Genomic DNA, 111,995 nt, shown 5'->3' on the forward strand with positions numbered 1-111,995 from the left:
GCTCGCCCTGGACCTTCGTGACGAGCGGCGAGGGGGCTGTCGTGCGCACCGATACGGCCGCTCGCGCCGGTAACGTCGTGCTGGCCGTGCCCGGCGCCGACGGCCGCGCCCGTGAGGTGACGGTGCTGGTCGGACCGGTCGTGTCGGGCTCGGCCCTGCGCGACAGCCTGCCGTTCGTGGCCTTCAACGACTTCTCCAACCAGATCGCCTATGCCGAGGTCGGCGGCGCTCTGACGCGCCGCGCCGTACGCGACGCACGTCCGGTGGCCGAGGGCCTGAAGCCCGGCGACCGCGTGGCCTTCACCGGCGTCTTCCAGACGGCCAAGGCCGGCGAGCCGGTCGTCGTCACGCCGATCCAACTGCGGCGCGTGACCTCGTGAGCCTTCTGCGCGCCGAGCAGGTCGGCAAGACCTATGGCGGCGTGGTCGCCTTGGACGGCGTCGACTTCGACGTACGGGCCGGCGCGGTCAATGTGCTGATCGGCGAGAACGGGGCGGGCAAGTCGACTCTGATGAAAATCCTGGCCGGGGTGGAGCAGCCGAGCTCCGGCCGCCTGCTGCTGGATGGCCAGCCGGTGCGTTTCGCCTCGATCCGCGAGGCGGCGGCGGCGGGCGTCGGCATCGTTTTCCAGGAACTGAACCTGTGCCCGAACCTGACGGTCACGGAGAACATCTTCCTGGGCCGCGACCTGACCTCGGCGCCCGGCGTCAGCGACAAGGCCGCCGAACGCAAGCGCGCCCGAGAGATCCTGGCGCGCCTGGCCCACGACATCGATCCGGACGCCCAGGTCGGAACCCTGCGCATCGGCGAGCAGCAGATCGTCGAGATCGCCAAGGCCCTGGTCGATGACGCCCGCGTGCTGATCCTGGACGAACCGACCTCGGCCCTCAGCACCGCTGAGGTCGAGGTGCTGTTCCGGGTCATCGGCGAACTGAAGCAGGCCGGGGTGGGGGTGATCTACATCTCGCACCGGCTGGAAGAGCTGATGCGCATCGGCGACTACGTCACCGTGCTGCGCGACGGCCGGCTGATCGATTCCAAGCCGGCGTCGGAAGTTTCGGTGGCCTGGATCATCGCCCAGATGCTGGGCGACAAGGCTCGTGACCGGCCCCGCACCGCCGCCCGCCAGGCTGGCGAGATCGTGCTGTCGGTCGAGGCCCTGTCCCTCCCACGCGCCGGTGGCGGCCTGCTGCTGGACAATGTCTCGGCCAGCTTCCGGGCCGGTGAGATCACCGCGCTTTACGGCCTGCTGGGTTCGGGCCGCACCGAATTCCTGGAAAGCATCTACGGCGCCCGGCCCGCGAAGGGCTCAGTGAAGCTGAACGGCGAGGAGATCTCGCACCTACCGTTGGCCGAGCGCTGCCGCCGGCGAATCCGCTTCGTGCCCGAGGACCGCCAGCGCGACGGCCTGTTCCACAACCTGTCGGTCGGCGGCAATCTGGGTCTGTCGCGCCTGATCGCCTTCGCCAAGGCCGGGGTCATCGACGGTGGGCGCGAGCGTTCGGCGATCGGCGAGATGATGGCCCGCCTGGGCGTCAAGGCCGCCTCGCCGCAGATCGCCATCGGCGCGCTGTCGGGCGGCAACCAGCAGAAGGTGGTGATCGGGCGCGGCCTGATGACCGGTCCGCTGGTCATGCTGCTGGACGAGCCCAGCCGCGGCGTCGACATCGGGGCGCGCGGCGAGGTGTTCGACACCATGCGGGCCCTGGCCGACCAGGGCATGGCCGTGGTCTTCGCCACCTCCGACCTTCTGGAAGCCCAGGCCGTGGCCGACCGCGTGCTGGTCATGGCCGCCGGCCGCCTGACTGCCGATCTGCCGCTGGAGGCCGCCACCGAAGCGGCCCTGGTCGCCGCCTGTAACCCGATAGAAGCCCCGCGTAACATGGAGCCCGCCCAGTGACGGCGACTACGTCCACCGCCGCCCCGATCGCCGCGAACGGCGGCTGGCTCGCGCTTGTCCTGAAGCTGCGCGCCTTGATCGCGCTGGGCGTCGTCCTGGCCTTCTTCTCGGTCATGGCCCCCAACTTCCTGTCGACGGCCAATTTCCTGATCATGTTCAAGCACGTGGCGATCACGGCGATCCTGGCGATCGGCATGAGCTTCGTGATCCTGACCGGTGGCATCGACCTGTCGGTCGGCTCGATCGCCGGTCTGGGCGGCATGGTCGCCGGCGCGCTGATCCTGAACGGCCTGACGATCGCGCCACTGGGCGTGGTGGTCTATCCCAGCATCCCGATGGTGATCGCCATCGTGCTGCTGCTGGGCGGCCTGGCCGGCTTCGCCAACGGCGTGCTGGTCTCGCGGTTCAAGGTCGCGCCGTTCATCGCCACCCTGGGCATGCTGTACGTCGCGCGCGGCGCCGCCATGCTGCTGTCGAACGGCGCGACCTTCCCGAACCTGACTGGCCGCGAGGACCTCGGTAATACGGGCTTCCCGTGGCTGGGCGCCGGGACGGTGCTGGGGCTGCCGGTGACCGTGCTGGTCATGGGCGTCATCGCCCTGGTCGCCGCCTTCGTCGCTCGCGACACCCCGTTCGGCCGCCGGGTCTATGCCGTCGGCGGCAACGAGCGCGCGGCCTTGCTGTCTGGCGTCCGCGTCGATCGGGTGAAGATCGCCGTCTACGTCATCTCCGGCGTCTGCGCGGCGCTGGTCGGTCTGGTCGTCTCCTCCGAGCTGGTGGCCGCGCACCCGGCCAGCGGCGAGACCTTCGAGCTGTCGGCCATCGCCGCCGTGGTGCTGGGCGGGGCCTCGCTGTCGGGCGGTCGCGGTACGGTCGGCGGCGCGCTGATCGGCGCCTGCGTGATCGGCGTGCTGGGCGATGGCCTAGTGATGATGGGCGTCAGCGAGTTCTGGCAGATGGTCGTCAAAGGGCTTGTGATCATCGCGGCGGTCGTGCTCGACCAGCTCCAGGGGCGCCTCGCCGCGGCGGGGAAGGCTTGACCATGGTCGAGGGCGCCCTGTCGCGAAGGAGCAAGACCATGGCCAAACCCTCAGCAGGGGCGGGCACCGCCCGCGCGCGGGCCATCGCCGCCGGCGCCGGCCTGCTGGCCGAGCCGCGCCGCATGCAGATCCTGGAATGGCTGCAGGAAGAGGGTAGCGCCCGGGTGCGCGAGCTCTCCGAAGCCTTCTCGGTGTCTGAAGCCACCATCCGCCAGGACCTGGAGCGACTGGAGACTGACGGCCACATCGTGCGCGAGCACGGCGGCGCCTATCTGCGCTCTGTGCCCCAGCAGGTGCGCGACATGGCCCTGCAGCACCAGGGCAACATGGACGCTAAGCGGCGCATCGGCCGCCTAGCCGCCTCGCTGGTCGGGGACGGCGAGTCGATCATCCTGGATAGCGGCTCGACCACCACCGAGGTGGCGCTGAACCTGCTGGAAAAGCAGAACCTCAACGTCGTCACCAACGCCCTGAACATCGCCCTGACGCTGGGCGCGCTGCCGTCCTGCGCGGTGCACATGCCGGGCGGCCAGTTCAAGGCGCCGACCCTGTCGCTGAGCGGCGAGCGCTCGGCCGCCTTCTTCGAGGGCCTGTACGCCGAGAAGTGCTTCCTGGCGACGGCGGCGATCTCGTTCGAGGCCGGCCTGACCTATCCGTCGCTGGCCGACCTCTATGTGAAGCGGGCGATGATCGCGGCCTCGTCGCGCGTCGTGCTCGTGGCCGACTCCACCAAGATCGGCCGCACCTCGTTCTCATCGCTGGGCGCGGTCGAGATCGTCCACACCCTGATCACCGACCAAGCCATCCGCGACGAAGACCGCCACGCCTTCGAGGCGCGGGGGATCGAAGTCCTGATCGCCTAGCTGAGTTCGTACCGACCCATGAAGCGCCGCGTCCTGATCATCGCTGTCCTCGTCGCCCTGGCGGCCGTGCTGGCGGTCGTCCTGCTGGCGCCGAAGGACAAGTCGAACCTGATCGTCATCATCACCCCGTCGATGGACAATCCGTTCTTCGGCCAGGAGGCGGCGGGGGCTGAAACGCGGGCCAAGGAACTGGGCTACCAGACCCTGAAGTTCTCGCACGACGACGACGCCTTCAAGCAGAGCCAGCTGATCGACACGGCCATCGCCCGCAACGCCGCGGCGATCATCCTCGACAACGCCGGGGCCGACGCCAGCGCCGCCGCGATCGGCAAGGCCAAGGCGGCGGGCGTGCCGGTGTTCCTGATCGACCGCGAGATCAATGTCCGCGGCCTGGCGACCGCCCAACTGGTCTCCAACAACTTCCAGGGCGCGTCCTTGGGCGCCGAGGCTTTCGTCCAGGCCATGGGCGAGAAGGGGGCTTACCTCGAACTCGTCGGCAAGGAGAGCGACACCAACGCCGTCATCCGCTCGCGCGGCTATCACGAGGTCATCGACCAGTATCCCGCGCTGAAGATGGTCGCCCGCCAGACCGCCAACTGGAGCCAGTCGGAAGCCTTCGCCAAGGTGCAGTCAGTGCTGCAGGCCCACCCTGAGATCAAGGGCGTCATCGCCGGCAACGACACCATGGCCATGGGCGCGGTGGCGGCCCTGGAGAGCGTGGGCCGTAGCGACGTGGTCGTGGTCGGCTTCGACGGCTCAAACGACGCCCGCGACGCGATCCGGGCCGGCAAACTGAAGGCCACCGTCCTGCAACCGGCATGGCGCCAGGCGCAGTACGCCGTCGAGCTGGCCGATCGCTACCTGAAGACCGGCGCGACCGGCCAGCCGGAGAAGCAGCTGATGGACTGCTTCTTGATCACGGCCGCCAACGCCGGCGACCTCGACAATTTCAACCTCGTTCGCCGCTAGCCCGGCCAGTCTGGAGTACCTTCCATGAGCAAACTGCGGTTCGGAGCCGGCATCTGGCACTTCGCCACCTATGTCGACCGCTACGCCACGGATGGCTACGGCCCGGCGGTCAGCCTGATCGAGGCGATCGACAAGGCCGGCCAGGTCGGCGACCTGTCGGTGGTCGACCTCAACTATCCGTTCGTCGATCCGAACCTCAGCCTCGACGAGGTCGAGGTCGCGCTGAAGCGCAACAATCTGGGCGTCATCGGCATCACGCCCGAGATCTATACCCGCCAGTTCTCGAAGGGCGCCTTCACCAATCCCGATCCGGGCATTCGCCGCCTGGCCAACGAGATGTGCAACGACGCGGCCAAGGTCGTGCGCCGCTTCGGCGCCGACTACGTCAAGCTGTGGCCAGGCCAAGACGGCTGGGACTATCCGTTCCAGGTCGACCACGGAAAGATCTGGCAGATGTCGATGGACGGCGTCGGCGAGCTGGCCAGCCAGAACCCCGATCTGAAGTTCGTCATCGAGTACAAGCCGCGCGAGCCGCGCAATCACATGAGCTTCGACTCGGTGGCTCGCACCCTGCTGGGCATCGAGAAGATCGGCCTGCCCAACATCGGCATCCTGCTGGACTTCGGCCACTCGCTGTACGGCGGCGAGTCGCCGGCCGACGCGGCCCAGCTGGCCATCGATCACGGCCGCCTGTTCGGCATGGACGTCAACGACAACCTGCGCAGCTGGGACGACGACATGGTCGCCGGCTCGGTCCACCCGATCGAGCTGTTCGAGTTCTTCTACGTCCTGCGCAAGAACAACTGGGACGGCGTCTGGCAGCTGGACCAGTTCCCGTTTCGCGAAAACAGCGTCGACGCCGCCAAGTTGGCGATCGACTTCCTGAAGGTCATCGACCGGGCATTGGACAAGCTGGACTTCGAGGCCATGCAGGCCGCGCAGGACCGGCAGGACGCCCTGGAGGCCCAGCGCCTGGCGCGCGCGGCCCTGTTCTCGTCGTACTGACCCATGGCGCGGCGGCCCCATCAGCCTGGCCTGGACCTGACCCGCCGCGCGGCGACGGGCCTGGGTCTGGCCATGATGGCGTCGCCGTCGCTGGCGGCTGGCGCGAGCGTCCCGCGCTGGGGCGTGCACGAGATCGTCCTGGACGGTCCGGCGATCGGCAATCCGTTCGTCGACGTGTCGCTGTCGGCGGCCTTCACCGACGGCCAGCAGACCCTGAACATCGCCGGCTTCTATGACGGGGCGGGCGTCTATCGTGTCCGCTTCAGTCCGCCGACCGAGGGGACCTGGCGCTGGCGCACGCGCAGCAACGCCCCGGCGCTGAACGGCAAGGCCGGAACGGTGATGGCGACCGCGCCGCGTCCCGGCGACCACGGTCCGGTCAAGGTCGCAGGCGGCTACCACTTCGCCCATGCCGATGGGACGCCGTTCCGGCAGATCGGCACGACCGCCTATGCCTGGGCCCAGCAGAGCGACGCCCTGTGCGACCAGACGCTGGAAACCCTGGCCGCCTCGCCGTTCAACAAGATGCGGATGTGCGTCTTCCCGAACGTGGCCGGCGAGCCCATCCACGCGTTTGCCCAGACGGCCGACGGCGCCTGGGATTTTGACCGCTTCAATCCCGCCTATTTCCGTAGGTTCGAGGATCGGGTGCGCCGGCTGGGCGCGCTGGGGATCCAGGCCGACCTGATCCTGTTCCACCCCTACGACGAGAAGACCGGCTTCCACGCCATGACCCCGGCGCGGGACGACCGCTATGTCCGCTACCTGGTGGCGCGGATGGCGGCGTTCTCGAACGTCTGGTGGTCGCTGGCCAACGAGTGGGACCTGGTCAAGGCCAAGACCGAGGCCGACTTCGATCGCATGGGACGGCTGATCCAGGTCCAGGACCCTTACGACCGCCTGCGCTCGATCCACAACTGGCGCGACAACTTCGACAACAGCCGCCCGTGGATCACCCATTCCAGCATCCAGAACGGCTCGGCCGCCCTGGATGACGCCCGCGCCGAGATCTACCGCAGCGTCTGGAAGAAGCCGGTGGTCTTCGACGAGGTCCGCTACGAGGGCGACCTGGAGAAGCGCTGGGGCGACCTGAGGCCCGAAGATCTCGTCCAGCGCTTCTGGCACTGCCTGGTCGCCGGGACCTATGTCGGCCACGGCGAGGTCTACGATACCCGCAAGACGAACGCGCCCGGCACCTGGACCGCCCGCGGCGGCAAGCTGTGGGGCCAAAGCGCCCCGCGCCTGGCCTTCCTGAAGACGGTGATGGAGCAGGGGCCGACGCCCGGCCTCGATCCCATCGACCGCACCTGGGACCAGCATCTGGGTGGCCAGCCCGGGACCTATTACCTGCGCTATTTCGGTGACTCCGCGCCCGGCGAGTGGGCCGTGGCCTTGCCCAAGGACGAACTCGAGGGCGGTGAGCGCTTCCGCCTCGACGTGCTGGACACCTGGGCCATGACGGTGACGTCGGCGCCGCGTCCGTATGTGATGGCCAAGCGCGACGCGTATTTCTTCCACGATCCGCAGCAGCCGGTGGTTTCCTTGCCGGGCCGTCCCTGGATGGCCGTGCGCCTGGTCCGCCTGAACACGGAGAGCGCGGCATGAGCGCACGACTGAACAAGGGATGGCGTCTGACCCGTGGCGTGCAGCGCCGCCAGACCGTCGCCAGGAACGCTCCAGCCACGCTTCGCTGGCGCAAACGCCTGGCCGGACGCGGCTGGGTTGAAATCCAGTATCTGGACTTCGAGCCCTGCTTGCTCCAGTTTCCGGACATGGCGCTTCGCAAAGCATCCGAAGGGCTGGCCGAAGCCCCGATCGTCCGTCGCAAGCTTTCGGACCATGTCCTCGACCGCCTCAAGGCGATGATCACCTCGGGCGAGTACGGCCCGGGGCAAACCCTGCCGTCTGAGCGCGAGCTGATGGCCAGCTATGGCGTCGGTCGTCCTGCGATCCGCGAGGCCATGCAGGCGCTTGCGAACGCCGGCCTGATCACCATCAAGCATGGCGAGCGCGCCAAGGTGCGTCCTCTCACGGCCAAGGCTGCCGTGGGCCAGATCGACCTGGTCGCCCAACTGATGCTGTCGGCCTCGCCGGGCATGCTGCAGAACCTGAAGGAAGCTCGCCGCTTCTTCGAGCGCGGCATGGTGCGCGAAGCCGCCGCCAAGGCCAGCGACGCCGAGATCACAGAACTGGACGCCCTGATCGTCGAGCAGCGCGCTGCCTTGAACGACGCCGAGAGCTTCGTGGCCGCCGACCTGCGCTTCCACAACAAGATCGCCTCGATCTCGCGCAACGCCATTCTGGATGCCGTGGCCGAGGCGATGTTGGGCTGGCTGCGCAACGACCAGATCGACTCGGAGGCCTTCGCCGCCCGCGGCGAGGCGGTGCTGGAGGCGCACGCACAGATCGTCGAAGGGCTGCGCATGCGCGACCCCGACGCGGCCGAAGCGGCGCTTTGCCGTTATCTCGACCAGGCCGACGCGGTCGAAAGGATCGCCGTCGCTTCGTAGTCCTTGAGTAGCGTTGAGACGGCGATGGCCAGTCGATCATCCACAGCGGCCGCCAGGCGTCCCGAGGACGCGGGCCCCGAGAGCACCAGCCAGACCCTGGCCCGGGCCATCGACATCCTCGACGCCCTGCGCGAGGGCCCTGCGGACCTGCAGGCGCTGCAGGCCCGGACGGGCCTGACCCGCAGCACGACCCACCGCCTGGCCAACCTGCTGATCCATCGTCGACTGGTGACGGGCGACGGCAAGATCTATCGCCTGGGCGCAGGCCTGATCTATCTGGGCTTCAAGAGCGGCGAGCGGCTGGAGCTGGTCGACGTGGCGCGGCCGGTCCTGGCCCAGCTGTCGGCCGAGACCGACGACGCGGTCAATCTGGGTGTCCGTGACGGCGACGAGATCATCTATCTCGCCCAGGCGCCCAGCCGCCGGCGCGTGGTGGTCCGCCACCAGGTCGGCGACCGCAACCAGGTGGCGGAGACGGCTTTGGGGCGGGCGCTTCTGCTGGACGACGGTGACATGTGGCGCGCTCTGTTTCCGCGCGAGGACTACGCCCTGAACAGCGATCGCGGCCATGTCGAACACTACGACGACGGCGGCGACCGCATCCGCTGCCTGGCCGCTCCGATCCGCGAGGTCAGCGGCGGCATCGTCGCCGCGCTCAGCCTGTCCAGCCTGCCCGAATATATGGACGACGCCCGCATGGCCGTTCTGGCCGAACGCGTACGTGAGGCGGCGGCCGAGATCAGCCTGGCGCTTGGTTACGAAGGCCCGCGCTAGAGCCGCTCGGCTTCGACGCGATCGACCAGACCCTTCAGCAGGCCGCGCCCCTTCACCCAGGCGCCGTGGCCAGACTCGACATTGATGTGGCCGGCGCGACCCAGGTCGACGAACTCAGAACCCCAGCCGCGGGCGAAGGCCTCGGCGCGCTCGATCTCGACATAAGGGTCGTTGCGGCTGGCCACGACCAGGGTCGGGAAGGGCAGGCGCTGGCGCGGGATCGGGGAGAAGCCGACCAGCAGGCGGCCGGCGGGACCCTCGCGATTGACATCGGCCGGCGCGACCAGCATCGCGCCGCCCACGCCGCGTCCGCCCGTCACCTGGGCGAAGTGCGCGACTAGCGCGCAGCCCAGGCTGTGAGCGACCAAGATCGCGCCGGGGTGCTGACGCACGGCTTCGGCCAGACTGATGGTCCAGTCGCCCAACAGGGGGCGTTCCCAGTCCTGCTGGTCAACCCGGATGGCCCCCGGAAGCGCGCGCTCCCAGTGGGTCTGCCAGTGGTCTGGGCCGGAATTGTACAGGCCCGGCACGATCAGGATCGGCGGGCTTTCACGGTCGTCGCGACGGCGACGAACCGGTTCGAAGGTCGAAGAAGCGGGGGTCATGCTGCGTACTCTGGGCTTGGAGCCGACACCCCCAGATGCCGCACTCGGACGTCTCGCTGCAATTCATATCAACTAGATAGAAATTGAGAAAACCTGAGGCGAGACGCCCGTTTTTATCTTGGCGTTTAGGTCAGCCGATCTTGTCGCCGCGGTGCAGTGGGTCGGGCAGGGGATCGCCGGCCTTCACGAACTGTAGCGACACCGAGTTGATGCAGTAGCGCAGTCGCGTCGGAGCCGGACCGTCCGGGAAGACGTGGCCCTGGTGGCTGTCGCAGCGGGCGCAGCGGGTCTCGATGCGGACCATGCCGTAGGCGGTGTCGCGTACGCCGACCACGTGGTCCTCGGCGAACGGCGCGTAGAAGCTGGGCCAGCCCGTGCCGCTCTCGAACTTGGTCTCGTGCTTGAACAGCGGCAGGCCGCACAGGCGGCAGGCGTAGACGCCCGGGTTCTTCTCACCCAGCAGGCCGCCGCAGAACGGGGCCTCGGTGCCGTGGTGCAGGAGGACGCGCGCCTCCTCGGCCGTCAGGTCGGCCTCCAGGCGTTCGCGTTCGGGATCCGTCGGCGGCGTGAGATCGAAGCCGGCGGTTGAAAGGATGGCTGCGTCTGTCATGACAGGCAATGTAGGCGCTCAGGCGTTGGATCGGTAGCACCCCAGGAGATTTCCCATGTCCGTCGCCGTCGCGCTGCTGCAACCGGGTTGGGCCGACTGGGAGGCCGGCGCTGTGCTGGCCCTGCTGCGCGAGCACCTGAAGGTGCAGATCGAGATCGCCACCCCGACCGGTGACCCGGAGACCTCGATCGGCGGGGTTCTGGCCGCCGCGGACTATCGCTTCGACGATCCTGTGCTGAGCGACGCCGACCTCTACATCCTGATCGGCAGCGACGCCTGGAGCGAAGGCGAGAACCCGGCCGTCAGCGCCTTGATCCGCCAGGCCTTCGCCGACGGCAAACCGGTGGCCGGCATCTGCGCCGGCACGACGGCCCTGGCGCGCGCAGGCCTGTTCGAAGGCCGCAAGCACACCTCGAATGGCCAGGAATGGCTGGAGGGCGTGGTCCCCGGCTATGCGGGGGCGGAACACTATGTCGACACGCCCAAGGCGGTGACCGACGGCAAGCTGGTCAGCGCCTCAGGCCTGGCCCCGGTGACCTTCGCCGCGGCGGTGGCGCGTCTGGTCGCGCCGGAGGCCGAGGAGATGATCGCCGGCTACGAGAAGATGTTCGCGGCGGAGTTCGCCTAACGCTCCCCAAAACCCGATCTTCCCGGCGAAAGCCGGGACCCAGATCGTAAGGCTGAGAGGCGCACGCAGAAACGCCCGCGATCCTGTCCGGGTCGCGGGCGTTCTTGCATCTGGGCCCCGGCCTTCGCCGGGGAAACGGAGTGAAAACTACTTCAGCGCCCCCGCCGCCAGGCGCGCCACAACGCCGTCCTGGGCCGGCGTGCCGCCGGAGACGCCGATCGCGCCGACGATCTTGCCGTCGACCAGCAGCAGTTCGCCGCCATCGATGGCCAGGGCGCCGGCAAAGATGGCGTTCAGGGTGCCGGCCTTGACCGCGTCCTGGAACGCGGCCGTGGGACGGCGGAAGCCCGACGCGGTCTCGGCCTTGCCGCGCGCGATGTCGGTCGAGGCGTACTGGGTGCCGTCCATCTTGTGGATCAGCACCACGGCGCCGTTCGGCTCGGTGATGACGATGGTCATGGTCCAGCCGTTCTTGGCCGCCTCGGCCTCGGCCGCGGCCGCCACCGTCTTGGCTTCGGCCAGGGTGATCAGCCGGCCATAGGACGGGCTGGGGGCCGGCGCGGCCGCCGGGGCCGGTTTGGCCGGAGCCGTCTGGGCGTCGGCGACGCCGCCGGCCAGGCCGAGGCTGGCGGCGATCAGGGCGAGGGTCTTCTTCATGGCAGCACAACCTCGTCGTTCAGGGCGGTGTTCTGGGGCTGGGTGGAGACGATACGCACGCGCAGACCGGACGCCTTCACGCCGCCCGGGATCTTCAGCTTCAGCTTGGCGGTCTTGGGCAGCAGGTCCGATGGAGCCTTCAGAGCCGGGATGGCGGCGCTGTCCAGCACCTTGCCCGATGCGTCGACCAGTTCCAGCTTGGCCGCCGCGGCGTCCTGGGCGCCCAGGCTGTGGACCGTGGCGGTGATCGCCGAACCCTTCACGACCACGTCGCCGCGGCCGATGCCGAGATCCGCACGCTTGGCCGGATCATCGCCCGGCGTCGCCAGCTTCATGTCGACGATCGTCGTCTGGCGCGGCGCCAGGGTGATCGTCGTGCCCAGGCTGCGCTCGAAGGCGACGGTGCGGGTTTGGGCCGCGCCGTCGATGACGTCGTCGCCATTGGCGTCGAGGCCTTCCGACAGGGTCCATTGGCCGGGGGCCACGTTCCAGCCGGTCATGGTCGCCGTCACCGGCTTGTCGGTGGTGTTGTAGGCGATGACCTTGAAGCTGGTCTTGGTGGCGTCCTTGACCAGCACGGCGATGTCCGTGCCATCGGCGCCGTCGAAGCGCCACGAGACGGTGTGTCCCGGGGTCATCTGGCTGCGCTTGTTGGCCAGGCCGCCCAGGCGCGTGCGCTGCAGGATGTCGGTCGGCAGCTCCACGCGGTCGGACCACCAGTGGCCTTCGGTGTGCATGTACATGTGCTGGGCGTTGAACTGGATCTCGTCGGCGTAGAGCGCCTCAAGGTGCTTCTTGTCGCCGGTCAGGTTCCAGGCCGAGTAGCGGTCGAATGCGCCACCCTTGGCTGCGGCCTTGACGATGGTGTCCTTATTGGCGGCCGCCAGACCCAGTTCGGTCAGGGCGTTTTCGTTGATGCTCTGCAGCGCCCGGACGCCGTTCTTGGCGATCCGCCAGTTGATCGGCGCCAGGTACTTCTTGTCGCCGGTCAGGCGGTAGGCCGACCAGAAGATCTGGAACGGACCGTCCGCGCCCGAGCCCTGCAGCACGGTGCCGCCGCGCTCGGCGTCGGTGCGCCAGTTGATCTCGTTGGGCAGCGAGCCGTCCGGCTTCGTGTGGGCCATGTAGCCGTCGGCCAGGCCGATGACGGTGTCCTTGGCCGTCTGGTCGCCGTTGTAGTCGCCGATCAGGATCGACGGGTGCACGACGCCGAACGAGTATGGCTTCTGCCACTCCCACGGGCCTTCGCGGTACGAGATCTTGCCGCTGTACCAGTTGGTGTTGAAGTGGACGTGGCCGGCCGGGTTCTTGTCGATGACCCGGGGCAGGGCCTTCACCGTCGTGAACAGGCGCTCGACCGCCAGCGGGTCGCCGTAGTTGACGTACAGAGCCGACGAGTTGGAGTTGATGCCTTCCTCGTAGGCGTGCAGCTCGTCGGTGACGATGGTCGACAGGCCGTCGGTGAACATGCCGTTGGCGTAGACCGCGTCGGTCAGGCGGTTCAGCGAGTGGGTGATCTTGTCCGGCTGGACGCCCATCAGGGCGACGCCCGGCCACTGTTGCAAGAGGTCGCTGTCATCCGACAGGCCGCCGCCGAAGTCGCCGAAGTCGGCCTGACGCTCGTCGATCCACCAGTTCATGTACTGGCTGACCTGCTTGAGATCCTGGGTCTGGCGGAAGGCCCACAGCGGCGTGCCGTCGGTCGGCTTGGGCTGCTCGAACGGCGGCCAGCCCTGGCTGCCGAAGGTGATATCGCCCCAGTACTCGCGGCCGATCTGGTTTTCCGGATCGACCTTCAGCAGGTCGGAGATGTCGGCGTAGAGGCGACGGTACAGGCCCTGGCGCTTGGAGGTGGTGTGCTCCTCGACCAGGAAGGCCCAGTTATCCTTCACCTGGTTCAGGCGGTCGGCGACATGCTCGGCCTTGGCCAGGTCGCGGTCCTTTAACACCAGGCGGATCTTGGCGCCGTCCAGCGCCTTGGGACCGAAGTCGGCGCTGTCGGCGGCGATGGTCAGGTACAGGCTCTCGGTGGCCAGGATGCGGTCGCGCAGGTCCAGCCACACGGTGCGGGCCTCGCCGGCCTTCACCGAGACGCTGACGTCGATCATGTTGCGGCCCGGCCAGATCGGATCCTTGATCTGGATGTTGAGCGGGATCGTCGCGCCAGCGGCGCCGGGCAGGGCGGGGATGTCGATGGCCACGCCGTCCAGGCCGTCGCGGGCGTTCTCCCAGCCATAGGCCCAGTTGCGGGCCAGGGGCTTGCCGGCCGGCGCGTCGCCGAAGCCCGACGGGATCAGCACGTGGACGATCGGCAGGCCCGGCGCGGCCAGGTCCGAAGCAGGGCGCGTGCGGGTCGGCGCAGCGTCGGGCACGGCCACCACTGTGGCGCGCTCGCCCGCCGGATGACGGCCGGCGATATAGGCGTTGAGGTCGGCCAGGTTTAGATAGTCCGGCGCCACGTCGGGACGGACCGTGTAGGTCATCTTGAACGCGTCCTTGGGCTCTTCGCCGGCGGTGACGTTATAGGCCCAGATCTCCTGGATCGGGGTTTCCTGCGCCACGTTGGTAAAGGTCAGCACGCCGCCGCTCAGGGGCTTGGCGAAGCTGTCGACCGTGCGCTGCTGGTCCTTAGCGCGCTTGGCGACGCTGGAGCCCTTCTCGCCGGTCTTCGGCGCCCAGGTCATGTCGCCGTAGGCGGGGCCCTGGATCTCGATGCGGTTGATCGGCTCGTCGGGCAGGGCCAGCGTCAGGGCCTTGCCGCCGTCGACATAGACGTTCCAGTCGGGCAGCTGGAAATAGTCGTCGCGGCCGGGTAGGCGCGAGCGGTTGTAGACGCCGGGCCAGGTGGTCTCGGAGATGCCGTCGTTGGCCCGCCACATCCACTGCTTGATGTCCTTGGCGTCGGCGAACTCGACCTTGCGGATCGTGGTCTTGGCGTCGGCCAGGTAGGGCGGTGCGCTCTTGTTCCAGCCGTAGCGCTGCTTCCAGGCTGTACGGATGGCCGGATCGGCCAGCGTCGGAACCGGCGCGGCGGCGGCCGGAGCCTCGTTGCGGGCCAGGGCGGCGATGGCGTCGGCGGCCAGCGGGCGGTCGTAGACGCGCAGCTCGTCCAGGTCGCCGCCACGGGTGAAGTTGTAGCGGCTCTGCACCTGGTGCGGGGCGATCACGCGGCCGGCGACGCCGAACTGGTCCAGGCCCGCGTCATAGGTGGCCTTGGTCTCGGTCTTGGCCGCCAGCTTGCCGTCGACGAACAGCTGGACGCCGGTGGTCTCGTCCCAGGTGAAGGCCAGGTGGGTCCAGGCGTCGGCGGCCGGGTTCTTGTCGACCTTGAACGACACGCGAGTGCGCGCCAGGCCGTTGTCGGTGACGAAGGCGTCGAAGCCGTGACCGTTCCAGTCGAGGCGTAGGAACGCCATGTCCCAGCTGGTGTGGTCGGCATAGCCGACGCGGAAGATCACGAACGGGGCGACCCCGACCGGATAGCCCGAGCGCCAGAAGAAGGAGAGCGTGCCACGCTGGGCCTGGATGTTGCCGGGGGCGTTCCACGAGACGATGCCGTCGTCCTCGGCATGGAAGCCCTGGCCGGACTTGCCGTCGATCGGCGTGACCTTGTCGGCGAAGTTGGGGACCGGGTCGCCCGCGGCGACATCGGCCACCAAGCCCTTGTCGCCCGAAACCTTGAATAGCAGGGCCGGTTCAGCGCCCAAGGACGGGCTTTGCGCCGCGGCGGCCGCATTGGCGAGGATCAGCGCGCAGGCCGAGCCCAGGAAAATCGCCTTCATGGAAACGTGTCCTCCCGAATGACTACATCACGGCTCCCAAAACGCTCGAATACTGGCGGGTAACCGGTGTCAGCTTGGGCGCTGGTGTACCTCCCCGGGGCTCGCTTGCAAACCCGTTTGGGGCGAGCGGCGCTCGGCGAACACCGACGGTGAAGCCACGTGGCCTGCTCTTTCGAGCACGACGCCAAAAGCCTAGATTGCTCGTCCGGCGACATTGCCGAGTCGGAGCCAAGGCCAAGATGAGCGATCGTAGCGAGTGGGCGGAGCTGTTCCTGTCGTCGAACGGCAGGCTGGCGCGCACCCCGTTCCTGGTCGCCTCGGGCGTGCTGATCGGCGTAGCCGTGCTGTACGAGGCCATCGCCGGCTACACCCTGCACTGGCTGACCGGCTGGCTGGTCTATCCAGCTCTGCTGTTCTCCGGCGCCTGCGTGCTGTCCAAGCGGCTGCACGATCGTGGCCGATCGGGCTGGTGGTCGATGCTGATCCTGATCGCCATCGTCGCGGTCTGGCCGCAGCCTGAGCACTTCCTGGACTTCGTGTTCTCGCTGGTGATCCTGTGGGCGATCGTCGAGCTGGGCGTCATGGGCGGCGAGCAGGGCGCTAACCGCTATGGACCGAACCCGCAGAAGACGGTGGCGGTTTAGACCGGCGCTTCCGCGTCCTCGACCGGCCCGAACACCTTCTCGAAGCTGGTCCGCAGCGCGGCGTCGGCCTCGTCCATGGTCACCGGCAAGCCTAAGTCCACCAAGCTTGTGACGCCATGCTCGACCTGACCACAGGGCACGATGCCGGAGAAATGGTCCAGCTCCGGCTCCACGTTCAGGCTGATACCGTGGAAGCTGACCCACTTGCGCAGCTTCACGCCGAGGGCGGCGATCTTGTCCTCGCGGCTCCAGCCGGCGCCCTTGCGCTCCACCCAGACGCCGACTCGCCCGTCGCGCAGTTCGCCGGTGACGTTGAAGGCGGCCAGGGCGTCGATGATCCAGGCCTCCAGCGCCGCGACGAAGGCGCGCACGTCGCGGCCGCGCTGGGTCAGGTCCAACATCACATAGGCCACTCGCTGGCCGGGGCCGTGATAGGTGAACTGCCCGCCGCGGCCGCTCTCGAACACGGGGAACCGGTCAGGCTGAATGAGGTCGCTGGCCTTGGCCGAGACGCCCGACGTGTAGAGCGGCGGATGCTCCAGCAACCAGATCAGCTCGCCCGCGGTCCCGTCGGCGATGGCGGCCGCGCGAGCCTCCATGGCGGCAACGGCTGCCGGGTAGGGCACCTGCCCGGTCGAAACCGCCCACCCCACCGGCGCCGCGTCCTCGCGCTGCATGGTCGGAAGTCCAGCGTTTTCAGCGTTTAACGGGAAGGCAAGCATACGGCCCTAATCTTGCAATCGAGACGGCGCGGCCACCACGGCCGTAGATGCGTCAGTTTCAGGGGCCTTACTTCGTGAGCCAGGTCAACGCCGTCAATGTCGAGATCTCCGTTCTGCTGGGGCGCTCGATCCTGCCTATGCAGCAACTTCTGCGCATGGGTCGCGGCGCGGTGATCCCGCTGGACGCCAAGACCAATGACGAAGTGTGGATCCTGGCCAACAACCACCCGATCGCGCGTGGCGAGATCCAGATCAGCGACGACCGCATCGCCATCCAGGTGACCCGCGCGGCCGACGTCTACGACTACATGGCGGGCGGCGCGTAATTCTCGAACTTCCGGCTTCCCCCAATGAAGTTTGCAGACTGCAAACTTCTACTTCCCAAAGCCGATTCAGTTTGCTACCAGCCGCGGCTCACCACGAGCGGTCGTGGCGGAATTGGTAGACGCGCAGCGTTGAGGTCGCTGTGGGGCAACCCGTGGAAGTTCGAGTCTTCTCGACCGCACCAGTGGTGAACACAGAATAGAGCGCTCCTGGCGAAATCGGTTTCCGACTCGCTGGGGGCGCTCTAATCGTTTCAGGCCCTGATTTCGCCTCAGGGTCGCTTCATCGGACCAATCAGCACGAACCCAGCGCTCTAAGAGCTCAGGAGGCCCCCATGACCCGGGACACCGCCGAACTGACTGATGACGTGCTGGACGATACCCTTCCGCTGGCCCAAATCCCGATCCCCAAGACCGAGACCCCCAAGGAGCTGGAAGACCTGGCCCTTGGCGAGGACTACGCCCTCAATCCCGAATATGTGGAGATGGTGGTCGACGCCGCCGACAGCGGCGACGCCAAGCGCCTGCGCGAGCTGATGGGCGCGCTGGAGCCGGCCGACGTCGCCGACCTGATGGGCTTCCTGACCGCCGACTATCGCGAGCAGATCATTCCGCTGCTGGATCCCGAGGCGCTGGGCGAGATCATCTCGGAACTGGAAGACAATATCCGCGAGGAGGTGCTGGAGGCGACCCCGTCGGTCACCCTGGCCCGCGCGCTGGAAGAGCTGGACACCGACGACGCCGCCGACGTCATCGACGACCTGGACGACACCAAGCGCTTCCAGGTTCTGGCCGCCATGGGCGAGTTGGACCGCGCCGCCATCGAGACGACCTTGTCCTATGAGGACGAGACGGCCGGCCGCTTGATGCAGCGCGAGTTCCTGGCCGCGCCGGAATTCTGGACCGTCGGCCAGACCATCGACCACGTTCGCGACGCCGGCGACCAGCTGCCCGAGCTGTTCTTCGACGTCTATGTGATCGATCCGACCTTCAAGCCGGTCGGGGCCATTCCGATCAGCATCCTGCTGCGCAGCCGTCGCGAGACGCCGCTGACGGAGCTGATGGAAGCGGTCACCGAAATTCCGGTCGAGATGGACCAGGAGGAGGTCGCCTACATCTTCGACAAGTACCACCTGATCAGCGCCCCGGTCATCGAACCGGGCGGGCGCCTGGTGGGCCAGATCACCGTCGACGACATCGTCGAGGTCATCCGCGACGAAGCGCAGGAAGACATCCTGGCCCTGGCCGGTGTGTCGGACGCGGGCCGCGACGCCTCGGTCATCGACATCGTCAAGTCGCGCCTGCCGTGGCTGATGCTCAATCTCGCCACCGCCACCCTGGCGGTCAGCGGCGTGGCTATTTTCCAGGACGAGATCGCCAAGCTGGTGGCCCTGGCCATCCTGATGCCGATCGTCTCGTCGCTGGGTGGCAACGCCGGCACCCAGACCCTGGCCGTGGCCGTGCGCGCCTTGGCCAGCAAGGAGCTGACCACGGCCAACGCCCGCCGCATCGTGCTGCGTGAGCTGCTGGTCGGCCTGGTCAACGGCTCGGCCCTGGCGCTGGTGATGGGCACGGCGACCTATCTGTTCTTCGGCGTCCAGGACCATCACGGGGCCCTGGCGATCATCGTCGCCGCCGCCCTGGTGGCCAATATCTTCACCGCGGCGGTGGGCGGCATCCTGATGCCGCTGGCCTTGGAGAAGATGGGCCGCGACCCGGCGGTGTCGTCGTCGATCTTCGTGACCTTCCTGACCGACTTCACCGGCTTCTTCGCGGTGCTGCTGATCGCGTCCCTGATCCTTTAAGTAGCGTATCAGGCGAAACTGGCGCCGACCTTGCGCCGAGACAGGCGAACGCATCCGCGTCTGTCTCAAACTGGGTCAAACTCAGCGATGAAACCGCGTCATCAGGTTACTCGGGCCTCCGTCGATCTCATCAAGAGATTCGAAGGCTACCGTCAGAAGGCCGCCAAGCTCCCCGACGGGCGCTGGACGGTCGGCTATGGTCACACCCTGACCGCCCGTGAAGGGGCCTCCGTCTCGGAAAAGGACGCCGAGGCGCTGCTGTTGTACGATCTGATCTCGGTCGCCCATTCGGTGAACGAGAACACGTATGCGCCGCTGAACCAGAACCAGTTCGATGCGCTGGTCTGCTTCGCCTTCAACATCGGTCTCGACAACTTCCTCCGCTCGGGCGTGTTGCGCCGGATCAACGAGGGCTCGCTGCTGCAAGCCGCGTGCGCGATGGAGATGTGGCGCAAGGCCGACTTCGAGGGCGAGCGGATCGTCATCGACGCTCTGGTCCGTCGCCGCGCCGCCGAGAAGACCCTGTTCCTGACGCCGGCCAATGGCGAGTGGGTCCCCGCGCCCAGCCCGGTGCTGCGTCCGAAGGTCGACTACGACGCCAGCTGCGCCATTCCCAAGCAGACGCCGATCGCCGTCAACGCTCGTACGGAAGGCGACCGTGTCGTCACCGAGCGTGAGGAAGGCCTGCCGCTGAACATCGTTGTCCCCGAAGAGGACGGCCCTACGGCCACCGAGCAATCGGCCGCCGCAGTCAGCGCTCGCCTGGAAGCCATTCTGGCCGACGCCCCGCCGATCGTGACCACGACCAAGCCGGCCCCGGTCCAGGACGATCTGGTTCTGCCCGAACCGCCGCCCCCGGCTCAGCCGGCCGTCACCGAGCCTGCGCCGGTGCTGTTCCAGGATGAGCCGACCACCACCCCGGTCGTCGAAACCGCCACGCCGCTGGAGTTCACGCCGTTCCGCCTGACGCCGCAGCCGGTGGAAGAGGTCGAAAAGCCGACTCCGGTCGAAAGCTTCGCTCCGGCCGCGCCCGTGGCCGAGCCCAGCCTGTTCACCGCCCCGGCCGCGGGCCCCTCGGTGTTCAATCTGGGCGGTTTCTCGACCAGCGACGAAGCCGTTTCGCTGAACCCGATGGACGTGCCGCTGGTGGAAGCCGAGCAGCCGCGCTTCGGCAACACCAGCCTGCTGATCAGCCTGGGCATCCTGGGGCTGGCCCTGTTCGGCGGTGGCGTGCTGTGGATCCTGACCGTGGCCGCCGGCTCCGACACCGGCGTGAAGATGTTTGGCTACGGCGCCAGCATGATCGGCGCGATCTGCTTCGTGGTCTCGGCCTATCTGCTGCTGCGCCGCCTGGCGGGGCCCGACGCTGACGGCGAGGAATAGTTTCCTTTCCTTCCGTCGCGTAAGCTGAGCAAGAACGCCCGCGGGTCACATTGATCCGCGGGCGTTTGTGCTGTTGGATGGGTCTATGACGACGAATTTCGCACCCTCGATGGACTTCGCCCTGGGCGACACGGCTGACGCGATCCGGGAAACCACGGCCCGTTTCGCCGCCGACAAGATTGCGCCGCTGGCGGCCCAGATCGACGAGACCAATGAGTTTCCGCGCGGGCTGTGGGTCCCGATGGGCGACCTGGGCCTGCACGGCATCACTGTCGAGGAAGAGTTCGGCGGCCTGGGCCTGGGTTATCTCGAGCACGTGGTGGCGATGGAGGAGGTGTCCCGCGCCTCGGCCTCGGTCGGCCTGTCGTACGGCGCCCACTCGAACCTGTGCGTCAATCAGATCCGCCGCTGGGGCACGCCGGAGCAGAAGCACAAGTACCTGCCCAAGCTGATCAGCGGCGAGCATGTCGGCTCGCTGGCCATGAGCGAGGCCGGCTCGGGCTCGGACGTGGTGTCGATGAAGCTGCGAGCCGAGCTGGTCGGCGACCGCTATGTCCTGAACGGCACGAAGTTCTGGATCACCAACGCCCCGCACGCCGACGTTCTGGTGGTCTACGCCAAGACCGATGAAAAGCGCATCACCGCCTTCATCGTCGAGAAGGGCATGAAGGGTTTCAGCGTCTCCAAGAAGCTGGACAAGATGGGCATGCGCGGATCGGACACCGCCGAGCTGGTGTTCGAGGACTGCGAGATCCCGGAAGAGAACGTCATGGGTCCGGTCGGCGGCGGCGTCGGGGTGCTGATGAGCGGTCTGGACTACGAGCGCGCCGTGCTGAGCGCTGGGCCGCTGGGCATCATGCAGGCCTGCCTGGATGTGGTGCTGCCCTATGTCCGCGACCGCAAGCAGTTCGGCGCGCCGATCGGCTCGTTCCAGCTGATGCAGGGCAAGGTCGCCGACATGTACGTGGCCCTGAACTCGGCTCGAGCCTATGTCTATGCCGTGGCGCGGGCCTGCGATGCGGGGAAGACCACCCGCTACGACGCGGCCGGAGCGATCCTTCTGGCGTCCGAGAATGCGGTGAAGGTGTCGCTGGAGGCCATCCAGGCCCTGGGCGGTGCGGGCTACACCAAGGAGTGGCCGGTCGAGCGCCTGCTGCGCGACGCCAAGCTCTACGACATCGGCGCGGGCACCAACGAGATCCGCCGCTTCCTGATTGGGCGCGAGCTGATCGGGGCCTAGGCCCCGATCGATCTCATACGCGACGCGGCTGGTGGTCGGTCACCAGCCGACCCTCGGCGTCCATCCGCGCCGGCACGATCCCGGGCATCTCGCGGAAGGGCGTTTCGTTGTCGTTGCCGAACAGGGTGCACCACCAGCGGCCTTCCTTGTCGCGGAAGAAGTTGCCGCCGCCGGCGCAGGGCACGCTCTCGTAGCGTCCGCGATAGGGGCCGAACGGCTTGTCGGCGTGGGTGAGGGCGAACGAGTAGCGCCCGTCGAAACGGTCGACGACGCCCAGATAGTAGCGGCCCTCGTGCTTGAACATCGTCACACCCTCGAAGCCAACGTCCGAGAAGCCGCGATGGACGCACTTCTTGTTGTGGTGCGTCGGGTCGGGATCGGGCGTCTCGAAACGGATCGGTCGCCAGACATCGGCATAGCCTGACAGGTCGTCCTTCAGCCGCACCATCTCGTCGCCTGCGCCATAGGTCAGATAGACCGCGCCATCGTCATCGGCGAACAGGGTGGCGTCGATGCCGTTCTTCAGCGGCGCTTCGGGCGAGAAGGCGTGGACATAGGGGCCTTCGGCCTTGCCCGTGGTGCTCTTGAGCACGGCCAAGCCCGAGCGGCTGATCGAGTGGCAGATGTAGTAGTTGCCCTTGATGTAGTGGATCTCCGGCGCCCAGACCGCGCGGAACGGCATGCCCTTGCGCACCCGCCACTGCTTTTCCCAGACGCCGTCCTTCTCGATGCTCCAGATCAGGCCCAGATAGTCCCAGCGCTTGAGGTCGGGCGAGCGCCACAGCTCGATGCCGTCGTTGAAGGTCCAGACGTTATCGCCGGTGGTGCCGGTCATGTAGTAGTGGCCGTCGCCGCCCAGGCAGATGATCGGGTCGCGCATGTGCACGTTCCAGATCGGCTTGATCGGCGGGATCAGTCCCTGGGTGACGGCGCGGGCCGAGTCCGAATTCTCCCACGGCAGGGGATCGAACGGCACGGGTCCCGGCCCCTTGTAACGCACGCCCCGGCGGGCGACGGCGGCCTCGCTGGACACCCAGCCGCCGCGCTCCGACGCCGGCGTGACCGGCTCTCCAGGACCGCTGCGGCCGCGATAGGTGTAGTGGCCTGGCGGGGGCGGATCGGTGGGGCGTCCCGTGTCATCGGCCTCGACGGGGGCCTCGACGGGCGCTGAGGGCTTGGCGCCCTCGTTTTGAAAAGTCTGAGTTATGCTTTCGCTTGCATGAGCCACGCCCGTGAGGGCGGCCGTGCCGACGGCGGCGCCGCCCAGCAGCATCGCGCGGCGCTTGGGATTGGGCGGGGGATCGCGCAGGTCGGGCATCAAGGTCTCCTCCAGCGCGCCGCGAGCGTTGTCCGCTCCTCGTGAAGAGGCGTCGCCGCCTTACGCTATTGGACGCTCGTCCGGCCGGTCCAAGTCAGAAATCAAATCGAACGAGACCTGTTCGGCATCGATCCTGTGATAACGCGTCGCGAATACTCAAATCAGGTTCGATCTTTTCAAAACGCGCAACGATCCATGCCGCAATCGGAATGGACTTGTCCGAGTATTGGCGATGGTATCGGTAACATAACCTGCAACAAGCAGGGCGCTTAGGGACGGGCATCACACGGTGCGCGCAAGGGAAACGAACATGCATACTTCAATGCGACTGATGACGTGCGCCAGTATCTCGGCGATTGCATGGAGCCTGGCCGCCGGCATGGCGTCGGCTCAGCAAGCAGCGCCTGCAGAAACCGAGACCGCCGTCGAGGAAGTGGTCGTCACCGGCTACCGCGCCAGCCTCGCCAACGCCATTTCCGCCAAGCGCCTGGCCAAGGGCGTCACCGACTCCATCAAGGCCGAAGACATTGCCGACTTTCCCGACCTGAACCTGGCGGAGTCGCTGCAGCGCATCCCCGGCGTCGCCATCACCCGCGCGAACGGGGAGGGGCGCCAGATCTCGGTTCGCGGTCTGGGCTCGGAATACACCCGCGTCCGCATCAACGGCATGGAGGCCATGGCCACCACCGGCGGCACCAACAATTCCGGCGGCACCAATCGCAGCCGCGGCTTCGACTTCAACGTCTTCGCGTCCGAGCTCTTCAACAGCCTGACGGTGCGCAAGTCGGCCTCGGCCGATGTCGAGGAAGGCTCGCTGGGGGCCACTGTCGACCTGGATACCGCCCGCCCGTTCGACTACCGCAAGCCGACCTTGGTCGTCAGCGCCCAGGGCAGCTACAACGACCTGGCGCGCGACATGAAGCCCCGGTTCACGGCCCTGGCCTCGCGAACCTGGGCCGACGGCAAGTTCGGCGCCCTGGTCTCGATCGCCTATGAAAAGCGCCACCTGTTCGAAGAGGGCGCCAACACCACGCGCTGGGCGTTCGGCGGCGCCAGCGGCGGCTTCAACTCCGCCTCGACGATCAACGGCCTGACCCTGGCTCAGATCAACGAGACCGATCCCAAGAAGGCGATCTTCCATCCGCGGACGCCGGGCTACATCCGCTACGATTTCAACACTGAGCGCCTGGGGGTCACCGGTTCGCTGCAGTTTCGCCCGTCGGTCAACACCCTGCTGACTCTGGATGTGCTGGCTTCGACCTCGGACGGCGTCCGCGACGAGTTCAACCTCGGCAATCTCAGCTTCACCCGCACCGGCGCGGGCAAGCCTGCCACGATCATCCGTTCGGGCACGGTCGACGCCAACCGCAACCTGATCAAGGGTGTGTTCGACAATGTCGACATCCGCACCCAGGCCGCCCACGACGAACTGTCGACCAAGTTCCGCCAGATCTCGCTCACGGGCGAGCATCACTTTTCGGACAAGCTGAAGGGCGGCTTCTCGGTCGGTCACGCCAGCTCCAAGTTCAACAACCCGGTCTCGACGATCATCACCTTCGACCGGATCGACTCGAAGAACTACTCCTGGGACTTCACCTCGCGCCTGCCGACGCTGAACCAGGGCTTCGACACGACCAATCCGGCCAACTGGTCGATGACCAATGGGACGTCGGAAGTGCGCATCCGTCCCAACTCGGTCGACAACACCTTCACCTCGGGCAAGGTGTTCGCCGTCTACGAGCTGAACGACGAGTTCTCGCTGAAGGCCGGCGTCGACTACCGCGAGTTCGAGTACGAGTCCCAAGGCCGCCGCCGCCGCACTGAAACCCAGGTCAACACCCTGAGCGCCGCCGACCTGGCCGCGGTCTCGACGGTGTTCTCTGGCTTTGGCCGCAATCTCGATCTGCCGGCCGGCAACGCCACGGGCTGGATCGTGCCGGACTTGAACAAGTTCATCTCCAAGTACGACATCTACTGCAACTGCGGCATCTACGAGCTGACCGGCGTCGAGAACTCCTCGGCCCGCGGTGAATTCCGGACCATCACCGAGAAGAACACCGGCCTGTACGCTCAGCTGGATTACAACAAGCAGGTCTTCGGCCTGCCCATGCGCGGCGACGTCGGCCTGCGCTACGTCAAGACCGACCAGGCCTCGACCGGCTACACGGCGGTCGGCTCCTCGATCGAACTGGTCTCGGCCGAGCGCAAGTACAACACCCTGTTGCCGTCGGCGAACCTCGCGATCGACGTCACCGACCAGTTCGTGATCCGCGCGGCCGCGGCCAAGACCATCGCCCGCGCCGCGGTCCAGGCGCTGTCGCCTGGCGGCGACATCTCGGTCCAGGGCGGCAACCGCAGCTTCTCGCGCGGCAATCCCAACATCAAGCCGACGGAATCCAAGAACCTGGACCTGTCGTTCGAATGGTACCCGGACAACGGCTCGGTCCTGGCCGTGGGTCTGTTCTACAAGAACATCAGCACCTTCGTTCAGACGCTGCGCGAGGACATCCCGTTCAACCAGCTGGGCCTGCCCGCGGCGCTATTGAACGGCACGGACGTGCAGCAGAACGAGGTCTTCCTGGTCAGCCAGCCGGTCAACACCGCTGGCGGCGAGCTGAAAGGTTTCGAGGTCAATCTGCAGAAGAACCTCGATTTCCTGCCGGGCTTCCTGCGTAACTTCGGCATCCAGACCAACTACACCTTTGTCGACTCCGACATGGAGTACCTGACCTCGGCGGTTCCTGGCGCGCCCACCGTCAACAACACCCTGGTGGGCCTGTCCAAGCACGCGGCCAACGCCACGCTCTACTATGAGACCGAGCGCTTCAGCATCCGCGGCTCGGTCGCCTATCGCCAGGGCTACCTGACCCAGGTTCCCGGCAGCGAGGGCAACGATGTCCAGGGCACGAACTCGACGACCAACTTCGACATGTCCGCCTCGTACAACGTGACCGACAAGCTGAAGCTGACCTTCGAGGGCATCAATCTCAGCGACGAGATCAATGACCAGTACGTCGACTCCAGCAACCGCATGAGCGTGTACTCGCACACCGGCCGGCAGTTCTTCGTCGGCCTTCGGTACCAGTTCTAATCGTCACCCTCCCTATGCCGGGCGGCCGCTCGCCGACCGCCCGGCGACTTTTTCGGGACGTGAGATTGAACGCAGAGGCGGACGCCGCCTCGCACCTTGAATTTTGAGGGTAGGGCTTATGCGATTGAACCGCCGTGACTTCATGGGCGCATCCGGCGCCGGGATGCTGGCGCTGTCCGCCGCCGACGCCACAGCCGCGCCGGGCCAGAACGCGACCGTGATCGCCGTGCCCGACCAAGGCTGGCGGTTGTGGATCGACCGGGCGGCGAAATGGGCCGACGACAAGATTTTCCTGCCCTCGCAGGTCGACCTGGCCACGCTGCCTGTCAATCCGCCGACCGGGGGCTGGGATGCGGCCCTGGCCTCCAAGGATCAGCTGTCGGTGACGCTGCCGGCGACGGTCGAGCAGTATCTGTGGGGCGCATTCGGCAAGCGGCCGTACACCACCGAGGAATACCGCTTCGCCGACGAGGATGCGGTCCCGCAATTTGGCGCCTACGAGGGCGTTTCGTGGTGGCATCGCAGCCTCGACATTCCGGCCAACGCCCGCGGCAAGCGGGTCATGTTGCACCTGCGCGGCGCCCGGTTGCGGGCCGAGGTCTATCTGAACCGCAAGCTGGTCGGCTATTCGATCATGTCGGAGCTGCCATTCGAGTGCGACCTGACCGCGGCCATGCAGCCAGGCCGAGCCAATGAGTTGGCCATCCGCATCACCAATCCAGGCGGGCGCCTGGACTGGCGGGATTCGGCCCAGTTCGACTGGGGCGGCGTGCTGCTGTTCAGCTCGCATGGCTTTGGCGGGCTGGACCGCGGGATGAAGCTGACCCTGCACCCGCTGGAGGCGCGCATCAGCGACGCCTGGGTGCTGAACAGACCCGAGCCGAAGACGATCACGGCCCATGCGGAGCTGGCGCTGGGCGAGGTGGCAGCGTCTGTCGACGCCCTGAAACACAAGCCCCAGCTCGAGCTGTTGGACGCGGACGGCAAACCGGTTCCGGGCGACGTGCGTCTGCAGGCTCTGACGGTGGACGGCAAGATCGCGCGCGCGGTCTTCCAGGTCACAGCCCCGCAGGCCGATCTGTGGGACATGGACACGCCCAGGCTCTATCAGGTGCGCTTCCGCTGGGGCGGCGACGAGCGGGCGGTGACGTTCGGCTTCCGCTGGTTCTCGCCCGAGGGGATCGGCACGGACGCCATGCTGCGCCTGAACGGGCGACGCATCCGGCTCTATTCCTCGATCTCCTGGGGCTACTGGGGCCTGAACGGCATGTTCCCCACACCGGAACTTGCCCAGCGCGAGATCGACTCCGCCAAGGCGATCGGCCTCAACTGCCTGCATTTCCATCGCAATGTCGGCAAGCCCGAGGTCACCGATCTCAGCGATCAACAGGGGCTGCTGCGGGTGATGGAGCCGGGCGGCGGCAAGCACGCCATCTTCGTGCCGGCCACGCCGGGCGCGCGGCCGACCCCGGCCGAGTCGTTCGGCCGGGCGTTCATGCGCGAGAAGTGCGTGGCCATGGTCAAGGCGTTCCGCTCCAGCCCCTCGCTGATGCACTGGACGCTGCAGAACGAGATCGGCGTCGAGATGACCAATCCCGACATCCAGACGGCGCTGAAGCTGATCCACGACGCCGACCCCAGCCGGGCGGTGATCCTCAACGACGGCTATGTCGTGCGCGGCAATTGCCAGGCGATGTATCTGCCGTACAGCGATCGCTACTACAGCGCCGACAAGGACCAGTGGGGCGGCTGGTGGGTCGATCACCAGGGCGCGGGCGACCAGTGGTACGACAAGTTCTACAAGTCCAAGGATGAGTACATCCACATGCAGAAGGGCAAGCCCTTCATCGTGGAGTTCGGCGAGATGGAGGCCACCGCCGTCCCCGATCTGCATGGTCGAATGCTGGCGCAGATCGCCAAGGCCCCGGCCGGCGCGTCCTATGACCGCGAGGACCATGAGGACATCCTCAAGGGGACCGACGCCTTCCTGGACAAGTGGGGCTTCCGCCAGGCCTTCCCGACCGCCGACCACCTGTTCGCGTCGCTGGGCGGCAAGCAGTTCGACGCCTGGCAGAACTACATGGAGAACATCCGGCTGGGCGAGAGCGTCGACATCGCCTGCATCGCCGGCTGGGAGACCACGGCGATCGACAACCACGCCGGCCTTGTCGACAACCTGCGCCTGCCCAAGGGCGATCCGGCGGTGATCAAGGGCAGCCTGCTGCCGGTGCGCGCCATCGCCAAGCAGCGCAAGCTGGCCTTCGCGGTCGGCGAGCAGGCCGAGTTGGACATCTGGCTGTTCAACGACCTGCCCGAGGCCGTCGGCGGCACGATCCGTGTGTCGGTGGTCGATCCGGAGGGCCGCAAGACGCGGGTGCAGACCTATCCGGTTCCGGCTCAGACCCCGGACCAGTTCGCCTATCTCCTGGCCGAGAACGTGATGACCGCGCCGCTGGCCGCGCCGGGCCTGCACAGGATCGAGGTCGAGCTGGACAGTCGTCCGGAAGCGAAGTTCGAACGCGCGCTCTGGGTCGTCGCGGCCGGACCGGCCCTGCCGCGCACGGTGCGGATCGGCGTCGGGCGCGTGGCGCAGTCGTTCCGCGAGCGTCTGTCCCGCGTTCCCGGCGTGGCGGTCGAGGACTTCAAGCCGGGCGTGAAGTACGACCTGATCGTCTCCTCGGGCCTGGAGGCCGACGAGATCGCCCGCCGGCAGGTAGGCGAGCAGACCGGGCTGGAGATCCGTCCTCGCCGGGGACAGGGCACGATCGTCGCCGTCGGCGAGGTCCCCCAGGAAATCATCGACGCCGTCGTCGCCGGCACGCCGTTCCTGGCCATGGTCCCGGAAGACGGCTTGGCGCGGGGTGCGGCCCAGCAGTTGGCCAAGGTCGGGCTGCTGACCTTCGGCGGCGAGGTGGGCACGACGCGCGCGCCCTGGATGGGCAACTGGAACTACCTGCGCGCCCACGCCCTGTTCGACGGCCTGCCGGTCGATCAGGCCGCCGGCGTTCTGCACCAGATCGATAGTCACGCCTCTAACGGGCTGATCGTCGATGGCGAGGGGATCGAGGTCGTCGCCGGCTATAGCCGCGACCATGACCGCCGCAACGGCGCGTCGTGCTTCACGATCCGCAAGAACGGCGCGCGGGTGCTTTTCCACCGCATGCCCGACTTGGCCGGGCCGCTCCAGGATCGCTTCCTGAACAACGCCGTGCGTTGGCTGATCGCGTAAAACGCAAGAAGCCCCCGGCGAGCAGGTCGGGGGCTTCTCCTTGCGAGGCCGGTGGGGCCTAAATCGGTAGCAGTTTCAGCACGACCAGGATGGCGGCCCACAGCACGAGGGCCGCACCGATGACGAGCGGACGGTCGTAATTGAACCGGCGAGGGTTGGTCGGCGGGGCAGAAGGGGCGCCTGAAGCGCCATTGGGAACCAAGTGAATGCGCGTAGCCATGCCGCGTGAATCCTTCCCTTATGAACCCTCTGTCGGGGTCCTGACTCGGACCGTATGATGAATCTTCTCGTGTGAGAAGAATTCTTCACAAAGGCACAGGTTGCATTGACCTGGATCAGAACAGTGCGGAGGCATTCACGTGGCCACCTGGGATCCGGACATCTACGCGCTCTATCGTCGCTACCGCGAGCGACCGGCGCTGGACCTGCTGACCGCCATTCCCGGCGACCTGAACCCGCGCGAAATCTGGGACCTGGGCTGTGGCCTGGGCGAGCAGGCGGCGCTGCTGGCGGCGCGCCATCCGCACGCGCGGGTGCGGGGCGTGGATTCCAGTCCCGAGATGCTGGCCAAGGCCAAGACCCTGTCAGCGCCCGTTGAGTGGCTGCTGGGCGACATCGCCAACTTCGCGCCAGAGGTCCCGGCCGACCTGATCTTCAGCAACGCCGCCCTGCAGTGGGTCGACGATCACGACACGCTCGTCCCGCACCTGGCCCAGAGCCTGGCGCCGGGCGGCGTGCTGGCCGTGCAGATGCCGGTGGTCGACAACATGGGCTGGCGCGCCAGTCTGCAGGAGATCGCCGCCGAAGGGCCCTGGGCCGCGCGGTTTTCTGGCGTCGAGGGCGTGCGCCACGCCAACAAGGCCGAGGACTATTACGGCTGGCTGGCTCCGTTGTGTCCGGAGGTCGATATCTGGAGCACGACCTATCTGCATGCCCTGCACGGACGGGATCCGATCGTCGACTGGACCCTGGGCACGACGCTGCGACCCTATCTCGACGTGCTGTCGGACGCGGACAAGACCCTGTTCCTGGACGCCTGGCGCAAGCGGCTGGCGCGTGACCATCCGCGCCGCGCCGACGGCGTGACCCTGTTCCCGTTCCAGCGGCTCTTCATCGTGGCGCGGCGAGCCTAGCCGCGTTCCGCCAGGCTCGGGCGTCGGCGCAGTTCATCGACGGGGCAGGGCAGGGCGTCCAAGGCCTGGCTGGCGGCCAGGTAGCCAGCCTTCACTGCGGGCTCGAAGGCGCGCCAGTCGCGGATGTCGATGCCCTCCAGCTTGGGCGTGATCAGCACGTCGGTGGCTTCGCGGGCGGCGGTCAGGTCGCGGCCCGTGGACACCGTCGCCGCGCGCATCAGCAGAGCCACGATCGGCGGCCCCTTGCGCCACTCGCCCGACAGGATCCAGCTCCAGATCGAGGCGGGCCGCACGACATCCTCGCTGGTGATGCTGCGGCCTCGGGTGACGTCGACGCCGACGATCGGCCCCAGCTGGAACGACCGCATGACGTCGGCGGGGAAATTCTTCATCACCGCTCCGTCGACCAGCACCTGGCCGTCCAGATCGGCCGGGGGCAGCACGCCCGGCAGCGAGATCGAGGCGCGCAGCGCCGTCTGCAGGTCGCCCGTCCGGTGCAACTGGTAGGCGCCGGAGGTCAGGTTCGAGGACACGGCGAAGAACGGCAGCCACAGGTCGCTGATGTCGACCTCGCCGAAATGCTCGGCCAGCCTGGCCTTGACCTTCTCCCCCCGGGTCATGGCGATCAGCGGGAAGGCGATGTCGTCCAAGGGACTGGAGTCGACGAAGGCCTTGCGGATGCGCATCTCCAGCTCGCCGTCGTCCCAGCCCATGGCGATGCCGGCCGCCACCATAGCCCCCATTGAGGCGCCGCCGACGAAGTCGATCGGCACGCCCCGTTCGCGCAGGGCCTGGATCGCGCCGATATGGGCATAGGCCCGCGCGCCGCCGCCGGACAAGACGAGGCCCACCGACTGTCCGGTCAGCACCCGCGCCAGCCGCTGCAGGTCGGCGACGCCGTTCTCGCGCAGATGGAACAGTCGCGCGGCCTGGGTCGCCGCCAGCCATTCCGCCGAGCCGCTGGGCCGAACCAGATTGGCCGATTGCAGCAAGATCAGGTCGATCAGGCGTTGGGCTTGCAGAGGGGCCGAGGCGTAGCTCGCGGCCTGGGCCGGTGGCGGTCGATCGCCACGTCCGACCCGGAACAGGCGGTCGACCTGGCGGCCCACGACGTGCTTCCACGCGGTCTCGTCGGCCTCGGCGACGTACAGCACGAAGTCGTGGGCCCGCTCGACATTGCTGAACCATTCGGTCGGGGCCATCAGCGACTCGCCGCCCTCGACGGTCACGGAATAGCCCAGGGCTTCGACGCAGCGGGCCAGGCGCTCGACGACGGGGCGGATGGCCGCGCCGGCCTCCTCGGCGATGAAGCCGAACACCGACGGATCGCCGATCGCCGCCTGGGTCTGGGTCTGGCGAGCGCGGCGGATCATCAGCCGCGACAGCTCCAGCATCACTCCAGGATCCTCCTCGGCGGCCTCGAAGAAGTCCTCGCGGGGCAGGGCCAGCAGCTCGCTGTCGCGCAGGGCCACCATGTAGGCCGAGTGGGCGCTGTCGCCGACGAGGGCCATCTCGCCAGCGGGTTCGCCGGGACGGATCACGCCCAGGAACTGCGGCTCCTGACCTTCTTCACGGCGGAACGCGCCCAGGCGTCCAGTCTTCAGGAAATAGAGCTGCGCGGCGTCTTCGCCCGGCCGGAACAGCGTCGCGCCGCCGGGGAGCGAGAACCATGCCGCCGTCCCGTTTCGCCAGGTCTTGGCGAAAAGACGGGCCAGGGCCGAGTCGTCAGGCAAGGGCGTTTCCACGCGCGGGACGCTACATCGAAGGCAGGCTTGACCACAACGGGCCGTTCGGGCGCAACTGTTGCTCCGGAAGACGAAATGGACGAGAACGGATTTGGCCGTGAATCTTCCCGTTCGGGGTCCAAAAAGCTCCGACTTTCGGGCAAGGGTGGAAAAGGCTAAGCGTCGGTCATGCCGAAGTTGAACTCCGTTATCGACGCGTCCGGCGAGACCTTCGCCCGCAACGCCGCCCACAATCGCGCTCTCGTCGCCGAGCTGCAAGCCAAGGTGGCCGAGGCCGCCCTGGGCGGTTCCGAGAGTTCGCGTGAGAAGCACACCGCCCGCGGCAAGCTGCTGCCTCGCCAGCGGGTCGAGCGACTGCTGGATCCCGGCTCGCCGTTCCTGGAGATCGGCCAGCTGGCCGCCTGCGACCTCTATGACGGCGAGGCCCCCGGCGCGGGCATGATCTGCGGGATTGGCCGGGTGTCGGGCCGCGAGGTGATGATCGTGGCCAACGACGCCACGGTGAAGGGCGGCGCCTACTTCCCGATGACGGTGAAGAAGCACCTGCGCGCCCAGGAGATCGCCGCCCAGAACCGCCTGCCGTGCGTCTATCTGGTCGACAGCGGCGGCGCGAACCTGCCGCACCAGGCCGAGGTCTTCCCTGACCGCGACCACTTCGGCCGCATCTTCTTCAACCAGGCCCGGATGAGCGCGGTGGGCATCCCGCAGATCGCCTGCGTCATGGGCTCGTGCACCGCCGGCGGCGCCTATGTCCCGGCGATGAGCGACGAGACGGTCATCGTCCGTAACCAGGGCACCATCTTCCTGGCCGGCCCGCCGCTGGTGAAGGCCGCCACGGGTGAGGTGATCAGCGCCGAGGAGCTGGGCGGGGCCGACACCCACGGCCGCCGCTCTGGCGTCGTCGACCACGTGGCCGAGAACGACGAGCACGCGCTGGAGATTGTCCGCGCGATCATCGCCAACCTCAACACCACCAAGCCCGAACAACTGGTCCTGGCCGAGCCGGAAGCGCCGCTTTACGAGCCTGAAGAAATCTACGGCGTGGTGCCGACCGATGTCCGTGCGCCTTACGACGTCCGCGAGGTCATCGCCCGCATCGTCGACGGCAGCAAGTTCGACGAGTTCAAGGCGCTGTACGGTACGACCCTGGTCTGCGGCTTCGCCCGCATCTGGGGCCAGCCGGTGGCGATCCTGGCCAATAACGGCGTGCTGTTCAGCGAGAGCGCCGTGAAGGGCGCGCACTTCATCGAGCTGGCCTGCAGGCGCAAGATCCCGCTGGTGTTCCTGCAGAACATCTCGGGCTTCATGGTCGGCGGCAAGTACGAGGCCGGCGGCATCGCCAAGGACGGCGCCAAGCTGGTCACGGCTGTCGCCTCGGCCGAGGTCCCCAAGTTCACCGTCCTGATCGGCGGCAGCTTCGGGGCCGGCAACTACGGCATGTGCGGCCGGGCCTATAGCCCGCGCTTCCTGTTCACCTGGCCCAACAGCCGCATCTCGGTGATGGGCGGCGAGCAGGCCGCCAGCGTGCTGGCCACCGTCCACCGCGACGCCGCCAAGTGGACCGACGATGAGGCCGAAGCCTTCAAGGCGCCGATCCGACAGCGCTACGAAGACGAGGGCAATCCCTATCACGCCACCGCCCGCCTCTGGGACGATGGCGTCATTGATCCGGCTCAAACCCGCGACGTCCTGGGTCTGGCCATCTCGGCGTCACTGAATGCGCCGATACTGGAGACGACCTTCGGCGTTTTCCGAATGTAGCGTCACGAAAAGGAACGAGCTCGCCATGACCAATCCGATCGCCGACCCCATCGTCGAAGTCACCGACACCGACGCGATGAGCCCGCTGGTCCACATGGACAGCACGCCCGAGGGCGCGGTGACTGTCTGGATCAATCGTCCCGACAAGAAGAACGCCTTCGACGCAGCGACCATCGCGGCCCTGCGCCAGACCTTCGAGACCCTGCACGGCGCCGAAGGCGTGCGGGTAGTGTTCCTGCGCGGCGTGGGCGGCGTGTTCAGCGCCGGCGCCGACCTGGACTGGATGGGCGACGCCATCGAGTGGGACGAGGACGACAACCGCGACGACGCGCTCGAGCTGGCCCACATGCTCAAGGCGCTGCACGACATTCCGGCCCTGACGGTGGCTATGGTCGAGGGCCCCGCCTATGGCGGCGGCGCCGGCCTGGTGGCCGCCTGCGACCACGCCATCGCCCTGATCGACGCCAAGTTCTCCTTCTCGGAAGTGAAGCTGGGCCTGACCCCGGCGACCATCAGCCCGTACGTGATCCAGGCCCTGGGTCCGCGCACCGCCAAGCTCTTGTTCGCCACCGGCCGGGTGTTCGACGCCGACGACGCCTGGGGCTACGGCCTGGTCGACGAGGTGTTCGAGGACGTCGCCAGCCTGGAAGTGGCGCGCGACGCCCTGATCGAGGAGATGATCCCTTGCGCGCCCGGCGCGATCGGCGACGCCAAGGCGCTGGTCAACGACTTTGCTGGCCAGAAAATCGACAAGGGCCTGATCGAAGAGAGCGCCAAGCGCATTGCCCGCCGCCGTGTGTCGGAAGAAGGCCAAGAAGGGGTGCGCGCATTCCTCGCTCGTCGTAAAGCGTCCTGGGCTGAGTAGACTCAACTCAGCGACGTTTTTTGTGGGGGAACGATGACCGGGGCAGAACTGGAAGCGGCGGCGGCCGACTCGGCGGGGACTTTCCTCGCCCGCAAGAAGAAGCCGTTCACCCATGTGGGCGAGCCTTGCAAGAACTGCGACACGCCGCTGGAGGGCTGGTTCTGCCATTCATGCGGCCAGAATTCCGACACCCATCATCGGTCGATCCTGCATCTGATCTGGGAAACCATCGAAGGGATGTTCCACTTCGATGGTCGCCTGGCCACGACCTTGCCGCTGCTGTTCTTCAAGCCCGGCAAGCTGGCCAAGGACCTGATGGAAGGCCGGATCGCGCGGCACGCGCCGCCGTTCCGCACCTTCCTGGTGGCGCTGCTGCTGTTCATCTTCGCGGCCGAGCACCTGATCCACAACACGATGCACGAGCAGGAGGTGCAGGCCGAGAAGCAGGCCCAGCTTCTGACCACGCCGGCCGGTCGCAAGGCCAAGGCCGACGAGATGCGCCAGGAAGCGGCAGCCGTTCGCGACGAGCATCTCCAGGCCGCCGTCGTCAAGCGTGACCTCCGCCTCAAGGCGGACGGCGCCGACAAGGCGGCGATCGCGCAACGGTATGACGAGGACGTCAAGAAGACTCAGGACCGCTATGCGGCCACGGTCGCCGACGCCGATGCGCTGCAGAACAACCCCAACGCCGGCGCCGAGGCCCTGGCCAAGCTGCACAACAGCAAGGCTGACGCCGCCCAGCAGGTCCGGAACCTGGAGTTCAGCGACCCCGCGGCGCTGGAATCCAGCGCCAACAGGCTCGCCGAGGTCCAGATCGCCGGTCAGCGCGTGACGGTGGTCAAGCCGGGCGAAGCCGGCCACGGTCCCGCAGCCAAGGCGGACGCCACGGCCCATTCCAGCCAGGCCGCCCACGACGCCCCAACGGGTCACGAAGCCAGCGGCGGCAAGTGGTTCCCGAAGGAAGGCCTGGCCAAGGCCGTGTCGAACCCCAACTACTACATTCTGGTGATGTTCGGCTGGGCCCACCGCCTGGCGGTGCTACTGCTGCCGATCGTCGGCCTGTCCTTGGCGCTGGTCTATGTGAACAAGCGCCAGTACTTCATCTACGACCACCTCATCGTCGCCACGAACCTGCTTTCGTTCTCGTTCCTGACCTGGGCGGTGGCGCTGGTGTTGCCGCACTCGCTGATGGGCGCGGCCGTGGCGATCGCGATGCTGTGGGCGCCGATCAATCTCTTCCAGACCCTGCGCGGGGGCTACGGCTCCAGCATCATCGGCGCGCTCCTCAAGACGCTGATCGTCTGGTTCTCGACCGTCATGGCCTTCGGCATTCTGGTTCTGGGTCTGATGCTCTTCACCCTTTCGCAAATGTAGGTCTTCGGTTTGCTCTCCTCCGTCCTGATCGCCAACCGCGGCGAGATCGCCCGACGCATCATCCGCACCGCCCGCGAGCTGGGCGTGGCGACGATCGCCGTCTATTCGGAAGCCGACGCGAACGCCCCGTTCGTGATGGAGGCCGATGCGGCGATCCTGATCGGTCCAGCGCCGGCGAAGGAGAGCTACCTCGACCCGAAGAAGATCCTGGCGGCCGCGAAACAGATGGGGGCCGAGGCCATCCATCCCGGCTACGGCTTCCTGTCCGAGAACGCCGACTTCGCCCAGAGCGTGATCGACGCCGGCCTCGTCTGGATCGGTCCGCCGCCCTCGGCCATCCGCGCCATGGGCCTGAAGGACGCGGCCAAGGCGGTGATGATCAAGGCCGGCGTGCCCACCACGCCGGGCTATCTGGGCGAGGACCAGTCGGTCGAACGCCTTGCTACCGAGGCCGGCAAGATCGGCTATCCCGTGCTGATCAAGGCCGTAGCCGGCGGCGGCGGCAAGGGCATGCGCAAGGTCGAGGACCCCGCCGACTTCGAGGCCGCCCTGGGCTCGTGCCGCCGCGAGGCTTCGGCCAGCTTCGGCGACGACCGAGTGCTCTTGGAGAAGTACGTCACCCATCCGCGCCACATCGAGGTGCAGGTGTTCGGCGACACCCACGGCAATGTCGTCCACCTGTTCGAGCGGGACTGCTCGCTGCAGCGCCGCCACCAGAAGGTCATCGAGGAAGCCCCTGCGCCGGGCATGGACGAGGCCACCCGCGAGGCGGTCTGCGCGGCCGCGGTCAAGGCTGCGCAAGCCGTGGGCTATGTCGGGGCCGGCACGGTCGAGTTCATCGCCGACGCTTCCGACGGCCTGCGCGCCGACCGCATCTGGTTCATGGAGATGAACACCCGCCTGCAGGTCGAGCATCCGGTCACCGAGATGGTCACCGGCCAGGATCTGGTCGAGTGGCAGCTGCTGGTCGCGTCGGGCGAGCCCCTGCCGCTGGAGCAGGACGAGATCACCCTGGACGGTTGGGCCATGGAAGCCCGCCTCTATGCCGAGAACCCGGCGACCGGCTTCCTGCCCTCGACCGGCAAGCTGAAACATTTCCGCCTGCCGGAAGGCGACGTCCGCGTCGACAGCGCGGTGGAGGAGGGCGGCGAGGTCACGCCCTTCTACGACCCGATGATCGCCAAGCTGATCGCCCACGGCGCCGACCGCGAGGACGCCGCCCGCCGCCTGGCCGAGGCCTGCGCCCTGGTCGAGGTGTATCCGGTAAAGACCAACGCCGCCTTCCTGGCCAAGTGCGCCAGCCACCCGGACTTCGTCGACGGTGCAGTCGACACCGGCTTCATCGAGGCGCGTCTCGATGAGCTGGTCGAGCGGACCTTCAGCGACGAGCCGGCCATGGCCGCGATCGGCTGGCGGTTGGACAGCTTCCTGGAGGCCGAGGCCAAGCCCGATCCGTGGGAAAGCGCGCCCTCGAAACTGCTGGGCTTCCGGATGAACGGCGAACGCGCCCCAATGCGCTTGCCGATGGCGGCCGACGGCAAAGCCATGCCGCTGCGCGTGGCCTTGATCGGCGGCGGGACCGAGGACTGGTCTTGGGACATCCGCCACGAGAGCGGCGAGACCTTCGACGAGGTCACCCGCCTGCCGACCACCTACGGCAAGGGTCCGCTGCAGGTGTTCGAGGGCGGCGACGTCCAGACCTTCGACTTCGAGCCCCAGGTCGGCGGGGCGGGCGAGGGGGCGGCTTCCGACGGCGCGATCCTGTCGCCGATGCCGGGCAAGATCGTTTCGGTCGCCGTCGCGGCCGGGGAGGCGGTCCGCAAGGGCCAGACCTTGCTGACCCTGGAAGCCATGAAGATGGAGCACGCCCTTGTCGCGCCGTTCGACGGCGTGGTCGCTGACCTGACCGTGACTGCTGGCGGCCAGGTCAGCGAAGGTGTGGTCTTGGCGCGCCTGGAAGCCTCCGTCGGCTGATCCTTCGCGCGTCTTTCGAGGCGCGGATCTCAACCTGCTCTCGCCGCTAGGCTGGGTTCAGAAGTTCCGGCTGACCGAGACGGTGGTGATGAGCGGCGTTCGGATGTCCCACACCTCGTTCTGGGTTGGCCGGCCGGCGCGACTGGGCGTGTACTGAGTGCGGCTGTAGGTCGTGCGGGTCCCCAGCAGGCCATCGAGCCGCAGCGTCAGCCTGGCGTTACGAAGGCGCCGGTTCTCGACATAGAGGCCCAGATCCGCCCCGTGATCCTGGACGCGCGCCTCGTCCGGGTACCAGAACAGTTTTTGAAAGCCGCGCGCGTAGCTCAGACCCCACGAGGCGGCGGAAAGATCCTGGCGAAGGTCGACTTCGAAGCTTGTCGGCTGGAAGCTTGTCAGGGAGCGGCGCTGACCGGTGAGCGGGTCAGTCAGGCGGGCACGCTGCCGAGCGTACTTCACATTCAGGAGCCCGTTGGGAAGGACGCGATCGAGAGGCAGGGCAAGGCTCGCCTTGAGGCTCCAGACTCCGGCCTGTTCGACATTGACGGTTCCGAACGCGCCAGAGGGCAGAACCGCCGCTTCCAGAACGTCCCGTCGCCACTCGCGGGCGAGCTTCAGGGTGATGGCCCCTCGCTGGGAGAACCGGCGCTCATAATCGACGGCGGCCGTCGTCTTGTGGTCTGGCCCCAGCCTCGCATTGCCCTCGTTGGCGCGACCCTCCGCGAGATTGGCCGAGGCGGCGAAATCGCCGAACGACAGCTGCCCCACGGAACGCCTGATCGAGAAGCGCAGGTTAGTCTGGTCGCTCGAGCGATAGGTCGCCGTGAGGCTGGGCTTGAAGAAGCCGAAGCGTCGGTCGCTTTCCGCTCCGGACTGGAGGCGTGAGGACTCGTAAGCCGCTCCGGCTGCGATCAGCCAGCGAGGCCACGGGCGCCAATTCAGGGCCGTGAAGGCTTGGCTCCGGGTCTCGGAGACCTCCACCGCAGAGACCGACCGTGACGGCGAGGTCCCGAACCTTGAGGACGCCGACCGGTTGTCGAGGCTGTTCCAGGCGATCTCCGCGCCGATTTCAGGTTGAACCGCACCCGCCCCCTTGGTGAGCACCGCACGGGCGATGGTCTCGCGCGACACCGCATGGCTCTCGAAGCGGTCGGTGATCGAAGCTGCGGCGCTGGACGTCTCGACCTCGCTCCATGACGTCACGTCCAGGTCGGTCACGCTGGCGAAGCCCAGCAATTTGAGGCCGTAGCCGGCGCCAACAGGGCGGGACCAGTCGCCGCCGATCTCGCCTTTCCTGCGCCCTGTGCGCTTTGGAAACCGCTGCGCTTGACCCGCGTCGCTGAAAGCGAAGCCCTCCGCAAGCCAGGCCCGGGTCAGAGTCGCTGCGATCTTCAACTCCCCGCCAACCAGACCGCCCGAGAGGTTCAGGCGCTGGGACAGTTCTGGGAAGTCGGCGTCGTAGGCCAGGGCAAGCCGCTCCTCCGTGCGACCGGAGAGATCGAGAACCTCGCGCGTCCCGTGCGAGCGCTCGCCAGGGGCGTCCAGGCTGGTCTTGGAGACCAGCTCGAGGGAGCCAAGGCTGCGGGTTACGATGATCGACGCCTTGCCTCGCAGGGTGTCTCCGCTTGTGGAAAGCTCGGCGTTGACGGCCAGGCCGCCGCGGCTTTTCACGCGAACGATGTCGGCCACGACTGTTTGGCCCGAGGCCTCGCCGGTCGCGGCGCCGCCTCGGGTGATCTCGATCCGCGCGACCTGTCCGGCCGGGACAGCGGAGAGGGCGGCGGAAAGCCCCCCGGCCTTGCTGGCCGGACGGGCGCCGTCGACCAGGATGTTGCCGCCGCCTTCGGCGAAGCCCCGTACGCCCGAGTCGCCGAAATCAGGCTGGAAGCCCGGAACGCGATGGATCATCTCCAGTGCGTTCTGCGGCGCGTAGGGTGTGAAGAAGCTGGCGGGGTAGGCTTCCTGGCCGGCGATCGTCGGACCAACGTCCGTCTGGCCGTTGATCGCGAGCGGAGCCGCCAGCAGGCCGAGGATGATTGAAGTGGGCATGAAGCTGCGTCCCTTGGTGTTTTGCAGCGTCGCGAGATAGACAGCCTGGACGAGCGCGCCACGGCGCTGGGGCGGGCGACGGAGCCGCCGGGACGAGCGGTCGGGGGACTGGGACGAATGGTGGGCGAGACGTGACGAACGGAAGGGACAGGCTGCGACGCTGGGGACCTGCCGCGATCCTGGTGGCCCTGATTACGATCGCCGCCGCCGGCAATCTGGCGGCGACGCTGGATCGCCAGGCGCGCGCGGGCCTGCCGTTCGCTCCGTGGATTCCCCTTCTCGACGAGGTCAGCAGTTCGCTGGTCTGGCTGGCGCTGGCGCCTGTGGTCGTCTTGGTCTTCCGACTCCTCTCGCCGCCACGCGTCCGCTGGATCTTCGCGGCGCCCCTGCACCTCGTCGTCGCGGCCTTGGTTTCACTCGCTCACTACGGCTTGACCCGCCTGTTGCGTGCGGTGGCGCACGTCGTCTCCGGGCAGGACTTTCAGCTGCCGGTGACTTGGGCGGGCTATGTCGGCGACCTCTATCGAGACGGCCTGACCTATGTACTTCTGGGCCTTGTCTATTGCGGCGCCCATGCGCTGCTCGTCGCCCGAAACAAGCCGACCGAGAGCGCCGTCGGGTCCGTGCTGGAGGTTCGCGACGGGGCCCAGACGGTGTACGTGCCGGTCGCCGACATCCTGTGGGTCGAGGCCGCCGGCAACTATGTCGAGCTGCATACGGTCGGCGATCGCGCCATCCTCATGCGCACGACGCTCGCGGGCATAGGCGAGCGCCTGGAGAGTTTAGGCTTTCTGCGCATTCATCGCTCGCGCCTCGTCAACACCGTCAGCGTCACGTCGATCGAGAGCCATGCTTCGGGTGATGCAACTCTGTTGCTGACGGGGGGCAAGATGGTTTCGGCCAGCCGTCGCTATCGACCCATGCTGACCATGGCCATGGCGTCACGGGTCAAGATCTAGCGCCGAGCGGGCGGTCTGAACGCATTCCCAAACGAGAACCGCCGCTGCGGACGGCCCCCACATGGCGTCCGTAACGGCGGCGCGGGGCGCTGCGGCCCAGATCGCGCTGGTGCCGCGCGATAACCTCAAGATAACGCCGTCATGCGAGCCGTCGACGGGTTTCTCCCGCCACGCGAGCGTCACACCGATTGCCTTGTGCGAGTGGCGCGCTATCTACGCCAGCATGGCGTTGCACATCATCAAGCTGGTCGTCGGCTGCGACACGATCGACGATCTCCTGGCCTGGCACAAACAGCCCGACCATCCGTGGATCATGCACACTCGGATGACGCCCAAGCGCATCGACGAGGTGCTGGACGGCGGCTCGCTGTATCGGGTGATCAAGGGGCAGGTGCTGTGCCGTCAGACGATCCTGGCCATCGACACGGTGGGCGAGGGGGCGGCATCGCGCTGCGAGGTGACGGTGGATCCGACCATCGTCCGGGTCGCGCCCCAGCCGCGGCGAGCTTTCCAAGGCTGGCGCTATCTCACGCCCGAGGACGCGCCGCCGGACCTGACGGAAAGCGAAGCCGCCGACCTGCCGCCCGACCTCGCGCGGCAGTTGCGGGAGTTGGGCGCCTGGTAACTTTCGCGCGCATCGTTATCGGGTTGGCAACTCTGACGGGTGTCATCTTGTCGCGGGAGAGTGCGGAGGGATGACGATGCGGATTGGTTACGCCGCCTTGGGAGTCAGTATGCTTTTCGTCGGGATGCTGGTGGGGCTGCTGATCGCCCTGCATCCCGTGGGCTAGTTCAGCCCACAGCCATGTTGTCGATCAGTCGGGTCTTGCCCAGCCAAGCGGCGACCAGGATCCGGCCCTTCGCTTCGCAGATCGGGCCGGGGCCCAGGCGCGAGAGGTCGCTGGCCTCGCGGACTTCGACATAGTTCACCGGGCCGAAGCCGGCGGCGGTCAAGGCCGCGACCGCCGTCGCCTCGGCCTCGTCGATGCGGCCGCCCGCCGCCACTGACGCTGCGGCGGCCTTCATCGCGTCGGGCAGGGCCACGGCCGCGGCGCGTTCTTCGGTCGACAGGTAGGTGTTGCGCGAGGACAGGGCCAAGCCGTCGCCGGCGCGGGCCGTCGGGGCGCCGACGATCTCGATGGGGATGTCCAGGTCGCGCGCCATGCGCTTGACCACCTGCAGCTGCTGATAGTCCTTCTCGCCGAACACCGCGACGTCGGCCTGGCTCTGGTTGAACAGCTTGGCCACCACGGTCGCCACGCCGCCGAAGAACTGCGGCCGGGCCGCGCCCTCCAGGGGTTCGGAGACGCCCGACACCAACACGGCGCTGGCGAAGCCGGGGGCGTACATCTCCCCGCCGTTCGGAGCGAACAGCAGGTCGCAGCCGACCGAAGCCAGCTTCTCGACGTCGGCGGCCTCGCCGCGCGGATAGGCGTCGAAGTCCTCGTGCGGGGCGAACTGCTTGGGATTGACGAAGATGGTGGCCACCACGCGGTCGGCGTGCTGGCGGGCGAGGCGCACCAGCGACAGGTGGCCCTCGTGCAGGGCGCCCATGGTCGGGACCAGGGCCACGCGCTGGCCGGCGGCCTTCCAGGCGCGGACCTGGGCGCGCATCTCGGCGACGGTGCGGACGATGAGGGTCATGCTGGGCGCTCCACGCGGACTGGGCTGGGCTTATGGCCCCGCCGGGTCGTCAGGTCCATCGGCGACGCCCGGAAAGCCAAAAAGGGGGAAGGCGCGAGCCCGTCGCGAACCCAACTTGAGGGTGCGACAATTAGGTCTGTGGATTGAACCCGTTGACCCCATGAGGCGCTGGTAACATCGTGTTAACCTTCAGTCCAAGGTCGCGCGAGTCGCGACGCATCGAGGATCGAACCATGGCCGAAGCGCGCGTCATCGTCGTCGGCAACGAAAAGGGCGGAGCCGGCAAGTCCACCATCGCCGTCCACCTGGTGACCGCGCTGCTGTACGGCGGCGCCAAGGTCGCTGTGCTGGACCTCGACCTGCGCCAGCGCACCTCGGGCCGGTTCTTCGAGAACCGCAAGGCCTGGACGGCCAACAAGAAGCTCGAGCTGCCGATGCCGCTGTCGCTGACGCTCAGCGACAACGACATCGCCCTAGCCGAGCAGGGCGAGGAGGCGCAGATCGCAGGCTTCGAAGCCGCCTTCGCCAAGGCGGCGGAGGAATGCGACTTCATCCTGATCGACACCCCCGGCGGCGACAGCGCCATCACGCGCCTGGCCCACGGCCGCGCGGACCTGGTGGTCACGCCGATGAACGACAGCTTCGTCGACTTCGACATGCTGGGCACCGTCGATCCGGTGACCATGGAGCTGACCAAGCCCAGCCTCTATTCGCTGACCGTCTGGGAAGGCCGCAAGCAGCGCGCCCTGTCGGGTCAGCGCCAAGCCATGGACTGGGTGGTGCTGCGCAACCGTCTGGCCACGACCGAGGCCCGTAACCGCAAGCGTCTGGAAGACCGCCTGACGGCCCTGGCCAAGCGCGTCGGCTTCCGCATCGGCCCCGGCCTGCGCGACCGCGTCATCTATCGCGAACTGTTCCCGTTCGGCCTGACCATCGCCGACCTGTCGCCGCAGGTGCGACCGGTGCCGGTGTCGCTGCAGCACCTGGCCGCCCGCCAGGAACTGCGCGCCCTGATGCACAGCCTGGGTCTGTCGGCCTATTCCGGCGAGACGCTGCTGGCGGCGCAGTAGACGCTGCACTAAGTTCGAAGGCGAGCGGGCGGCGGGGGCGACCTCGCCGCCCGCTTTCGTATCCGGAGTGACGATGCTCTATCTGCTGCTTGGCGCGGCTATCCTGGTGTTCCTGCTGTGGCCGCGCGGTCGGACCCTGCTGAAGGGCGACGGCTGGCGGGTAGGGGCGGGGGCCGCGTCGATCGCCGCCTTCGCCGTCGCGGCCTACGCCACCATTCGCGGCGCGTGGGGCACGGGCATCGTGCTGAGCGTCATCGGGCTGTGGAGTGTCACCGAGGCCCGCCGTCGACCGCTGGTGCGGCGCGAGGTCGTCCACCCGCCCAAACCCGAGCTCAGCCTGTCGGAGGCCCGATCCCTGCTGGGCGTCGGACCTGACGCCACGCTGGCCGAGGTCAAGGCGGCCTATAACCGCTTGATTCAGTTGGCCCATCCGGACAAGGGCGGCACCGAGGGCCTGGCCGCTCAGCTAAACGCCGCACGCGATCGTTTGATCAAACGGCGCAGCTGAGCTAGGACGACTCCCATGATCAGTCGCGAACGCTTCTGGCGCCGCCGTTCGGCTGGCCCGACCTGCACCGTATGACGCTCTGAACCCAGGTTTCAGAGTGGGCCTTCGTACGGCTCAAGCGTCATTCTAGTTCGGACTAAATCACTCCCATGACCGACCAAAACACCGACGGCGCCGCCCAGTGGGCCGCGCGCTTCAGCGACCGCATGAGCCGCGTCCGCGCCAGCGAGATCCGAGAGCTGCTCAAGCTGCTGGACCAGCCCGACATCCTGTCCTTCGCCGGCGGCATTCCCGACCCGGGCCTGTTCCCGGCCGCTGAGGTGCAGAAGGCCTATGACGCCATCCTGACCGATCCGGTCCAGGCGGCGCAGGCCCTGCAGTATTCCGTCAGCGAAGGCTATCTGCCGCTGCGCCAGTGGATCGCCGAGCGCATGACCCACGACGGCATGCCGTGCGAGCCGCACAACATCATGCTGACCGCCGGTTCGCAGCAGGCGCTGGACCTGATCGGCAAGCTGTTCATCAGCCCCGGCGACACGGTCGTGGTGGCGCGGCCGACCTATCTCGGCGCGCTGCAGGCCTTCAACGGCTATGAGCCGGCCTATCGGGACCTGCCGGAAGGCGCGCTCGCCGCGCAAGCCGAGGCCGACCTGCCGGAAGGGGCGTTGGGCTATTTCGTGCCCGACTTCGCCAATCCGACCGGCGTCAGCCTGACCCCGGCCGAGCGCGAGGCCCTGCTGGACCTGGCCCAGCGCCTGGACTGGCCGTTGGTCGAGGACGCCGCCTATCGTGAGTTGCGCTTCGAGGGCGAGCCCGCGCCGACCCTGCTCAGCCTCGACATCGCCCGCTCGGGCGGCATCGACAACGCTCGGACCATGTTCCTCGGCACCCTGTCCAAGACCCTGACGCCGGCGCTGCGCATCGGCTGGGTCTGCGGTCCGCAGGCGGTGATCGAGAAGCTGGTTCTGCTCAAGCAGGGCGCGGACCTGCACGTCTCGACGATCAACCAGATGGTCGCCCATCGCGCGGTGTCGGAAGGCTACGACCAGCACCTGCACGGGCTGCGCGGGGCCTACGGCGCCAAGGCGCGGGTGATGCTGTCGGCGCTGGAGCGGGCCATGCCGCAGGGCGTGACGTGGTCGCGTCCGGAAGGCGGCATGTTCGTTTGGATCGACCTGCCGGAACACATCGACGGCGCCGACCTGCTGGCCCGGGCGCTGGAGGAGGAGCGGGTGGCCTTCGTGCCCGGAGGCCCATTCTTCGCCGAGGTCCAGAGCGCCAACGCCATCCGGCTGAGCTACTCCCTGCCGACCGACGCGCAGATCGAAGAGGGCGTCCAGCGTCTGGCCCGGTTGATCGGGCGGGTAATGGGGGAGGCCTAATCCCTCCACCGATCTCCCCGGCGAAAGCCGGGGCCCAGATCGAACAAAAGGGCGCCGAACGGTTTCGTTCGGCGCCCTTTTGCATTCACGGCTGACGCACAGGATGAATCTGGGCCCCGGCTTTCGCCGGGGAGATCGGTATGGGGCTTACCGCGGCGACAGGACCATGCAGGGCTGGCGCTTGGCGGTGATGGCCGAGCAGGCGGCGCGGGCGGCGTCGGCGGTCATGCCCTGGAACTGGGCGCGGAACGTGCCGCCGGCGGTTTCCACCGCCGACTCGGCGCTGGAAACCAGCGACGAGAAACGCTTCTCGACCAGCTTCAGCTGATCATTGGCCAACGACTTGGACTTGAAGGCGCCGACCTGGACGCTCCACTCGCCCTTGGGCTTCTTGGCGGGCGCGGGCTTTGCCATTTTTGAAGGAGTTTGGGCGGCCTTCAGGGTCGGGGCGACCTTGACCGGCGGGGTGCGCGGGTTCTCGGTCAGGACGATCTTCAGGCCGGCTTGGTCGCCGTCGCCTTGCTCGGTGGCCGGACGCTGGATCGGGCCCGAGGGATCGTCTTCATAGATGTTGGCGGCGATGGAGGTGCGCTCGCCGCGCGAACGACGCTTCATGACGTCGAAGCCGGTCAGCAGCAGGTCTTCCATGTTGTTGTCGCGCCAGGCGGTCGAGGGGCCGCCCAGGACCACGGCGATCAAGCGGCGCCCGTCGCGCACGGCCGACCCGGCGAGGTTGAAGCCCGACGCATTGGTGTAGCCGGTCTTCAGGCCGTCAAACCCTTCCATGCTGTCCAGCAGGCGGTTGTGGCCCTTGATGTAGTTGCCCCGGAAGTAGAAGCCCTTGGTCGAGAAGTAGCTGTAGTACTGCGGGAAGTCGCGCATCGTGGCGCGCGACAGGATGGCGAGGTCGCGGGCCGACGAGATCTGGCGGCTGTCGGGCAGGCCCGAGGCGTTGACGAAGCGGCTGTTGCGCATGCCCAGTTCCTGACCGCGCAGGGTCATCAGGGCGGCGAAGCGCGACTCACTGCCGGCGAGTCGCTCGGCCATGGCCACGGCGACGTCGTTGGCCGACTTGACGGTCATGGCCTTGATGGCTTCGTCGACGCTGAGGCTGTCGCCGGCCGGAAGGCCGATCTTGGTGGGGGCCTGGGCCGCGGCGCGGGGCGACATCGTCACCCGGTCGGTCAGTTTCAGGCGGCCTTCGCTCAGCGCCTCGAAGGTCAGGTACAGGGTCATGACCTTGGTGACCGAGGCGGGGTAGCGGGGGCTGTCGGCCCGTTTGTCGTAAAGGACTTCGCCCGAATTGGCGTCGATCACGATGGCCGCGTATTTCGGCTCCTGCGCGTTCAGCTGCAGATAGGGTATGGCGGCCGAGGCGGTCGACGGCGCGACGGCGCCGATCACGCACGACAGGGCCAGGCCAGCGGCGGCTAGAAACGATCGGGCGGAGGTAAGCTTGGCGAACATGGGATGACGTCCGTCATTTGAACTAGAGCGGTTCCGCACCGCCACACGCGTGACCGTAACATGATGGACGCCGCCTTTCGCTAAAGTAAACAACTGGTGAGCGATCTTGCCGCACTCGCGAAAAAATCGGGCGCGTGGTTCCAATGCTGCAGCTTGTGTTGCGATTTTTGCGCTGCCGCTGCGTCATGGTGCGGTGCACAAAAATTATTGACTGCTGCACTGCAGCATGGCAAACCGGTGTTGTTCAACACGCAGGTGGCCGAGTTGCAGCTCGGTCATCGGTTCCGCTCTCCGCCCCCACAGGAGCTTCCCATGGCCGCCGCCGAAACCGTCAAGAACACCGTCGAACAGTTCAGCACCGCCTCGAACCAAGCGTTCAAGGATGGCGTCGAGAAGTCGCTGGCCGCCCTGGCCGAAGCCAACACCCACTCGAAGAAGAATCTGGAAGCCGTCGTCGCTTCGGTGACCGCCGCCACCAAGGGCGCTGAAGCCCTGGGCGCCCAGACCTTCGCCTACGGCAAGAAGGCCGCGGAAGACCAAGTCGCCGCCGCCAAGTCGCTGGCCGGCGCCAAGAGCGTGCAGGAAGCCGTCGAGCTGCAGACCGCCTGGGCCAAGTCGGCTCTGGAGGCCTATATCGCCCACGTCAGCCGCGCCTCGGAAATCGTCTCGGCCTCGATCAAGGACTCGGTCAAGCCGCTGAACGAGCGCACGACCGCCGCCGTCGAGAAGTTCCAAGCCGCTCGCTAAGAGCCCGCTTTCGAACGACAGATTGAAAGGCTCGGACCCGTAAAGGTCCGGGCCTTTTTTCTTGCCTCGGCACGCGTTAAGCATGGCCCACGATTTCAGTGGAGCGTGTGCATGTCGAAGGTCGAGGACCGCCTGAAGGCGATGGGGATCGAACTGCCCCAACCGGTGGCGCCGGTCGCCAACTACGTGCCCTTCGTCCGCTCGGGCAACCAGGTCACGATCTCCGGCCAGATTTCGATCGCGGCCGACGGCGGGATCAAGGGCACGGTCGGCGTCGACGTCGACCTCGAGACCGCGCAAGCCGCCGCCCGCCTGTGCGGCGTCAATTTGCTGGCCCAGATGAAGGCCGCCTGCGACGGCGACCTGGACCGCGTCGTCCGCGTGGTGAAGCTGGGCGGCTTCGTCCAGGCCGGCCCCGATTTCATCGACATTCCCAAGGTCATCAACGGCTGCTCGGACCTGATGGTCGAGGCCCTGGGCGACGCCGGTCGCCATGCCCGTTCGGCCGTAGGCGTCTACAAGCTGCCCCTCGGCTTCGCGGTCGAGGTGGACGCGGTGGTGGAGATCGCCTGATGCGGTCGCGCGAACGCCCCTCGACCGAAGTCTTCGGCGAGGCGTGGGAGCGCCTGTTCGACCCGCCGGTGGCGCACCGGGGTCTGTGGACCCCGGAGGGCGCGCCGGAAAACTCGCTCGCCGCCTTCCAGGCCGCCTGCGCCCACGGCTACGGCATCGAGCTGGACGTGCAGCTGACCGCCGACGGCGAGGCCGTGGTCTTCCATGACGACCGCCTGGAGCGGATGACCGGCCAGGAAGGCCGCCTGCGCGACCACACCGCCGCCGAGCTGGGCGCAATGGCGCTGAAGGGCACCGACGAAACCATCCCGACCCTGGCCGACACGCTGACGATGATCGGTCACCGGGCCATGGTCTTCATCGAGCTGAAGACTCCGTTTGGCGAGGTCGGCCCGCTGGAGAAGCGGGTGACCGACGTGCTGGTCGACCATAACGGCCCGACCGCCGTGATCGGCTTCAATCCCTATTCGCACGCCTGGTTCGCCGACCACCACCCGCAGATCCTGCGCGGCCTGGACAGCTACAGCTGGAATGACGAGGGCGCGCGCAAGCTAGCGCCGGAGGTGCGCAAGTCACTGGCGGCCCTGGAGCAGGTCGAACTGGCGCGCCCTGATTTCCTGGCCTTGGGCCTGGACATGTTGCCCAGCCCGCGCGCCGACCTATATCGCGCCAAGGGCATGCCGATCATCGCCTGGACGGTGCGCTCGCCCGATCAGTGGGATGGCGTCAGCGACCACTGCGACAACCTGATCTTCGAGGGCTTTCACGCGTGACGTCTGTTGAATCGGCGGTTCGCGTCCACCGCGCGATCGCCGAGATCGGCAAGGACGCCTGGGACGCCTGCGCCGCCCCGACCGGCGACCCCTTCGTCAGCTACGACTTTCTTTCGATCCTGGAAGAGAGCGGCTGCGTGGGTCCGCGCACCGGCTGGGCGCCGCAGCATCTGTCGGTGCTGGACGAGACCGGGACGGTCGCTGGCGTCATGCCGCTCTATCTGAAGTCCCACAGCCAGGGCGAATACGTCTTCGACCACGCCTGGGCCGACGCCTACGAGCGGGCCGGAGGACGCTATTATCCGAAGCTCCAGTGTTCCTCGCCGTTCTCGCCGGTCACCGGTTCGCGGCTGATCGTGCGGCCCGACATCGATCCCGACGAGGGCCGCGCGGCCCTGCTGGGCGGGGCTTTGACCCTGTGCGAGCGCATGGAGGCCTCGTCGCTGCACGTGACCTTTCCGGTCGAGGACGAGTGGGCGTGGATGGCCGATCGCGGGATGCTGCCACGCCAGGACCAGCAGTATCACTGGGAGAACCGCGGCTACGCGACCTTCGACGACTTCCTGGCGGCGCTGTCGGCCAACCGCCGCAAGACCATCCGCCGCGAGCGCCGCGACGCCCAGACTGGGCTGGAGATCGTGGCGCTGTCAGGCGATGAACTGACCGAAGACCACTGGGACGCCTTCTACGGCTTCTACATGGACACCGGCTCGCGCAAGTGGGGCCGGCCCTATCTGAACCGCCGGTTCTTCTCAGCTCTGCACGAACGCATGGCCGACAAGGTGTTGCTGATCCTGGCCCGTCGGCCAGACGGTCCCTGGATCGCCGGGGCGCTGAACCTTATCGGCCGCGACTGTCTGTACGGCCGGCATTGGGGCTGCAGCGAGGACGTGCCGTTCCTGCACTTCGAGCTCTGCTACTACCAGGCCATCGAGCACGGCATCCGGCTGGGCCTGCCGCGCGTCGAGGCCGGAGCACAGGGGCAGCACAAGATCGCGCGCGGCTACCTGCCCAGCGCCGTCTATTCCGCCCACTGGATCGCCGACCCGGCCCTGCGCGAGCCTGTCGCCCGCTATTTGGCGCAGGAGCGAGCGGCGGTGGAAAGCGACATGGAGATGCTGACGGAAGAGTTCTCCCCCTTCCGCCACACCCCGGACCCGCGTCGCGACGCGGGCGAATAGCGGCGGCTAGTGCAGGCGCACTTCGCCGACCTTGTCCTTGTAGTCGGTCTTGGGATCGACCCCGAGCATCATCTTCACGCCGGCGAACAGGCTGTTCTCGTTCAGCCAGATCTGGGCGTCGCCCGGCTCGAAGCGAAGCAGGCGCAGCTTGGGATCGTCCTTGCCGGTGTACCAGGCGGCGATGAAGGGATTCCACAAGCGCTCAATCGTTTCGCGGTCGTTGTCGATGCGCAGGGATCCTTCGACCGTGGCGAAGACGTCGTGACCCTTGGAGGCGAAGTGCAGCAGGGCGTCACGCGCGCCGCCGTCGACGGCCTGCACCAGGTCGACATCGACGGCGCTGAAGATCCAGATCGGGCCGGCGTGGACGTTTTCGACCAGCGCGGTCATCGGCTGGGCGCGGCCGTGCTCGTGATCGGGCAGGCCCAGCATCACGGTGCGGTCGGACTTCAGGGCCTTCCAGAACTTGTCGGCCAGGTCAGCGTCTTTGGACATCGGGAATCTCCGTGGTTTGGGAGACCAACGACGGCGGAGGAGGGGCGTTCCTAGGGTGGCGTTTTGTATAAAGGTCGGCGCACACTCGGCCCCATGACCAAGTACCTCATCTCGTTCCCCAGCAGAGCCATGGTGGTGAGCCAGGACGAGCTCCCGACGGTCGCTGCGGAAGCCCGCGCAGTCGTTGCGGAGGCCAAGGCCGCCGGTGTCTACGTGTTCGGCGGCGGCATTCACGAGCAGGTCGATCCGGTGCTGGTCTCGGCCGATGGGACGATTTCGACGCAGATCTATTCCGGCAGCCATCTCGATGGCGGGTTCACCGTGCTGGAGCTGCCGACACGCGAAGAAGCCGTCGAGTGGGCGCGGAAGATCGCGGTCGCCTGCCGTTGCGCACAGGAGCTTCGCGAGTTCATGTACGATCCGGCCAGCTGAGCCTTACGAGCGTTCCCAGGCCGCCTTCAGCCAGGCCTTCACCTCCGCGTCGACGTCGGCGGGCGACATCAGGGGCAGCTTGGACTTCAGCCGATCGGACCACCCCTCGTTCCTGGGGTCGGCGAGGCGCGGGGAGGCGTCTGGCGTCACCGCCAGGCCCAGCATTGCCTGGCCGCCCTTGACCGGCTTCAGGGCCGCGAACTGGGCTTTGTGTGACCAGGCGGTGAAGGTCTTACGCTGGCCGGTGACCAGGCCTGGGAAGTCGGCGACTGCGGTTTCGACCGCTTCCAGGATCGCCAGTTGAGCCGGATCGGTCCACAGGGCGACGCGAAGGCCTTCGGCGTCATCCCAGCCCATCTCGGACGGGAAGGCGACCCCGAAGATGGCCGCGGCGCGGTTCTGGCCGATGCCATAGGTCGCCTTCAGCCAGTCGGTGCGGGCGCGCGGCTTGGTCTCCGGGCACTCGCGACGCACGATCTCGACCCACTCGTCCAGGGTCTTGCCAGTCTCGCGCGCGAGGTTGGCCTGCACCGAGGCGAACCACTTCTGCTGCTGCTCGGTCAGGCCCTGGGGTCTTGTTTCCGTCGCCATGGTTTGCGCCTTGCTCACCGTTTGCTACGACCGGTCATCGATAGGGAGACGGTCATGAGCCTGGACGGACGCTACGACGCCGACAACATCTTCGCCAAGATCATCCGCGGCGAGATCCCCAGCGTAAAGGTGTTCGAGGACGACAAGGTCCTGGCCTTCATGGACGTCTTCCCGCAGTCGCGCGGCCACGCTCTGGTGATCTCCAAGACCAGCCAGGCGCGCAACATCCTGGAGATCGAGCCGCAGGCGCTGGCCGAGGTGGCCGTCGCCGCTCAGAAACTGGCCAAGGCGGTGGTCGCGGCCCTGAAGCCCGACGGCGTGGTCGTCACTCAGTTCAACGGCGCGCCGGCCGGCCAGACGGTGTTCCATCTCCACGTCCACGTCATCCCTCGCTACGAGGGCGCTGAGCTGGGTCGCCACGGCGCTGGCGGCATGGCCGATGTCGAAGAGCTGAAGGCCCTGGCGGAGAAGATTTCGGCGGCGCTCTGATCGCGTCGAAAGTCGGGTAGAGCGCCAACGGCGTTCGTCGAATCCTGTAGGGCTCCGGCATCTATTCGCGGAGCCCGCCATGACCGACACCGACGCAGCGCCCCGAGGCCTGTTTCGCCTCGTCTACGCCAGCCGTTTCACGGGCGCGGATCGTGATCTCGATGAGGCGCTGCGCTCGATCCTGGCCAAGTCGATCCAGAACAACCGGTTGGTCGATGTCACCGGATTTCTGGTGGCGGGGGAGGGGCGCTTCCTGCAACTGCTGGAGGGACCAGTGGACAGCGTGCAAGCGACCTACGAGCGCATCGCCCGGGATCCTCGCCATGCCGATCTCGCCGTAATCGCATCAGGTCCCGCCGATCGGCGACTGTTCCGCGATTGGAACATGGGCCAGCACCGTCTCGGCGCCGCCGACGCGGCCTTGCTGGCCGAGGCCGGGCAACAGACCTTTGAGCCTGCAGGGCTGGACCCCGAAGTGGCCGTGCGCCTGCTGGCCGCGGCGGGCGGTCGTCACCTGCGCTAGTGGCTAAGGAGCTAGTTTGATCAGCGCCGTGAAGATGGTCGTCAGGACGGCCACGCCGCTCAGGATCGCCCCGAATGTTTCTGTTTTATCCAAAATGTTCCGCGACCCAAACGAAAAGGGCCCGGATCGCTCCGGGCCCTTCGCTGGTCTGTAAAGCCTAGGCCTATTCGGCCATTTCCGGCTCGGCCTCGTCGGTCTTGCCGGCCTTGGCGTCGCCGTTGCTGGCGATGTCGAAGCCGATCTTGCCGTTTTCCAGCAGGATCTTGACGTGGCCGCCGCGCACCAGGCGTCCGAACAGGATGTCGTCGGCCAGGGGCTTCTTGATGTGCTCCTGGATGACGCGAGCCAGGGGGCGCGCGCCATAGAGCTCGTCGAAGCCGTTCTTGGCCAGCCAGTCGGCCGCGTCGTCGCTCAGCTCGATCGTGATGTTGCGGTCGGCCAGCTGAGCCTCCAGCTGCATCACGAACTTCTGCACGACCTGGCGGATGATGTCCGAGGTCAGCGGCTTGAAGGCCACGACCGCGTCCAGGCGGTTGCGGAACTCCGGCGTGAACAGGCGCTTGAGGGCGGCCTCTTCCTCGCCTTCGACCTTCGAACGGCCAAAGCCGATCGAGTTGCGCTGCGCGTCGGACGCCCCCGCATTGGTGGTCATGATCAGGACCACGTTGCGGAAGTCGACCTTCTTGCCGTTGCTGTCGGTCAGGGTGCCGTTGTCCATCACCTGCAGCAGGATGTTGTAGACATCCCCGTGCGCCTTCTCGATTTCGTCGAGCAGGACGACGGCGTGGGGGTGCTGGTCGACCGCGTCGGTCAGCTGACCGCCCTGGTCGAAGCCGACATAGCCGGGAGGGGCGCCGATCAGGCGGCTCACGGTATGACGCTCCATGTACTCCGACATGTCGAAGCGCAGCATCTCGATGCCCAGGGTCTGGGCGAGCTGTTTGGCGGCTTCGGTCTTGCCGACACCGGTCGGGCCGCTGAACAGATACGAGCCGATCGGCTTGTTCGGTTCACGCAGGCCGGCGCGGGCCAGCTTCATGGCGGCCGACAGCTGGCTCAGGGCCTCGTCCTGGCCGAACACCGCGCGCTTCAAATCGGTCTCGAGTTCCTTGAGGGCCTCGGTGTCCGACTTGCTGACCGACTTGGGCGGGATGCGGGCGATCTTGGCGACGACGCCTTCGATCTCCTTGACGCCCAAGGTCTTTTTGCGACGGCCTTCCGGCAGCAGCATCTGGCTGGCCCCGGCCTCGTCGATCACGTCGATCGCCTTGTCCGGCAGCTTGCGGTCGGTGATGTACTTGGCCGACAGCTCCACCGCGACCTTGATGGCCTCGTTGGTGTACTTCAGCTTGTGGAAGTCCTCGTAGTAGGACTTCAGGCCCTTGAGGATCTTGATCGTGTCCTCGACCGTCGGCTCGTTCACGTCGATCTTCTGGAAGCGACGGACCAGGGCCCGATCCTTCTCGAAGTGCTGGCGGAACTCCTTGTAGGTGGTCGAGCCCATGCAACGCAGCGAGCCGGAAGCCAAAGCGGGCTTCAGCAGGTTCGACGCATCCATCGCCCCGCCGCTGGTTGCGCCGGCGCCGATCACGGTGTGGATCTCGTCGATGAACAGCACCGCGTTCGGGTGGTTCTCCAGTTCCTTGACCACCTGCTTGACGCGTTCCTCGAAGTCGCCGCGATAGCGGGTGCCGGCCAGCAGCGCGCCCATGTCGAGCGAGAAGATGGTGGCTTCCGCCAGGACCTCAGGGACCTGGTTGGTGATGATCTTGCGGGCCAGGCCCTCGGCGATGGCGGTCTTGCCGACGCCGGGATCACCCACGAGCAGCGGGTTGTTCTTGGTGCGACGGCACAGGATCTGGATCGCGCGTTCGACTTCGTTCGCGCGGCCGATCAGCGGGTCGACCTTGCCCTGGCGGGCCTTCTCGTTGAGGTCGACGCAATAGGCCTCGAGAGCCTCGCCGCCCGTCTTGGTGTTGGGCTTCTCGCCGTCGTCCTCGGTCGAATTCGAGCCGACGCTGGCGCCCTTGACGTTCTTGGGCTCGGAGGCGCCGGCCTTCTTGGCGATGCCGTGGGCGATGAAGTTCACCGCGTCGTACCGCGTCATGTCCTGCTCTTGCAGGAAGTAGGCGGCATGGCTCTCGCGTTCGGAGAAGATCGCGACCAACACGTTGGCGCCGGTCACTTCCTCGCGGCCCGACGACTGGACGTGGATCACCGCGCGCTGGATCACGCGCTGGAAGCCGGCGGTGGGCTTGGCGTCCTCGTCGTCGTCGACGACCAGCGAGGCCAGTTCGACGTCGAGATAGTTGGACAGGCTCTTCTTCAGCGCGGCGAGATCGACGTCGCACGCGCGCATAACTCCGGCGGCGTCCTCGTCGTCGGTCAGGGAAAGCAGAAGGTGCTCGAGCGTGGCGTACTCGTGCTTACGCTGGTTGGCGTAGGCCACGGCGCGATGCAGGGATTCTTCCAGGGGGCGCGAAAAAGAGGGCAATGGGGGAGGCTCCTCAGTCCTTTTCCATGGTGCACTGCAGGGGGTGCTGATGGCGCCGCGCAGAGTCGATGACCTGCGCGACCTTGGTTTCTGCGACTTCGTAAGTGTAGACGCCGCATACGCCGACGCCGTTCTGATGAACGTGCAGCATGATGCGCGTAGCGTCTTCACGCGACTTATTGAAGAACCGCTCGAGAACGTAGACCACGAACTCCATTGGAGTGTAGTCGTCGTTGAGAATCAGAACTCGATAAAGCGAGGGCTTCTGCGTCTTCGGCTTCACTTCCGTGACGACCGACGACCCAGCGCCGCTGCTTTGTCCGCCTTGCTTCCGCTCGGCCATCGACTTGTTCTCTCCCGGCGGGCAAATCACCCGCCTGCCTGAATTAGATATGGAAACGCGACGGCTTTGGAAGAGCCTGAGACGCGCCTGCGCCGCTTTAGCACAGGGGCGCCCGGGTTTTCGGCTTCACATTTGGGAGAGCGAAGACCGCGCGCGAACGGTTCCTTTTGGGAGAAGCCCAAATGGTTAGCGTCAGCGGAGATCGCAAGAGGGGTGGCGTCAGCGTCCCTTCAGCGCCCGACCGCTGACCACGGCCGCTGCGCCGAACTTGCCGCGCAGGGCGTCGATGGCGGTCTCGCTCTTCAGCGTGCGGCGTTCCTCGTCGGCGAACATGTCGGCGCCGGCGCTCTCGGCGTCCATGAAGTCGGTCAGGCCCGCGCCGATCAGGCGATAGGAGAGGCCGCCCGGCTCGGCGGCCAGCAGTTCGCGGGCGACTTGGAACAGGGTGCGGGCGGTTTGGGTCGGCACGGCCAGGGTGCGGCGGCGGGTGTGGATCTTGAAATCCGGCGTGCGCAGCTTCAGCGTCGCCACCCGGCCGGCGACGCCTTCCTTGCGGGCCTGCTTGGCGACCTTTTCACAGAGCGGCCAGAGCTCGTCCTCCAGCGCCTCGCGCTGGTTGAGGTCGTCGTTGAAGGTGGTCTCGGCGCTGATCGTCTTGCGAGATTGCTCGGGATCGACGAGACGGCTGTCCTGGCCGTGGGCCAGGCGATGCAGGCGCAGGCCTCCCGAGCCCAGGCGGTTGGCCAGAAACTTAAGGTCCGCCGCCGCGATATCGCCGACGGTGCGCAGGCCAACCTCGGCCAGCGACGAGACGGTGGCCGGTCCGACGCCGGGCAGGATGCTGACCGGTTTGCCCGCCAGAAAGCTCTGCGCCTCGGCCGCCCCAATCGCCGAGAAGCCGCGGGGCTTGTCCAGTTCCGAGGCGATCTTGGCCAGGAACTTGTTGGGGGCAAGGCCGATCGAGACGGTCAGGCCGATGTCGCGCTCGATCTCGGCCTGCAAGCGGGCCAGCATCGCTGCCGGCGTCGCGCCGTGCAGGCGGTCGGTGCCGGTCAGGTCGATCCACGCCTCGTCCAGCGACAGCGGCTGGATCAGGGGCGTCAGGCGGTCCAGCTTCTCATGGATCAGCCGGCTGGCTTCCTTGTACTTGGCGAAGTCGGGCTTGATGACCACGGCGTCGGGGCACAGCTTCAGCGCCTTGAACATCGGCATGGCCGAGCGCGCGCCGCTCATGCGGGCGATGTAGCAGGCGGTGGTCACCACCCCGCGCTTGCCGCCGCCCACGATCACCGGCTTGTCGCGCAAGGATGGATCGTCGCGCTTTTCGACCGAGGCGTAGAAGGCGTCGCAGTCCAGATGGGCGATCGACAGCGTTCCCAGTTCTTCATGAAAAACCACGCGCGGCGAGGCGCAGGAAGGGCAGCGCGCGGCCTTGCGCTCGCCGGTCCACCCGCAGTCGCGGCACAGGGCCTTCATGGGAGCAGTCTCAGCCTTCCGCCGGCCACAGCCAGGCCGCGCCACGGACGCCGGAGCTGTCGCCGTGCACGGCCTTCTTTACCGGAGTCTCGAAGACGTCGGAAAAGACGTGCGGGGTGATGGCGGCGGGCAGGCGCTCGTAAAGAGCATCGACGTTCGACATGCCGCCACCCAGGACGATGACGTCGGGATCGATCAGGTCGCACAGCGCGGCGAAGGCGCGCGCCAGGCGGTCGACATAGCGATCCAGCGCCGCCGAGGCTGCGGGATCGCCCGCGCCGACAGCGTCCATGGTCGCCTGACCGGTGGGAAAGCCCGCGTCGCGCGAGAAGCTGGGGCCGGCGATCCAGGTCTCCAGGCATCCCTTGCGGCCGCACCAGCAGTCGGGGCCGGGATACTCGTCGGGGCGAGGCCAGGGCAGGGGCGTGTGGCCCCATTCCCCGGCGATGCCGTTGTGGCCGTCGAGAATCTTGCCGTCGACGACCACGCCGCCGCCGCAGCCGGTGCCCAGGATCGCGGCGAACACCACGGGCGCGCCGGCCCCCGCGCCGTCGGCGGCTTCCGACAAGGCCAAGCAGTTGGCGTCGTTGGTCAGGCGCACGGGGCGGGCCAGGCGCTGGGCCAGGTCCTGCTCGAACCGGCGACCGTTCAGATAGACGCTGTTGGCGTTGCGGATCAGTCCGGTGCGCGGCGAGGCCGAGCCGGGAATCCCCAGGCCCAGCCGCGCGCAGCTGGCGCCGGCCATGGTCTCGGCGTCGGTCACCAGTTCGGCGACCACTTCCAAGGCGTCATCATAGTTGCCGGGGTTGGGCTTACGCACCCGCGCCACGAACGCGCCTGTGGGATCCAGCGCGGCGGCCTCGATCTTGGTGCCGCCGAAGTCGATGCCGAACCGGATCATGAAAACAGGCGCTCCTCGATGGCGGTCTTCAGCCTGGGCCATTCGTCGATGCGGACGTGGCGATCCGGCGCCGACGGGGCGAACGGGCGCAGGCGCTCGTCGCTGACCATCTGGAACCGTCCCACGTCTGGAGCCTTCTCCGCCACTGATTCCAGCTGCGGCAGAAGATCGTCGATGAACACCGCGCGGCCGCTGGTGCGTCCGGCCAGCTCGGCCGCGGCGGGGCCCTTAGGGCCGCTATTGATAATGAGCGGATAGTCGAAGCCGTGGGTCTTCAGCCACTGGGCCCGCGCTAGCCGGCCGTGCTCGGGGGCGTTGGTCAGAATCACCACCTCGGCCCGGGTCGACAGGTCCGCCAGAGCATCGGCCGCGCCGATCGCCGGCGGGAGGTCGTCGGCCCCATCACGGAAGAAATCGTCGAACAAGGCCTTGCCCGCGATCAGATCGAGGTGTTCCGTCTCTCCGGGGCGATAGATGTTCTGGAACAGAGCGAACCGGTCCACCCGCAGTTCGAAGCCGTGGCGCTCGATAAAGGCGCCGAAGCCGAACATGAACTGGGCCAGCACCTCGTCGACATCGACGATGACTAGCGCGGCCGTTGGGGTGACAGGGCAGGCCTGCAGGTCTGAGAAGCGCGGTTCCATGAGCGTCGATCGGTCTCGTCTTAACGCGATTAGCGCGGGCTTAAGGATATCCGTGCGATCCAGTTCTGGAAGACGGCGCGAATCCGTAGGCGTCGCCACGTGACCGTCTGGTCGGGGTAAGGATGACGAAGAAAGTCCTCATCGTGGAGGATAACGAGCTGAACATGAAGCTGTTTCATGATCTGCTCGAAGCCCAGGGTTACGAGACCCTGCAGACCCGCGAGGGTCTGTCGGCGCTTTCCATTGCGCGTGACAACAAGCCCGACCTGATTCTGATGGACATCCAGCTGCCGGAAATTTCTGGCCTGGAAGTCACCAAGTGGCTCAAGGAAGACGACGATCTGGCCCACATTCCGGTGGTGGCCGTGACGGCCTTCGCCATGAAGGGCGACGAGGAGCGGATCCGCGAGGGCGGCTGCGAGGCCTATATCTCGAAGCCGATTTCGGTGGTCCACTTCCTGGACACCATCAAGCGTCTGCTGGACCGGCAGCCCGCATGAGCGCGCGTATCCTCGTCGTCGACGACATCGAGGCCAACGTCCGCCTGCTCGAGGCCAAGCTGACGGCCGAGTACTACGAGGTCACGACCGCCATGGATGGGCCGACGGCCCTGGAAATGGCTGCGCGAGATCTGCCCGACATTATCCTGCTGGACGTCATGATGCCTGGCATGGACGGCTTCACCGTCTGCCGGAAGCTGAAGGAAGACGCGCTCACCCGCCATATCCCGGTGGTGCTGATCACGGCCCTGGACGGCCGCGCCGATCGCATTCAGGGCCTGGAATCGGGCGCCTCAGACTTTCTGACGAAGCCGATCGACGACGTCATGCTGTTCGCCCGCGTGCGCAGCCTGACCCGCTTCAAGCTGGTCATCGACGAGTTGCGCCAGCGCGAGGCCTCGGGCCGTCGCATGGGCGTGATCGCCGGCGCCGCCGCCCGCCTGGACGGTCTGGGCGGCCGGGTGCTGGTCGTCGACGACAACGAACGTCAGGGCCAGCGCGTCGCCGCCGAACTGGCCGGCGAGCATCGCCCGGTGGTCGAAAGCGATCCCGAAAAGGCCAAGATCAGCGCCGGCGGTCCCGTCGACCTGGTTATCGTCAACGCCGCGGCCAAGAGCTTCGATGGTCTGCGCTTCACCGCCGCCTTGCGGTCTGAGGAGCGCACCCGTCAATTGCCGGTCCTGGCGATGGTCGATCCCGACGACCGCAACCGGATGGTCAAGGCGCTGGAAATCGGCGTCAACGACATCCTGCCGCGTCCGATCGACCCACAAGAGCTGTCGGCCCGGGTCAAGACCCAGATCCAGCGCAAGCGCTACACCGACTATTTGCGCAACAACCTCGATCATTCGCTGGAACTGGCGGTCACCGACCAGCTGACGGGCCTGCACAACCGTCGCTACATGACCGGCCAGCTCGATTCGCTGGTCAAGCGCGCGACCATGGGCGGCGAGCCGGTCTCGGCTCTGCTGATCGACATCGACCACTTCAAGAAGATCAACGACACCTTCGGCCACGATGTCGGCGACGAGGTGCTGCGCGAGTTCGCTCTGCGGCTGGCCTCCAATGTCCGCGCCATCGACCTGCCTTGTCGCTACGGCGGCGAGGAGTTCACGGTGATCATGCCCGACACCCAGCTGGCCGACGCTCTGCGCATCGCCGAGCGGATCCGCAATCACGTGTCGGGCGCGCCGTTCAAGGTGGCTCAGGGGCGCGAGCTGCTGACGGTGACCATCTCGATCGGCGTCTCGGCCACGGGCGGGCAGGGCGACACCCCCGAGACCCTGCTCAAGCGCGCCGACGAAGGCGTGTACCAGGCCAAGGCCTCGGGCCGGAACGCGGTGGTCGGCAAGGCCGCCTAGGCCTTTCCATTCTTACCTTTTTTGGATTGGCGTCGCAGCGCGCGGCGTCGCATGCTCTCGCTTGAGAAACCGGTGTCATCAGCCGGTCCAGTTCAGTGGGAGCGTTACGTCCATGCCAATCACCCATCGCCGCGCCGTCCTGGCGGCCGCCGGCCTCGGCGCGCTCGTCGCCGCAGCGCCCGCAGGCGCCGCCGGTCAAGACAAGAAGGCCGCCGCCGCCAAGCCGGCCCTGCGCTTCAATCCCCGTGATTTCGGCGCGGTCGGCGATGGCGTGGCCAAGGACACCCACGCCGTGCAGATGGCCCTGGATCGTTGCGCCGTGTTCGGCGGCGGCGAGGTGGTGCTGACGGCGGGGACCTATTTGGTCGGCGCGATCCGCATCGGTTCGGAGACCATCCTGCGGATCGAGGAGGGCGCGACCCTTCAGGGCTCGCCGGATCTCGCCGACTATCCCGTTGTCCAGGTCCGCTGGGAGGGCCGTTGGGTTCCCGGCTATATCGGGCTGGTCTGGGCGCAGGGCGCGCGCAACATCGTCATCACGGGCAAGGGCAAGATCGTCGCCAGCGACGCCATCAAGGGCCGCGTGCAGAAGGAGACGGGTCTGCGCCATCCGGCGCTGCTGGAATTCGTGGATGTCCAGCGTCTGGTGGTCGCGGACGTCCACACGCAGCAGAACGACATGTGGTCGATCCATCCGGTCTACTGCGACGACGTCGTGTTCCAGAACATGGTGATCAATGGTCGCGCCGACGGCATCGACGTCGATTCCTGCCGCCGGGTGGTGATCGACCGCTGCGATTTCGACACCGTCGATGACTGTATCTCGCTGAAGTCGGGCCGGGGCCTGGAAGGCAACCTGATCGCCCGCCCGACCGAGGATGTGGTGATCACCGACTGCACCTTCCGCGACCATCGCTGGGCCTGCGTCGGCATCGGCAGCGAAACCTCTGCCGGCATCCGCCGTGTACGGATCGAGCGCTGCAAGTGCCTGTCGTCCTACACCTTCGCCATCTACATCAAGAGCCGGCCGGGGCGGGGCGCGTTCATCGAGGACATCGTCATGCGCGACCTGGAGGTCTCGGGCGCAGGCGGTGGCTTCCTGCGGCTGAATTTCCTGGACAGCGGCAAGCAGGACCAGTTCCCGGTTCCCGGCCACGACGGCATTCCCACGGTGCGCAACTTCACCTTCGAGCGGATCAAGGTTTCCGACGTCCCGGTGCTGGTCGAGGCGGTCAACATCCACCCCGACAAGCCGCTGGACGGCTTTGTACTGAAGGACATCACCGGCACGGCCAGAAAGGGCATGGTGCTGGCCAACATCAAGAACGCCACGCTGAAGAACATCGACGTCCAGGTGGCCGAGGGGCCGAAGCTGGCGGTCAGCCAAGTGACGGGCAAGGGGCTGGAGGGCGCGGTGGCGCTGGCTCCGACGGTGCGGCCGACGGACGTGGTCGGGGTCGAGTACCGGCTGGGGATGACCAGCGGGAAGCCGAACTAGCATCTCCCGCCGTCATCCCGCGCCTTATGCGCGGGAGACGCTGAGGGACGGACGTGGGTTACATTTCATCGCCGAAACCCATCTCGTCTTGCGCCTGTCACGCTTCCGCGCCAAACCGCTGGGCATGAAAACGATGCTCCTCAGCGGCGTTCTCGCCGCCACGCTCGCGACCGGCTTTGCCGCTGACGCCGAGACGAAGCCCGACCCTAAGCTGGTCGTGGTGATCTCGATCGACCAGTTCAGCGCCAATCTCTATGCTCAGCACCGGGGTGAATTCACCGGCGGCTTGAAGACGCTGAGCCAGGGCGTGGTCTATCCCAACGGCTACCAGTCGCACGCCTTCACCGAGACGTGCCCGGGTCACTCGACCTTGCTGACGGCCAAGCATCCCAACAAGACCGGCATCAGCGCCAACGACTGGTACGACCGCGCGACGGGCAAGACCGTGTACTGCCTGGCCGACCCGGCGGTGACTCTGGCCGACGGCGGTCGCCCGGTCAGCCCGGTCAACATGGTCGCCACGACCTATGGCGACTGGCTGAAGGACGTCTCGCCGACCAGCCGCGTCTATGGCGTGTCGGGCAAGGACCGCGGCGCGATCACGATGTCGGGCCACAAGGCCGACGGCCAGTTCTGGTACCAGCCGGGCTATGGCTTCACGACCTGGATCGCCAAGGACCAGACCGCCGAAGCCCGCATGAAGCCGATCGCCGCCTTCAACGCGAAGCTGGCCGCCGATCAGGCCAAGAAGCCGTTCGTCTGGACCTACGCCCCAGGCTCGGCCAAGCGCTGCAAGGCGCTGGAGGCTGACTACAAGACCGGTGACCGTTCGTGGCGCGCGGCGCTGCCGATTGCTCCCGCGACGACCGACGCCGACAAGGCTCGCGATCTCTACGCAAGTCCCTATACAGACGAAAAGACCCTGGAGCTGGCCCAGACGCTGCGCGAGGCCAATGGCCTGGGCGACGGCCCGCAGGTCGACGTCCTGACCATCAGCCTGTCGGCCACCGACTTCATCGGTCACCGCTATGGCGCGCGCGGCCCGGAGATGTGCGACCAGTTGGCCCGCCTGGACGATCGCCTGGGCGTGTTCCTCAAGAGCCTGGACAAGGTCAAGGGCGGGGTCCTGGTGGCCCTGGCGGCCGACCACGGGGGCTCCGACTTCGCCGAGCGCCTGCATGGCGAGAGCTACGGGACCGAGCGCGTCATCGGCAAGACTTGGATCGCCAAGCTGAACGCCCAGCTGCGCACCGACCTGGGCCTGACATGGGATCCGCTGCTGGCCGAGGGCGGCATCGACCAGATCTATGTCGTCGGTCCCGACGGCAAGACGCCGTCGCTGGCCGACCGCATGCGCGTCACCGCCGCGGCCCTGGTGCTGATGAACCGCGATCCGGTCGTGGCCGGGGCCTTCGACTCCAACGCCATCCTGACGGCCGAGCCCGCGCCGGCCGACGCTTCGCCCGAGGAGATCTCGCTGGTCGAACGCCTTCGCCGCAGCGCCTATCCGGGCCGGGTGGGCGACATCCTGATCGCCTTCAAGCCTGATCGTATTCCCGCCACCGCCGGCGCGACCTATGTCGCCACCCACGGCAGCCCCTGGGATTACGACCGCCGTATCCCGATCCTGTTCTGGTGGAAGGGCGCGACGCCGCACGAGCGGGTCCTGCCGCTGGACACGGTGGACATCGCTCCGACCCTTGCCGCCGTCACAGGCGTCAAGCCGCCGGCGGATGTCGACGGCGTGTGCAGGTCGCTGGTTTATGGTCAAGCTTGCTAGGACGGGCTTTTAGAAACGTCACAAGCGGTCGCTAGTCCTTCCCCTCTCGGGGGAACGCATGGGCTACGACCGCTTCTACTTCCTGAAGAAGGCCTACGGAATCTATCCGGGCGTCTTGCGCCCGGTTTCGGCGCGTTGCCTTGAGCCGCACTATGCCCACCGGCGCGCTAGGCGTGGTCCGGTCAGGGCAGGGTTGGACGTGCTGGTCGGCCTGGCCTTCCGCGCCTGGATCCCCGGTCGCGCGGCCAAGGTGCAAAAGAGGTTCGGCCTGAGCGAGGCCTGGCGCGAGCGGGCCATCGAGATCGCCCGCGCCCGTTTCGTCGATCCCAACGACCTCGCGCTTTTTCGCATCGAAACCCCGGACCAGCTGGATGTCTATGTCCGCCGGTTCGAGGATGCGGCCCTGAACAAGAAGATCAATCCGCTGGGCTGGACCTCCGCCTGCGTGCTGGCCGACAAGGTCCGCTTCCAGGCCCGTTGCGCCGAGGCCGGCCTGCCGCATCCGCGCACCGTGGCCCTGGTCAAGGATGGTCGCGTGACGATGAAGGCCGATCCCGCGGGGCGCGACCTGGTGGTCAAGCCGGCGGACGGGGAGGGCGGCGACGGCGTCGTCATCCTGGAGCGTGTCGTGGACGCCGCCGATCTTTCCGCGCGACTGCCCAAGGCGCGCGGCGCTTTCGTGGTTCAGGATCGCGTGCAGACCCATCCGGCCTTGCTGGGCCTGGCGCTGGACGCCCTGCCGACGGTGCGGATCGTGACCATGATCGACGAGGTCGGCGCGCCCGAGGTGGTCAGCGCCACCTTCCGCTTCGCCTCGGTGGCTGGGGCGAGGGTGGACAACATGAAGGCCGGCGGCCTGATCTCGGCGGTGGACCTGCCGGTCGGCGCCTTGGGCCTAGCCTGCAAGGGCTATGGCGGCGGCGACCACGCCGTGCATCCCGTGACCGGTGCGGCGATCATCGGCCGCAAGCTGCCCGACTGGGCCGCGGCCAAGGGGCTGGTGCGGCGGGCTCATGCCGAGACCTTCGCCGACTACGCCCTGATCGGCTGGGACGTGGCCCTGACGCTCGACGGTCCGGTTCTGATCGAGGCCAACGGCAAGCCTGGCGTGCTGATGCCTCAGCGCGCCGCTCGCCAGGGCCTGGCGAGCGGCCGCTATGGCGCGCTGCTGGCTTATCATCTTGCCATTAAACCTTAGCGCGACCGTCACAGGCCGCGCCTAGGCTCGGAAACTCGTCATCGACAAGGCGGATCAGCGGGAGGGGGCTCTTGCCGGACGCCAGCCTGGGGAGGCCCAGATGACTCGTTTCGCTCAGGCCTACATCGCGAGCCCGCGCAGCCTTCCGCTCGACGCCAAGCGCGCACTACGCATCATGCTCATCGCTAAGCACGCCAAGGGAACCGGCGCGCCGCATCCCGAGGATGGCACCCACGCGGTCTATCACCGCGAGATGCGCCAGACGTTGGAGGACATCGGCGTCAACCTGACGGTCGCTGACGACTATCGCGTGCTGTTCGAGCGCCCGGATGTCGACTTCCTGTTCCCGCTGCTGAACCGCGCGGGCTTCATGAACTCCGAGATGCTGGCCCCGCTGCTGTGCAACCGCCTGGACCTGCCATACCTGGGCGCCAGCCCGATCCTGCGCGGCCTGTCGGACGACAAGCACCTGACCAAGCGCGCCGCCGTGGCGCGCGGCGTCCCGACCGCGCCTTGGGCCGTCTACCGCCGCGGCGCGCCGATCGAGGAGGCCCACTGCCCGCAAGGGGCGCACTTCGTGATCAAGCCCAACGCCTCGTCGGCTAGCTGGGGCGTCAGCGACGCTCATGACTGGGTCGGGGTGCGCGCAGCGGTGGTCCGGCTCCACGCCGAGGGTCACGACGCCATCGTCGAGCGCTTCATCCACGGCCACGACATCGAGGTCTCGGCCATCACTCTGGACGGAGAGCCCCTCGTCCTGCCGACCCAGATCGTCGAGCAGGCCGATCCGTCCCTGCTGCGCACCTATGCGGAGAAGCGCAATCTCTCCGAGGGGCAGGCCTATGTGATCCGCCCGCTGGAGGACAGCCCGATGCTGCGCCTGGCCGAAGAGCGCGCCCGGGTGATGATGCGTGAGTTCATGCCCTTCGACTACGGCCGCTTTGAGTTCCGTCTCGACCTCTCTTCGGGCGAGCTACAGTTCCTGGAAGTCAATCTCAACTGCAATCTGTGGTCACGGAAGACCATCTCGATGGCCGCCCGCCAGATCGGCTGGAGCCACGAGGAACTGATCGAGACCATCCTGACCGAGAGCCTGGAACGCCAGGGCCTGATCCAGCGAGCGTATAATGTCGTCGCTGCCTGAATTTGTCGGTGTGATCCTGGCTGGGCAACGTCCCGGGCGTGTCGACGCCTTGGCCGAAGCCGCCGGCGTCGCGAACAAGAACCTCGTGCCGATCCAGGGCGCGCCGCTGGTGCGCCATGTCGTCGACGCCCTGGCCGCGACGCCAGGCCTGTCGCGCCTGCGCATCGTGGTCGAGCCTGGGACCGCGCCGCTGATCGACGCGGTGCTGCCCCACGGTGGTCGCGTGCAGATCGACTACGTGCCGGCGGCCAACAATCTGGCCGACAGCGTCTATGCGGCCGTGGAGGGCGTGGGCGACATGCCGATCCTGGTGACCACCGGCGACAACGTCCTGCTGACGCCAGGGGCGGTTGTGGACGTGCTGGCGGTGCTGCGGGGCGGGGCCGACGTGTCCCTGGCCATGGCCAGCCGCGAGTCGGTGTTGGCGGCCCATCCGGAGGGGCAGCGCCGGTTCTACAAGTTCTCGGATGACGCCTATTCCAACTGCAATCTCTACGCCTTCGCCGGCCCTGCCGCGACGACGGCGGCCGAGAGCTTCCGCAGCGGCGGACAGTTCGCCAAGAAGCCGATGCGGATGATCATGGCTCTGGGGCCTCTCAACCTAGCCCTGATGTTGATGGGCCAACTGTCGCTGCGTGGCGCGCTCAAACGCCTGGGTCGCCGCTTCCGCCTGAAGGTCGAGCCCGTGGTCCTGGCCGACGGCGCCCACGCCATCGACGTCGACAACGCCCGCACCTTTGCGGTGGCGGAGACTTTGCTGGCGCGGCGGGCGATGGCGGACGCGGCTTGAGCAGGGAATAGGCGGGGTTAACCCTATCCCCGATTAGGGGACTTTTTTAGTTTCCCGAACACGGCTGTCACGCATCTTCGACAAGACATCCCTGCGGGAGGGCGTGGTGATGAAGTCTAGAGTACGTGCGAAGAAGCATCAGTTTCCGGGCGGATGGCTTGTCTTGGGAATGTTGACCTGCGCGGTCCTGTTCTGGACCGGTGTCCAGGCCGACAGCCATCTGTCGGGCGGCCTGTCCACCGCCGCCATGCTGGGCGCGTTCGCCGCGCTCTGGATCGGGCCGGTGCTGGCCGCGATCACCGTGCTGTGGGGCAGCTTCGCGTTCTTCAAGTGGCTGGTGGTGGGGCGGTAGTCCCATCCGCTAGGCCGAGAATCAAAAACGCCCGGCTATCGCTAGCCGGGCGTTTTCGTGTCGTAGCGCGTAAAGGCGATCCTACTTGATCTTGCCTTCGCGGAATTCGACGTGCTTGCGGATGACCGGGTCGTACTTCTTCAGCACCATCTTTTCGGTCTTGGTGCGGGCGTTCTTCTTGGTGACGTAGAAGAAGCCGGTGTCCGCCGTCGAGTTGAGGCGGATCTTGATGGAAGCCGGTTTGGCCATGGTCGAATCCCTGCGATGGTCGCGCAGGTTCCCGCGCGTTGAATTGAGAGGCGCGGAACATACTCATCAATGACTCAAAGTCAATTGGCGGGTGAGCAGCGTCGGTAGGGAAAGTCCGCCGATCGCGCCTGGCCGTTCACCGAGCCCTCGATCCGGGCCACCAGCGTGTCCTTGTCCAAGAGGCGATAGAGAATCCGTTGCGGGAAATCGTGCTCCGGGGCCTCGAAGGTCACGGCGTTCTCGGCGATCTCCTTCACCGGAAACGCCGACTCGGCCTGGCCCGAGGGAATCGCCACGAAGCGCGGCTTGCCGTCGTCGCCGGGCACGATGCGCATGAATTCGTACTCGCGCAGCTTGCCGTCGCGGACCGTGCGACTCATGCCCAGCATCGTCCCGGCGGCGGGCGCCAGCCACTGTTCCTCGATCTTGGCGCCGCTCGGCCGCGTCAGGGTCCAGCAGCCGGCCAGGAAGGCCAGCTTGTCGACCTCGCTAGCGGCCAGCGCCAGGGCCAGAACCGAACCGATCATGCGAGCCTCCCTTTGGCTCGACCCTTAGAGATGGGTCAGATGCCGCTTGCCGTTCAGAAAGCGCATGAAGGGGGCCGGCCGTCCAGTCTGGGCCAGACGCTCGCCCACCTCGTGCAGCACGAAGCGGGTGATGTTGGGCAGGTCCAGGGCCATGGCCTCCTGGAAGTCGACCCAGGCGATCTCGTCCAGCTCGCCGCAGTCTGGGCGGCGGTCCAGGCTCAGCAGGGCCTCGGCCGGGGCCATGAAGAAGCGGGCGTCGAAGCGGCGCGGGCGATAGGGCGGGGTGATGGCTCGGGCCACGAAGCTGAGCGGCGCCAGGTCGGGCAGGGCGCCCTGGGCCAGGAACGGCCGCCAGGGCCCCGCGCCGGGCCGCTCGGGGGCTGGCTTGGCCAGCAGCAAGCCCGTCTCCTCGAAGGTCTCGCGGACGGCCGCCAGGGCCAGGGCGCGCGACAGGCGGGCGGGCTTGGCGTGACGAGGCTCCTGCTCCAGGCGGGCGGCGACCTCCGGCGTCAGCTCGCTGGCGCTGGGGGCGTCGTAGTCGCCCTTGTCGACTCGGCCGCCGGGAAACACCCACTTGTCGGGCATGAAGGCGTGGCCGTGGTTGCGGCGGCCCATCAGCAGGCGCGGCTGCGGACCGTCGCTGCGCACGATGATGACGGTGGCGGCGTGCTTGGGCTTCAGCGCCGCGCCGGTCTCGCGCACGGCGGCGTCGTTGACGGTGTCGAACTGGGCTTCGATCGGCGGCAGGGTCATGCGGCGAAGGTTAGACCGATTGCGCGTGCAGGAAAGACCGACGTAACGTCAGGCGTATCTTTGAGGGGCTCACCATGATCGGACGGATTTCCACCCTGGCGCTGGTCGCCGGGCTCTCGATGGGCGCGCCGGCGTTCGCGGCTCCCTCGCAGGCCCAGGTGGTCGCGGCGGCCAAGGCGGTCCAGCCAAAGGTCGTGGCCTGGCGGCGCGACATCCACGAGCATCCCGAGCTGGGCAACCAGGAGGTCCGCACCGCCGCCCTGATCGCCAAGGAACTGAAGGCGCTCGGCCTGGAGGTCCGCGAGGGCGTCGGCAAGACCGGCGTCGTGGGCGTTCTCAAGGGCGGTAAGCCCGGCAAGGTGGTGGCCCTGCGCGCCGACATGGATGGCCTGCCCGTCGAGGAGAAGACCGGCCTGCCGTTCGCCTCCAAGGTCACCGCGACGTGGGAGGGCCGCACGGTGCCGGTCATGCATGCCTGCGGCCACGACAACCACGTGGCCATGCTGCTGGGCGCGGCCACGGTGCTGGCCGGCATGAAGAAGGACATCGCCGGCACGGTGGTTTTCGTCTTCCAGCCCGCCGAAGAAGGCCCTCAGGCCGGCGAGGAGGGCGGCGCCAAGCTGATGATCCAGGACGGGGTGCTGGACAAGCCCAAGGTCGACGCGATCTTCGGCCTGCACATCGGCCCCGGCGACGCTCACGCCCTGAACTACCGACCCGAGGGCTTCTACGCCTCGTCCGACCGGCTGACGATCACGGTCAAGGGCAAGCAGACCCATGGCGCGCGGCCCTGGGCCGGCGTCGACATGGCCAGCGTCGCGGCCGACATCGTCCAGGCCGTCAACCAGATCGCCGCCCGCCAGGTCGATGTCGGCGCCTCGCCCTCGGTGGTGACCATCGCCGTCATCAGCATGGGCATGCGCCAGAACATCATCCCCGAGGACCTGAAGATGGAGGGGACAATGCGGACCTTCTCCAAGGCCCGGCATGACGACCTGATCGCTCGCGTGCAGAAGACGGTGGCCAGCATCGGCGACCGCTATGGCGCCAAGGCCGAGGCGGTGTTCAGCCAGCCCTATCCGGTGACCTACAACGACCCGGCGCTGTCGGCCTGGGTCAAGGCCAGCCTGGAGAAGGCCTCGCCCGGCAAGGTCGACGACAAGGCGGCGCTGGTGACCGGGGCCGAGGACTTCTCGATGTACGCCGAGAAGGTCCCGGCGGTGTTCGTGCAGTTGGGCGGCCGCAAGGCGGACGTGTCGGCGGCGGGGGCTCCGGCCAACCACTCGCCGTATTTCGACGTGGACGAGGCGACGCTGGAGACCGGCGTGAAGGCCGAGGTGTTCATGGCGCTGGATTATCTGGGGCGGAAGTAGGCTCAAGATCCTCCCCCGCGTTGCGGGGGAGGTGGCCCAGAGGGCCGGAGGGGGCTAGCTGGACGCGAGCCGCATTAGCCCCCTCAGTCGCTCCGCGACAGCTCCCCCGCATCGCGGGGGAGCATCTTGGCGGCGAACCACGGCGTGATCCTCCGCAGAGCCTCCTCGACCTCCGCCGTCGATACCGCGAAGCTGAAGCGGATGAACCGGTGGCCCTCGACCGGATCGAAATCCACGCCCGGCGCGGTCGCCACGCCCGTATCCCGCAGCAACTGCTGGCAGAAGCCCAGCGAGTCGTCGGTCAGGTGGCCGATGTCGGCCCAGATGTAGAACGCCCCGTCCGGCGGGGCGATCTTGCGCAGACCGAGCGCTGGCAAGGCCTCCAGCATCAGCTCCCGGTTACGGCGATAGACCTCGATATGGCCTTCCAGCTCGTCGAGGCAGTCCATGGCCGCCAGGCCCGCGTGCTGGCTCAGCGAGGGGGCGGTCAGGAACAGGTTGCCGACATAGGCCCGCGCCCGGTCCAAGTCCTCGCCCAGCGGTGTCAGCAGCCAGCCCAGCCGCCAGCCGGCCATGCTGAAGTACTTGCTGAAGCTGTTCACGATCACCGCGTCGGGCGCGTATTCCAGCATCGACGGCGTGCGGCCCGTGTAGCTGAGCCCGTGATAGATCTCGTCGCTGATGATGCGGATGCCGCGCGCGCGGCAGACCTGGGCGATCTTTTCCAGCTCCTCGGGCGCGATGATCGTGCCGGTGGGGTTGGCGGGGCTGGCGACGATGACGCCGGCCGGGGCGGGGTCCAGCGCCGCCAGATGCGCCGCCGTCAGCTGGAAGCGATCCTCCGGCCCGCAGGCGATCTCGACCGGCTCCAGGTGCAGCGCCTTGAGGCTGTTGCGATAGGCGACATAGCCGGGACGCGCCAGGGCCACCCGGTCGCCGGGCTTAAACAGGCTGGACAGAGCCAGCACCAAGGCCGGGGAAGCGCCGCAGGTCAGGACGATCCGCTCGGGCTCGACTGTGACGCCATAGAGCGTCTGGTAGCGCTGGGCGAGCCGCTCCCGGAGCAGGGGGCTTTCCCAATAGCCCATAGCCTCGGCGTCCAGCACTTGGTGCGCTTTCGCCAGAGCCTTGCTGGGCGCGCCGGTCGAGGGCTGGCCGAACTCCATGTGGATGATCGACGCGCCCTCCATCTTCAACTGATGGGCCAGACGGCTGATGGCGATGGCGTGGAAGGGTTCGATCTCGGCGCGCATGGGTGCTGCTTAGCGAGGTTTGAACCGCCGCGCAGCCCCCACCTGACCTGCTACGCAGGTCGTCCGCCCCCGAAGGGGGCAGACGGTGATCGTCTTCCCCCTTCGGGGGAGGAGGGCCGAAGGCCCGGAGGGGGCCTGTAGCCGCTAACGCCGCTTCCCGCGCCGAACCCCTTTCGGCAAACCCCCGCGCGGCTTGACGGCCGCCTGACGTCGCGCGCCCAGCCGGGGCCGGGGCGCGTTCGGGTCCGGGGCGACCGGTTCGCTCAGCATCTCGAATAGCAGGCCGCCGGTCACCGGCGTGGCCTCAACCAGCTTGACCTCGACGGTGAGGCCCAGCGGCCAGCGCTTGCCGGTGCGCTCGCCGACCAGGGCGTGCATCCGGTCGTCGTGGACGAAGAACTCCGCGCCCAGGGTCGAGACCGGGACCAGGCCGTCGGCGCCGGTGTCGGCCAGCTTGATGAACAGGCCAAAGCGGGTGACGCCGGTAATCCGGCCCGCGAAGCTGGCGCCGACCCGGTCGGCCAGGAAGGCGGCGATGTAGCGGTCGGTGGCGTCGCGCTCGGCGGCCATGGTCCGGCGCTCGGCGTGGGTGATGACTTCGGCCGTGTCCTTGATCTGGGCGATGTCCTGGTCGGTCAGGCCGTCGTCGCCCAGGCCCAGGGCGCGGATCAGGCCGCGGTGTACGATCAGGTCGGCATAGCGCCGGATCGGGCTGGTGAAGTGGGCGTACTTGGCCAGGTTCAGGCCGAAGTGGCCGATATTGTCGGCGCTGTAGTGGGCCTGCATCTGAGTGCGCAGGACCACCTCGTTGACGATCGCGGCGTGAGCGCCCTCGCGGGTCTCGTCCAGCAGCTTGTTGAACCGCGAGGTCTGCGGGGCCTCGCCCTTGTTCCAGCGGATCTCCAGCGTCTGCAGGAAGTCGGCCAGGTTCTGCACCTTCTCCAGGCTGGGCGTGTCGTGAACCCGGTAGATCACCGGCGAGCGCTTGGCCTCCAGGCTCTCGGCGGCGCAGACATTGGCCTGCACCATCATCTCTTCGATCAGCTTGTGGGCTTCGAGCGAAGCGCGCTTGGTGATCGAGGTGATCTCGCCCTCGCGGATGATGATCCGGCGCTCGTCGCTCTCGATGGCCAGCGGCGAGCGGGCGTCGCGGCCGATCTTCATCGTCCGATAGGCTTCCCACAGCGGCTGCAGGATGGGCTCCAGCAGCGGGCCGCTCTTGTCGTCGGGCTGGCCGTCGATCGCCGACTGGGCTTGCTCATAGGAGAGCTTGGCGGCCGAGCGCATCAGGCCGCGCACGAACTTGTGGCCCTTCTTGCGGCCCGACTTGTCGAACACCATCCGCACGGCCAGGGTCGCGCGGTTTTCGCTCTCCCGCAGCGAGCACAGGCCGTTCGACAGGGTCTCGGGCAGCATCGGCTCGACCCGGTCGGGGAAGTAGACGCTGTTGCCCTTCTCGCGGGCGTCGCGGTCCAGGGCCGAGCCAGGGCGCACATAGGCGGCGACGTCGGCGATGGCGACCCAGACCACCCAGCCGCCGACATTGGTCGCGTCGTCATCGGGGTGAGCATAGACGGCGTCGTCGTGGTCGCGAGCATCCACCGGGTCGATGGTCACGAACGGCAGCTGGCGCAGGTCCTCGCGGCCGGCCAGGGTCGGCTCGACGGCGGCCTTGGCCTCGCGTTCGGCCTCTTCGGAGAAGCCGGTCGGAATGCCGTGGCTGTGGATGGCGATCAGCGAGGCGGCGCGGGGATCGTTCTCGGTCCCGACGACCTCCAGCACCTTGCCGGGCTTAGGACCGTAGCGGCCGCCATGCGTGCCGACCTGGGCGAGGACCAGATCGCCGTCCTTCAGGTCGTGGGCGACGCTGGGGTCCAGCACCAGCACGTCCTTGGACTTGCGGTCGACCGGCTCGACGCGGATCTCCTTGCGGTGCTTGCGTATGACGCCCAGCACCTTGTGGGCGCTCTGGCCCAGTTTCTTGATCAGCTTGGCCTCGTACTCGCCGGTTTCCAGCTGTTCGAAGCGGACCAGCAGGCGGTCGCCCAGGCCCGGCGCGCCGGCGACGGCCTCGCCCTTGGTCGGGGCCAGGCGGACATTGGGCACGTCGTCGTCAGACTTGGTCAGCTTGACGAAGAGCTCGCCGTCATTGTCGCGCTCGACCACGTCGGCCACGCCGACGGGGGGCAGGGAGCCGGCTTCCGCAAAGCCCTTACGGCCGCGCTTGGCCAGGGCGCCTTGCGCCTCCAGCTCGCGGATCATCTCGCGCAGGGCGCGGCGGTCGGCGCCCTTGAGGCCGAAGTGACGGGCGATGTCGGCCTTGCCGCTCTCGCCGGCGTCGCGCAGGAACGCGATCAGCGTGTCTTTGTCCGGCAAGCCGGCGGGCGGCTTGGGCTTGAAGGTCTTGGTCGGGCGAAGTTTGGCCATGTCCTGCCTTAACGCGGTTCATGGGCTTAGGGAACGTGGGGATGCTGTAGAGCGCCCCCTCCGGCCCTTCGGGCCACCTCCCCCGCAGGCGGGGGAGGAGAAACGACCTTATCCTCCCCCGTGAAACGGGAGAGGTGGATCGCTGCGGATACGCAGCGAGACGGAGGGGGCGCTCAGTCTAGTACAGATCCTCGATCGATCGCGGCGGCGGCGGATCGGCCGGCTTCGGCGCGGTCGGAGTCGTAGTCGGCGCCGGCGTTGGCGCCGCAGCCGGCGGAGCTTCGATCACCGGCGGGGCTTCCTGCTCGACGGTTTCGACCTCGACGGCCTTGGGCTTGGGCTTCTCGGCCGGCGGCGGCTCGTAGGCAAGGGCGGGAGCGGCGTCCTTGACCGGCACGCCGGAGACCTCGGCCAGCGGCGCCGTCGAGGTTTCGGTCCCGCCGCGATCCAGCTCCATGGCCTTGGTCAGGCCCATGGCGAAACCGCCGGCGCAGCAGGCCAGCAAAGCGGCGATGACGACGCCAAGAGGAAGGGGCCGTTCCAACGAGGTCATGGCCCGACCCTAATCCTCCCGGCGGCCGGCGTCACGCCTCGTCGTCCCACGGGGCGGCGCCGTCGTCCGAGGTCTCGGCCGCGGCGACTTTGGCCTTTTTCGCGGCCGGCTTCTTAGCGGCGGGCTTCTTGGCCGCCGTCTTCTTGGCCGGAGCCTCGCCGTCGGCAGCCTTGGCTTTCGCCGGAGCCTTCTTCGGCGCAGCGGCCTTTTTCGCCGGCTTCTTGCCGCCGCCCTTGGCGGCGCGCTCGGCGATCAGGGCCACGGCCTCTTCCATGGTGATGGAGGCCGGGTCCTTGCCCTTGGGCACGTTGGCGTTGGTGTCGCCGTGCTTGATGTACGGACCAAAGCGGCCCGACAGCACGCGCACCGGCTTGCCGTCCTCGGGATGATTGCCCAGCTCGGCCAAGGCCGCGGCGGCTCCGCGTTGCGGACGTCCGCCACCGGCCCGCTTGTCGGCCAGGACGGCGACGGCGCGGTTCAGGCCGACGTCGAACACCTCGTCGGCGTTCTCCAGATTGGCGTAGGTGCCGTCGTGCAGCACGAACGGTCCGAAGCGCCCCAGGCCCGCGGTGATGACCTTGCCGTCGTCCGGGTGCTTGCCGACTTCACGCGGCAGAGAGAGCAGGCGCAGGGCCTTTTCCAGGTCCATGGCCGAGGCGATCCAGCCCTTGGGCAGCGAGGATCGCTTCGGCTTCTCGCCACTGTCGGCGGCGACCAGCTCCTCGACATAGGGACCAAACCGGCCGTTCTTCAGCCACACGGCCAGGCCGGTGGCCGGGTTCAGGCCCAGTTCCTTGTCGGCGCTCTCAGCGTCGCCATCGCCTTCCGACACGCCCAGCTGGCGCGTGTAGCGGCATTCCGGATAGTTCGAGCAGCCGATGAAGGCCCCGAACTTGCCGGTCTTCAGCGACAGCTGCCCGCTGTTGCAGGTGGGGCAGAGGCGCGGATCGGAGCCATCGCCCTTGTCGGGGAAGATGTGCGGCCCCAGGGCCTCGTTCAGCGCGTCCAGCACGTTGGTGGTGCGCAGCTCGGAAATCTCGCCGACGGCGGCGTGGAAGTCCTTCCAGAAGTCGCGCAGGAACTGCTTCCAGTCCAGCTTGCCGTCCGACACCAGGTCCAGCTGTTCTTCGAGCGCGGCGGTGAAGTCGTACTCGACGTAGCGCTTGAAGAACTGCTCCAGGAACGCGGTGACCAGGCGGCCCTTGTCCTCGGGGACGAAGCGCTGCTTGTCCATCTTCACGTATTCGCGGTCGCGCAGCACGGTCAGGACCGAGGCGTAGGTCGACGGACGGCCGATGCCCAGCTCTTCCATCTTCTTGACCAGGCTGGCTTCCGAATAGCGCGGCGGCGGCTCGGTGAAGTGCTGGTCGGCGCGGGCTTCGATGACCTTGGCGGCGGCGCCCTCCTCGATGGCGGGCAGGCGGGCGCTGTCTTCGCCCTCCTCGTCGTCGCGGCCTTCTTCATAGACCGCCAGATAGCCGGGGAAGAGCACGACCTGGCCGGTGGCGCGCAGGCCGGTCTGGCCGTCGGCGCTGTCCAGGTCGACCGTGGTGCGCTCGATGCGGGCGCTTTCCATCTGCGAAGCAATCATCCGCTTCCAGATCAGCTCGTACAGGCGGCCCAGGTCGCCATCCAGGCGCAGCGAGCCCGGGTTGCGGTTCAGGCTGGTCGGGCGGATGGCTTCGTGGGCCTCCTGCGCGTTCTTGGCCTTGGCCTTGTAGTAGCGCGGGGTCTCGGGGACGTAGGGCGCGCCATAGACGTTGCCGATCACGCTGCGCGCCTCGGCGATGCCTTCGGGCTCGACCGACACGCCGTCGGTTCGCATGTAGGTGATCAGGCCGACGGTCTCGCCGCCGATGTCGATGCCTTCGTACAGCTTCTGGGCGGCCTGCATGGTGCGCTGGGCGCTGAAGCCGAGCTTGCGCGCGGCTTCCTGTTGCAGGGTCGAGGTGGTGAAGGGCGGGGCAGGCGAGCGCTTGCCGGGCTTCTTCTCGACGGCGGCGACCTTGAACACGGCGTTGCTCACCGCGGCCTTGGCGGCCAGGGCCGAGGTCTCGTTGCCCAGGTCGAACTTGGTGAGCTTCTTGCCTTCGTGCTTGACCAGGCGGGCCGTGAACGGATCGGCGCCGGCCGAGACGTCGGCGTCGACGCTCCAGTACTCCTGGGTCTTGAAGCGCTCGATCTCGAGCTCGCGGTCGACGATCAGGCGCAGGCAGACCGACTGCACCCGGCCGGCCGAGCGGCTGCCCGGCAGCTTGCGCCAGAGGACGGGCGAAAGCGTGAAGCCCACCAGATAGTCGAGGGCGCGGCGGGCGAGGTACGCCTCGACCAGCTCCATGTCGACGTCGCGCGGATTGGCCATGGCGTCCAGCACGGACGTCTTGGTGATGGCGTTGAAGGTGACCCGCTGGATGGTCTTGTCCTTCAGCGCCTTCTTCTTGTTCAGCACTTCCAGCACGTGCCAGCTGATCGCTTCCCCTTCGCGATCCGGGTCAGTGGCCAGGATGAGGCGGTCGGCCTTCTTCAGGGCGTCGACGATGTCGCTGACCCGCTTGGAGGCCTTGGCGTCGACTTCCCAACTCATGGCGAAGTCGTTGTCCGGCTCGACCGAGCCGTCCTTCGACGGCAGGTCGCGGATGTGACCATAGGAGGCGAGAACCGTGTAGTCGGACCCGAGGTATTTGTTGATGGTCTTGGCCTTGGCCGGGCTCTCGACGACGACGACGTTCATTCTGACTCTATGCTTTAGGAAAGCGGATCGCCCTGGAGGCGAGCGCCGGGAAAGTGGGGCTACACTCAAGGCCTGTCAACGCGGCCCGATCGAAACGGCGACGCTTAGCCGGTTGTTAAGGCCGTTCTGCCAGGATCATGGCGTCGTTTTATGACTGCGTGCCGATGGACCTGACCGTCAACCGGATCGCCACCGAGGCCTATGTCTCGCCGATCCGCCCGATCAAGGCTGTGACCTCCAATGCCGAACGCGCGGAAATCGCCGATCGGCTGAAGGAAGCCGTGCGCGCCGCGCCGGCCGCCGGCACGGGACTACTGGTCGATCTGCGGGTCTGATTTTCCGCTCTCCAAGCTAGACCAATCGCCACGTTCCTGACGCGGGACCGTGATCTGCCAAGGTTCTGGACCGGCGCTTCGGTCCGTAGCGTGGCGGACTCATGGCGCACTGGAGACGAGGCGGACGCGGCAATTTCGCGGCCCTGGTCGTGAGCGTCGGCGCGCACATCGCCGCCCTGGTGGTGCTGTTCCACGCCCAGGTCATTCCGCCCGCGCCCGAGCCGCCCTCGGTCATGGTGTCGCTGGTCGATCCCCCGCCTCCGCCGCCGCCACCCCCTCCGCCGCCGCCCGCGCCGCACGACGCGCCCAAGTCGCCGGTGAAGGCGCCGACCAAGCCGCCGTCGCCCGAAAAGCCCAAGGACACGGCGAGAGCCGCGCCGCGCTCCCCCCTGCGCGTGACCAAGACCCCGCCGCCCAAGGACGTGACGCCGCTGCAGGCCTCGACCAAGCCCGCGCCCAGCCGGGTGATGGGCCTGGGCGATTCCGAGCTTCGCGGCGCGGCGACCGCTGGCTCGGGTCGTGGCGGCGGGGGAGGCGGGGACGGCTGCGACATGGTCCGGCTGCTGCAGGAAGGCCTGCGCAAGAACCCTCGCGCCCGCGCTGCCCTGATGCGCGCCCACGGCGAGACGATCGGCGCTGGCCGCGCCGTGCTCGTCTGGAACGGCGCCTGGTCGCGCACCGACGGCGAAGAAGGCGAGGGCCTGGCCGGTCTGCGCGAGATGATCATGATGGAAGTCGCCTTCGCCCCGGCCGCCTGCCGCGCCGAACCGATGCGGGGCCTCGTTCTGATCTCACTCAACGACGGCCCGGGCGCCGCGAGGTTCGCCTTGGGCGGCGGTTCCTGGCGCTGGTCGGACCTGCTGTTCGCCAAGGGGGCGCGGAGGAGCGGCTAGAGCTTTTCCAGCACGTACAGGCGGCCGTGGGTGACGCCCGTCGCCTCGCGACGCAGCACGACGTCTTCACGCCCGACGATCCGGAAGCCGGACGCGGCCGTCTCGCGGACATAGTCGTCGCCATGGGAATAGCGGGCCGTCGGCAACAGCCGCCAACCGGTCTCGCCCAGCTCGGTGCTGAAGGCCAGCAGGCCGCCGGGGGCGAGGGCTTGCGCGGCGGCTGCGAAGAGCGGCGCCAGATCGCCGAAATAGATCAGGACATCGGCGGCGAGGATCAGGTCGAAGCGGCCTGCGTGGCTCTCGAGAAACGCGACGGCCTCGGCCCGCACCAGATGATCGTAGCCGCCGCGCTCGGCCGCCTTGGCCAGCATGGCGGACGACAGGTCGACACCGGTCACATGAGCGCCGAGCCGTTGCAGTGACGGCGCGGCCAGTCCCGTACCGCAGCCCAGGTCCAGGATCCGCTTGAAGCGCGTCTGCCGGCTCGCGATGAGGTCGGCCAGAAGCGCGGGCGTGCGATAGTCCAGCATCTCGACCAACTGCCGATCGAAGCGCTCGGCGAAATCGTCGAACAGGGCTTCGACATAGGCCGGCGGCGCCCGGTCGAGGCTCGGATCCGTCAGCACGCGCAGTTCGTGCGTCCGGATGATGTCGGCCGGGTTGCGCGTCGCCAGCCAGGCACCCAGCGTGCGGGCCGCGTCGAGGCGATTGAAGGCCACCAGGATGCCGAAGCCCTGACGCGCGATCGTCTCCAGATCCTCGGCTAGCGGGCCGGCGACCTTGGCGTACAGGTCCAGCGCGGCCTGGGCATCGCCGTGATCGAGTGCGTTGTAGGCGGCGGCGCGGGCCCACGTCACCCGCGCGCCCTCGGGCAGGGCCTCGACCGTGTTCGCGGCCGCGAAGGTGTCGGCGGCGCGGGAGAAGTCGCCGGTCAGGAACAGGGCGTGGGCCAGGCATTGCCGGCGCACCGGCTCGGCGTTCGGCGCGTGGGCGGCCCAGGTCAGGGGCTCGACGGCCTCCTGGAAGCGTCGCGCGATCAGCAGGTTCAGGCCCAGGCCGAACAGGGCTTCGTCGTGATCGGGCTTCATGACCAGGACCGCGCGGAACGCGGCCTCGGCGTCGTCCAGCCGGCCTTCGGCGCCGGCCGCCACGGCGATGGCGAGCATGTCTTCTATGGCCTGGGCGTCCATCGTGGCTCCTCCAGTCGGCGACTCGCGGGAGACTCGACTGCGCGGACTTAGAGGCCAGCGACCAGCCCGCCGTCCAGCAACTCCGCGCGACCCGCCAGGCTCAATTCCACCAGCGCCGCCATGACGGCCGACGCCGGGGCTGCCGCCGCGCGGACGAGGTCGTTGCGGCTGACCGGGGTGGGCGAGAGCAGCGCGGCGATTTTCTCGCGCAGGGCGTCGTGGTCGATGTCCAAGTCTGGCTGGGCCTCGTAGGGACGGTCGCGTTCGCGCAGGTGGATGTGGCCCGACAAGGCGCGCAGGACGTCCTCTGCGCCTTCGCACAGGATCGCGCCCTGGCGGATCAGGTCGTTCGTGCCTTTCGAGCGCGGGTCCAGGGGCGAGCCGGGCACGGCGAAGACGTCGCGGCCCTGTTCGGCGGCCAGGCGGGCGGTGATCAGCGAGCCGGACTTCAGCTCGGCTTCGACCACGATGACGCCCAGGGACAGGCCCGAGATGATGCGGTTGCGGCGCGGGAAGTCCTTGGCCTGGGCGCGGCGGTCCGGCGCGCTTTCGGAGACGACGCAGCCCTCGGCGGCGATGCGGGCGTGCAGCTTGTCATGCTCGGGCGGATAGACGTCTCCGACCCCGCCGCCCAGCACCGCCACCGCACCGGTGGTCAACGAGCCCTCGTGCGCCGCGCCGTCGACGCCACGCGCCATACCCGAAACGACGACATAGCCGGCGACGCCTAAGTCCGTGGCCAATTGGCGGGCGAAGCGCTGGCCGGCGGCCGAGGCGATGCGGGCGCCGACGATGGCCAGGCTGGGCTGGGACAGGATTTCGGCGCGACCCAGGGCCCAGATCACAGGCGGCGGCGGATCCAGCGCCGCCAGGTTCGGCGGGAAGTCGGGCTCGCAGCCGCAGATCAGCCGCGCGCCCAGCCGTTGGCCGGCCTCAAGCTCTTGCTCGATGGCCTCTCGCGGCGGCAGGGCCAGCGGCACGGCGCGGCCGCCGCGGCGGGACAGGTCGGGCAGGGCGGACAGCGCCCGCTCGGGCGTTCCGTAACGGTTCAGCAGGTGGTCGAAGGCGACGGGGCCGACGGTCTCGGTGCGCGCCAGGCGCAACCAGGCGAAGCGCTGGATGTCCGAGAGCCGGCCCGGCGTCACGGGACGTCAGTGACGGGCGGCGCCCCGTCCTTCTTCTTGCCGATCTTCGGCTCCTCGCCCTTCAGCAGGCGGGCGATGTTCTCGCGGTGGCGGATGAAGATCAGCACCGCCATGAACAGGGCCAGGCCCAGCATCGGATAGGGCTGATCGGTGGCCAGGGCGAACGGCGCGGCCAGGGCGGCGGCGGTCAGGGCCGCCAGCGAGCTGATCCGGAAGAACACCGCCATGGCCAGCCACGTGATCGCCGCGAGCACGCCCACCGGCCAGCAAGCGGCCAGCAGCACGCCATAGAAGGTGGCCACGCCCTTGCCGCCCTTGAACTTCAGCCAGACGGGAAACAGGTGGCCCAGGAACGCTGCGCCGCCGGTCAAGGCGACGACCAGCGCCGTGTCGTTGGTGAGGACGCGGGCCAGGATCACCGCCAGCACGCCCTTGCCGGCGTCGCCCAGCAGGGTGATGGCCGCCAGGTCCTTGCGGCCCGAGCGCAGCACGTTGGTCGCGCCGATATTGCCCGAACCGATCTGACGGATGTCGCCGGCCCCGCCCAGGCGCGTGGCGATCAGCCCGAACGGGATCGACCCGAGCAGGTAGCCGCCGACGATCGTGATCGCGAGCGTGACATAGGTGGCGGCGGCGAGATCTTGCACGTTTCGACCCTAAGGCGAGTTGCGCGCGAATTCAACCGCTGCGCAAGTAATAGTTGTGACGTCTCAGGTGTAGTGCAGAGTCGAGGTCAGAGCAAAAGCCGTGCGTCCTTCGAGGCCCGCTTCGCGGGCACCTCAGGATGAGGGGCTTTGTACTCGCTTCCTCATCCTGAGGTGTGAGCCGAAGGCGAGCCTCGAAGGACGCAGGGCTTCACCCCTCCGCCCGGTGCACCACGCGGCCGTCGACCACCGTCATCAGCACCTGGCCCTGCAGGCGGCGCCCATCGAACGGCGAGTTCTTGGACTTCGATAGCAAGCGGGCCGCGTCGATGATCAGGGGGGCGTCGATGTCGCACAGGACGAGGTCCGCCGGCGCGCCGGGGGCGATCCGCCCGCCGCGCAGGCCTAGCAGTTCGGCCGGGGCCAGGGTGACGGCGCGGATCAGGTCGACGAGGGCGATGCGTTCGTCGTGATAGAGGCTCAGCAGGGCCGGCAGCAGGGTTTCCAGGCCGACAGCTCCAGGAGCGGCCTCGTCGAACGGCAGGCGCTTGTCCTCGGCCGGGGCCGGGTTGTGGGCCGAGACGACGATGTCGATCAGGCCATTGGCCAGCGCCTCGATCAGCGCCTGGCGGTCGTCCTCGCCGCGCAGGGGCGGGTTCAGCTTGGCGAAGGTGCGGTAGTCGCCGATGTCCAGCTCGTTGAAGGACAAATGGTTGATCGACACCGAGGCGCTGATCCGCAGACCCTTCTTCTTGGCGCGCTCCAGGGTTTCCAGCGCTTGGGCCGAGGTGATCTGGTCGACCAGCAGCTTCCCGCCGACAGCTTCCAGCAGGGCGACGTCGCGCTCCAGCATGATCCGCTCGGCCATCGGCGAGATCGAGGGCAGGCCCATGCGGCCGGCGAATTCGCCGCCGGTGGCCGCGCCGCCCTTGGCCAGCCAAGGGTCCATCGGCCGGTGGGCCAGCAGGGTGTCGAAGCCCTTGGCGTAGGTCAGGACGCGCTGCATGACCTTGCTGTCGACAATGGGTTTGCCCGCGTCGGTGAAATAGACGCAGCCGGCCTCGCGCATCAGGCCGATCTCGGCCATCTGCTCGCCGTGCAGGCCCTTGGTCGCCGCGCCGGCCACCAGGATCCGGGCGCTGTCGATGTCGCGCGCCCGGCGCAGGATGAAGTCGACGACGCTGGGGTCGTCGATGGCCGGAGCAGTGTCGGGCTGGACCACGAACGAGGTGACGCCGCCGGCCGCTGCGGCCTTGGCGGCGCTGGCCAGGGTTTCCTTGGTCTCGGCCCCGGGCTCGCCGGTGCGCACGCGCAGGTCGATAAGGCCGGGGGCCAGCAGGGCGCCGCCGCAGTCGACGACCCGGACGGCCTTGGAGAGCTTGCCGAACTCGCGGCCCTTGGCGACGTCGCTGATCACGCCTTCGGAGACGATGACGCCGCCGGGGCCGTCATAGCCGCTCTCGGGATCGACCAGGCGGGCGTTGACGAGGGCGAGGGGCTGGGCGGACGTCATTGGGCTGCCTCGATACGGGCTGCGAGGCTGGTCAGTACGGCCATGCGGGCGGCGACGCCCATCTCGACCTGGTCCTGGATCAGGCTGACGGCCGGATCGTCGGCGACATCGGAGTCGATCTCGACGCCCCGGTTCATCGGCCCCGGGTGCATGACCTTGGCGCCCGGCGCAGCGCGGGAAAGCTTTTCGCGATCAAGACCGTAGAAGCGGAAATACTCGCGGGTGGACGGCACGAAGGCGCCCTGCATCCGCTCCAGCTGCAGGCGTAGCATCATCACCACGTCGGCCCCCGCCAGGCCCGATTTCATGTCGTGGTGGACGGTGACGCCCCAGCGCTCGGCCTGGGCCGGCATCAGGGTGGGCGGACCGACCAGACGCACGCTGGCGCCCAGGGTGTGCAGCAGGGAGACGTTCGAGCGCGCCACGCGGCTGTGCAGCACGTCGCCGCAGATCGCCACGGTGAGCCCTGAGACGCGGCCGAAGGCGCGGCGGATCGACAGAGCGTCCAGCAGGGCCTGGGTTGGGTGCTCGTGCTGGCCGTCGCCGGCGTTGACCACGTGGCCGCTGACCTTCTGCGAGAGCAGGGACGCCGCGCCCGATGAGGCGTGGCGCACCACCAGCAGGTCGGGGCGCATGGCGTTCAGGGTGACCGCGGTGTCGATCAAGGTCTCGCCCTTGGCCACCGACGAGGTCTTGGGGTTCATGTTGACGACGTCGGCGCCCAGCCGCTTGCCGGCCAGCTCGAACGAGCTCTGGGTGCGGGTGCTGTTCTCGAAGAACAGGTTCATCAGCGTCCGGCCGTGCAGCAGGTCCAGGCTCTTGGACGTCTGCCGGTTGAAGGCGACGAAGGCGTCGGCCAGATCCAGCAGGTCCGCGGCCTGCGGTGCGTTCAGGTCGCCGGCGGACAGGAAGTGGCGCTTGGGAAAGGCGAAAATGCGGGCGCGGATCGTTTCGATCGCCGCGCGGGCAGGGTCATGGGCTGGAGCCGTCATGAGCCCGCGTCTTAGGCGGCTTTGGCGTGGAAGGGAAGGCGCGCGGCGGTGGGCGCAGGCTTTCGTCCCCTGGAATATTTCGCGCCGAAGGCTAGGCGAACCTCTTCTTGGGGATGGGGCCGGCTTGTTGACGAGGCCAAGACGCGGGTAGGTTGGTTAAAGTCGCCAGGATCGGGGTTGGCCATGTTGTTGCTTTTGCTCGCCCTGCTGCAGACGTCCGCCGCTTCAGAGGGGCTGGCGACGGCGCCGCCGGAAGAGGCCAAGGCCACGCTGCAGTCGTGTCAGATGACCGACAAGGGTTGGGTTTGCCACTACCAGATCCCCTCGACGACGATCATTCGCCCGTTGGAAGCGCCGGATGCGACGCCCAGCGTGACCTCGGCGCCAACCCTGCCGATGATCCCGGTTCCGATGGAGCCCGTCGCGCCCCAGGTCTCAGCGCCGCCTCCGGCCGCAGCCGTCGATCATACGGCCGAGGTTTCGCGCCAGACGCGGCTGATCGCCCGATGCGCCGACGCCAAGTGGTACTCGCCCTGCCTGCCGGGCGAACGCACCGAGGCAAAGCTTCTGCGCGAAGCCAGCCAGAACGCCGCCACCCTGCGCGGCAAGGTCACGACCCTGCTCAGCGAACAGCGCTGCGACGAGGCGATCAAGACCGCGCTGGAAGGCGGCGATCTGCCGCTGGCGCGCGAAGCTCGAGAGTTCTGCGCGCCGGCGCACTAAGCGACCTGAAAACGAAAAAAAGGGGGAAGGTCTGAAGCCTTCCCCCTCTCGCGTAGTGTGTGTCGCTTAAGTCTTAGCGGCGCGTGGGCGCGGGCTCGCAGCGCGAACCTTCGGCGCAGGCGCCGTAGTGGATTTCCGGCGCTTCGACCGTCACGGCCGACGGGCGCACGACCACTTCCGGGCGGTGCAGATAGATTTGCGGCGCCGCGACGCGGACCGGCGGGGCTTCGACATAGACCGGCGGGCCCTGGATATCGATGCGGCCCGACGGGATGACCACCGGCTCGCCATAGACGCGGACGCCCGGGGCGTTGACGCGGATGTCGCCGTAGCCCGGGGTCACGCCGTAGAACGAGACGTTGCGGGTGCACAGGCAGTCGACGGGCGGCAGGCCGGGATGCGAATAGGCCGGCGGGGGCGGCGGATAGCCTGCGCCATACGACGGCGGCGGGGGCGGCGTGTAGCGACGGTCGCCGGCGACAGCCGCGCCGAAGGACATACCGGCAACGATGATCGTCATCGCGCCGACCAACACTTTCTGCATCATCCGAGACCCCCTCGCGCACCCATTGTTCGGGTGTGTGTAGCTATGGGGCGAACGCGGCGTCCGGCCCTCATCCTTAACAATAAGCAAAGATGAAGCAGTGTTGTCGCGAAAATTCCCCAGCGGGGGGAATTTCACGACTTTTGTCCCCGGATCGGGTTGCGCGTCGCCCTGAAATGAGTTTTTGGCTGGTCTAGTCGCCCAACGCTCAAGTCATGGGTGAGTTTACACGCATATCCAACCTGTCCATCTTGGGCTAGCGAATAGCAAGGCGCTACGACTGCTTGGCGAAATTGTCGCTGATTTGTCATTCAGGGGTTGAGCGGGGGCGTTCGGGACACCCCCGCGATCAGAGTTCAGTCCACGAGCGAATGCATGAAGGCCAGCTTGGCGACCGGCTCCAGCGGACCGGCGGCCTTCAGCAGCTTGAACGAATCGTCTGCCGCCTGGATCGCGTGGTCGATGTCAGCGTCGGTCATGGCCGCGCTGATGAACATGTTGTGCCAGGGGTGGAAGTAGACGCCGCGCTTGAGCAAGGCGTTGTTCCAGAAATAGCCTTTGGCCCCGGTCGGGTCGTCGTCGACCATGATCAGTGGCAGCTGGGCTGGGCCGGTCTGACGAAGGCTAAAGCCGTGGCGATTGGCGGTCTCGTCCAGGCCGGCGCGCAGGCGTTCCCCCAACGCGATGGTGCGCTCTAGATAGTCGGTCTCGCGGATCAGCTTCAGGGTCGCGATCGACGCGGCCATCGGCGCGGCCGAGAACCAGTACGAGCCGGTGACATAGATAGTCGCGGCGGCGAAGCGGGCGATGTCGGCGCCCAGCAGGGCCGAGATCGGGTGGCCGTTGGCGATGGCCTTGCCCCAGGTCGACAGGTCCGGCTTCACGCCCACCAACGACCAGCTGCAGTCGCGAGCCAGGCGGAAGCCGGCGCGGACGTCGTCGACGATCAGCAGGGCGCCGTGCTCGTCGCACAACTCGCGAGCCCGGCGGGCGTAGTCAGGATTGGGCAGTTCCTGGTCGATGAAGGTGTCGTGCTTGATCGGCGAGGCGAAGATCGCCGCCAGGTCCGAGCCGGCCTCGCGGACGGCGGCCTCCAGGCTCTCGACGTCATTGTATTCGTAGAACACCTGGTTGGCGCGGTCGGCCGGGGTGGTGCCGTTCTTCAGCGGCGTGCACCAGGGCGCGGCCCCGTGATAGGCGCCCTTGGCCAGGACGATGGTCTTCTTCTGGGTGAAGTTGCGGGCGATCATCATCGCCATGGTCGTGGCGTCGGTGCCGTTCTTGCAGAACATCGCCCAGTCGGCGTGGCTGACCTGGGCGGTCAGGGCCTCGGCCAGCTCGACCATGGCTTCACCGGGGCCGGTCATGGTGTCGCCGCGCTTCATCTGCTCGACATAGGCCGCGTCGATGCCGGCGTGAGCATAGCCGAACAGGTTGGGGCCGTAGCCGCACAGGAAGTCGGTGTAGCGGTTGCCGTCGACGTCCCACAGGTGGGCGCCTTCCGCTCGCTCGAAGAACTGGGGATAGTCGTCGGGCAGCAGCATGACCGACTGGTGGCCGTACATGCCGTTGGGGATGACGGCCATGGCGCGCTCGCGCAGCGCGGTGTCCTTGCTGTTCGTCCAGGTCATATCGGTCCCGCCCATAAGATAGTTTTGACTATCATAATGGCTGATGCATAGTGGCTGTCAACGCATAGGGGGAGAGGCGGCATGAAGACCGGCTTGGCGTGTATCGGACTGACGACTCTGGACGTGGTCGCGAGGGCCATCGACGCCTTGCCGGAAGGCGAGGGGACGACGCTGATTGAGGGTATCGCTTGCGCTCCGGCGGGGACGGCGGCGGGCGCGGCGCTGGTCGCGGCCAAGCTGGGCGTGCCGGTCAGCCTGGCCTCTGCCGTTGGCGACGACCTAGTCGGCCGCTTCATCCGCATGGCGCTCGACGAGGCCGGGGTGGATCTGACCGCGCTGGACACCATGCCTGGCCTGCCCAGTTCGACCACGGTGCTGGCGGTCGACTCGGCGGGACGGCGGCCCAACTTCCACGCCTTGGGCGCGGGCATGCTGGCGGCGGCGACGCCCCAGGCTCTGGCGGTCGCCACCTCAGCGCGTTTTCTGCACTATGCCGGGATCGGCGGGCCACGCCTGGACGGCGGAGCCGGGGCCGAACTGGTCAAGGCGGCGTCGGAGGCCGGCGCCATCGTCACCTGCGACCTGATCTCGCCCCAGGCCTCGGCCGTAGACGAGCTGAAGCGGCTGCTGCCGTTCGTCGACTACTTCCTGCCCAGCGCCGCCGAGGCGCGGATGCTGACCGGCCAGGACGACCTGTTCGACGCCGCCGACGTCTTCATCGGCCTGGGCGCCAAGAACTGCCTGATCAAGGACGGCGGCCGGGGCTCGGTCGTGGTGCTGGACGGGGTGCGGACCACCTTGCCGGCCTATGCGATCAAGCCGGTCGACACCACCAGCTGCGGCGACAGCTACTGCGCCGGCTTCATCGCCGCGCTCAGCCGCGACTGGCCGCCGCTGGAGGCCGCGCGCTTCGCCACGGCGACGGCGGCGCTGGTCGCCCAGGGCCTGGCGACGCTGGGCAAGCTGGAAAGCTTCGAGGCCACCGAGGCGGCCATGCGCCAGATGACCCTGAACGAGGCCGCCTGATGGCTCTGGACGAAGGCGCGCTGCGCCGCCGCATGGTCGAGGTCATGCAGGCCATGGACGAGCGCGGCCTCAACCGCGGCACCTCGGGCAATGTCTCGGCCCGCTGCGGCGAGGCCATGCTGGTCACGCCCAGCGGCATTCCCGCTAGCCGGCTGGCGCCCGAGCACATGGTGCTGCTCCAGCCCGACGGAACGACGGCCGAGGGCGCGCTGAAGCCGTCCAGCGAATGGCGCATGCACCAGGGGATCCTGGATCGCCGGCCGGACGTCGGGGCGGTGGTCCACTGCCACTCGCGTCACGCCACCATCCTGGCTTGCGCCAACAAACCGATCCCGGCCGTGCACTACATGGTCGCCGTCAGCGGCGGGACCAGCGTGCCCGTCGCGCCCTATGCCACCTTCGGTTCGCCGGAGTTGGCCGCGGCGGTGGTCGAGGCCCTGGACGGTCGCTACGCCACCCTGATGGCCAATCACGGCCAGATCGTCGCCGCGCCCAATCTCGACTACGCCCTGGCCATTGCCGAGGAGATCGAGGAGCAGGCGGCGGTCTATTGGGGGACCCTGGCCATCGGCGGCCCGACCCTGCTGGCCGAGGCCGAGATGACCGCCATCCTGCAACGCTTCAAGTCGTACGGGCAGCGCTGATGAGCACGCCTGAAGTCGTCTCGCCGCCCCGCCGCGAGGCGGTGATCAGCCAGGCGGTCGGGGTCGTGGCCCTGCTGATCGCCGGGCTTCAGCCGGTCATCCTGGGTGCGCTGGATCGCGAGCACAGGCTCAGCACCGCCGAGATCGGCCTGGCGGCGACCGTCGAGCTGATGGCCTTGGGCGTGGCCTGCGGCCTGGCGGCGGCGTTCCTCAAACCCACCAACATCCGCTTGAAGATGCTCGTGGCCTGTCTGCTGCACGCGGGCGTCATGTGGAGCACCACCCTGACCAGCGGCGCGGGCGTGATCGTCACGCGCGCGGCGGCGGGGGCCTGCGCCGGCGTGATGCTGTGGCTGGCCATCGGCGTCATCGCCCGCTCGGCGCGGCCCGAGCGGGCCTCGGGTGTGTTCGTCACCGTCCAGACCTTCGCCCAGCTGGTGCTGGCCGCCGCCTTGCCGGCGACGGTGATGCCGCAGTGGGGCGTCAACGGCGCCCTGACCTGTCTGGCGGTGATCTCGGTGCTGGCCGGTCTGGCGGCGCTGGCCGGTCCCAAAAGCTTCGTCCCCCTACCCAAGCCCGAGGGCGGTGGTCGTCTGGACGCTCGCTCGCTGGGCGGGCTGGCCGCCGTCTTCCTATGGATGGCCTTCATCGTCGCCCTGTGGGTCTATCTGGAGCCGCTGGCGGCGCTGGCGGGTCTCACCCCACGCGAGGCCGGCCTGGCCGTGGCCCTGGCGCTGGGTCTGCAGGTGCTGGGCGGGGCAGCCGCCACCCTGGTGGGCGATCGCGTTCCGCCGGCCCGGATGCTGCTGGGCGTCGGGGTGATCAACGCCCTTATCCTGGCGACGCTGTGGAGCGGGCCCGGGCGCGGCGTGTTCGTGACCTGCGTGGCGGTGTTCGGCTTCCTTTGGCTGTTCGCCCTGCCGTTCCAGACCCTGCTGCTGATCCGCATCGACCCGACCCGGCGCGCCTCCATGCAACTGGGCGCAGCCCAACTGCTCGGCAGCAGCGCCGGACCGCTGGCGGCGTCTCTGCTCGTCGGGGAAGGGCCTGTCGGTCGCGCCCTGCTGACGTCAGCGGGCTGCCTGGCGGCGTCCCTGGTGCTGATCAGCCTTTTCGGGGCGCGCCGCCAGACGTGAGGTGGTCGTAATACAGCGCGACCATCCAGCAGATCTCTTCGTTGATCTGGTCCTCGTCCTGGTCCGGCTCCTCCAGGACCATTTCGGTGGCGGCGTAGGCCATCTGGGTCGTCAGGCGCGTGGCGGTGCGCAGCCGGTTCTCGTCGATGCCGGGGTTATCGGCCCTCAAAATCTCGAACAGAGTCGCGGCGACGCTGTCACGCGAGGCGGTCTGCACCTCCTGCAGCACGGGGAGGGCGCGCAAGGCTCGCAGGATCCAATCGCCGCCCGGGAAGGCGCGGGTGATGGCGTTGATCTGCTTCTGCAGGTCGCGGTTCTTGGCGACCGACTCTTCCAGTGTGGATGATTGCGTTCCGCCGGCCTCAATCCAGGCCAGCACAGCCTTGTCTTGGGCGTCCATCAGCCGATGGGCCAGCTCCTTGAGCAGCGCGTACTTGTTGGGGAAGTAGCGGTAGAGGGCCGGCGGCGTCAGGCCGGCCCGCTGGCACACCAGGTTGGTCGTCAGTCGTTCGAAGCCGACCTCGGCCAGCAGCTCGCCGGCCGTTGTCAGGATGATTTCGAACGTATCCAGGCCGCGCCGACGCGACGGTCGTGACTTGGTGTCGAGCGAGGGGGAGGCGGCCTTCGTGGCGGTGTTTCTTGCCATATGCCCTGTTAGCAAGATTGGCCGCCTCACACGACCCCGGCGGACGATCTAGTAGTGATAGCGCAGGAACACCCCCAGGCTGCGCGGCCGGTTCATGGTCAGCAGATCCTCGCCCAGGCTGTCGATGTTGGAGATCGACACGACGTAGGACTTGTCGAACAGGTTGCGGGCGAAGGCCCCGGCCTCGGTCCCGCCATCGGGCGAGCGCCAGCTGAGCTGAGCGCCGGCCACCCACACCGCGTCCTGCGATAGGCGCGGGGCGTTGGAGTTCTCGAAATAGACCTTGGAGCCGTAGTTGGCGTCGACATTGGCGACGATCGACGCGCCCGAGGCCAGGGGCGCGACATAGTTGGCCGCGACGTTGAAGGTGACTTTGGGCGACTGGGGCAGCCAGTTGCCGGTGAAGTCCTGGCCTTCGCTGAAGTACTCGCCGAACTTGGCGTGCAGCAGCGAGACGCCGGCCGTCAGGGTCAGGGGTTGGATAGGCCGGGCGGTGATCTCGGCCTCGCCGCCATAGACCTTGGAGTTGGCGGCGTTATCCAGGACCAGCACGGTCAGGCCGTTGCGCAGCGCCTGGGCGAACACCTGCTGGTTCTTGTAGTCGTAATAGAAGCCCGAAACGTTCAGGCGCAGCCGGCGGTCGAAGAACTCGGACTTCATGCCGACTTCGTAGGCGTCCAGGGTCTCGTTGTCGTAGGGCTCGACCTCTTCGGGGCTGGTGGCCAGGCCGCCGAAGAAGCCGCCTGCCTTGTAGCCGCGATTGTAGGTCGCGTAGATGTTGGTGTCGGGCGTCAGCTCGTAGCGCAGGCCCAGGCGTCCGGAGAAGGCCGAGAAGGTCTTTTTCTGGTCCGACTCCAGCAGGATGAAGGCCCCGTCCTCGATCTGGCTGCGATAGTTCATGTGCTTCTTGTCGGCCGACCAGCGCAGGCCGACCGTGCCGGTCAGGCGGTCGCTGAACTTGTAGTCGGCCTGGCCGAAGACCGCGTAGCCCTTGGTTTTCTGCACATAGGGCCAGCCGAACACCGCCACGCTGTCGGCGGCGCTGACGCCAGTGGGATTGTCGGGCGAAACGAAAAACGGGCGGAAGTCGCGCAGGGTGTCCTGACGGGTGTTGTCTTCGACCCGTTCGTCCATGAAGTAGCCGCCCAGCACCCACGAGAGGCGCGCGGCCGGGTCGTCGGACTGCAGGCGCAGTTCCTGGGTGAACTGCTGATGGCGCGAGCGGTAGTTGATCTCCAGCATCTGCAGGGGGCTGCCGTCGGTGTTCTCGACGTCGTTGCGGTGCGCCCATTGCCAGGCGGTGACCGAGACCAGCTGCATCTTGTTGAACGACCAGGTCGCCTGGGCCGAGGCGCCGAACAGGTCGATCTTGTCCTTGCCTTCCAGGTTGGCGTCGACGGCGCGGTCGTTCTTGTCGGTGTCGACATAGCCCATCAGGTCGCTGCAGGCCCCGCTGGCATAGGCGCTGGCCAGGCACAGACCGTCCGGCCCGGTCGAGGCCGCGTCGCTGGGGAATAGCGCCCGGTGCTGCGGGGTGATGGCGTCGCCGCGGTTCACGTAGCGATTGACCTGGGCCAGCACCTCGAAGTCGTCGCTGGGCGTGTACAGCAGCGACAGGCGGCCGGCCCAATTGTCGGCGGCGTTCAGGTCGTTCCCCGTCACGCGGTTGTGGGTATAGCCGTCGTCGCGGGTCAGCTGGGCGGCGGCGCGGAAGGCCAGCTTGTCGGCGATGATCGGACCGCCGACGGCCGCCTCGGCGCGCACGGCGTTGAAGGTGGCGTATTCCAGCGAGGCGTCAGCCGTGAAGGTCTGGGTCGGCCGCTTGGTGGTGATGTTGATCGCGCCGCCGTTGGTGTTGCGGCCGTACAGCGTGCCCTGCGGGCCGCGCAGCACCTCGACCTGGGCCAGGTCGAAGAAGCCGGCCATCTGGGCCAGAGGCGAGCCGACATAGACGCCGTCCACATAGACGCCGACGCCGCTGGAGGCGTTGGGGTTGAAGTCGCTGAGGCCCACGCCGCGGATATAGATCTTGGGATTGGCGGCCGCGTCGTTGGCGCTGATCCGCATGCCGGGGGCCATGTTGTTAAGGGCCAGGACGTTGGTGACGCCCCGCGCGGCCAGGGTCTCGCTGGTCAGGGCGGTCACCGACACCGGCACGTCCTGCAGGTTCTCGGCGCGCTTCTGGGCGGTGACGACGATCTCGGCGATCGCGGAATTGTCCGCCGCCGGCGGTGCGGTCTGGGCCTGGGCGAAGCCGGTCGACAGCGCCAGAACGGCGCACCCCATGAGCATAGGCGCCTTCATAACTCACTCCCCTAAATCCAGTACTCCGACCGGTCATCCGCATTACGATAATAAAAACTATCTCAATGCAAGGGGCGCGAACGCAAGCGATCCCAACGCCCGGCGAGGGCGGGGATGTCGCGATGCATGGTTTGCAAGCACGGCTGCGCGAAAGCGGGCGTGTCGTGAGGCTAGAGCCCCCGTAGCCGCTCCAGCGCGCCCTGCAGGATCCAGCCGGCTGCCATCTTGTCGACGACCTCGGCGCGGCGCTTGCGGTTGACGTCGTGCTCGTCGATCAGCACCCGAGTGACCGCCGCCGTCGACAGGCGCTCGTCCCAGAAGGTGATCGGCAGCTCGGGCTTCAGGCGCAACAGATTGCGGGCCAGAGCCCGGTTGGACTGGCAGCGCACGCCCTCGGTGCCGTCCATGTTCATCGGCAGGCCCACGACGATGCCAATGGCGCCGCGGCTGTCCATCAGCTTGAACAGGGTCTCGGCGTCTTTGCTGAACTTAGTCTTTTCGATCAGAGCCAGCGGGCTGGCGACGGTGCGGGTGACGTCCGAGACGGCTACCCCAATAGTCTTCTCGCCGGGATCCAGGCCCACAAGGGGAGCGTACTGGGGCAGGGCGGCGGCGAAGTCTTCGATGTCGAGAACGGGCATGGCTCTCCTTATCAGGAGCCGGCGCGCTTGAAACCTCGTCTCGGGACCGCTAACCCACGCACTCGAATTTCAGGAGATCCCCATGGCCATTGACGCCGCCACCGTGCGGAAGGTCGCGCGCCTCGCCCGCATCGCGACGCCCGAAGAGCGACTGGAGCCCCTGGCCCAGGAGCTGAACGGCATCATGACCTGGATCGAGCAACTGGCCGAGGTCGACACCGACGGCGTCGAGCCGCTGACCAGCGTCGTGGCCGCCGGCCTGCCGCTGCGCGACGACGTCGTCACCATGGGCGGCGATCCGGCCCGCGTGACCAGCAACGCGCCCAAGTCGATCAACAACTTCTTCGTCGTGCCCAAGGTGGTCGAATAATGAGCGCCCTGACGAAACTGACCCTGACGGCCGCCGTCGATGGCCTGGCCAAGGGCGAGTTCACCTCGGTCGAACTGACCCAGGCGCACATCGACGCCGTCGAAGGCGCGCGCGGCCTGAACGCCTACATCCTGGAAACCCCGGAAAAGGCCCTCGACATGGCCGCCAAGTCCGACGCCCGCCGGGCGCTGGGCGAGGCCGGTCCGCTGGAAGGCGCGCCGCTGGGGGTCAAGGACCTCTTCTGCACCGAGGGCGTGCGCACCACGGCCTGCTCCAAGATTCTGGAAAGCTTCATCCCGACCTATGAGTCGACGGTGACCAGCCAGCTGTGGCGCGACGGCGCGGTGATGCTGGGCAAGCTGAACCTCGACCAGTTCGCCATGGGCTCGTCGAACGAGACCTCCTATTTCGGTCCGGTGACCAACCCCTGGCGCGCCAAGGGTTCGGACAAGGCCCTGACCCCGGGCGGTTCGTCGGGTGGTTCGGCCGCGGCCGTCGCCGCCGACCTGTGCCTGGGCGCCACCGCCACCGACACCGGCGGCTCGATCCGCCAGCCGGCCGCCTTCACCGGCACCGTCGGCATCAAGCCGACCTATGGCCGCTGCTCGCGCTGGGGCGTCGTGGCCTTCGCCAGCTCGCTGGACCAGGCTGGCCCCATCGCCAAGACGGTCGAGGACGCGGCTCTCCTGCTGACTTCGATGTCGGGCCATGACGCCAAGGACTCGACCAGCCTCGACATCCCCGTGCCGGACTTCACCCAGTTCGTCGGCAAGTCGGTGAAGGGCCTGCGCATCGGCATCCCCGCCGAATACCGCGTCGACAACATGCCGGCCGAGATCGAGAAGCTCTGGCAGGACGGCATCGCCTGGCTGAAGGAGGCCGGTTGCGAGATCGTCGACATCAGCCTGCCGCACACCAAGTACGCCCTGCCGGCCTACTACATCGTGGCCCCCGCCGAGGCGTCCTCGAACCTCGCTCGTTACGACGGCATGCGCTACGGCCTGCGCGAGGACGGCGCCAACCTGACCGAGATCTACGAGAAGACCCGCGCCGCGGGCTTCGGCGACGAGGTCAAGCGCCGCATCATGATCGGCACCTATGTGCTGTCGGCGGGCTATTACGACGCCTACTATCTGAAGGCCCTGAAGGTGCGCCGACGCATCGCCGAAGACTTCGACAACGCCTGGCAGAAGTGCGACGCGATCCTCACCCCGACCGCGCCTTCGGCGGCGTTCGGCCTGGGCGAGAACAGCGACGACCCGGTCGCCATGTACCTGAACGATGTCTTCACGGTGACGACCAACCTGGCGGGTCTGCCAGGCCTGTCGCTTCCGGCCGGCCTCGACGCCAACGGCCTGCCGCTGGGTCTGCAGATCATCGGCAAGCCCCTCGACGAGGGGACGGTGTTCTCGGTCGCTGGCGCGGTCGAGAAGGCTGCGGGCTTCACGGCCAAAGCCGAAAAGTGGTGGTGATGTAAAAAGGGCGGCTCCGGTGGAGCCGCCCTTCTTCGTTCCGGGGTGTGGGACCCTGGTTACATCGGCTGGGTCGGAGCGGCAGCCGGAGCGGCCGGAGCCGGAATGACCAGCGGCGGCGGCTCAGCGATGGCCGCGGCGGCCGGCGCGGCGTTCACGGTCGGCGGCGTGGCCGGAACGGTAGCGCTGACATTGGCCGAAGCGGCTTCAGCCGACGGCGCGGTCTCCTCGACCACTGGCGCGGCGCGACGGGCGGCCGGACGGGCCGGAGCCGCGGCGCGAGGCTCGGCCGAGCGGGCGACCGGGGCCGGAGCCGGGGCAGGCTCATTTACGGCCAGTTCGGTCGGCTGCGGGATCGGCGTCGGCGTCGCCGGGGTGACTGGCGCAGTCGTCGGGGTGTCGGCGACCGCGGTTTGCATTGAGGCCGGATCGGTCGGGGCCTCGCCGCGATTGGCCATCATGCCCCAAGCCAGAGCGCCGACGGCGACGGCCAGGACGGGCGCGCCGACCAGAAGCGGCAGGTTGCCAGACGCTTTCTTCTTCGGCGTGCGGGCATAGACCGGCTGGCTGGGAAACAGAGCCGAAGCATTCGGATCAGTCGTCACAACCGGTTCCGGAGCATCAAAATTGAGAGCGGGGCGAGCGGTGGGCATTTCTACCTCCGTAAGTGAGCTGTTCGAGGAAAAGAACGATGCGATAACTCGACGGTTCCCTTGCCTCGCAATGGCGCCGGATTTGACTCAATCCGGCCTTATTCAAAAAAGTCGGAGAACGAACGGTTCTGCTTACGATCGGCGGCGTCAAAGCCTTGCCGGACTTGGGACCGAGAAGATGACCATGGCGGCGTCCGAGAGCTTTTCCGGCCCCGTCCGCTTGATGTAGAGAGACGGCCATGACGCAAGATTCCAAAACGATCCAAGGTCGCACCGGCCCCTGGGAAATCGTCCTCGGCCTCGAGGTCCACGCCCAGGTCGCCAGCAAGTCGAAGCTGTTCTCGGGCGCCGCCGTTGGTTTCGGCGCGGGCCCGAACGAGCAGGTCAGCCTCGTGGACGCCGCCATGCCGGGTATGCTGCCGGTTCTGAACGGCTTCTGCGTTGAACAGGCGGTGAAGACTGGTCTGGGCCTCAAGGCGCAGATCAATCTGAAGAGCCGCTTCGATCGGAAGAACTACTTCTATCCCGACCTGCCGCAGGGCTATCAGATCAGCCAGTTCGACCAGCCGATCGTCGGCGAGGGCGTCGTCACCGTCGAGCGCGACGACGGCACGACCTTCGACGTCCGCATCGAGCGCCTGCACCTGGAACAGGACGCGGGCAAGTCGCTGCACGACCAGGATCCGAACGCGACCTATGTCGACCTGAACCGCGCAGGCACGGCGCTGATGGAGATCGTCTCCAAGCCCGACATGCGCACCTCGGAAGAGGCGGCCGCCTACGTCAAGAAATTGCGCACGATCCTCGTCTACCTGGGCACCTGCGACGGTGACATGGAGAAGGGCAATCTGCGCGCGGACGTCAACGTCTCGGTCTGCCGCCCCGGCGACTACGAGAAGTTCCGTGAGACCGGCAGCTTCAAGCACCTGGGCACGCGCTGCGAGATCAAGAACGTCAACTCGTACCGCTACATCCAGCAGGCCATCGAATACGAGGCCCGTCGCCAGATCGAGATCCTGGAAGACGGCGGCGTGATCGACCAGGAAACCCGCCTGTTCGACCCGACCAAGGGCGAGACCCGCTCGATGCGGTCGAAGGAAGAGGCGCACGACTACCGCTACTTCCCCGATCCCGACCTGCTGCCGCTGGTTCTGGACCCGGCCTGGGTCAAGGATCTGGAGGCGACCCTGCCGGAACTGCCGGACGCCAAGAAGGCGCGCCTGCAGAGCCAGTACGGACTGTCGGCCTATGACGCGGGCGTGCTGATCATCGAGAGCGACCGCGCCGACTACTTTGAAGCCGCCGCGAAGGGCCGCGACGCCAAGCTGGTCTCGAACTGGGTGACCAACGAACTGCTGTCCAAGCTGTCGGCCGGCGGTCACGAGATCGCCGCCTCGCCGCTGCCGTCCTCGGACATTGCCCAGCTGGTCGAGCTGATCGAGAATGGCACCATCTCGTCGAAGATCGCCAAGGAGGTCTTCGAGCACATGTGGGCCGGCGAGGGTCGTCCCGCCGAGATCGTCGAGAAGCGCGGCCTGGTGCAGATCAATGACACCGGCGCCATCGAGAAGGCCATCGATGATCTGATCGCCGGCAATCCCGACAAGGCCGAGGCCGTGAAGGACAAGCCCCAAGCCCTGGGCTGGTTCGTCGGCCAGGTCATGAAGGCCACGGGCGGCAAGGCCAATCCGGGCACGGTCAACGAGCTGCTGCGCAAGAAGCTGGGCGTCGCCGAATAGGCGTCGCAGGCAGCCAGAAACGACGAGGGCCCGCGGCGCAAGCCGCGGGCCCTTCTTCGTTGATGCGAGACTTTTATTAGTTCGGGGCGGCCGGCTCTTCGGCGTGGCCCTTGTGCTTCTTGGACTTCTTGGCGGCCTTGGCGTCGTCGGCCGGAGCTGCCTGCTCTTCAGCGGCGGGCGCGGTGGCCGAGGTCGGGCTGCCCAGATCGGTGGCGCTGCTGGCCGGCGGGGCCGCTTCGGTCGACGGCAGGGTCGTGGCGCTGTCGGCGGGCGGCAGGGCGTCGTTGGTCGGAGCCGGCGTCGTCACGCTGGACTGGGGATCGGCCGGGCTGGTCTGGGGCAAGGTCGACTGAGCGAAGGCCGAGCCGGCGAAAGCGGCGGCGGCCAGGGACAGGACGGCGGCGGAGGTGCGCAGGGTCTTCATCGGGCGGAACCGTGTTGCTGCAACGTCGGAGTGTGACGCAGGACAAACGCTGACGGCGCAATGCGGTCGAATTAGCTTCGCAATCGGGCCTTTGCGCCCCATGCGCGGCGAGGTTGCGGCGCTCGTGACCGCAAAACGGCGCCCTGAGGCATACTCAGGACGCCGCTCATGCCTTCGCAAAACCAGTTGAGGTCTAGCGGTTGGCGATCACGTCGAAGATCAGGCCCGTGGCGATCGCAGCCAGGATGTAGTCATTGCCGCTGCGGTACCAATAGTAGCCGCGGGGCGGCGCGCGCAGACCGTAACGGCCGTAGTCGTTCATCCGATAGTAGTCGCCGCGATAGTATTGCGGCAGATAGGCGCCGCGACGCCAGGCGTTGTAACCGGGGCGATAGCCCGGACGACCGTAATAGGCGGGCGGCGGCGGGCCATAAGACCAGCGATTGTTATAATAGTAGCCGTTGTGACGGCCACGATCCCAACGGTCGCCGCGATCCCAGCCACGGTCGCCGCGGCCGCGGTCCCAGCCGCCGCGATCACGGTCACGGCCGCGGTCGCCGCGATCCCAGTCGCGACCGCCACGGTCGCCGTGTTCCCAGCGGCCGCGATCCTGGGCGGACGCCTGGCTGGCCGACAGAGCCATCGGCCCGGCCACGGCGGCCACGGCGGCGATGGTGAGCATCAGACGTTTCATGTCGTCATCTCCTGATGGTCGGGCGGATCCTTCGAGAGGCGCCGCCAAAAACTTCCCTCGACCTTGAAACGTACGATGACGGTTTTCGGCTGAACCGCATCTGAACGACGCCGTCAGGGATCATTTCACCGGGGAAGCCTTGGCGGGAAGGGCGGTCGCCGCCATGTTCTGCGGCAACGAGAGATAAGCGGGAGCCACGACCGATGAGCCGTCCGATCGAACTGCACTACTGGCCTACGCCGAACGGCTGGAAGGTCTCCATCGCTCTGGAGGAGATGGGGCTGCCCTACGAGATGATCCCCGTGAACATCGGCGCGGGCGAGCAGTTCAAGCCGGAGTTCCTGGCCATCAGCCCCAACAACCGCATGCCGGCCATCGTCGATCCCGATGGCCCCGACGGCCAGCCGATCTCGGTCTTCGAGTCCGGCGCGATCCTGCAGTATCTGGCCCGCAAGACCGGCCAGTTCTATGGCGAGACCGAGCGCGACCGAGTGCTGATCGACCAGTGGGTCATGTGGCAGATGGGCGGGCTGGGACCGATGGCCGGCCAGACCCATCACTTCCGCCAGTACGCGTCGGCGATCATCGCCGACCAGCGCCAGATCGCCTACGGCGCCATCCGCTACACCAACGAGACCCATCGCCTGTACGGCGTGCTCGACAAGCAGCTGGAAGGGCGCGATTTCGTCTGCGGCCAATTGTCCATCGCCGACTTCATGATCTGGCCCTGGATCGTCCCGTGGAAGAACCAGGGCATCATTCTCGACGAGTTCCCCAATTTGAGGACGTGGTTCGAGCGGGTCGGCGCGCGGGAAAACGTGCAGAAAGGCTTTAAGCTGGGCGCCGAGTTGCGCTCCGGAGGCCTGCAATCGTCGGGGAAAGCGGCCGAAGACGCCCGTAGAGTCCTGTTCGGGCAGCGTGCGCGTTAAGGCTCTGATTACTGTGATTTACGCCGAGTAATCAGAGTCAACGAACAGTAACCGGGTGCGTCATTTATGCTCTCTGCGCGCTTAACTATATGTTCAGTGGCGCGGGACTTTTCTTCGATCAGGCTCAGAACCGGCAAAACGCCGGGGCGAGCTTGAGAGAGGAGATGAGCCAATGATGATCATGAATGACGTTCCGCCGGCCGTCGTCGCCATGCTGCCGCTGCCAACCGCAGAGTCGACCGGTGACGAGCTGTTCCGCATGGGCCTGCTGTATTCGACCGGCCAGGGCGGCGCGCCGCTGGACTACGTCTCGGCCCACATGCTGTTCAACCTGGCCGCCATGCGCGGTTCGGTCGAAGCCAAGGTCTACCGCAAGGAACTGTCGCAAGAGATGCAAAGCGAAGACGTCGCTGAAGCTCAGCGCCAGGCTCGCGAATGGCTCGCCCACGGCTGAACCCGGTCACCCGGGTTCAGACTACCTCTCAGCGGATGTTGCCGTTGACTGCGTAGCTGAAGCTGACCGGCAGCAGGTCGCGGAAGTACTGCTGCATGAACAGACCCGTTTCGGCCACGCCGCTGCGCGGCACGTAGACGATATCGAAGCGGCGCAGGGGAATGAGATCCGCGCCGCCCGGGCTGGTCAGGCCTCGTAGCAGGTCCGCCGTCCGCATCATCGCCCGGCCGTCGGGGCCGCGACGAATGATCACAACCTGATTGCGCTTGGCGCTGGTTTTGAAGCCGCCCGCCTGGATGACGGCCCGCAGCGCGTCGCTGTCGCCGGCCATGTCGAAGACGCCGGGATTGCCGACCTCGCCGCCGACGAACACCTTGAGCGGCGTCGTCGACTTCACCGAAACCTGCACCTGAGGCCGTAGCAGTTGGCCGGCATAGGCCTGGCTGATCGAGCCTTGCAGCTCGTCGATCGTGCGATCGGCCGCCATGACCGGATTGATCAGCGGCAAAGTGATGCGCCCGTCGGGTTGCACCGTCGTGGTCTTGTTCAGTTCCGGAGCCGACGGCACGGCCACATCGACCTCGTCGCCCGGATAGAAGCGATAGGACGGCTCGTCCTCGGACCAGTCCGCGTAACCGATATTAGAGAAGTTGGCGGTAGGTCTGGGGCCCGGCGTGACCGGTTCGACGTCCATATGGCCGCAGGCGGTGACGCCGCCGGCCAACAGGATCACGGCTAAGGCCGTCGAAAGGTGCGTGCGGCTCTGCATGCGACAAGTCTTAACAGGAATGGGTAACGAACCCTTAAGGCTGGTCGCCCCACGGTGCGAGCCAGTTTGGATCAATTGGATTCGCATGTCGACGAGCGCCTGGACCAGCGTGCCGCACGACTCGCCGCCCCGTCGGGCTGCGAGCAGTCCCGCTGCGCGTCCGCAATATGCCCCGACCGACTTCGTCACCCTGCTGTGGCGCGAGCGTTTCCTGATGCTTGTCGTGTTCGTGGTCATCGTCGCCCTGGGCTTTGCCTTCGCCACGACGCTGAAGAAGAGCTACACGGCCCAGTCCAGCCTGTTCGTCCGCCTGGGCCAGGAATACGTCTACGAACCTCGCGCCGGCGACGCCGGCCGTGGCGCTGTGCCCAACAATGACGAAGTCATCCAGTCTGAAGCCGAGATCCTGGGCAGCGGCGAGCTGCGCGAGCGGGTGATCCGCAAGATCGGTTTCGCCAACATCTTCCCCAAGCACGCGGCCAAGTACAATGGCGCGACGCCGGAGGGTAAGCGCAAGTTGATCGCCGAGGGCCGCGACACCATCGGCAAGAGCCTGAAGATCGAGACCGCACCGGACAACTCGATCATTCGGCTGGCCTACCAGAACGACAGTCCGGACATGGCCGAGAAGGTGCTCAACACCTTGCTCGAGGAATATCTGGTCTACCGGCGCAGCCTGCTGATCGACGGCGACAACACCGTCCTGCAGCGTCAGCGCGACATCTTCTCTCAGAAGCTGGGGCAGGCCGACGCGGCCTACCAGGACTTCCTGACCACCAACGATATCGGCGACTTCACCGCCCAGAAGACGGCCCTGACCCAGCTGCAGGCCAGCGTGGAGCAGCAGCGCTATTCGGTGGAGGCGCAACTGCAGGATCGCACGGGCCGCCTGGCCGTCGTCGAAGCCGAGTTGGCCAAGACGCCGGCGGAAGCCATTCTCTATCGCGACCTCGACATGACCGCCTCGGCCAAGCTGGCCCAGCTGAAGCTGGATCGCGAAAGCCTTCTGGCGCGCTACACGCCCGGCGCCCAGCCGGTGCAGGACATCAACGCCCAGATCGCCCAGCTGGAGCGCGGCCTGGCCGCGGGGCGCACCGTCGGCGAGGCCGCTCGCCGCAGCGGCCCCAATCCGATCTGGCAGACCCTCGCCAGCACCCGCAACGACCTGCGGGCCGAGGTGGCGGCGCTGCAGCAGTCGCTGACGGCCTACACCCAGCAGACCCAGGGTGTGAACGAGCGCCTGCTGCGTCTGGCGTCCCTGGAGCCGCAGTTCAACGAGCTGTCGCGTGACCGCGACGTGCTGTCCTCCAATGTCCGCGACTTCACGGTCCGCGAGCAGCAGGACGAGGCCCAGCGCCAGATGTCGGCCGAGACCAGCGACAACATCCGCATCGTCCAGCGCGCCGTGGCCCCTTCGACCGGCAAGAGCCTGAAGAAGCCCGTCCTGGCCCTGGCCGTGATGTTCGCCGCGTTCACCGCCCTGTGCGCGGGTCTGGTTCGCATGTTCCTGCGACCGGGCCTGCAGACTCCGGCCTCGGCTTCGCGCACCCTGGGCATGCCCGTCCTGGCCACCGCCGGGGTCAAGCGGTGAGTGCTTTCGTCGCCTTTCGCCAGCAAGGTTAATATCGCAACTTGCGAGACCCCAAGAACGCGGCGATTCGGTAGATGGTGGATTTGAACGTCGAGATGACTGAGCTGTGGAGCGCACTGGGTGCGCCTGCGGCCGGCCGTCCGCACGTCATACAGTTCATCTCGGCTAGGCGTGGGGAGGGGACCTCGACCGTCGCCCGCGAGTTCGCCCGCTTCGCCTCGCATCGCGCCGGCCGCAAAACCTGGTTGATCGATCTCGACCTCGCCAGTCCCAGCCAGTTTCGCGAGTTGTCCGAAGATCCCGCCCGCTACGGCCGGATCGGACCGCCGGTCGCGGCCTCGCCCGATGGCTCGGCCTTCTTCACCGTTCAGCCGCCCGCCCCGCGCGCCGAAGGCGGTGTGTGGCCGGACTCCAAGTTTCTGACGGGCCACAGCGTCGGCGGGCCACGCCTTTGGGTCGCCCGCTTCAATCGCGAAGCCCTGCGCGGTCGCCAGCAGGCCCACGTCATTCCGTCGGCAGACTATTGGCGGGCGCTGCGCAAGCACGCCGAGGTCATTGTCGTCGACAGCCCGTCCATCGATCGCTCGCAGGCCGGCGTCACGGTCGCCGAGCACATGGATCAGAGCGTGCTGGTGGTTTCGGCCGCCGAGCCGGACGTGCGCCGCCCGGCCATGCTGCGCGACGCCCTGACCGCCGCTGGCGGACGCTGCGCAGGCATGTTCTTCAACAAGGTCTCGGTCGAGCCGCCCGGCTTCCTGAAGGCCATCCTGCCGTGACCTGGGACGCCCCCAAGGGCGTTCCGAGCGGCGTCCTGTGGGACGGGGCGGCAGCCGCGCCGCCGCGAACTTCGAACATCTCGGCCTTGGCCATGATCGTGGCCGTCATCATGCTGCTGATCTACAGCGGCGGCTGGCAGTTGCCGCTCTTTGGCGAGAAGGCCGACGAGTCGGCCTCGGGCCTCTTGCGCGTCGCCTATCTGCCCGCCTACGCCCTGGCCTTCTTCCTGATGCTGGCGCGCCCTTGGAACCTGGTCCGGGTGACGCTGCGCCAGCCCTTCCTGATCATCCTGATGGGCGTGGTCGTGGCGTCGATCACCTGGTCGATCGATCCTGGCGTCTCGATCCGCCGGGGCTTCGCCGTGGGCTGCACCACGATGTCGGGCCTGGCGCTGGCCGCCCGGTTCAGCTGGCTGGATATGACGCGCATCATAGCCGCCGTCTTCGCTCTGCTGATCGTGGCCTGCTACGTGATCTGCATCGCCGTGCCGTCAATCGGGGTGATGACCGAGCTCTTCCCCGGCGCCTGGCGCGGCCTGTGGATGGAGAAGAACTCGCTGGGCGGTCTGATGGCGCTCGGCGCCTGCGCCCTGTGGGCCGCGGCCTTGATGGATCGAGATCGCAGCAAGCTGTGGCTGATCTTCGGCGGGCTGGCGGTGGGTCTGGTGCTGCTGTCGCAGTCCAAGACCTCGCTGGCCTCGCTGATGCTGGGCCTGATGGCGCTGGGCTTCGTCTGGATCTGCCAGCGTGGACCCGCCCTCGGCGCCGCGGCGACCTGGGCGGGGGTCACCGGCGTGATGCTGCTGGTCCTCTTCCTGCTGCTGGCTTCCGACGTCTTCCTCGGGATTCTGGGAAAGGACGCCACCCTCACGGGCCGCACCCAGATCTGGGAGGCGGCCATGCGCCAGATCGAACAGCGGCCGTGGGAGGGCTACGGCTATGCCGCGGTCTGGGACGACAAGTCGGGACGCGGTCCCCTGGCCTGGATCGTCCACGACGCCAAGTTCACGCCGCAGCACGCCCACAATTCGTGGATCGAGCAGTGGATCGGCATCGGTCTGTTCGGGCTGGCGGCCTGGGGGCTGTTCTACCTGCAGGCCATGGCCCTGGCGCTGATCGCGGTGTTCCGCGAACGCGGGGCGCTGCTGGCGTTCCCGTTCCTGATCGTCTTTTCCCTGGTCAGCCTGACCGAGAGCATCGCGGTGATCTACAACGACTTCCGCTGGCTGGTGTTCGTCGCCTTGGCCGCCAAGCTGGCCTTCTCGGACCGCGCGCTCGAGAGCTAGAGGCCGATCCTCCTTGCGCCTTCGGCCACCGTCACCACGTCGAAGCCCTCCGCCACAGCGCGGTCGATCAGCCGCTCCAGCGCGCTCGTCGTGCAGCCCCACTGCGAAGGCTCTTCGGCCACGTCATGGGTGTAGAGGATAAGCCAGGCCTTTCGGGCCTTGGCCTTGTCCAGCCAGCTGTGGGCGACCGCCTCGCCGTCTGCGCCTTCGACGCCGACCGCAGGGGCCTGGTTCAGATCGGCGCCGTCGGCGATCAGGCCGTGATGCAGGGCGCGCAGGGTCTTGAAGCGACCCGCCAGCGCCGTCTTCGCCGGTGCGCCAACGTCGCCATAGGGATAGGCGAAGCTGACCGGCTCGCCCGCGCCCCATTGGGCCAGGCTCTCGGCGTTCTGGTCGATGTCGGCCAGGGTGGTCGCCTTGGACGACTGGCCGCAGTCCAGGTGCGAGAAGGTGTGGCAGGCGATCTCGTGCCCGGCCTCATGCAGGCGTCGGGCATCTGCGCCGGTAGCGAAGCGGCCCATGGGGCCATCGCGCCCAGCCAGGCCGGCGGCGAAATAGTAGGTGCCGCGCAGGCCTCGCGCCTCCAGCGCCTTGGCGCCCGCCTCGCAGGCGGTGGCGGGGGCGTCGTCGAAGCTGAACGACACCATGGGCCGCTCCAGCGCGACCTTGGCTGGACGGCGATGGGCCAGGCGGATGAGGCGCCGGCGCAGCTTGCCCTTCAGCGTGCGGTCGGGTTCGTAGGCGTCGACCTTCTCGAATTCGACCTGCATCAGACGGCCTCGATATAGAGGGACGCGCGGTACAGCCGCATGGCGAACGCGCGCAGGGAAACGGGAGCGGCCTCAGCCAGGGCGATCGACTTCAGCATCGGTCGCCACACGCCGCGCAGCGGGATCGGCTTCAGCGCCTTGGCGACCTTGTAGCTGGGATAGGCGCTGACGATGTCGCGATGCGTGGCCACCACGCGGGCGAAATTGGCCGCTGACTGCTCGTACTTGGCGGCCATGGCCGGGGCGGGGTCCAGGCCCAGGTGGGTGGCGGTGTTGTCGATGTGCAGGATCGGATGCTGGCGTACGACCCGCATCGCCCATTCGACGTCCTCCCAGCCCCAGCCGGCGAAGCCTTCATCGAAGCCGATCGTCTCGAACACGTCGCGGCGGACCAGGAGGTTCGAGGTGAAAACGTGCTTCTCCGGCGCTTTGGCGCGCTCGGGCGCGGGCGTACAGTCGCTCTTCAGCGCCATGGCCCGGTGCAGGGCGTGCTCGGGGCGCAGGGGCGTCTGGTCCAGGGTGAAGCCGCCGAACGCCACCGGGGCCTCGCTCTGGGCCACCGCCGCCCAGCGCGACAGGAAGTCGGGCGTGTCGGGCAGCATGTCGCTGTCCAGGAACAGGAAGTGACCGCCGCGGGCATGGCTGGCCAGGCGGTTACGGCCCCTGGCGCGGCCTTCGTTGCCCGACAGCCGGACGAAGCGGGCCGGGACGCGCATCTTCTGGATCCGTCGGGCGATGCGCTCGGCCAGGGCGTTGTCGCCGCCGCCATCGTCCAGCACCACGATCTCGGCTTCAACGCTCGGATCGTCCAGAGCCTTGAGCAGGGCGCTAGGGTCGTCGCGGAAGGTGGGGATCAGGACCGACAGCCGCGGCTGGGCATTGGCCCAGGCGCCGTTCTCGATGCGAAGTTCGTTGATGGCGATGGTCATAGGGCAGGGGCCCTCCGACGAATGAGAACAGAAAGCTTGGCGCGCAGGCCCCCGATGTCGAGGCCCAGCACGATGGCGCCGTAGACAACCGCGCCGACGCCGGCCTTCAAGGCCAGTTCCAGGATACCGCCGAACGCCGGCACGAGCGAGACGCAGACGCCCATGGCCACGCAGGCGACGCCGGCCTTGGCCAGCACGCTCCACGGGATCGGCAGCGGACAGCCGCGCCGGCCCAGGGCCCAGGCGGCGACGGCGCCCAGGCCATAGCTGATCGTCGTGGCCCACAGGGCGCCGTCCAGGCCTAGCCGCGGGATCAGCAGCAGGTTCAGGATCACATTGGCGATCGCCGGCACGCTCATGCTGACGATCAGCAGCGGCGTACGGCGCGCCAAGGTGAAAGCCTGCAGCAGATAGTAGGTCGTCACGCCCGACAGCCAGCCGCTGACGGCGATCCAGGGCGTCACATGGCTGGCGCCGTGGCGCAGCTCCTCGCCGACCATCAGATCCGCCAGGGGGCGGGCGACCAGGGCCAGGCCTACGGCTGCGGGCAAGGTCAGCAAGGTCATGAAGCTGGCCTGCTCGCGAGCGGCCTCGGTCAGGGCGGGCTGGCCGCCGCGTTCCAGGGCCGAGATCAGCGCAGGCGCGCCGGCCATGCCCAGCCAGATGAACACGACGTCCAGGGTGCGACTGCCCAGCGAATAGCCGGCGTGGTAGACGCCGACCGTCGCTTCATCGAGAAATGCGCCCAGCAGCAGGCGATCGGTGCTGGCCAGAACTCCGGCCAGGATCAGCGACATCGAGACCGGCACGCCATAGGCGGCATAGGCCCTGGCCAGATCCCTGTCGAACTTGCCGCCGGTCATACGCTTCAGCTCGCCCGGCAGCACCAGCGCCAGGCACACCGCCGAGGTGACGCCGACGCCTAGCACCGGCGCTGCGCCGCCCAGACCAGTCAGAGCCAGGCCCAGGCCGACCAGGAAGCCGCCCAGGCTCTGGATGATGCTCAACAGCGCCGAGCCCGAGACCTCGCCCGCCGCTCGGCGGCGTTCCTGAGCCAGACGCATCAGGCTGTTGACCAGGGTCGAGGCCACGGCCGCGACGATGGCGATCTTCAGGGGCGGGTTCAGCGGCGACAGCAGGACCGCGGCGCAGGCCAGGGGAACGACGACCGCAGCGCCGATCCAGAGGCGGTAGAGAGTGGCGAAGTGATCGGCCATGCGGCCGTCGCCTTCGCGCGTCGCCAGGAAGCGGGCCATCGCCGCTTCCGTCCAGGTCAGCAGCACGGTCTGGGTCAGGCTGCCGACCGAGAAGGCCAGCGCGTAGACGCCGTACTGGGCCGGGTCCAGTACGCGCGTGAACAGCACGATGGTGAGCAGGCCCACCATGCCCTGAACGATATTGACCGGCAGATAGCCGAGGACGCCGCGCCAGAACATCGGGCCGCGCCTAGCGCACCGCCGACCGGTCGCCCAGCAGGCAGGGGATGGTCATGGCGATGACGTAGAGGTCCAGCCAGAACGACTGGCGTTCGATGTATTCGACGTCCAGGGCGACCCGCAAGCGCACGCTCTCGGGCGTGTCGACGGGACCACGCGAACCCTTGATAGCGGCCCAGCCGGTCAGGCCGGGCTTCATGCGGTGGCGGTGGGCGTACTGGGCGACGAGCTTTGCCGACTCGACGCCGCCGGTCTTCATGCCGATGGCGTGCGGACGGGGGCCGACGATGGACATCTCGCCCGTCAGCACGTTGAACAGTTGAGGCAGCTCGTCGAGGCTGGTCTTGCGGATGAACTTGCCGACCTTGGTGACGCGGTCGTCATTGGCGCTGATCTGACGGGCGGCGTTGGCGTCGGCCATCTCGTGGCGCATCGAACGGAACTTCCAGACGAGGATCGCCTCGTTGTTGAAGCCGTGGCGACGCTGGCGGAAGAAGATCGGGCCAGGACTGTCCAGCTTCACGGCCAGAGCGACGATCAGCATGACCGGACCGGCGACCAGCAAGCCCACGCTAGCCACGACGACGTCCTGGGCGCGCTTGAGCAAGGCGCGGCGCTTGGAGCCAGACTTGGCGCCGGTCAGGTCGCTCTCGTGGCCGGCGGCGATGCGGGCCAGGGCCGCATCGTCTTCGTTGGAGCCGCCGACGTCGATGAAGAGATTCAGCGGGTTGGGCAGCACGTCCAGCTTCTCGACCAGCTGGCGCACGCGGGCCTGGGCGGTCGAGGCGACGGCGATCACCACGCGGTCGACATAGGGCATGATGCGGTGGTCGAGCAGGGCGGTGGTGTCGCCCAGCACCGGCACGCCCATGATGTTCTCCGGCGCGCGGTCCAGGCGGTCGTCGAACACCCCCAGGACGTTGACCTCACCCGTGCGCATGGCGGCCTCGATCAGGCGCTGAGCATTGGCTGTGGCGCCGACCACGACGATGTTAGGCGTCAGGTGGCCCTGGGCGCGGCCGCGCGCGATGATCGTCCACCACACTGCGTGCAGGCAGGCCACGACAAGGACTGCGCTGGTCAGCGTCGCATAGGCAGTGGCGCCGCCACGACCGGAGCCCAGAATCGGCAAGGCGGCGGCGCCGACGGCGGCCGCCAGAGCGAGGATGACACCGCCCAGATGGCGCAACAGGCTTGCCTTGCGCGGGAAGGCATAGCCGCCGGCGATGCGCAGGCCCGCTGTCACGACCAATGCCCAGAGCACGGCGGCGACCGGATGACCTTGCAGCGTCAGGGCCAGAGCGAAGCCGGCCGCGGCCAGCATGTCGACCACCCGGAACGTCCGCGCCAGCAGGCGCGCCTCCAGTCGAGCCCGCGAGGGCACCAGCTGTCCCGGCCGAAACGGCCCGCGACGCGCCCGTCCGGGATCGCCGCCGGCGCCCTGAACGACGCGTTGCGTGATGTCGCCCGACGCGACAAAGGCCGAGCCGGAGGGGGCGCTGGAAGCAGGCGAGGGCAGTGGACGCATGACGCTCGTCTTTGAAAACCTGCGTTCAACCTAACGGTGGCGTCTGAGCACCCCGTTAACATCGCGATTTTCCGCAAAAGCGCCGTTGTCATGTTCCGACGAACAGGCTATCTGACCGCTCCCTCTCAGGAGGAGACGTGGCCGAGAGGCTGAAGGCACCGCTTTGCTAAAGCGGCATACCTCAAAAGGGTATCGAGGGTTCGAATCCCTCCGTCTCCGCCATCCCCGCTTTCCATCGTGATCCATTGGCGTCCGGCCGCGTCCGCGAGCCGTTGATTTATCACGGAAAACTCGCGTTTTCGTGTCTGGACGCGTCCATCCAGATCCGCCCCTATGATGAACAGCCGCGGGGGTCGGAGTGGGGGTCGGCCCCGCGTGGGTGAAAGTGTGGGTTAGCGATGGCCCGAGTTTACGAGCGACTCACCGCGATGACGGTTCGCCAGCTTCAGGGGGCAGGGCGCTACCCAGACGGTGGCGGCCTCTATCTGCAAATCACCCCGACCGGCGCGCGGTCCTGGATTTTCCGATATCGCGCGGCGGGCCGCGAACGTCAGATGGGTCTTGGCCCCTTGGAATTCGTCTCTCTGGCGGAAGCGCGCGAAAAGGCGAGGTCGGCGCGTCTGCAGCGCTATAATGGAGAGGACCCGCTTGGCGCGCGCATTGGGCGCCGGCCGAAGGTGGTCAGCGCGCCAAAGGGCGTCACCTTCCGAGAAGCAATGACCGCCTATATCGAGACCAACAAGGCCGCTTGGCGCAACGAGAAGCATATCCAGCAGTGGTCGAGCACGCTTGAGACCTATGCCGTCCCGCACTTCGGTCGGAAGGTGCTGGCCGATATCGAAACCGCGGACGTTCTCAATGCGCTTAAGCCCATCTGGCTGACGAAGTCGGAGACGGCTAGCCGTCTGCGCGGGCGTATCGAGGCCGTGCTCAACTGGGGCGCCGCGCAGGGTCACCGCCAGGGCGAGAACCCGGCGCGTTGGAAGGGTCACATCGAGATGATCCTGCCGGCCAAGTCCAAGGTGGCGAAGGTCAAGCACCACGCCGCGCTCGACTACAAGGAGATGCCGCGGTTCATGGCCTCCATGCGTTCGCAGGGCGGGGTGGGGGTCTTGGCGCTGCGGTTCGTGATCCTGACGGCCGCGCGCACCGGTGAGGTGATCGGCGCCGACTGGAGCGAGATCGATTTCGACAGCAAGGTCTGGACGGTGCCGGCCTCGCGGATGAAGGCCGGACGCGAGCATCGTGTGCCGCTCAGCGCGTCGGCGCTCGAAATTCTAGAGCGCCAGCGCCAGGCCTGGTTCGAGATCGAGGCGCGGCGTTACCGCAAGACGCTGAAGGACGGTGAAGCTGGTCCCATCGGGCCGGTGTTCTGGGGACAGTTGGCGGGCAAGGGTCTCAGCAACATGGCGTTGCTCGCCGTGCTCCGGCGCATGGGCCGCGATGATCTCACCAGCCACGGCTTTCGCAGTTCGTTCCGAGATTGGGCGGCCGAGGAAACCGAGTTTCAAAGCGAAGTGGTGGAGATGGCTCTTGCTCACACGATCGGCAACAAAGTCGAGGCCGCGTACCGTCGCGGGGATCTATTCGAAAAGCGTCGCGCACTCATGAGTCAATGGGCTGAAGCCTGTGAGCCTCAACAGCTCGGCTAGCCTAAAGGGCCTGCCCCGCGCGATGGTCCGGGTCCCCTTGGCGCACGGCCGCGTACGTCAATGAAATGCCAGCCTTAGATAATGATGCCGATTAATTAGATTATGCACGGCGGCTGACGAGTTGTTGACGCCAAGTCTCACTGGATGGCGCGTGCATTTTGTCACAATTGGCGGACTAAAAGGAAGGTTTTTAGACTTAACAGTTTCGCCCGCCATGCGTGTGGGCGCCTGCCAATAGGGCTCCGGATGTCGCCAGATCGCGCAAAAAACATCCGGTGGCGAAAAAAGGTTAGTTAACAACCCTCGCGAGCGGTTGTCCCTCGGGCCTCGATTTAGTAAAGGCTTTCTAAATCATCGGGCAAAGACCCGAACTCAGAGACTGGTGGGGACCACGTGCTGATCGTATCAAATCCGACAGCGGAACAGCTATCGCACGCCGTGCAGGCGTCTCCGGTCGCGAAGGATCCGCTTAAGCGAGCGATGGACATTCTGGTGGCGGGCGGCGCTTTGCTCTTCTTCGCGCCGCTACTCGCGCTCGTCTCCGTCCTGATCAAGCTGGAGTCGCCGGGGCCGGTGCTCTTCCGTCAGTCGCGGGGCGGCCTGAACGGGCAGGCCTTCACGATCTTCAAGTTCCGCTCGATGCGGTGCCAGGAGAATGGCTCAAAGGTCATCCAGGCCAAGCGCGACGACGATCGCATCACGGCGATCGGCCGGATCATCCGCAAGACCAGCATCGATGAGCTGCCGCAGCTGCTGAACGTCCTGCGCGGCGACATGTCGATCGTGGGCCCGCGTCCCCACGCCCTGGCGCACGACGAGCACTACGGCGCCCAGATCGCCAACTACCACCTGCGCTTCCGCGCCCGTCCCGGCCTGACCGGCCTCGCCCAAATCAAGGGCCTGCGCGGCGGCACCACCGAGGTGGAAGCCATGGCCGCCCGCATCGACGCGGACAACGAATATATCGAGCGCTGGACGCTGAGCGGCGACATCAAGATTCTTCTGATGACCGTGCCGCACCTCCTGATGGCCGAGAACGCTTACTAGTCGCTTTCCGCTGTTTTCTCGTTGTGTTGAGCCGGGGCGGCCGTCCCGGCTCGCTTTCCGCGCGTCTTTCCAACTGAAGCGAGCTTCTTGATGTTCTCCGCGCCGCGCGCCGATCTCGTTCCCAATACCGCCGCCTATGAAAACGAGTCGCTGGTCAAGGCGACGGGCTTTCGCGAGTACGACGCGCGCTGGCTGTTCGGGCCCGAGATCAACCTCTTGGGCATTCAAGCGCTTGGCCTGGGCCTAGGGACCTATATCCACGAGCTGGGCCAATCGAAGATCGTGGTCGGCC

Annotated in this window: 103 protein-coding genes, 2 tRNA genes and 2 pseudogenes (2 of these 107 cut by a window edge); 62 read left to right on the plus strand and 45 right to left on the minus strand. The window is 67.5% G+C overall.

Annotated features, from left to right (window positions below):
* The 9 genes in view from E1H18_RS13700 to E1H18_RS13740 are tightly spaced (at most 38 nt apart) and all read left to right on the plus strand, a layout consistent with a single transcriptional unit that may run on beyond the window.
* Positions 1–380, plus strand: the 3' portion of a protein-coding gene (locus E1H18_RS13700; RefSeq protein ID WP_172269240.1) for a DUF2291 domain-containing protein. Its footprint begins 295 nt before the window's first position; 380 of the gene's 675 nt are visible here — the last part of the coding sequence; its start codon lies beyond the left edge, outside the window; the stop codon is at positions 378–380.
* On the plus strand, positions 377–1,900 hold the full coding sequence (locus E1H18_RS13705) for a sugar ABC transporter ATP-binding protein (RefSeq protein ID WP_172269243.1): 1,524 nt from the start codon (positions 377–379) through the stop codon (positions 1,898–1,900). The genes E1H18_RS13700 and E1H18_RS13705 overlap by 4 nt, the downstream gene beginning before the upstream one ends.
* Positions 1,897–2,940: an ABC transporter permease gene (locus E1H18_RS13710; RefSeq protein ID WP_172269246.1), complete on the plus strand. Its 1,044-nt coding sequence runs from the start codon at positions 1,897–1,899 to the stop codon at positions 2,938–2,940. Before E1H18_RS13705 ends, E1H18_RS13710 begins: the two co-directional genes overlap by 4 nt.
* 38 nt (positions 2,941–2,978) lie before the next feature.
* The gene (locus tag E1H18_RS13715; RefSeq protein WP_172269249.1) at positions 2,979–3,803 is read left to right on the plus strand and encodes a DeoR/GlpR family DNA-binding transcription regulator; all 825 of its coding nucleotides are present in this window, start codon (positions 2,979–2,981) and stop codon (positions 3,801–3,803) included.
* An 18-nt stretch (positions 3,804–3,821) separates the two neighbouring features.
* On the plus strand, positions 3,822–4,772 hold the full coding sequence (locus E1H18_RS13720; RefSeq protein ID WP_172269252.1) for a D-ribose ABC transporter substrate-binding protein: 951 nt from the start codon (positions 3,822–3,824) through the stop codon (positions 4,770–4,772).
* 24 nt (positions 4,773–4,796) lie between these two features.
* The gene (locus tag E1H18_RS13725) at positions 4,797–5,777 is read left to right on the plus strand and encodes a sugar phosphate isomerase/epimerase (RefSeq protein WP_172269255.1); all 981 of its coding nucleotides are present in this window, start codon (positions 4,797–4,799) and stop codon (positions 5,775–5,777) included.
* A 3-nt stretch (positions 5,778–5,780) separates the two neighbouring features.
* A complete protein-coding gene (locus E1H18_RS13730; RefSeq protein WP_241736001.1) occupies positions 5,781–7,382 on the plus strand; it encodes a DUF5060 domain-containing protein in 1,602 nt (533 codons plus the stop codon).
* Positions 7,379–8,287, plus strand: a complete 909-nt coding sequence (nanR, locus tag E1H18_RS13735; protein WP_206679065.1) for a transcriptional regulator NanR — start codon at positions 7,379–7,381, stop codon at positions 8,285–8,287. The genes E1H18_RS13730 and nanR overlap by 4 nt, the downstream gene beginning before the upstream one ends.
* Positions 8,288–8,311: 24 nt before the next feature.
* Positions 8,312–9,061 (plus strand): IclR family transcriptional regulator, encoded by a 750-nt coding sequence (locus E1H18_RS13740; RefSeq protein ID WP_172269258.1) that lies wholly within the window; start codon positions 8,312–8,314, stop codon positions 9,059–9,061.
* Here the strand turns inward: E1H18_RS13740 and E1H18_RS13745 are convergent.
* Together E1H18_RS13745 and msrB are read right to left on the minus strand one after the other, a co-directional pair.
* The gene (locus E1H18_RS13745) at positions 9,058–9,666 is read right to left on the minus strand and encodes an alpha/beta hydrolase (RefSeq protein ID WP_172269261.1); all 609 of its coding nucleotides are present in this window, start codon (positions 9,664–9,666) and stop codon (positions 9,058–9,060) included. The two genes, E1H18_RS13740 and E1H18_RS13745, sit on opposite strands and share 4 nt — an antisense overlap.
* A 130-nt stretch (positions 9,667–9,796) precedes the next feature.
* Entirely contained in the window at positions 9,797–10,276 is a 480-nt protein-coding gene (gene msrB, locus E1H18_RS13750) for a peptide-methionine (R)-S-oxide reductase MsrB (protein WP_172269264.1), read from the minus strand.
* Between the two features lie 55 nt (positions 10,277–10,331).
* Here msrB and E1H18_RS13755 point away from each other — a divergent pair, with 55 nt between their 5' ends.
* Complete coding sequence (locus E1H18_RS13755) at positions 10,332–10,904, plus strand: type 1 glutamine amidotransferase family protein (RefSeq protein WP_172269267.1); 573 nt, start codon at positions 10,332–10,334, stop codon at positions 10,902–10,904.
* Positions 10,905–11,051: 147 nt separating this feature from the next.
* Here E1H18_RS13755 and E1H18_RS13760 read toward each other — a convergent pair whose 3' ends face one another.
* The gene (locus E1H18_RS13760; protein WP_172269270.1) at positions 11,052–11,561 is read right to left on the minus strand and encodes a heme-binding protein; all 510 of its coding nucleotides are present in this window, start codon (positions 11,559–11,561) and stop codon (positions 11,052–11,054) included.
* A pseudogene (locus E1H18_RS13765) lies at positions 11,558–15,363 on the minus strand (LamG-like jellyroll fold domain-containing protein). The gene E1H18_RS13760 and the pseudogene E1H18_RS13765 overlap by 4 nt, the downstream one beginning before the upstream one ends.
* Before the next feature lie 219 nt (positions 15,364–15,582).
* Between E1H18_RS13765 and E1H18_RS13770 the strand changes: the two are divergent.
* Complete coding sequence (locus tag E1H18_RS13770) at positions 15,583–15,987, plus strand: DUF805 domain-containing protein (protein ID WP_172269276.1); 405 nt, start codon at positions 15,583–15,585, stop codon at positions 15,985–15,987.
* Here the strand turns inward: E1H18_RS13770 and lipB are convergent.
* On the minus strand, positions 15,984–16,709 hold the full coding sequence (gene lipB / locus E1H18_RS13775) for a lipoyl(octanoyl) transferase LipB (protein ID WP_172269279.1): 726 nt from the start codon (positions 16,707–16,709) through the stop codon (positions 15,984–15,986). The two genes, E1H18_RS13770 and lipB, sit on opposite strands and share 4 nt — an antisense overlap.
* Positions 16,710–16,756: 47 nt before the next feature.
* On the opposite strand from lipB, the gene E1H18_RS13780 reads away from it, so the two are divergent.
* From E1H18_RS13780 to E1H18_RS13800, 5 genes are all read left to right on the plus strand, one after another.
* A complete protein-coding gene (locus E1H18_RS13780) occupies positions 16,757–17,035 on the plus strand; it encodes a FliM/FliN family flagellar motor switch protein (protein ID WP_172269282.1) in 279 nt (92 codons plus the stop codon).
* Positions 17,036–17,132: 97 nt separating this feature from the next.
* A tRNA-Leu gene (locus tag E1H18_RS13785) sits at positions 17,133–17,217 on the plus strand.
* 150 nt (positions 17,218–17,367) lie between these two features.
* Positions 17,368–18,837 (plus strand): magnesium transporter, encoded by a 1,470-nt coding sequence (gene mgtE, locus E1H18_RS13790; RefSeq protein ID WP_172269285.1) that lies wholly within the window; start codon positions 17,368–17,370, stop codon positions 18,835–18,837.
* Positions 18,838–18,924: 87 nt separating this feature from the next.
* A complete protein-coding gene (gene spmX, locus E1H18_RS13795) occupies positions 18,925–20,220 on the plus strand; it encodes a lysozyme-family localization factor SpmX (RefSeq protein ID WP_172269288.1) in 1,296 nt (431 codons plus the stop codon).
* 85 nt (positions 20,221–20,305) lie between these two features.
* Positions 20,306–21,460 (plus strand): isovaleryl-CoA dehydrogenase, encoded by a 1,155-nt coding sequence (locus E1H18_RS13800; RefSeq protein ID WP_172269291.1) that lies wholly within the window; start codon positions 20,306–20,308, stop codon positions 21,458–21,460.
* 13 nt (positions 21,461–21,473) lie between these two features.
* On the opposite strand, the gene E1H18_RS13805 is transcribed toward E1H18_RS13800, so the two are convergent.
* Positions 21,474–22,778: a family 43 glycosylhydrolase gene (locus tag E1H18_RS13805; RefSeq protein WP_206679066.1), complete on the minus strand. Its 1,305-nt coding sequence runs from the start codon at positions 22,776–22,778 to the stop codon at positions 21,474–21,476.
* Between the two features lie 310 nt (positions 22,779–23,088).
* Between E1H18_RS13805 and E1H18_RS13810 the strand changes: the two genes are divergently transcribed.
* Together E1H18_RS13810 and E1H18_RS13815 are read left to right on the plus strand one after the other, a co-directional pair.
* Positions 23,089–25,869, plus strand: a complete 2,781-nt coding sequence (locus tag E1H18_RS13810; protein ID WP_172269294.1) for a TonB-dependent receptor — start codon at positions 23,089–23,091, stop codon at positions 25,867–25,869.
* Between the two features lie 124 nt (positions 25,870–25,993).
* Positions 25,994–29,098 carry a sugar-binding domain-containing protein gene (locus tag E1H18_RS13815; protein ID WP_172269297.1) on the plus strand — a complete coding sequence of 1,035 codons (3,105 nt, stop codon included), beginning with the start codon at positions 25,994–25,996 and terminating at the stop codon, positions 29,096–29,098.
* Positions 29,099–29,156: 58 nt separating this feature from the next.
* Here E1H18_RS13815 and E1H18_RS13820 read toward each other — a convergent pair whose 3' ends face one another.
* Positions 29,157–29,318, minus strand: coding sequence for a hypothetical protein (locus E1H18_RS13820; RefSeq protein WP_172269299.1), 162 nt, complete (start codon positions 29,316–29,318; stop codon positions 29,157–29,159).
* A gap of 139 nt (positions 29,319–29,457) precedes the next feature.
* Between E1H18_RS13820 and E1H18_RS13825 the strand changes: the two genes are divergently transcribed.
* Positions 29,458–30,231, plus strand: coding sequence for a methyltransferase domain-containing protein (locus E1H18_RS13825; RefSeq protein WP_172269301.1), 774 nt, complete (start codon positions 29,458–29,460; stop codon positions 30,229–30,231).
* Here E1H18_RS13825 and E1H18_RS13830 read toward each other — a convergent pair.
* Entirely contained in the window at positions 30,228–31,976 is a 1,749-nt protein-coding gene (locus tag E1H18_RS13830) for a patatin-like phospholipase family protein (protein ID WP_172269303.1), read from the minus strand. The two genes, E1H18_RS13825 and E1H18_RS13830, sit on opposite strands and share 4 nt — an antisense overlap.
* 168 nt (positions 31,977–32,144) lie before the next feature.
* Between E1H18_RS13830 and E1H18_RS13835 the strand changes: the two genes are divergently transcribed.
* The 4 genes from E1H18_RS13835 to E1H18_RS13850 are packed head-to-tail and all read left to right on the plus strand — an operon-like array spanning position 32,145 to position 37,950.
* Positions 32,145–33,737, plus strand: a complete 1,593-nt coding sequence (locus E1H18_RS13835) for a carboxyl transferase domain-containing protein (protein ID WP_172269305.1) — start codon at positions 32,145–32,147, stop codon at positions 33,735–33,737.
* Between the two features lie 25 nt (positions 33,738–33,762).
* On the plus strand, positions 33,763–34,602 hold the full coding sequence (locus E1H18_RS13840; protein WP_172269307.1) for an enoyl-CoA hydratase-related protein: 840 nt from the start codon (positions 33,763–33,765) through the stop codon (positions 34,600–34,602).
* Positions 34,603–34,635: 33 nt separating this feature from the next.
* Positions 34,636–35,976 carry a DUF3667 domain-containing protein gene (locus E1H18_RS13845; protein ID WP_172269309.1) on the plus strand — a complete coding sequence of 447 codons (1,341 nt, stop codon included), beginning with the start codon at positions 34,636–34,638 and terminating at the stop codon, positions 35,974–35,976.
* 9 nt (positions 35,977–35,985) lie between these two features.
* Positions 35,986–37,950, plus strand: a complete 1,965-nt coding sequence (locus tag E1H18_RS13850; protein ID WP_172269311.1) for an acetyl/propionyl/methylcrotonyl-CoA carboxylase subunit alpha — start codon at positions 35,986–35,988, stop codon at positions 37,948–37,950.
* 57 nt (positions 37,951–38,007) lie between these two features.
* Here E1H18_RS13850 and E1H18_RS13855 read toward each other — a convergent pair whose 3' ends face one another.
* On the minus strand, positions 38,008–39,996 hold the full coding sequence (locus E1H18_RS13855) for a TonB-dependent siderophore receptor (protein ID WP_172269313.1): 1,989 nt from the start codon (positions 39,994–39,996) through the stop codon (positions 38,008–38,010).
* A 182-nt stretch (positions 39,997–40,178) separates the two neighbouring features.
* Between E1H18_RS13855 and E1H18_RS13860 the strand changes: the two genes are divergently transcribed.
* Both E1H18_RS13860 and E1H18_RS13865 read left to right on the plus strand, forming a co-directional pair.
* Positions 40,179–40,955, plus strand: a complete 777-nt coding sequence (locus tag E1H18_RS13860) for a LytTR family DNA-binding domain-containing protein (RefSeq protein ID WP_172269315.1) — start codon at positions 40,179–40,181, stop codon at positions 40,953–40,955.
* Positions 40,956–41,178: 223 nt separating this feature from the next.
* Positions 41,179–41,580, plus strand: coding sequence for a DUF1489 family protein (locus tag E1H18_RS13865; RefSeq protein WP_172269583.1), 402 nt, complete (start codon positions 41,179–41,181; stop codon positions 41,578–41,580).
* A gap of 167 nt (positions 41,581–41,747) precedes the next feature.
* On the opposite strand, the gene panC is transcribed toward E1H18_RS13865, so the two are convergent.
* A complete protein-coding gene (gene panC / locus E1H18_RS13870; RefSeq protein ID WP_172269317.1) occupies positions 41,748–42,599 on the minus strand; it encodes a pantoate--beta-alanine ligase in 852 nt (283 codons plus the stop codon).
* A gap of 233 nt (positions 42,600–42,832) precedes the next feature.
* Here panC and E1H18_RS13875 point away from each other — a divergent pair, with 233 nt between their 5' ends.
* From E1H18_RS13875 to E1H18_RS13890, 3 genes are all read left to right on the plus strand, one after another.
* Positions 42,833–43,669 (plus strand): division plane positioning ATPase MipZ, encoded by an 837-nt coding sequence (locus tag E1H18_RS13875; protein ID WP_172269319.1) that lies wholly within the window; start codon positions 42,833–42,835, stop codon positions 43,667–43,669.
* Between the two features lie 73 nt (positions 43,670–43,742).
* Positions 43,743–44,177: a molecular chaperone DnaJ gene (locus tag E1H18_RS13880; RefSeq protein WP_172269321.1), complete on the plus strand. Its 435-nt coding sequence runs from the start codon at positions 43,743–43,745 to the stop codon at positions 44,175–44,177.
* A 149-nt stretch (positions 44,178–44,326) separates the two neighbouring features.
* The gene (locus tag E1H18_RS13890) at positions 44,327–45,559 is read left to right on the plus strand and encodes a PLP-dependent aminotransferase family protein (protein WP_172269323.1); all 1,233 of its coding nucleotides are present in this window, start codon (positions 44,327–44,329) and stop codon (positions 45,557–45,559) included.
* A 147-nt stretch (positions 45,560–45,706) separates the two neighbouring features.
* Here E1H18_RS13890 and E1H18_RS13895 read toward each other — a convergent pair whose 3' ends face one another.
* On the minus strand, positions 45,707–47,026 hold the full coding sequence (locus E1H18_RS13895; RefSeq protein WP_172269325.1) for a D-alanyl-D-alanine carboxypeptidase family protein: 1,320 nt from the start codon (positions 47,024–47,026) through the stop codon (positions 45,707–45,709).
* Between the two features lie 312 nt (positions 47,027–47,338).
* Here E1H18_RS13895 and E1H18_RS13900 point away from each other — a divergent pair, with 312 nt between their 5' ends.
* From E1H18_RS13900 to E1H18_RS13915, 4 genes are all read left to right on the plus strand, one after another.
* A complete protein-coding gene (locus E1H18_RS13900) occupies positions 47,339–47,773 on the plus strand; it encodes a phasin family protein (protein ID WP_172269336.1) in 435 nt (144 codons plus the stop codon).
* 105 nt (positions 47,774–47,878) lie between these two features.
* Positions 47,879–48,346, plus strand: coding sequence for an Atu1372/SO_1960 family protein (locus E1H18_RS13905; protein WP_172269338.1), 468 nt, complete (start codon positions 47,879–47,881; stop codon positions 48,344–48,346).
* Positions 48,346–49,119, plus strand: a complete 774-nt coding sequence (locus tag E1H18_RS13910) for a glycerophosphodiester phosphodiesterase (protein WP_172269340.1) — start codon at positions 48,346–48,348, stop codon at positions 49,117–49,119. The genes E1H18_RS13905 and E1H18_RS13910 overlap by 1 nt, the downstream gene beginning before the upstream one ends.
* Entirely contained in the window at positions 49,116–50,300 is a 1,185-nt protein-coding gene (locus E1H18_RS13915) for a GNAT family N-acetyltransferase (protein WP_172269342.1), read from the plus strand. The genes E1H18_RS13910 and E1H18_RS13915 overlap by 4 nt, the downstream gene beginning before the upstream one ends.
* A gap of 6 nt (positions 50,301–50,306) precedes the next feature.
* Here E1H18_RS13915 and E1H18_RS13920 read toward each other — a convergent pair whose 3' ends face one another.
* Positions 50,307–50,795: a pyridoxamine 5'-phosphate oxidase family protein gene (locus E1H18_RS13920; RefSeq protein WP_172269344.1), complete on the minus strand. Its 489-nt coding sequence runs from the start codon at positions 50,793–50,795 to the stop codon at positions 50,307–50,309.
* A gap of 93 nt (positions 50,796–50,888) precedes the next feature.
* Here E1H18_RS13920 and E1H18_RS13925 point away from each other — a divergent pair, with 93 nt between their 5' ends.
* On the plus strand, positions 50,889–51,227 hold the full coding sequence (locus E1H18_RS13925) for a YciI family protein (RefSeq protein ID WP_172269346.1): 339 nt from the start codon (positions 50,889–50,891) through the stop codon (positions 51,225–51,227).
* A 3-nt stretch (positions 51,228–51,230) separates the two neighbouring features.
* Here E1H18_RS13925 and E1H18_RS13930 read toward each other — a convergent pair whose 3' ends face one another.
* On the minus strand, positions 51,231–51,818 hold the full coding sequence (locus E1H18_RS13930; RefSeq protein ID WP_172269348.1) for a DUF4287 domain-containing protein: 588 nt from the start codon (positions 51,816–51,818) through the stop codon (positions 51,231–51,233).
* 54 nt (positions 51,819–51,872) lie between these two features.
* On the opposite strand from E1H18_RS13930, the gene E1H18_RS13935 reads away from it, so the two are divergent.
* Entirely contained in the window at positions 51,873–52,307 is a 435-nt protein-coding gene (locus E1H18_RS13935) for an HIT family protein (RefSeq protein WP_172269350.1), read from the plus strand.
* 79 nt (positions 52,308–52,386) lie between these two features.
* Positions 52,387–52,830, plus strand: a complete 444-nt coding sequence (locus E1H18_RS13940; protein ID WP_172269352.1) for a BLUF domain-containing protein — start codon at positions 52,387–52,389, stop codon at positions 52,828–52,830.
* 163 nt (positions 52,831–52,993) lie between these two features.
* Here E1H18_RS13940 and clpA read toward each other — a convergent pair whose 3' ends face one another.
* From clpA to E1H18_RS13965, 6 genes are read right to left on the minus strand one after another with little or no spacing between them, the layout of a single operon-like run.
* On the minus strand, positions 52,994–55,324 hold the full coding sequence (gene clpA / locus E1H18_RS13945) for an ATP-dependent Clp protease ATP-binding subunit ClpA (protein WP_172269354.1): 2,331 nt from the start codon (positions 55,322–55,324) through the stop codon (positions 52,994–52,996).
* 13 nt (positions 55,325–55,337) lie between these two features.
* Positions 55,338–55,667: an ATP-dependent Clp protease adapter ClpS gene (gene clpS, locus E1H18_RS13950; RefSeq protein ID WP_172269356.1), complete on the minus strand. Its 330-nt coding sequence runs from the start codon at positions 55,665–55,667 to the stop codon at positions 55,338–55,340.
* Positions 55,668–55,693: 26 nt separating this feature from the next.
* Positions 55,694–55,870: a hypothetical protein gene (locus tag E1H18_RS26765; protein ID WP_370526512.1), complete on the minus strand. Its 177-nt coding sequence runs from the start codon at positions 55,868–55,870 to the stop codon at positions 55,694–55,696.
* A 16-nt stretch (positions 55,871–55,886) separates the two neighbouring features.
* On the minus strand, positions 55,887–57,143 hold the full coding sequence (locus E1H18_RS13955) for a DNA polymerase IV (protein ID WP_172269358.1): 1,257 nt from the start codon (positions 57,141–57,143) through the stop codon (positions 55,887–55,889).
* A gap of 10 nt (positions 57,144–57,153) precedes the next feature.
* Positions 57,154–58,044, minus strand: a complete 891-nt coding sequence (locus E1H18_RS13960; RefSeq protein ID WP_172269360.1) for an ROK family protein — start codon at positions 58,042–58,044, stop codon at positions 57,154–57,156.
* On the minus strand, positions 58,041–58,688 hold the full coding sequence (locus E1H18_RS13965; protein WP_172269362.1) for a hypothetical protein: 648 nt from the start codon (positions 58,686–58,688) through the stop codon (positions 58,041–58,043). Before E1H18_RS13965 ends, E1H18_RS13960 begins: the two co-directional genes overlap by 4 nt.
* Before the next feature lie 122 nt (positions 58,689–58,810).
* On the opposite strand from E1H18_RS13965, the gene divK reads away from it, so the two are divergent.
* From divK to E1H18_RS14005, 8 genes are all read left to right on the plus strand, one after another.
* The gene (gene divK, locus E1H18_RS13970) at positions 58,811–59,188 is read left to right on the plus strand and encodes a cell-cycle response regulator DivK (protein ID WP_172269364.1); all 378 of its coding nucleotides are present in this window, start codon (positions 58,811–58,813) and stop codon (positions 59,186–59,188) included.
* Positions 59,185–60,549, plus strand: coding sequence for a PleD family two-component system response regulator (locus tag E1H18_RS13975; RefSeq protein ID WP_172269366.1), 1,365 nt, complete (start codon positions 59,185–59,187; stop codon positions 60,547–60,549). The genes divK and E1H18_RS13975 overlap by 4 nt, the downstream gene beginning before the upstream one ends.
* A 112-nt stretch (positions 60,550–60,661) precedes the next feature.
* Entirely contained in the window at positions 60,662–62,047 is a 1,386-nt protein-coding gene (locus E1H18_RS13980; RefSeq protein ID WP_172269368.1) for a glycoside hydrolase family 28 protein, read from the plus strand.
* 133 nt (positions 62,048–62,180) lie between these two features.
* On the plus strand, positions 62,181–63,827 hold the full coding sequence (locus E1H18_RS13985) for an alkaline phosphatase family protein (RefSeq protein WP_172269587.1): 1,647 nt from the start codon (positions 62,181–62,183) through the stop codon (positions 63,825–63,827).
* Positions 63,828–63,885: 58 nt separating this feature from the next.
* Positions 63,886–65,025 carry a sugar-transfer associated ATP-grasp domain-containing protein gene (locus tag E1H18_RS13990; protein WP_172269370.1) on the plus strand — a complete coding sequence of 380 codons (1,140 nt, stop codon included), beginning with the start codon at positions 63,886–63,888 and terminating at the stop codon, positions 65,023–65,025.
* A gap of 100 nt (positions 65,026–65,125) precedes the next feature.
* Complete coding sequence (locus tag E1H18_RS13995; RefSeq protein WP_172269372.1) at positions 65,126–66,169, plus strand: phosphoribosylglycinamide synthetase; 1,044 nt, start codon at positions 65,126–65,128, stop codon at positions 66,167–66,169.
* Positions 66,153–66,959 carry an NTP transferase domain-containing protein gene (locus tag E1H18_RS14000; protein ID WP_172269374.1) on the plus strand — a complete coding sequence of 269 codons (807 nt, stop codon included), beginning with the start codon at positions 66,153–66,155 and terminating at the stop codon, positions 66,957–66,959. Before E1H18_RS13995 ends, E1H18_RS14000 begins: the two co-directional genes overlap by 17 nt.
* A 169-nt stretch (positions 66,960–67,128) precedes the next feature.
* Entirely contained in the window at positions 67,129–67,311 is a 183-nt protein-coding gene (locus tag E1H18_RS14005) for a hypothetical protein (RefSeq protein WP_241736002.1), read from the plus strand.
* Between the two features lie 81 nt (positions 67,312–67,392).
* Here the strand turns inward: E1H18_RS14005 and rpmG are convergent, their stop codons facing one another.
* The 3 genes from rpmG to E1H18_RS14020 all read right to left on the minus strand — a co-directional run bounded on the left by rpmG (position 67,393) and on the right by E1H18_RS14020 (position 68,840).
* The gene (gene rpmG / locus E1H18_RS14010; RefSeq protein ID WP_010920317.1) at positions 67,393–67,560 is read right to left on the minus strand and encodes a 50S ribosomal protein L33; all 168 of its coding nucleotides are present in this window, start codon (positions 67,558–67,560) and stop codon (positions 67,393–67,395) included.
* 80 nt (positions 67,561–67,640) lie between these two features.
* Positions 67,641–68,087: a DUF6265 family protein gene (locus tag E1H18_RS14015; RefSeq protein ID WP_172269376.1), complete on the minus strand. Its 447-nt coding sequence runs from the start codon at positions 68,085–68,087 to the stop codon at positions 67,641–67,643.
* A gap of 24 nt (positions 68,088–68,111) precedes the next feature.
* The gene (locus E1H18_RS14020) at positions 68,112–68,840 is read right to left on the minus strand and encodes an NUDIX hydrolase (protein WP_172269378.1); all 729 of its coding nucleotides are present in this window, start codon (positions 68,838–68,840) and stop codon (positions 68,112–68,114) included.
* A gap of 74 nt (positions 68,841–68,914) precedes the next feature.
* Between E1H18_RS14020 and E1H18_RS14025 the strand changes: the two genes are divergently transcribed.
* Complete coding sequence (locus E1H18_RS14025) at positions 68,915–70,213, plus strand: amidohydrolase (RefSeq protein WP_172269380.1); 1,299 nt, start codon at positions 68,915–68,917, stop codon at positions 70,211–70,213.
* Between the two features lie 83 nt (positions 70,214–70,296).
* Here the strand turns inward: E1H18_RS14025 and E1H18_RS14030 are convergent, their stop codons facing one another.
* From E1H18_RS14030 to topA, 4 genes are all read right to left on the minus strand, one after another.
* The gene (locus E1H18_RS14030) at positions 70,297–71,466 is read right to left on the minus strand and encodes a pyridoxal phosphate-dependent aminotransferase (RefSeq protein WP_172269382.1); all 1,170 of its coding nucleotides are present in this window, start codon (positions 71,464–71,466) and stop codon (positions 70,297–70,299) included.
* A gap of 144 nt (positions 71,467–71,610) precedes the next feature.
* The gene (gene rnr, locus E1H18_RS14035) at positions 71,611–73,893 is read right to left on the minus strand and encodes a ribonuclease R (RefSeq protein WP_172269384.1); all 2,283 of its coding nucleotides are present in this window, start codon (positions 73,891–73,893) and stop codon (positions 71,611–71,613) included.
* Between the two features lie 178 nt (positions 73,894–74,071).
* Entirely contained in the window at positions 74,072–74,446 is a 375-nt protein-coding gene (locus E1H18_RS14040) for a hypothetical protein (protein ID WP_172269386.1), read from the minus strand.
* 31 nt (positions 74,447–74,477) lie between these two features.
* On the minus strand, positions 74,478–77,177 hold the full coding sequence (topA, locus tag E1H18_RS14045) for a type I DNA topoisomerase (protein ID WP_172269388.1): 2,700 nt from the start codon (positions 77,175–77,177) through the stop codon (positions 74,478–74,480).
* 164 nt (positions 77,178–77,341) lie between these two features.
* Between topA and E1H18_RS14050 the strand changes: the two genes are divergently transcribed.
* Positions 77,342–77,512 (plus strand): hypothetical protein, encoded by a 171-nt coding sequence (locus E1H18_RS14050; protein ID WP_172269589.1) that lies wholly within the window; start codon positions 77,342–77,344, stop codon positions 77,510–77,512.
* 101 nt (positions 77,513–77,613) lie between these two features.
* Positions 77,614–78,405 carry a hypothetical protein gene (locus E1H18_RS14055; RefSeq protein WP_172269390.1) on the plus strand — a complete coding sequence of 264 codons (792 nt, stop codon included), beginning with the start codon at positions 77,614–77,616 and terminating at the stop codon, positions 78,403–78,405.
* Here the strand turns inward: E1H18_RS14055 and E1H18_RS14060 are convergent.
* The 6 genes and pseudogenes from E1H18_RS14060 to E1H18_RS14085 all read right to left on the minus strand — a co-directional run bounded on the left by E1H18_RS14060 (position 78,402) and on the right by E1H18_RS14085 (position 83,889).
* On the minus strand, positions 78,402–79,595 hold the full coding sequence (locus E1H18_RS14060) for a methyltransferase domain-containing protein (RefSeq protein WP_172269392.1): 1,194 nt from the start codon (positions 79,593–79,595) through the stop codon (positions 78,402–78,404). The two genes, E1H18_RS14055 and E1H18_RS14060, sit on opposite strands and share 4 nt — an antisense overlap.
* Before the next feature lie 47 nt (positions 79,596–79,642).
* Complete coding sequence (gene dprA, locus E1H18_RS14065) at positions 79,643–80,740, minus strand: DNA-processing protein DprA (protein WP_172269394.1); 1,098 nt, start codon at positions 80,738–80,740, stop codon at positions 79,643–79,645.
* On the minus strand, positions 80,737–81,387 hold the full coding sequence (gene plsY / locus E1H18_RS14070; protein ID WP_172269396.1) for a glycerol-3-phosphate 1-O-acyltransferase PlsY: 651 nt from the start codon (positions 81,385–81,387) through the stop codon (positions 80,737–80,739). The genes dprA and plsY overlap by 4 nt, the downstream gene beginning before the upstream one ends.
* Before the next feature lie 86 nt (positions 81,388–81,473).
* A pseudogene (locus E1H18_RS14075) lies at positions 81,474–81,592 on the minus strand (hypothetical protein); the annotation flags it as partial.
* A 3-nt stretch (positions 81,593–81,595) separates the two neighbouring features.
* A complete protein-coding gene (pyrC, locus tag E1H18_RS14080; RefSeq protein ID WP_172269398.1) occupies positions 81,596–82,897 on the minus strand; it encodes a dihydroorotase in 1,302 nt (433 codons plus the stop codon).
* Positions 82,894–83,889, minus strand: coding sequence for an aspartate carbamoyltransferase catalytic subunit (locus tag E1H18_RS14085; protein WP_172269400.1), 996 nt, complete (start codon positions 83,887–83,889; stop codon positions 82,894–82,896). Before E1H18_RS14085 ends, pyrC begins: the two co-directional genes overlap by 4 nt.
* Positions 83,890–84,072: 183 nt before the next feature.
* Here E1H18_RS14085 and E1H18_RS14090 point away from each other — a divergent pair, with 183 nt between their 5' ends.
* Positions 84,073–84,612 (plus strand): hypothetical protein, encoded by a 540-nt coding sequence (locus tag E1H18_RS14090; protein ID WP_172269402.1) that lies wholly within the window; start codon positions 84,073–84,075, stop codon positions 84,610–84,612.
* A 73-nt stretch (positions 84,613–84,685) separates the two neighbouring features.
* On the opposite strand, the gene E1H18_RS14095 is transcribed toward E1H18_RS14090, so the two are convergent.
* Together E1H18_RS14095 and E1H18_RS14100 are read right to left on the minus strand one after the other, a co-directional pair.
* The gene (locus E1H18_RS14095; protein WP_172269404.1) at positions 84,686–85,159 is read right to left on the minus strand and encodes a hypothetical protein; all 474 of its coding nucleotides are present in this window, start codon (positions 85,157–85,159) and stop codon (positions 84,686–84,688) included.
* A 353-nt stretch (positions 85,160–85,512) separates the two neighbouring features.
* Positions 85,513–86,787, minus strand: coding sequence for an aminotransferase class III-fold pyridoxal phosphate-dependent enzyme (locus tag E1H18_RS14100; RefSeq protein WP_172269406.1), 1,275 nt, complete (start codon positions 86,785–86,787; stop codon positions 85,513–85,515).
* A gap of 81 nt (positions 86,788–86,868) precedes the next feature.
* Here E1H18_RS14100 and E1H18_RS14105 point away from each other — a divergent pair, with 81 nt between their 5' ends.
* The 3 genes from E1H18_RS14105 to E1H18_RS14115 are packed head-to-tail and all read left to right on the plus strand — an operon-like array spanning position 86,869 to position 89,593.
* On the plus strand, positions 86,869–87,813 hold the full coding sequence (locus tag E1H18_RS14105) for a carbohydrate kinase family protein (RefSeq protein ID WP_172269408.1): 945 nt from the start codon (positions 86,869–86,871) through the stop codon (positions 87,811–87,813).
* The gene (locus tag E1H18_RS14110) at positions 87,813–88,457 is read left to right on the plus strand and encodes a class II aldolase/adducin family protein (RefSeq protein WP_172269411.1); all 645 of its coding nucleotides are present in this window, start codon (positions 87,813–87,815) and stop codon (positions 88,455–88,457) included. The genes E1H18_RS14105 and E1H18_RS14110 overlap by 1 nt, the downstream gene beginning before the upstream one ends.
* Positions 88,457–89,593 carry an MFS transporter gene (locus E1H18_RS14115; protein ID WP_172269413.1) on the plus strand — a complete coding sequence of 379 codons (1,137 nt, stop codon included), beginning with the start codon at positions 88,457–88,459 and terminating at the stop codon, positions 89,591–89,593. The genes E1H18_RS14110 and E1H18_RS14115 overlap by 1 nt, the downstream gene beginning before the upstream one ends.
* Here the strand turns inward: E1H18_RS14115 and E1H18_RS14120 are convergent.
* The 3 genes from E1H18_RS14120 to ruvX form a co-directional block, all read right to left on the minus strand.
* A complete protein-coding gene (locus E1H18_RS14120; protein WP_172269415.1) occupies positions 89,562–90,239 on the minus strand; it encodes a TetR/AcrR family transcriptional regulator in 678 nt (225 codons plus the stop codon). The genes E1H18_RS14115 and E1H18_RS14120 overlap by 32 nt on opposite strands.
* 48 nt (positions 90,240–90,287) lie before the next feature.
* Complete coding sequence (locus E1H18_RS14125) at positions 90,288–92,525, minus strand: TonB-dependent receptor (RefSeq protein WP_241736003.1); 2,238 nt, start codon at positions 92,523–92,525, stop codon at positions 90,288–90,290.
* 188 nt (positions 92,526–92,713) lie between these two features.
* Complete coding sequence (gene ruvX / locus E1H18_RS14130; RefSeq protein WP_172269419.1) at positions 92,714–93,184, minus strand: Holliday junction resolvase RuvX; 471 nt, start codon at positions 93,182–93,184, stop codon at positions 92,714–92,716.
* 82 nt (positions 93,185–93,266) lie between these two features.
* Here ruvX and gatC point away from each other — a divergent pair, with 82 nt between their 5' ends.
* On the plus strand, positions 93,267–93,554 hold the full coding sequence (gene gatC / locus E1H18_RS14135; RefSeq protein WP_172269421.1) for an Asp-tRNA(Asn)/Glu-tRNA(Gln) amidotransferase subunit GatC: 288 nt from the start codon (positions 93,267–93,269) through the stop codon (positions 93,552–93,554).
* Positions 93,554–95,026: an Asp-tRNA(Asn)/Glu-tRNA(Gln) amidotransferase subunit GatA gene (gatA, locus tag E1H18_RS14140; protein WP_172269423.1), complete on the plus strand. Its 1,473-nt coding sequence runs from the start codon at positions 93,554–93,556 to the stop codon at positions 95,024–95,026. Before gatC ends, gatA begins: the two co-directional genes overlap by 1 nt.
* A 59-nt stretch (positions 95,027–95,085) precedes the next feature.
* On the opposite strand, the gene E1H18_RS14145 is transcribed toward gatA, so the two are convergent.
* Positions 95,086–95,631 carry a hypothetical protein gene (locus E1H18_RS14145; RefSeq protein WP_370526505.1) on the minus strand — a complete coding sequence of 182 codons (546 nt, stop codon included), beginning with the start codon at positions 95,629–95,631 and terminating at the stop codon, positions 95,086–95,088.
* A gap of 287 nt (positions 95,632–95,918) precedes the next feature.
* Here E1H18_RS14145 and gatB point away from each other — a divergent pair, with 287 nt between their 5' ends.
* On the plus strand, positions 95,919–97,418 hold the full coding sequence (gatB, locus tag E1H18_RS14150; protein ID WP_172269427.1) for an Asp-tRNA(Asn)/Glu-tRNA(Gln) amidotransferase subunit GatB: 1,500 nt from the start codon (positions 95,919–95,921) through the stop codon (positions 97,416–97,418).
* Between the two features lie 76 nt (positions 97,419–97,494).
* Here gatB and E1H18_RS14155 read toward each other — a convergent pair whose 3' ends face one another.
* Together E1H18_RS14155 and E1H18_RS14160 are read right to left on the minus strand one after the other, a co-directional pair.
* Positions 97,495–97,842, minus strand: coding sequence for a proteophosphoglycan 5 (locus E1H18_RS14155; RefSeq protein ID WP_172269429.1), 348 nt, complete (start codon positions 97,840–97,842; stop codon positions 97,495–97,497).
* Between the two features lie 193 nt (positions 97,843–98,035).
* Positions 98,036–98,536 carry an RcnB family protein gene (locus E1H18_RS14160; RefSeq protein ID WP_172269431.1) on the minus strand — a complete coding sequence of 167 codons (501 nt, stop codon included), beginning with the start codon at positions 98,534–98,536 and terminating at the stop codon, positions 98,036–98,038.
* A gap of 203 nt (positions 98,537–98,739) precedes the next feature.
* On the opposite strand from E1H18_RS14160, the gene E1H18_RS14165 reads away from it, so the two are divergent.
* Positions 98,740–99,465, plus strand: coding sequence for a glutathione S-transferase N-terminal domain-containing protein (locus tag E1H18_RS14165; protein WP_172269433.1), 726 nt, complete (start codon positions 98,740–98,742; stop codon positions 99,463–99,465).
* Between the two features lie 172 nt (positions 99,466–99,637).
* Positions 99,638–99,919 carry a sel1 repeat family protein gene (locus tag E1H18_RS14170; RefSeq protein WP_172269435.1) on the plus strand — a complete coding sequence of 94 codons (282 nt, stop codon included), beginning with the start codon at positions 99,638–99,640 and terminating at the stop codon, positions 99,917–99,919.
* Between the two features lie 28 nt (positions 99,920–99,947).
* Here E1H18_RS14170 and E1H18_RS14175 read toward each other — a convergent pair whose 3' ends face one another.
* Positions 99,948–100,688 carry a polysaccharide biosynthesis/export family protein gene (locus E1H18_RS14175; RefSeq protein ID WP_172269437.1) on the minus strand — a complete coding sequence of 247 codons (741 nt, stop codon included), beginning with the start codon at positions 100,686–100,688 and terminating at the stop codon, positions 99,948–99,950.
* An 85-nt stretch (positions 100,689–100,773) separates the two neighbouring features.
* Between E1H18_RS14175 and E1H18_RS14180 the strand changes: the two genes are divergently transcribed.
* The 3 genes from E1H18_RS14180 (at position 100,774) to E1H18_RS14190 (ending at position 104,341) form a co-directional block, all read left to right on the plus strand.
* Positions 100,774–102,279 carry a GumC family protein gene (locus tag E1H18_RS14180; RefSeq protein ID WP_172269439.1) on the plus strand — a complete coding sequence of 502 codons (1,506 nt, stop codon included), beginning with the start codon at positions 100,774–100,776 and terminating at the stop codon, positions 102,277–102,279.
* 74 nt (positions 102,280–102,353) lie between these two features.
* Positions 102,354–103,055 carry a sugar kinase gene (locus E1H18_RS14185; RefSeq protein ID WP_172269441.1) on the plus strand — a complete coding sequence of 234 codons (702 nt, stop codon included), beginning with the start codon at positions 102,354–102,356 and terminating at the stop codon, positions 103,053–103,055.
* 92 nt (positions 103,056–103,147) lie between these two features.
* Positions 103,148–104,341, plus strand: coding sequence for an O-antigen ligase (locus tag E1H18_RS14190; protein ID WP_172269591.1), 1,194 nt, complete (start codon positions 103,148–103,150; stop codon positions 104,339–104,341).
* On the opposite strand, the gene E1H18_RS14195 is transcribed toward E1H18_RS14190, so the two are convergent.
* The 4 genes from E1H18_RS14195 to E1H18_RS14210 are packed head-to-tail and all read right to left on the minus strand — an operon-like array spanning position 104,338 to position 109,004.
* Positions 104,338–105,111: a polysaccharide deacetylase family protein gene (locus E1H18_RS14195; RefSeq protein WP_172269443.1), complete on the minus strand. Its 774-nt coding sequence runs from the start codon at positions 105,109–105,111 to the stop codon at positions 104,338–104,340. The two genes, E1H18_RS14190 and E1H18_RS14195, sit on opposite strands and share 4 nt — an antisense overlap.
* Positions 105,111–106,040, minus strand: coding sequence for a glycosyltransferase family A protein (locus E1H18_RS14200; RefSeq protein ID WP_172269445.1), 930 nt, complete (start codon positions 106,038–106,040; stop codon positions 105,111–105,113). The genes E1H18_RS14195 and E1H18_RS14200 overlap by 1 nt, the downstream gene beginning before the upstream one ends.
* Positions 106,037–107,476, minus strand: a complete 1,440-nt coding sequence (locus E1H18_RS14205; protein WP_172269447.1) for a lipopolysaccharide biosynthesis protein — start codon at positions 107,474–107,476, stop codon at positions 106,037–106,039. Before E1H18_RS14205 ends, E1H18_RS14200 begins: the two co-directional genes overlap by 4 nt.
* Before the next feature lie 10 nt (positions 107,477–107,486).
* Positions 107,487–109,004: an exopolysaccharide biosynthesis polyprenyl glycosylphosphotransferase gene (locus E1H18_RS14210; RefSeq protein ID WP_172269458.1), complete on the minus strand. Its 1,518-nt coding sequence runs from the start codon at positions 109,002–109,004 to the stop codon at positions 107,487–107,489.
* Between the two features lie 131 nt (positions 109,005–109,135).
* On the opposite strand from E1H18_RS14210, the gene E1H18_RS14215 reads away from it, so the two are divergent.
* The 4 genes from E1H18_RS14215 to E1H18_RS14230 form a co-directional block, all read left to right on the plus strand.
* A tRNA-Ser gene (locus E1H18_RS14215) sits at positions 109,136–109,226 on the plus strand.
* 206 nt (positions 109,227–109,432) lie between these two features.
* Positions 109,433–110,656, plus strand: a complete 1,224-nt coding sequence (locus tag E1H18_RS14220; protein WP_241736004.1) for a site-specific integrase — start codon at positions 109,433–109,435, stop codon at positions 110,654–110,656.
* A 393-nt stretch (positions 110,657–111,049) separates the two neighbouring features.
* On the plus strand, positions 111,050–111,703 hold the full coding sequence (locus E1H18_RS14225; RefSeq protein WP_172269471.1) for an exopolysaccharide biosynthesis polyprenyl glycosylphosphotransferase: 654 nt from the start codon (positions 111,050–111,052) through the stop codon (positions 111,701–111,703).
* A gap of 90 nt (positions 111,704–111,793) precedes the next feature.
* Positions 111,794–111,995, plus strand: partial view of a phosphomannomutase/phosphoglucomutase gene (locus E1H18_RS14230; RefSeq protein WP_172269473.1) — the start only. 1,295 nt of this gene lie beyond the right edge of the window; 202 of the gene's 1,497 nt are visible here — the first part of the coding sequence; its start codon is at positions 111,794–111,796; its stop codon lies beyond the right edge, outside the window.

Source organism: Caulobacter sp. RHG1, assembly GCF_013181195.1.
GTDB lineage: Bacteria > Pseudomonadota > Alphaproteobacteria > Caulobacterales > Caulobacteraceae > Caulobacter.

Excerpts from the sequence above, each read along its gene's own strand:
- divK (WP_172269364.1), top strand. The coding sequence starts at position 58,811 with ATGACGAAGAAAGTCCTCATCGTGGAGGATAACGAGCTGAACATGAAG.
- E1H18_RS13985 (WP_172269587.1), top strand. The coding sequence starts at position 62,181 with ATGCTCCTCAGCGGCGTTCTCGCCGCCACGCTCGCGACCGGCTTTGCC.
- E1H18_RS14040 (WP_172269386.1), bottom strand. The coding sequence starts at position 74,446 with ATGACCTCGTTGGAACGGCCCCTTCCTCTTGGCGTCGTCATCGCCGCT.
- E1H18_RS13890 (WP_172269323.1), top strand. The coding sequence starts at position 44,327 with ATGACCGACCAAAACACCGACGGCGCCGCCCAGTGGGCCGCGCGCTTC.
- E1H18_RS13880 (WP_172269321.1), top strand. The coding sequence starts at position 43,743 with ATGCTCTATCTGCTGCTTGGCGCGGCTATCCTGGTGTTCCTGCTGTGG.
- E1H18_RS14125 (WP_241736003.1), bottom strand. The coding sequence starts at position 92,525 with ATGGGGTGCGCCGTTCTGGCGCTGTCGACCGGCTTCGCCCAGGCCCAG.
- E1H18_RS13740 (WP_172269258.1), top strand. The coding sequence starts at position 8,312 with ATGGCCAGTCGATCATCCACAGCGGCCGCCAGGCGTCCCGAGGACGCG.
- E1H18_RS13875 (WP_172269319.1), top strand. The coding sequence starts at position 42,833 with ATGGCCGAAGCGCGCGTCATCGTCGTCGGCAACGAAAAGGGCGGAGCC.
- E1H18_RS13940 (WP_172269352.1), top strand. The coding sequence starts at position 52,387 with ATGACCGACACCGACGCAGCGCCCCGAGGCCTGTTTCGCCTCGTCTAC.
- E1H18_RS13865 (WP_172269583.1), top strand. The coding sequence starts at position 41,179 with ATGGCGTTGCACATCATCAAGCTGGTCGTCGGCTGCGACACGATCGAC.
- E1H18_RS13965 (WP_172269362.1), bottom strand. The coding sequence starts at position 58,688 with ATGGAACCGCGCTTCTCAGACCTGCAGGCCTGCCCTGTCACCCCAACG.
- E1H18_RS13840 (WP_172269307.1), top strand. The coding sequence starts at position 33,763 with ATGACCAATCCGATCGCCGACCCCATCGTCGAAGTCACCGACACCGAC.
- E1H18_RS13770 (WP_172269276.1), top strand. The coding sequence starts at position 15,583 with ATGAGCGATCGTAGCGAGTGGGCGGAGCTGTTCCTGTCGTCGAACGGC.
- E1H18_RS14095 (WP_172269404.1), bottom strand. The coding sequence starts at position 85,159 with ATGATGCAGAAAGTGTTGGTCGGCGCGATGACGATCATCGTTGCCGGT.
- E1H18_RS14200 (WP_172269445.1), bottom strand. The coding sequence starts at position 106,040 with ATGACCATCGCCATCAACGAACTTCGCATCGAGAACGGCGCCTGGGCC.
- clpS (WP_172269356.1), bottom strand. The coding sequence starts at position 55,667 with ATGGCCGAGCGGAAGCAAGGCGGACAAAGCAGCGGCGCTGGGTCGTCG.
- topA (WP_172269388.1), bottom strand. The coding sequence starts at position 77,177 with ATGAACGTCGTCGTCGTCGAGAGCCCGGCCAAGGCCAAGACCATCAAC.
- E1H18_RS14185 (WP_172269441.1), top strand. The coding sequence starts at position 102,354 with ATGGTGGATTTGAACGTCGAGATGACTGAGCTGTGGAGCGCACTGGGT.
- gatB (WP_172269427.1), top strand. The coding sequence starts at position 95,919 with ATGACGCAAGATTCCAAAACGATCCAAGGTCGCACCGGCCCCTGGGAA.
- lipB (WP_172269279.1), bottom strand. The coding sequence starts at position 16,709 with ATGCTTGCCTTCCCGTTAAACGCTGAAAACGCTGGACTTCCGACCATG.
- E1H18_RS14015 (WP_172269376.1), bottom strand. The coding sequence starts at position 68,087 with ATGATCGGTTCGGTTCTGGCCCTGGCGCTGGCCGCTAGCGAGGTCGAC.
- pyrC (WP_172269398.1), bottom strand. The coding sequence starts at position 82,897 with ATGACGTCCGCCCAGCCCCTCGCCCTCGTCAACGCCCGCCTGGTCGAT.
- E1H18_RS14030 (WP_172269382.1), bottom strand. The coding sequence starts at position 71,466 with ATGCGCGCCGAGATCGAACCCTTCCACGCCATCGCCATCAGCCGTCTG.
- msrB (WP_172269264.1), bottom strand. The coding sequence starts at position 10,276 with ATGACAGACGCAGCCATCCTTTCAACCGCCGGCTTCGATCTCACGCCG.
- rpmG (WP_010920317.1), bottom strand. The coding sequence starts at position 67,560 with ATGGCCAAACCGGCTTCCATCAAGATCCGCCTCAACTCGACGGCGGAC.
- E1H18_RS14090 (WP_172269402.1), top strand. The coding sequence starts at position 84,073 with ATGTTGTTGCTTTTGCTCGCCCTGCTGCAGACGTCCGCCGCTTCAGAG.
- E1H18_RS13920 (WP_172269344.1), bottom strand. The coding sequence starts at position 50,795 with ATGTCCAAAGACGCTGACCTGGCCGACAAGTTCTGGAAGGCCCTGAAG.
- E1H18_RS14055 (WP_172269390.1), top strand. The coding sequence starts at position 77,614 with ATGGCGCACTGGAGACGAGGCGGACGCGGCAATTTCGCGGCCCTGGTC.
- E1H18_RS14050 (WP_172269589.1), top strand. The coding sequence starts at position 77,342 with ATGGACCTGACCGTCAACCGGATCGCCACCGAGGCCTATGTCTCGCCG.
- panC (WP_172269317.1), bottom strand. The coding sequence starts at position 42,599 with ATGACCCTCATCGTCCGCACCGTCGCCGAGATGCGCGCCCAGGTCCGC.
- E1H18_RS14105 (WP_172269408.1), top strand. The coding sequence starts at position 86,869 with ATGAAGACCGGCTTGGCGTGTATCGGACTGACGACTCTGGACGTGGTC.
- E1H18_RS13725 (WP_172269255.1), top strand. The coding sequence starts at position 4,797 with ATGAGCAAACTGCGGTTCGGAGCCGGCATCTGGCACTTCGCCACCTAT.
- E1H18_RS13800 (WP_172269291.1), top strand. The coding sequence starts at position 20,306 with ATGACGACGAATTTCGCACCCTCGATGGACTTCGCCCTGGGCGACACG.
- E1H18_RS13730 (WP_241736001.1), top strand. The coding sequence starts at position 5,781 with ATGGCGCGGCGGCCCCATCAGCCTGGCCTGGACCTGACCCGCCGCGCG.
- E1H18_RS13835 (WP_172269305.1), top strand. The coding sequence starts at position 32,145 with ATGCCGAAGTTGAACTCCGTTATCGACGCGTCCGGCGAGACCTTCGCC.
- spmX (WP_172269288.1), top strand. The coding sequence starts at position 18,925 with ATGAAACCGCGTCATCAGGTTACTCGGGCCTCCGTCGATCTCATCAAG.
- E1H18_RS13975 (WP_172269366.1), top strand. The coding sequence starts at position 59,185 with ATGAGCGCGCGTATCCTCGTCGTCGACGACATCGAGGCCAACGTCCGC.
- E1H18_RS14165 (WP_172269433.1), top strand. The coding sequence starts at position 98,740 with ATGAGCCGTCCGATCGAACTGCACTACTGGCCTACGCCGAACGGCTGG.
- E1H18_RS13755 (WP_172269267.1), top strand. The coding sequence starts at position 10,332 with ATGTCCGTCGCCGTCGCGCTGCTGCAACCGGGTTGGGCCGACTGGGAG.
- E1H18_RS13955 (WP_172269358.1), bottom strand. The coding sequence starts at position 57,143 with ATGAAGGCCCTGTGCCGCGACTGCGGGTGGACCGGCGAGCGCAAGGCC.
- ruvX (WP_172269419.1), bottom strand. The coding sequence starts at position 93,184 with ATGCCCGTTCTCGACATCGAAGACTTCGCCGCCGCCCTGCCCCAGTAC.
- E1H18_RS14170 (WP_172269435.1), top strand. The coding sequence starts at position 99,638 with ATGATGATCATGAATGACGTTCCGCCGGCCGTCGTCGCCATGCTGCCG.
- E1H18_RS14115 (WP_172269413.1), top strand. The coding sequence starts at position 88,457 with ATGAGCACGCCTGAAGTCGTCTCGCCGCCCCGCCGCGAGGCGGTGATC.
- E1H18_RS13720 (WP_172269252.1), top strand. The coding sequence starts at position 3,822 with ATGAAGCGCCGCGTCCTGATCATCGCTGTCCTCGTCGCCCTGGCGGCC.
- E1H18_RS14205 (WP_172269447.1), bottom strand. The coding sequence starts at position 107,476 with ATGTTCTGGCGCGGCGTCCTCGGCTATCTGCCGGTCAATATCGTTCAG.
- gatA (WP_172269423.1), top strand. The coding sequence starts at position 93,554 with ATGAGCGCCCTGACGAAACTGACCCTGACGGCCGCCGTCGATGGCCTG.
- E1H18_RS13935 (WP_172269350.1), top strand. The coding sequence starts at position 51,873 with ATGAGCCTGGACGGACGCTACGACGCCGACAACATCTTCGCCAAGATC.
- E1H18_RS13820 (WP_172269299.1), bottom strand. The coding sequence starts at position 29,318 with ATGGCTACGCGCATTCACTTGGTTCCCAATGGCGCTTCAGGCGCCCCT.
- E1H18_RS14005 (WP_241736002.1), top strand. The coding sequence starts at position 67,129 with ATGTTGACCTGCGCGGTCCTGTTCTGGACCGGTGTCCAGGCCGACAGC.
- E1H18_RS14020 (WP_172269378.1), bottom strand. The coding sequence starts at position 68,840 with ATGACCCTGCCGCCGATCGAAGCCCAGTTCGACACCGTCAACGACGCC.
- E1H18_RS13925 (WP_172269346.1), top strand. The coding sequence starts at position 50,889 with ATGACCAAGTACCTCATCTCGTTCCCCAGCAGAGCCATGGTGGTGAGC.
- E1H18_RS13845 (WP_172269309.1), top strand. The coding sequence starts at position 34,636 with ATGACCGGGGCAGAACTGGAAGCGGCGGCGGCCGACTCGGCGGGGACT.
- E1H18_RS13760 (WP_172269270.1), bottom strand. The coding sequence starts at position 11,561 with ATGAAGAAGACCCTCGCCCTGATCGCCGCCAGCCTCGGCCTGGCCGGC.
- E1H18_RS13855 (WP_172269313.1), bottom strand. The coding sequence starts at position 39,996 with ATGCCCACTTCAATCATCCTCGGCCTGCTGGCGGCTCCGCTCGCGATC.
- E1H18_RS14000 (WP_172269374.1), top strand. The coding sequence starts at position 66,153 with ATGTCGTCGCTGCCTGAATTTGTCGGTGTGATCCTGGCTGGGCAACGT.
- E1H18_RS13990 (WP_172269370.1), top strand. The coding sequence starts at position 63,886 with ATGGGCTACGACCGCTTCTACTTCCTGAAGAAGGCCTACGGAATCTAT.
- mgtE (WP_172269285.1), top strand. The coding sequence starts at position 17,368 with ATGACCCGGGACACCGCCGAACTGACTGATGACGTGCTGGACGATACC.
- E1H18_RS14195 (WP_172269443.1), bottom strand. The coding sequence starts at position 105,111 with ATGCAGGTCGAATTCGAGAAGGTCGACGCCTACGAACCCGACCGCACG.
- gatC (WP_172269421.1), top strand. The coding sequence starts at position 93,267 with ATGGCCATTGACGCCGCCACCGTGCGGAAGGTCGCGCGCCTCGCCCGC.
- E1H18_RS14085 (WP_172269400.1), bottom strand. The coding sequence starts at position 83,889 with ATGACGGCTCCAGCCCATGACCCTGCCCGCGCGGCGATCGAAACGATC.
- E1H18_RS14220 (WP_241736004.1), top strand. The coding sequence starts at position 109,433 with ATGACGGTTCGCCAGCTTCAGGGGGCAGGGCGCTACCCAGACGGTGGC.
- E1H18_RS13895 (WP_172269325.1), bottom strand. The coding sequence starts at position 47,026 with ATGTTCGCCAAGCTTACCTCCGCCCGATCGTTTCTAGCCGCCGCTGGC.
- E1H18_RS13715 (WP_172269249.1), top strand. The coding sequence starts at position 2,979 with ATGGCCAAACCCTCAGCAGGGGCGGGCACCGCCCGCGCGCGGGCCATC.
- E1H18_RS13960 (WP_172269360.1), bottom strand. The coding sequence starts at position 58,044 with ATGATCCGGTTCGGCATCGACTTCGGCGGCACCAAGATCGAGGCCGCC.
- E1H18_RS13805 (WP_206679066.1), bottom strand. The coding sequence starts at position 22,778 with ATGCCCGACCTGCGCGATCCCCCGCCCAATCCCAAGCGCCGCGCGATG.
- E1H18_RS14210 (WP_172269458.1), bottom strand. The coding sequence starts at position 109,004 with ATGCGTCCACTGCCCTCGCCTGCTTCCAGCGCCCCCTCCGGCTCGGCC.
- E1H18_RS14180 (WP_172269439.1), top strand. The coding sequence starts at position 100,774 with ATGTCGACGAGCGCCTGGACCAGCGTGCCGCACGACTCGCCGCCCCGT.
- E1H18_RS14190 (WP_172269591.1), top strand. The coding sequence starts at position 103,148 with ATGATCGTGGCCGTCATCATGCTGCTGATCTACAGCGGCGGCTGGCAG.
- rnr (WP_172269384.1), bottom strand. The coding sequence starts at position 73,893 with ATGGCCAAACTTCGCCCGACCAAGACCTTCAAGCCCAAGCCGCCCGCC.
- E1H18_RS14025 (WP_172269380.1), top strand. The coding sequence starts at position 68,915 with ATGATCGGACGGATTTCCACCCTGGCGCTGGTCGCCGGGCTCTCGATG.
- E1H18_RS14060 (WP_172269392.1), bottom strand. The coding sequence starts at position 79,595 with ATGGACGCCCAGGCCATAGAAGACATGCTCGCCATCGCCGTGGCGGCC.
- E1H18_RS13900 (WP_172269336.1), top strand. The coding sequence starts at position 47,339 with ATGGCCGCCGCCGAAACCGTCAAGAACACCGTCGAACAGTTCAGCACC.
- E1H18_RS14110 (WP_172269411.1), top strand. The coding sequence starts at position 87,813 with ATGGCTCTGGACGAAGGCGCGCTGCGCCGCCGCATGGTCGAGGTCATG.
- nanR (WP_206679065.1), top strand. The coding sequence starts at position 7,379 with ATGAGCGCACGACTGAACAAGGGATGGCGTCTGACCCGTGGCGTGCAG.
- E1H18_RS13980 (WP_172269368.1), top strand. The coding sequence starts at position 60,662 with ATGCCAATCACCCATCGCCGCGCCGTCCTGGCGGCCGCCGGCCTCGGC.
- E1H18_RS13995 (WP_172269372.1), top strand. The coding sequence starts at position 65,126 with ATGACTCGTTTCGCTCAGGCCTACATCGCGAGCCCGCGCAGCCTTCCG.
- E1H18_RS13780 (WP_172269282.1), top strand. The coding sequence starts at position 16,757 with ATGCGTCAGTTTCAGGGGCCTTACTTCGTGAGCCAGGTCAACGCCGTC.
- E1H18_RS14120 (WP_172269415.1), bottom strand. The coding sequence starts at position 90,239 with ATGGCAAGAAACACCGCCACGAAGGCCGCCTCCCCCTCGCTCGACACC.
- E1H18_RS14160 (WP_172269431.1), bottom strand. The coding sequence starts at position 98,536 with ATGAAACGTCTGATGCTCACCATCGCCGCCGTGGCCGCCGTGGCCGGG.
- E1H18_RS13745 (WP_172269261.1), bottom strand. The coding sequence starts at position 9,666 with ATGACCCCCGCTTCTTCGACCTTCGAACCGGTTCGTCGCCGTCGCGAC.
- E1H18_RS13810 (WP_172269294.1), top strand. The coding sequence starts at position 23,089 with ATGCATACTTCAATGCGACTGATGACGTGCGCCAGTATCTCGGCGATT.
- E1H18_RS13930 (WP_172269348.1), bottom strand. The coding sequence starts at position 51,818 with ATGGCGACGGAAACAAGACCCCAGGGCCTGACCGAGCAGCAGCAGAAG.
- E1H18_RS14100 (WP_172269406.1), bottom strand. The coding sequence starts at position 86,787 with ATGACCTGGACGAACAGCAAGGACACCGCGCTGCGCGAGCGCGCCATG.
- E1H18_RS14155 (WP_172269429.1), bottom strand. The coding sequence starts at position 97,842 with ATGAAGACCCTGCGCACCTCCGCCGCCGTCCTGTCCCTGGCCGCCGCC.
- E1H18_RS13910 (WP_172269340.1), top strand. The coding sequence starts at position 48,346 with ATGCGGTCGCGCGAACGCCCCTCGACCGAAGTCTTCGGCGAGGCGTGG.
- E1H18_RS14175 (WP_172269437.1), bottom strand. The coding sequence starts at position 100,688 with ATGCAGAGCCGCACGCACCTTTCGACGGCCTTAGCCGTGATCCTGTTG.